Consider the following 115,343-nt stretch of genomic DNA (forward strand, 5'->3'; position numbering starts at 1 on the left):
CCCTGGCCGTTGAAGTAGAATTCGGAAAGGCGGAATTCGCTGAAGTCGATCCACGCTCCGTCTATGGTCACCGCATGGCGATTGGAAAATTCGTGATACAGGCCGAGCAGGACAGACTGCGGCGACTGGCTCTGTACCTCGATATCGGCTCCCAGCACACCCAGGTTGCGCATCACTTCCTCGGTCCTCGGCCCCAGCCCCGAGAGTCTGTTCTTGCCTTCCTGGGTGGCGTCAATCTGCGAGGACCAGGCAATTCCCAGGCGTGTCGCTGCATCCATCTCATACAGCGCGGAAAGGCCAAAGCCGAATTCCACACTGTCGGTTTCGATGCGTGATTTGCCATCGCCATAGCCCGGGTCAAAGAGATTGGCCACGGCCCGTTCCTGTTCATAGCTGGCGTAGGTTATCGCAACGCTGCCAGCCACCGACCATTTGTCATTCAGGCGCCGGGCGAGGCTGGGCAGCGCGCTGATATACAGGGCGTCATACTCCCGCAGAAAATAGCGCCCGGGCCAGTCGCCCAGGTCATCGGAAAATCCCGCGCCGAGAACCGTGAAGGAAAATGCAGTATTTTCGTTGATGGGTTCCACGTAGAAGATGCGCGGTACCACGGTATCGCTGGAACTCTTCGAGGTGGAAGGATCACCACTTTCCTCGAAGCCGCTTTCCCACTTGGACTCGCTGCGAAACCACATGGCTTCAACTTCGATTGCGCGTTTCTCCAGGCGGGTACTACCGGCCGGGTTATTGCCCGCGGTAGCGGCACTGTCGGCAGTTGCGGCCAGCCCGGAAAAGCCGGGGTAGGGGCGAGCGGTGACATCGGTCACGTGGAGTCCTGCAGCCATCAGCAGGGCAATCGCCAGGCGCTGACACATCACGAGCAGCAGCCGGGTTCAGCAGGGAAATAGTGGCGTTCAGTCATCGCATAACAGTTCAATCTTGGTTCTGGCAAGCTGAACAGCCTCGACGGTCGCCGCGTCCACCAGTTGCTGCTTGGCCGCCAGGCATTCCTCGGCTTCCTGGCGCGACTCCCCGGCAACCTCGGCGATTGCACTGGCGTTTTCTGTCTTGCAGTACGCCGGCGTAACCCTGCGCAGGTTGGCAGTGTCTCCCGCCTTTTCTACCGCCACGCAGTCCCCGCCGCGTATTTCACGCTGGTCGGTCACCACCTGGATCAGGCCAGCCGAGCCGAGATCCACTTCGTAGAGCATGCCGCGGGTGCTGCCCTGTGCCCCGCTTGCAATCGCACTGCCGGCGATACCGCCAATGATCGCGTTGCGCGCCTTTTTGCTGGACGACTTGCCTTTCGCGGACAGCAGGCCGAGGGAGCCGCCGACAACCGCACCAGCGGGCACCGCGCCGCTTTTCAGGTCTATTTCACGCCCGCCCTGTACCACCCCGTACTGCACGGTCACGCTCTGTCCGGCACGCTGGGCCAGTGCGGGGGATGACGCTACCGTGCAGACCAGCAGCAGGGAGAGTGCCGCGCCGTTGAACGTTCTGCTGAAAAAGGTCATTTCCGCCTCCGGGAATTTCCTGTCATGGGTTGTGCTCACTGGTTAACGTGTGATCCCAGGCGTTGCCCTCCAGCGCCATCGTCCTGCCAAGTGCAAAGAGTGATTGCATATACACCGGATCGAAGGGTTCACTGGACGTGTTCTGGACATCCTGGGGGATATAGGCCAGGTGAAAGTCGAGGTTGTCGCGATGGGCGGTGGTGAAAATACGCAACAGGTCGCCCAGCCCCTGCTGTTTGATCAGCATGGCCATGGCGCGTCCGGCTATCGCGGTCAGGCTGGGATTGACCACGACAGAACTGGCCTGCAGTGTCGAATTGCGAATCACGTACAAACTGCGCTCGCGCCTGAGGCCTTCCTCCCGGGACAGCTTGCCCAGTTCCATCCACAGGGGATAAATAAAGGCCTGTGCGGCTATGCCGCCGTCCACGTGCATTTCGGTGTAGGTCTGTCCATCGACCTGCACACTGAAATAGACGGGGGGAAATGCGACGGGGATCGATGCCGATGCGACGAGAATGTCCCGCAACAACTGCAGTGCCCCGGGCTGGCCGCTGGCGGCAATTTCCCCCAGGTCCCAGAGAATACCCCGGCCAGCGTCGAGGTTGGTGGTGCCGACCAGCAACCGCCGCCCTCGCAGGTGTTGTACCGCAATTTTCGCCATCAACTTTTTATCCACCAGCGAGGCGACCTGGGCGCGCAGCGGGGCAGAATCGGAAACCGCGTCACCGCGCAGTGCCGCCAATGCGGAACGTTTCTCGAGGATGTCACTGGTACTGGTGCCGGTGTAGAGTTTTTCCAGTACCGGATCGTAATCACTGCCGAGGAACGCGAAGGGGGCCATCAGGGCGCCGGTACTGATGCCGGTGACCACGTCGAAGTCCGGCCTCGACCCCTCCTGTGTCCACCCCACCAGCAGACCGGCACCGAAAGCGCCGTTGGCCCCGCCACCGGAGAGCGCAAGGATTGCCGCCGGCGCATCATCGGGAACGCCTGCCGCCCGCTTTTGCGCCAGGATATGGGACAGGCGGTTGTAGATTTCCTCGTCCCCCATGACATCCATGATCCGGGCATGGGGAATGCCGGGGATCATTGCATCCTGCTCCCGCCCCGTGGGAACCGGGTGACGCTCTGGTGTCGAGGCGCAGCCCGCCAGCAGTGCCAGACACAGCAGTACGAGGATTACAACCCGCGTTCTGATCATCGTTTAGGGTGTGTACCAGATCGGCGAAGTGTAAGCCCGTTCCTGTTGCGTGGGCGGTATGCCCTCAGGTAAATCCACACCGAAAAAGGCCGCGTCGTAGGTGGTCCAGTTGGGCGTGGGTATTTCCAGTACCCGCACATAGTAAAACGCGCGTTCTGCGGGATCGAAGTCCGGGTCCTGCCAGTAGGCGAGCATCAAGGCGTCGCCAATGCTGTTGGTATAGGTTGCGTTGGCGACATCCACGGTATTGCCTACTGCCTGTTCACAGCGACCTTCGTCGGTGATCACCCGGTCGTCTGAACAGGAGGCGTCGTAGACGCGCTCGTGCAATTCGCCCTTGCCGTCCATCCAGCCCTTGATCACCTCCACCCGATCGAGATTGGCACCGTCGAGGTCGCGCAGTGCGCGGATCACCAGGACCGGCGATTTGCCCTCGGGTGCGGACTTGAGGTCACCACCCATGGGCACACCGCGCTGGTAGCCCGCTTCGGCAAAATCCGGCCGCTGCACATCGGCTTCGCTGAAATCCCAGCCGCCAAACACGCGCACCGTTATCCGGGTACCTGTGGTGGCGTAGACTTCCTTGCGGGCGAGGGCATCCCAGATGCTCTCCCGGGTATTCTCCTTCGCCCAGACGCCGGCCAGGCCCGCCGCCAGTGATTTGACGTGGCGGATGGTAATGTCGGGACCGCCTGGTTCCTGCAGGTATCCGGTTATTATTTCCTCGAAACGGGCCGGCTCCTTGTCCGGCTCAACAGGTGTCGCCTTGCCAAAGAAATTGTCCTCCTGGGTGGTCGCCAGTGAGGTATGGGTGTCCGTGGAGCCAAGCATGCCGAACTTGAAGGGGTTGGCGCCCAGCTTCTGCTCGTATTGCAGGCCGCGCTTCAGGGCTTCGCGCGCATACTCGCGGGGCAGCATCTCAGGCGTCTTCGGCTGCGGCCCGAAACTGCCCTTGTCCCAGGTGCCATAGTCGGCAAACTCATCGCTGGGAGAGAGGGCGGGGTGCGTCTCGCCATCGCCCTTGATCTGTGTCACTTCCATTACCGGCTCCCAGCGCATCCGGCGCTGCGCGTAGTCCTTGCTAAGGCGTTTGCCGCTCTGGGTCCTGTCATCGAACATCAGGCCGTTTGACAGGTTGCCGTTGTGGGGGATGGCCAGCAGGTGTCCCCCTGTCCGGCTCTCATAGTCAGCCATCCACTGCCACAGGTCTTCCGGGTCTGTCGTATCGTAATTGGATATCGGAATCACCTGGTCGGCCAGGTGCTTGCCGTCGCGAAACAGCACATTGCGGTGGAGGTTGTTGCCGCCGGGACTCGAGGTCCACTCGAAACCGATTATCGCGCTGAACACCCCGGGCTGGTTGTATTTTTCCGCGGCGCTGGTCAGGCGCTCCCACGCTGTGCGGGTAAGTGCGTCGTTCCCCGCCAGCGGATCCTTGCGCACGGTCATGCCCTGGCCCCAGAGGGCGTAGGCGTCGCCGTAGCGGCCTGCATAAACCAGCGAGGAAATCTGCCGACCGAAGTCTGTTTTCAGCAGTTCCGGGTTTCTCTCGGCGATCATCGGGGCGAGTCCCAGGTTCTCCGAGTGGTCGGAGACGACGATGAAGTCCAGCGGCCGCTGCAGGCGGGCGCGGACTCCGTTGCTGGCGACCACCAGCTCCCCACGGGCAAAACGGTAGGCTTCCTCCGGCCCGAGGATGTTGCCTACCATGCCGGCGTCCGTGGAATAGGCGGTGTGAACGTGGGTGTCCCCCCAGAACACCTGCTGTGGGTAGCCATCGTTGAGGTAGGGAGAATATTCGGCTTCGCCCAGGTGGCTATCGGCGGAAGGTTCCTCGCCGTAGCCGGCATAATCTCGGGAAAACGCTGGTGCGACAAGTACAACTGTCGCGCCAAGAAAAACCGCTGCAAGCTGTGTCTTCATTGAAAATGCCTCCGCTAGAAACTCCAGGTAAGCCCGAGAATGAAACCGTACTGTTCAACGTCGTAGACAAAGCCACTGTTGTCGTAGTCCACGTCGAAAATCCGGTAACCGACAGTGGTCCCAATGGCGTCACTCCACTGGTAGCCGAGATTGATCGAGGCGTCGTAGAACATCTCGGAACTCACGCCGAATCCACCCAGCCCCGCCCAGCCGGTAAGGTAGAAGCGGGAATCCCCCAGTGGCGTGCGGCCTTTCATGCCGACAAAAGGATCGATCCAGTCTTCCTGGCTTTCGATGCGTTGCCCGGCTAGCTGACCGAGGCCGCCGCTGAACTTGAGCGTCGTGTCGACATCCCAGTAACGGGCACCGATAAACGTATCCAGGTTCGCGCCGTTGCGGTTATAGATTTCGTAGTAATAGGCGAGTGAGAACAGCGTATTTTGCGAAATCGACTTTAACTTGAGGTCAATCTGCTTTACCAGGTCTTCATCGGACTGGGTATCGGTGTAAAGAAAGTCCATCAGGAAACCGTGCCGTCCTTTTTGGCCGGTAAGGATCAGCATGTAGCTGGCTTCATTGTCGTCGAAGGCGTCACTGGGGCTGATATCGATCGGCACGTCGGGAAGACCGGGAATGGTAGCGACGTCACCATCGACACCGGCAAACCAGATGTAGGGGCTGAGTCTGAAATCCCAACTGTCGTTCGCCTGTGCGCTGCAAGGCATCGCCAGTGCCACGAGTAGTCCACCGACCAGGGTCTTATTCATTGTCGCTATCCTCACGTTTTAGCGTTGGTTTTACTCGCTGATTTTCTGCGCTTTAGGCAACTCGTAATGGGCAAATGCGTCGAGATCGGGGTCGTAAATACGCATAATGACGTCCAGGTCCTGATCCTTGCGTACGATGGGCAGCCAGTTTTTTTCTGGCACACCCTCGGGCTTCTCTGCCGCGATATGGATGGTAATCCCACCCTCGGCATCCAGTTTCATACCGCCATTTTCACCCACGCTGTATTTCTTGCGTTCGTTGGGAATAAAGAAGCCGTTGGCGGAGTCGTAGAGGGTAACTGACCAGAATGCCCTGGCGGGCGGGAGTTGGTCCCTGGCCATCTGTATGACGTAGTCATTCAGGGCATTCATCACCTCACCGTCGTCGGTCAGGATCGCGGGGTAGACCGCCTCTGAGGCGGGCAGCCCAATCGGGCCGACTACAGACTGGAACAGCAGCGTATCCGCATCGATGTGTCCCCGCGTCCTGAACATCCGGGGAAGCAGCGCGTTCATGGAATTCCCATCGAGCATTCTGGAAAACTCTTCCTGCCTGATCTTGTCAGCTATATTCCGAAAGCGAGTGCCGTCATAGCCATGGATCTGAACCGGATCGTATGGATTACCCGGTGCTATGCCCATGGGTGCCAGCGCGGCGAGCAATTGCTGGTCCACCGGATCGTTGGGGTCGAGCGTCGAATGGTTGATCGCAAATTGCAGCACCTGGGGGAAATTGTTGGCGTAGACATCGGAATCGGTCTGGCCCACCTGGGGAAAACCGGGATCTTGCAGGGGTTTCGCTGGATCACCCTTGAACTCACTGAGGCCACGTGCCTCTACCGATTTCATCTGCTCGATAATACGCGCGAATCGCTCGGGTTCATTCGCGTGGGGCATCACCCGGAATACAGCGGAAACAAAATCGCCCGTCATCTCGAAATTTTGGTCAATTCCGTCAACCGGTGCACCCTCGTATCCCGCCGTGCGCGAGGTGTAAAAAAGCACTTTACCCGGTGTATGGAAATCACCCTTGGTCACCGAAAGAGGTACGTTCACGTAGTGGTCATAGCCGGTAACCATCAGGGATACGTACTTTGACTCGAAAGCCGGAAACTCGATTATTACGGGTTCCGCGCGCAGGTCTAGCATGCACGAAATGTACAGGGTATCGTTGTTCGGCCGCGCGATATCGGTCATGGTGGCGTCCTTGAGTACCGTATCCGCCACGCAATTGTTCCAGCCCTGTTTCAGGGCGAACTTGTTGTTGACGTTGTACATCGCCACGAAGGGGTAGGAGTGTCGCACGATGGCGTCGATCTGGCTGTCGTCCAGGGCGTCCGGCTTCGGCATCGATTGTGCAGCAACCGGAGCCGGAGACTCGCTCGGTGCGAGGGGTGGGGGCTCCTGGCCAGAACAGGCGCACAGGTTGAGCAGCAGTGCTCCGAGCGCGATGCGGCAAACATTTTCCATTTCTTTCTCCCTTGCTGTTTAGCCTCTGCCGGTGGTTACCGGAAAATCAGGTATGGGCGTGCTCCCCGGGTCACCAGTGGACGGGGAATGGTTTTGTCCGGGCTCGCGATGTGCATATGTATTCTTCCAGTAAACTCGTACCCTGGAATGGGTCAATGGACCGACTCGCGCGATGCAAGCCCCCTGGGTGGCGCAGAACATGTGGTCCGACTCGGCACGTACGGAATTCCCGACAGCGACCGGTGTGTCGCGACGGGCGTTCGCGAACCGGCTATCAGGCCGATATCCGGAACGAGAAACATGGTCCGTGCTTGTCGAATGTTGTCAGTAGACCGATGCATTTTTCTTGTCCTTTCTGGTCATGACCCGTTTCAGGCTACCAGGGCAGTGCCACTACGGACGACACGGTGAAGCGTAACTGGTAATCCGGGTCGAAGTCGTCAGGCGACTCCAGGTAGTGCAGGGTCTGGCGGCCGGATACGGGCCCCCAGCTTTCGGCGTACAGGGGCGCAATACCGCCGAAAAATGACAGTGCAATAACAGGGTTGGGGTCCGAATCCTCGCCATATGTGCCAATCCTTCGGAACAGGCCGGTATCGCATCATCCCCCGGCAGTTTTTAATGTTCTATCGTGTAGCTATTTACGTCAAAATGAACAGAGCCTGCATTGATCAGGGTCAAGGTTTGACGGTTTTGGGCTTCGGCACCAGGGGCTGAATCAGAACCGCCGGAACAAGCCCACGGTAAAAGCGGTAACGGAAGCGTCATAGAACTCGATGTCGTGGTCCTCGGTGAAGTAACCCGCCGTCAGGTTCAGCGCCCAGGGTTCCCAGCCAAACGGAGCTGAATAGAACACCGTGGCAGATGCACCGAAGCGCTGCGCATCGTCGCGCTCACCGTAAACCGGGTTGCTACGATCGTATTCCATATCCTGGTAAGCGACGTTGAATACCCATCGCCAGCGTGGATTGTGCAGGTAGATATAGTTCAGGCTCGCCCCGTAGCCGTCGCTGGCCATGGCGCCACCGTCGAGGTCTGCCTCACGAAACTCCAGGGACGGGGTAAGGATGTGCCTGCCTTCGCCGAGCTTTGCCTCGTAGCTCACCTTGAACTGGTTCAAATCGCCATTGCGGTCCAGCAGCTTGCGCTGGCCCGTACTCAGTCCCAGGCCTTGCCCGCTGCGTTCGTTGTCGATATCGATGGACTTGCTGGAATATTCCATCTCGAAGCCGCTGCCGAACATACGTTCCCAGGTGAGCCGGTAGCCTTCTCCTGTGCGTTCGGTATCCCGTCGCTTTACGTCAGTCTGGTAGGGGTCTTCCCAGACATCGGCCGCCAGGCTGGTCGAAACCAGGGCGAGACCGAAGATTCCGGCGCCACCGGCATCCTGGCGAACGCCCGCAAGGGCTGAGAGGTCGAAGGTCAGGAAATCTTCCAGCAGGTTGCCCGCGTAAATCTGTGTGCGGGTCGAGGCGAAGGTGTAGGACAGTTCGAAGTTCAACATGGGAACGACGGCGCTTTCATTGTCCGGCTCACCGCTGATGTCATCGGTGACCGCATCGCCAACGTCCACGATGCCACGCGCGAGCTTGGCTATCATGTTGCTCTCTATATCGAGTACGCCAGCGCCGACATTGACGTAACCGCTCAGGCCGCTCTTCTCGGGGATAATGGTGACCGCATTGACTGGACTACCGAAGGTCGTCAGGCAAAGACCGGTCAACATGGGCACGGCTGCCTTGAGAAATTCCGCTTTTCGCTTTACGAACATAACACCTCCCCGAGCTGTGCAAATTTTTTAGTAGCCTCTTTAATATAGTCACAATTTTTATGGGGGTAAAGAATACACCCTACAGAACATACGTGAAGATTTATCGCGAGTGGGATTCGTGACGCAGGTTGGGGAAAGATCGCGTGAGCAGGGCGAAGAGAGATCAATGCAACAGGATTGCGTGGATTTCAGGCAGGCACAAAAAAGCCCGCAGAATCTTCGACTCTGCGGGCTTTTTTGTATATGGCTCCGCCTGCTGGGCTCGAACCAGCGACCCAATGATTAACAGGCCCCTCAAGTGCACTTTGGTGCTCTGCGGTACTCTTCGAAACACCATTGAAAACAAAGATATAGCGTAACTTCCTATGAGTCAAGAAGAGTGGGAAAGTGTACAAAAGAGGGGCGTGTTGTTCCCTAATTTGTACCCTCGATAGGGTCAGTTCGAGCAATGTTTAGCCAGGTGCTATATTGTCCGGCAGACTACTAAGACAATCCGGATGTCATCCAATGGGAATTGATTCCCCCCTCTACATAGGCATTGATCTGGCGATTGCTAAGAAGAAACGCCTTCCTGTAGTGGCCTGCCAGTGGCGTGAGGAACAGTGTCTTCCACTACCGCTCCGATCGCTCGATATTGTTCCACCCATTGGTTCCGGAAACATCGGTGCTCTTGATCCTGTAGCGGTTTGTGAATTCGCCAATGAGGTTAGCTGTTATCTCCAAGAGATCAGCCGCTACTACAGTGCACCAATTGCTCGAATAGCCATAGATGCTCCTCGTGCCCCAGCACTGGCCGTGCAAGGACGTCGCCAGTGCGAGGTGGCACTAGATCGAGCGGGTATTAGTTGTATACCAACACCTGTCGACGTACAGGTTGTGCAAATATTAGCCAAGGCAAGGATGCACATCGAGTCTGGCGGTGCTGAGTCTCGAATCCCCCATGCGAATCAGCTTTGGATGATCTACGGTTTCGAGTTGTTCCGTCAGCTGGAAGAAATCGCTCCCTGCCTTGAGGTGTATCCCCAATTGACGGTTCGACTATTGGAGGCGGGTGATACTCACAAATCCAAACCAGGTGCTGTCGAATACCAGCGGATGGTAGCCGCAGTTCATACAGGCTGGCCCGAAGACTTCGGCCCCCAATTGGGGGAGGTCGGTCATGGAGCACGGCATGATCAGTTGGACGCATTTTTAGCTGCATGGGTCGCAGCGCTACCTGAACCACGTCGACAAGCCTATGGGGTTCCTCCACACGATGTTATTTGGGCGCCTAGGGTAGAGGCGAGCAAGTTTAGGCCTACTAACGAGGAAAAGACTGCTAAAGCAAAACCTGTCTCCGAGCCCATCAGTACCAGTCTACGCGAGCACATGGTGTGCCCCGCATGCCAAACGTATAACTTCAAGCGATGGCCGTTGGGCTGGGATGCGCATGCGGCTCATCGCTGCGAAGGTGTAGAAGGAGATAGCCCTGAGGCTCGCAAAGCTGACTTTAAGGCTCGGTTTCTCGTTCCGGTAAAGCGTTGAAATTTGGCGCCTTTGGAGTACAGGGGGGGGGCGGCGAGTTGGGCCGTGTCGTGAAGAGTATAAAGGCGTGTTTTATAGTTATCTCTTTGATAATCTTAAGGTTGTTTAGATCAGTCAACAGATCAATGGGATTCAGATGCCGTTTGAGAAAGGCCAAAGTGGAAATCCGGAGGGGCGGCCCAAAGGTATCACGGACCGCCGTATGCGGGTCCGCGATCTTCTGGAGCCGAGTGCCCCCGAGCTGGCCGCGAAAGCCGTCGAAATGGCGCTGCAAGGAGATTCGGTCATGCTAAAAGCGTGTCTCGATAAATTGATCCCTAACGCCCGTGCGACCGCGGATTCACCCGTATTCGAAGGGAAATCCTTGGCGGAGCAGGGGCGCTCGGTCATAGCTTTAGTGTCAGGGGGGCATCTCCCCGTGGAGTCTGCTCGTGCGGTAATGGGGCTACTGGAACAACAGGCTCGCCTCGAAGAGCATGGGGACCTGGAGGAGCGAATAGCTGCATTGGAAGAGGCTAAAAATGTCGCTTAGAAATCGGATTCGCAACTTAGAAAAGGCGCGGCGCGCAAAGCAGCGCGCTGGTCTTCCCTCCGTAGTTCTTGTCCGTGAGGGTGAGAGCGAGGAAGAAGCCTTCGAACGCACTTTTGAAGGGTTCGAAGTACCTGAAGACCACGCGGTCATCATAGCCCCAGAGCCGTTATCGATAGAGGAGTGGGAGGCGAAGTACTCGCCGCAATGAGCCCTTTGTATACCCATACTGTATCCTGCGGCGGCTCGAGTCAGACCGATTGGGGGCGAGCGAATGATAGGCTATCAGCCATATTGAAGAACATACATTGGGGGCGCCGTGTCCACCACATATAAAAGATTGATAGAGGTGAGTCGCTGCATCGACGGGATTCCGGTACAGCTGGTTCTCCAGCGAAGAACCACTTCTAGCGAAGAAAGTTCCTGGTTTGTCCTTTGTTGGCGCACTCGGTATCCCGATTCAGGCGCCAACAGGCGCTTTTATTGGATCAAATCAGGCTATTGGCTAATGCCCGCAATAATTGCTCGTGACATGCTGCTCGAAATGGATTCTTTGGGTGGATTCGACGAACAGTATTTTGATCTTCGCCGTCGACCGAATTTTGCAGTGACAAATTCGACTGATTTGGGCCATGTCCGCCGCGATTACGTTTTAGAAGAAATTACAGCGGAGGAAGAAAATTGGGGGGATAGCCCGCAGTTTCTCGTATGCTCAGATCCGAGTAGTTATTGGAAGAAGGTCATGTTAGTAGACACCAACCGTCAGATGGTAATGTTTCGGTCAATTACCTTGGACCCTCTATACAAGCCCAAAAAAACTATCCGTAACGGTGCTGACTGGTGGTTGGATAACTCAATGATCGATGCCAACGTCCAACAGATGGGGGCTATGTCAGATGCGCTGGAAACGTTTCTAAGATAGTACGATATTTCAGATTCACTCGGAAGGAGGCTGGTGGATTCCACAATACATTCTAATATGTTGCGTGTAATCGCGTGTTTAGCAAGTGATAGGCTGTCAGCGTGCGTGGTGTTCAGTACCCGATAGGCCAACTGCTATCGACACGTGCCTCATTCCTCCAATTCCGTTATAAGATGATGAAGCTGATCTGATTCTGAACGAGGATCAAGGAGAGATAGTTGGATTTAATAGAGCAGACAACGAATTCATTGTCATCAGCTTCTGATCCTGAATCATCGCCTATCAGTAAAGCGATGACCGTACTTTGCGCCTATTTCCGTGAATTCCTAGAGACAGACTTTAAAAAAGCAAGACTACCCAAACGTAGGTACTCAATGCGGGATTCTAAGAGTAACCGAATGGGGGTGCGGATAGAGCGGTTTAGCCAATTTCGTCATCTAATAGCCCAAAAACTAACACAGCGCACCGCGAGTTTGGCGATCAATCCTGGAAAGTATCGTGCAGACCTAAGCTTGACCGTCCGTGCAGGTATTGACAGTGCAATCGATAGTGTCGATGCCACTCAGCTTCGTTCCTCAGCGCTTCTAATACCCAATGCTTTGATACAACGCTACAAAATTGAAAAGAATCTTGATAAAGCTACGAGCGACGCCCGTCAAGCTCTTGCAACCGGGCTCCGACGTGAAATAGTCGAGCCTCTAATTCTGCTCCTAGAACCCGTATTCAGTGACAAAGATGACATTGACGATTCGTCCAGTGCACGTCAGCTAGAAGGATACACTGACGAAGTAGTGGAACTGTTGCTTGATGAGGCTGTAGAAGTGCTACCCGGGGCTGTGGCTGACTGCTTAGTCAAGAATGAAACCGGCACATTTGTTAGCCTGGTTGAAGATTTATGTGACGTCAACCGTATAAAACTGGTACTCCAGAATTATTTCTCTCACTTCGGTGCGGCAGATCTTTTTATTGATCTGCGTGAATTACTTTCTAGTCGACAGCTACTTGAAAATACCTCCATCTATCTCAACGTTGGAGAGATTCAGCACAAAACAAATAAATTTCCTTTGTATTATATCCCGCTCGATGTCGACCTCGATGGTTCTTCCATTCGAATGGGGTTTCAAAGCTTTATCTATGTGAACAAGCCTGCATGCGATTACATCGCTGGTGAACTAACGAGACAAACCGACCGCACGGTTCCAAATCCAATCAGTGAGCGAATCTTTCATCAAGAAGATCAGCAAACATTCATTGATCTCATCGAAGTTACGTTGCACAAGATTCTCGTTGGATTGCAATGCAACGGTGAGGTAGATTTCTTAGCCTCAGTACTTCAGTCAGCCATAGGAGATGGCTTTAGAATTTCCAATGAAATGAGTCTATCTTTGGCTGATCAAACGGATGAGGCCATCGTAAATGACTATGAAATGCTGATGTCGGGTCTGGAATCTGATAATCCGCTTGTTATCGAATTCGAATCGTTAGTAAGTTCCTTTTTGTCGTCCAATCCCGTCTCTATAGAGAGGCAGATTGATACCGAATGGCGAGAGCTCGGGGTTCCAGATCGACTGGTATTTGAAAGTCCGCTGCCACTAGCGGAAGAACAACGTAAATTGATGCAGGCAGTTCATAATGAGAAATCGCGGGTAATTGTTGTAGAGGGTCCCCCCGGAACTGGTAAGTCACACTCCCTGGCCGCTCTAGCATTTGATGTTATACAGCATGGGAAAAATGTTCTTATCCTTTCTGACAAAACGGAAGCACTCAATGTTGTTGAAGGGAAGTTAAATGACGTTATCGAGCGCATACGAGGCGATGAGGCGGAGTACGTAAATCCAGTACTCCGGCTTGGTCGAGATTCTGTAAATTACGCAAACATCGTAAAAACAGCATCTATCCACAAACTTAAAACTTCTCTTCAGAGCTTTAAGTCTAGTGAGAGTATATTCAACCAAGAATTTGATGGTTTGCGTAGCACTTTGACGAAAGACGTACGCGACAGAATTGATGCGGGTAAGAATCTAGACCTCCGCGAAGTCACTTCCTTTTACCAAAGAGAGGACGCGTATCGAGAACTTGTGCCTGAGTCTGATTATTTTAGCGATGAGGATATACGTTCACTCAATATATTGTCCCGGTTCTTCAACTTGCTGGATGAAAATAGAGCCTTCTTCGGACAGTTTTTTCGTGGAGATAATGACTTAGAGAATTTGAAGTCATTGCAGAGATTACGTCCTGCGCTAGGCGATGTGAGTAAGGATCTTAAAAAGCTCATCAAGACGTGGCCAAAAATTAATCTCGACCGAGCAGAACAGTTAAAAACTTTACAGAGAGAGATCGAGGACGAAAAGATGCCTGTCTTCGGTTATTTATTTCGGAAAAAATTTTTAAAGCAGGCATCTAGAACAGCTTCTGACATCCTGGGAAGCGACGTTGATGACGTTCGAAAGATGAGAGAAACATTTCTTGAATTGGCTAGTATACGAAATGACATTGAAAACGTCCTGAATGGCCGAGCTGTAGGTCCTAGTTTGTATCGCGAATTTCACTCATGCATTTGCGCTGGAATTACATTGAATAGAAAAGATGTTGTACTTATCGAGGAGTACCTTGCGCTCGATCATCAATCGTTACGTAACTACGAGGTCCCAGTTGATATTAGAGAGCTTCTTGGTGCAACTGAACAGGATCAAAGAAAACTAAAAGAGTTTTTTGAGCTCCGTGAAGAAGAGCGTACGCTTTCCGAAAAATTTGATGCGATTCCGGAGTATGACTACCTAAAGATAAAGTCAGACTATGAGGACCTTTGTGCCAAACGCATTGCAAATATAATTGATGAACGCGTCGTAAATTTTGTTGAAGAGAAGAAGAACGACGCGAAACTTATAAAAGATATTATTCGCAACAAGTCAAAGTTTCCGGTCGATAAATTTGGAGCGCTACGAAATGCTTTTCCAGTAATGATTGCTGGCTTAAGAGATTATGCGAACTATATCCCTTTAGAAAAGGGACTATTTGATCTTGTTATTATTGACGAAGCATCTCAAGTTTCAATTGCACAGGCACTGCCGGCAATACTTCGTAGTAAAAAAATAGTGTTGATGGGAGATCGTAAGCAATTTGGTAATGTAAAAGCGGCCACGGCTAGTAAAGCGCTCAACAATGCGTATTTCCAAGAAGTTAAGGAAGCTTTTGAAGGCCTTGAAACAGTGCTAGATACTGGCTTGCAAACACGCTTGAAAAATCTCGACGTTACCAAGAGTGTCATGGATTTCGGCGAAATGACTTCCAATTTCTCTATCATGCTACGCAAGCATTTCAGGGGCTACCCTGAAATAATATCTTTCTCGTCTAAGCACTTTTATGGCAATGCTCTGCAGGTCCTAAAGTTGAGAGGCAAGCCTATTGAAGATGTTCTCGAGTTTGTGATTTCGGATCAACCCGAATGCTTTGAAGAAATTCGCAATGCCAACAAGTGGGAGGCTGACGTAATCATCGAACGCCTAGAGGCACTAATTAATCTTGATGATCCTCCCTCAGTAGCCGTAATCACCCCTTTCCGCGAACAGCAGAGATATATAAATGACCAGGTAATGCGTCATCCGAAAGCTGTCGAATTTCGGGAAAAGCTCCATATCGCAATATTTACTGCGGATACCTGTCAGGGAGAAGAAAGAGACATCATCTTTTATTCGTTCGTTGCTACCCGCGGGCAAGACCGGCTTAACTATGTATTCCCCAAAGATATGGATGGCGTAACTGAAGATGAGACGGATGGCCTACTCAAATTTCAACGCCTAAACGTAGCCTTTAGTCGGGGTAAGGAGAAGCTAGTCTTTGTATGCTCGAAGCCAATAGAAGAGTATAAAGGATCAGCCAGACATGTTCTGCAGCATTATAAGAGAGTCTTGGATGGTGCAAAGCAACTACCCTCTAAGGATCAAACTGATTCTAAGTCTCCAATGGAAGCTCAATTGCTTGAGTGGCTGGCAAGCACCTCATTTGCAACAAAGCATCAAGGTAACCTCGAGATGATTCCTCAATTTCCCGTAGGTGAATACCTCAGATCAATAGACCCATCATATAGACATCCTGATTATAAGGTTGATTTTCTTTTACGTCTGAGAACAGACGATTCTATACAGCAGGTTATTGTAGAGTATGACGGTTTTGAATTTCATTTTGAAAAAAATAGGGCTATCAATAGTGGTAATTGGCAGCATTATCTCTTGGAGTCAGATGTAGAACGAGAGGCAATACTGGAAGGTTATGGGTATAAAATGCTTCGAGTAAATCGCTTCAACATAGGAAACGACCCTATCTCATCGCTCGACAAGCGACTTAATGACGCCTTTGGTGTACTTGACGCAGCAGAATACGAAAATGAGGTCCTCTATGGAATCAAAACGCGTACTGAAAAAAATCAAAAAGGCTTGGAGGAGGGCACCCATAAAACGTGTAATAAATGCAATGAAATAAAACCGCTCGGGCAGTTCAAGGATTCCTCGTTAAAGAGTGGCTATGGGCGTATTTGTAAAAGTTGTAAAGGGAAAGTACGTATTACCCGGTCCTGGTACAGTTAAGAGTTCTCGTTCCATAAAAGTTCGTTTGAATTGAGTTATATAAGTGCTCTGCATGGAACTGACCAATGAAATCGATCATTAGCGTGTCGCAAGCCACAAGATTTACTCTGGAGCAAATGATGGCCGGTCATGGGCTCTTTCTGATTTTTGGATAATGTCCGCTTTCGCCTAGGAGCGGAAGCTCCCATTGTGAAGGTGGGGATGTGAGTTGGCTTACTCCATGCGAATGCCAAAATCCATTATCCGACCTACCCTCGTTGAAGGGTCGCTTGGCGTAAAGATGTGAAATGACCACTTGTCGACTGCTAGTGCAGTACCTTCGGGCCAATACCACCCGAAGCCGTCGGCAGCACGAGTCAGACCAGTGACTTCAAGCCTAATTTGCGGAGTCAGTTCGACCGCCTTTACGGCATCGATCAGGCTTTGCTTCAGCGTGTCAAACGCTGCGGCGGTCGCCTTGATCTGGATATTAATAGAGAGGACTCCTGGCTTGATTTCGCCGTAGGGCGGAGCCACTTCATTTTCAGACCTGAACACGTCTAGCTGAACGTCAACAGGCTCATTATGGTTCCACACAGCAATGCTGACGCCAAGCATGGTCAGCCTTTGAGAGTGGCCTCCATTTTCAAACTCGCTGGCGTAATTCCATTGAACCGGATTGAATCCCATAATGCTCAAGGGCATATTCCTTGTCAGTTATCTTCCTGGCATCGTATCTCAGGCCGTTATGTACAAAAAGCCTTATAGATTTTCAGAGTAAATCCTCTGGTTCCACATCACAGTCCCTACCGCATTTCGGACAGATGGGATAGCCTGGCACCCGGTTTGTCTGTGGAGGTTTAAAGTCGATCTTGCAGTCAGGGCAGGTCCACACGCGAGAGCGGCGTTCGCGCAGTGCTTTAGCTTGGCGTTTTCGGTGAGCTGGCAGGGCCTTTTTCACCATTTTTTCCATGAACTTGCCCATGCGATGGCTCCTTCTGGCTTGATCGAATGGATGCTTCGATAGAACACTACAATCAAAGTCCCCGTTGGTACAACTTATGTCGGTCTAGGAAATGAATGCCCATGCAGTTCTAGGGCAGTTGTGATCGAAGCAAAGTTTGGCGTCTGGCACAAAGCACTCTTTTAGCTCGCCCTATACCTGCTTAGATAAAGTCGCCTATGAGGTGGAAGCGGACATTGAGCTCACACTGCAGCTGCACACTCTAGTTACTTTGCCAAAGAAGGGGCACGGAAACCGAATGATTGCCGCTCATATGAGTAAGAGCTAGTTGAATTTTGGCCAGCTAAACCGGATGCCGTCGATCTTCTACAAGAGTCGCCAGGTTGTTTGTCACATGTGTCCAAGTTCACATCTGTAACATGTCGTAATTGATTGTCAGTAGTAAGCCTGGTTTCATATTGGTGTCCGGTTTAGGACGAATACGGATCGATCAAATATACGGCGGATTCAAAAATGAAAAAGACACTTTTTACCGTTCTGTTAACTGTAGTGGCGAGTGGTGTTGCTTTCGGCGTGGCGATAGAAGATCACAATCACGACGATCCAACTGTCAACAGCCACGGTGGCGGCCTAGATAGTAGAGGAGGGCATAACTGTTCGGCAAAGTCTAAGGAAAAAGGTCTCTGTACCGGATATCACTACCACCGTTAACGCCACAAGAGCCCCCCGTGAGGGGCTATCTCCACCTTAGAGCTACGCAAGTACAACATGCGAAAACCACTCCTAGGCCAGGGGTGGTGGGCGGCTTTCTGTAATATTAAACGAGTTCTCTTAGCGAGATAGAGATAGATACTAACGTTTGCCTTTACGCCAGTCATAGGGATTTATTGGATGAGGGTCAGACCACAAGCCCCATTTTCGGCCTTTCGCCTCATCCTCTGCAGACTCATACCTCTCTTGGTCTTGGGGTGTTTGTTCAGATCTGTAATACCGGTACCACCAGGCCATACCTGCGGTGACCTGAGCAAGGTTGGCATCAAGTGTTAACCCGCAGGAAGGGCAGTCATTGGGCTGGACCCAAACTTTGCCGATAGTCCTGCCATACCGATCAGTTTTGGTAGCCTCAATTTTGACCATCTTTCCGGCTACGAGGTCTGCCAGATGGTCTCGGGAAGCAGTCCCAAAGGGTTGGCCGCGCTCTGGCGCATCTATACCACTCAATCGGATTCTGTGTTGTGTATTTGATTCATCAAGGACCTTGATAGTGTCTCCATCAGTGACAGCAACAACCCGACCGCCAATATCGGCAAAAGTGGGGGAGACGAGCAGTAATATGAGGAAGGGTAAAAATCTGTTCAATGTAACGTTCTCTGGTGATAGGGCTGTGTATGAGATTCTAAGACTAATTCAAGATGTCTCTCAATTTCTTGAAACCAATATTCTGAGGCGGCCGAGGAGTCAAGTTCTTCGAGACGCTCGAGTGCCGCGTACAACGAGGCAGTTAGTATGTCACTGGTGTCATCCATAACAGCCAGGTTAACTGCTTTTTGAACAGTTGATCATCTATTGATCGAAATAGATGGAAATCACTATGTATGCTACCAGGAAAGTTATTGTATATATTTCATCTGAATACCAGTAATGCTCACTTTTGTACTGTACCAACCTAATTTCCTAACGGACCCAATGATCGAGGATCATGAGATATGTAGACTTGCATGATGTTCATTCGCGTCGTTGCTTAGAGTGTCGCTTAATTCCGCGATTTGGGTAGTATGTGTATATCGAAAGAATGAACTCGCGGAGAGGAAGGGGTAGATTATTTAAGAGCGCCGTGGATTTGTATAGGCATTAATTGATGCATCAACTGTCTGTCGGAAAAGCCTGTACTCTGGCTTAGTCGTATGAAGACTCAGAGTTTGTTCTCCAATTTTTTCGCAATGCCATAGATATGCCATTCGATAGTTAGGAAACGAAATAAGTGCAATGTTGCTTATAACCTGAAGAAAGGTTTTATAAACATCTGCTCGCTGTAATTTGACGTGCGCATATAAAGACCCGATTCTATTTGCTGAGGACCCCCTCTGGTTGGATTATGTAGGTCGCCTCATGAGACGCTAGGATTGCATCATGACTCCAGATCAGAAGATTATTGAGATAGTCGATTCACTGTACCTGGGTGTGTCTACTCACGAAGGCGATTCTGATTTCATTAAAAAAATGAATGGTGCGTTTGGCTTTAGTCTTGGTGCAAAACAAATAGTCAACCTAGTGGACGGCACTAGCCAATTTTCTGACGCATATGCTAAAGAGTATGAAAATAACAAAAATGATCTGAGGAGTCTGGTGAGCTTTTATAATAGTGAGCTCTCGTCGATCAATCCACTTCCAACAATATCTTTTGAAAAGTCTCTTGTGCATGACGGAGCAATAATGTACTCAGAGAGCTTTATGCCAATTAAGGATTGGGTCGCTACTCAGTATTTTGATGAATTTTTTGTACCACATGGCTGGTTGGATCATCTGGCGGTAATAGCTCAAGTCGGACCTCAGTCACTTACGTCCTTTTCTTTTACCAGAGACAAGAACCGAGGCCTATTACCTGACAATGAAAAGTATCTACTTAGTATTCTGTCTCGACATATCGTCCAAGCCTACAGGATTAGATCCAAGCTACAGGGGCTGAGGTTAGATCGAGATGCGGCATGGCTGGCTCTGGACGCTCAGGCCTATGGTGTCGCTATCATTGATTCGAGTTGTAAGGTGGTATTTTTAAATAGTGCTGGGACGAAAATTGTTAATAGCAGCATTGGAATATTGATTCGAAAGGGGCAATTGGACTGTACCGAAAATAACCTATCGAGAAAACTAAAGCATCAAGTTTCCAGTGCTGTAGCCGCGGGCATCGCCAAAACATCATTGCACATCCCCAACGCAATTAGAGTGCCTAGTTCAGCCGGTAAAAAGTCATTAACTGTCTTCGCTTATCCATTGCGTATGGATTGTAACACTCAAGTTGTTGGTCGACCGGCTTGCTTGGTATTCCTTTGTGACCCATCTAAAGAACTTGGAGTTTCAATTCGTGTGCTGAATAAGCTCTTTGGGTTAACAGACACAGAGGCGAGAGTCGCAATAAATATCGCCCGCGGAATGTCGTTGGAGCAAAGTGCAATTCACTTGTCCCATTCACTGGCGACTTCCAGGACAGTTGTGAAACGCGTCTTCTCGAAAACAGACACTTCAAGACAAAGTGAGCTAGCGTGCTTAATACTTTCTCTCAATTTCGATCATGAATATCGATAAGATTTCAGATCTAAAGGCCCGACTGTAGTACTCACTAGAATAGGTGGATTACTTCCGTCTATTTTCAAATTGTGTAGCGACATCACCCGCTAAAAAATATATTCAGCGTACACCATCTGGTGCATGCTAAATCCGTAGCTTACGGCAACAATGAGCCGATCAGAAACTGGTTAGACGTATCGCATTGCACATATCACTGAAGTATCAACTCATATATTAGTGAACCCGATCAATATGATCTTGTTCTGTGTATTCGGTTGATACTATTTTGATAAGCCGAAGGCCTACTCGAGTGACTTCTATGAATATCCTAAAGTTGAGCAAATCCCTTAGGCATATAGTTACTTGGAGAATGGCATTTTTGCTCACCATGCTAATGACGGCACGTAATCCAGCCTATGGCCTCGCTGAAGGTTATGTCCTTGAATTGTATGGAAATATGTGGCGTTTCCACGATATGAATATCCACGGAGAAGTCACCTATACCGCCTTTGGCGGTGTAAATTTGGGAGTAACTGATGGGGACGATCGACAGGAATTCACAACTGGCATAAGTATGAATCTGCCCAGTGGTGAAATATTCACAGCCTCGTTTTGGCCTCCGGTGTGTCGCCCGATCAACAATAATGGCGAGGTACTGACGCCGCTGTCCGGTGCGGAGGGCCAAGCGTATGCCAGTATAACGGCAGTTTCGGATGCGCTTAGTCACGGCTCAAATGTGCCAGGAGGTGTACTTGAGGGCTATAGCCTTCCTGTAGGTCCGGATTGCGATCTTAACCAAGCCCGCGTAGCAGCATATATGGCACGCAATACGGCCAACCAGTCTCTGGTGATTGTGAGGGCGCCCGGGGGGGTAGACCCCACAATCATCGTGCCTTTCGATTCCTATGTAAGCGTACAGTTAAATTCACCCGTTAAAATCAACAACCGCGATGACGTTGTCTTTTTTGGCATCGATAAGTCTGACTCATTGTTGAGAGGTATCTATAAATTCTCCGACTTAGCGGGGCTCCAACTTGAAATTCAGGCGTCTTCGCAGCACGGATTTTTAGGTGTTCTCAGAATCGGACAGTTAGACGTTAATGATAATGGAGACATCGCTTACATACATGCTAGTCGGATTTGGACTCAGGACGGATCAGGAGGCGCACGAGTTATCGCAAGCGGCCTTGATGACATATGGTCGCGACTCTCTATCAATAACTTCGGTGAAATCGCCTACATTAGTGGTGGTGGCTTCTTTGCGCCACATACTGCGTACTTGCTCGCTCCAGATGGAACTTCAAAAGCATTACTAGAAGTTGGCGATACAATCGATGGTAGAGTTGTATCCCAGGTAGGCATTCTTCCCGCAAACGATTACGCAATTGCGCTCAATGATGCAGGACAAATAGCCATCCCCGTCCAGTTCGAAGACGGCAGTTTCGATGTTGCCGTACTCAATTCGGTCGGATCAGATCCCTCTAATCCGCTACTTCCAGATCTTCTCCCCGGTGGGGGATTCGTGTTCACGCCTGGCGTGATTCCTCCATGGGCCTGGGTTCCTTCACCACAATTTCCGAATCCTCCGATTGGGTCTGTTCCTTGTTGCGTCCGGCGAGTAGTGGCCGTAGACCCCGAAGTCGCAGTCGGCTATACCTATAGTACCGCGGGACAAGAAATGCTCTTTGGCGGGGTAGAAATTCCTTTCGATTACGGAGATGGGATATTTGATCTGTGGCTCTATGAAGTAAATTCAGATTCCTATGTCGACGCAGATATTGAAATTCAAACGGGAATCTATTTCGATTTTATACGCGAATTTGGCGGGGGGGTGCAACAATTCCAATTGCGTGGTATCGAAGTAGAAGCAGCAGTTGATCCAATTGACCCTGCCGGTTTTGTTACAAATTTGACGTTTACCGGCAACGAACCGCTTGAATTCTACATGGCGCCGATTACTGTCAATTCAGACAATGAATGTTCGCAGGGCGCTGCAGATAATGACGCAGACGGAATTCTCGACGCTTGTGATCCGGATGATGATAACGATGGTATTGAAGATCAAATTGATAACTGCCCAATCGCTGAGAATACTGATCAGGTCGATAGTGACCTAGATGGTATAGGAAATGTTTGTGATATTGATGATGACAATGATGGTGTCGCTGATGAACTTGATAACTGCCCGGCAATATCAAATCTATCGCAAGACGACGCAGATTTTGATGGATTCGGTGACGCGTGCGATCTAGACGATGATAACGACACCGTTCTCGATGAAGAGGATAATTGTCCTTTCACACCTAATCAGGATCAGTCCGATGATGATGGTGACGGTCGCGGTAACGTTTGTGACGTCGACCTAGACTCTGATGGTGTGCCTAACGATGCGGATAACTGCCCCATCACAGCAAATCCATCACAGGCCGATTATGATGGCGATGCGGTAGGCGACGCCTGTGATGAAGATTTGGATGGCGACGGACTTGGCAATTCTCAGGACGAGTGTGAGTTCACGATGATCGAGGATCAGGTTGACTCAGCGGGTTGTAGTGTCAATCAACTATGCCCATGCGTAGCGCCAATGGGCCACTCCATACCATGGCGGAACAAAGGCAAATATGCATCCTGCCATGCGAAAGCATTACAAAGTTTTATTAAAGCTGGCCTTATAACGGAAGCAGAGAAAGATGCGTTGCAGAGTGATGCAGTTGCAAGTGAGTGTGGTAAAGCACCGTAATTGCTATAGCTAGATAATGCCTGTGATAACCAGGTCAGGAGTGGGGTATCCCCCTCTTAGTACTGATTTGTGAAATGTATGCCTCAAATAAGTACAATTTATTTTCAAACTGTGTTGAACCATTCCGCTTCTAGATGTGAGTTCAACCGGTCAAACTAGCCGAGTGCCTGAACCAATGATGAACAATCATAGGGTCTTGTGCATATGTTCATAGTATCAGCCCTCCAGGGTACAAATTCAGTTAAACATCGTACATTTGGCGGGTGGTGACTGCAGGGATATGTACTACGAGAGAAGCTCTGCGAGGCGGCGCTTCAACGGCACCCCTTGGGTGGTACTGCTCAAGCCTCGCTAAAATCGATACTGACTTGGCAGTGATCACTCATCCCCCATTTATCTATTTCATTCAGTGCTTTTGTTCGAACCCGTCCCGCAATATTTGACGTACCGAACACAAAGTCGATTTGGCGGGTAGCCCCTGCCGGGTCTCTTTGCCGAGGGTAGTAGGTGGGGACATCCAAGCTGTCTACTGGCAGCTCCGCGGGGTGGGGTAGGGCTTTGCGACCGTTTGGAAACTGAGGGCCTAAAAATTCCAGTCCTAGTGCCATTAATCGATCGAATGCCGACGCGTATCGCTCGCCCCAGTGTTTACTCCCATGTTCTCCATACCGGTTCATAATATTAAAGTCACCCGCCAATAGCACTTTCTCCCCGCGTCCAAGAAAGCCTGATATATCGCTGATTAAGCGGTGTACAGACGCATCAGACAGCTGTGTCGACCCCTTGTGGTGTGGCTCCCAAGCCGCATAACACGAAAATATAGTGAGGGAGTTGGCCTGGTCGCAGTAGAGCCGTGCGCCTGCAAGTGTACCCATTCGACTGGTCGGAATCTCTCCTTGAGTCGCTTCCGCCAATGGCTTCGAATTGATCCACTCTACACGCACATTCTCCGTGAGTCTTACGATGGCGGTTCTCCAATTGCGCGTCTTGGTGCCGGCGGTTGTCCACACTCCGGGGTTGACCTCAATGCGATCGAGCAGGTGTCGAGGTGGCGGCACGGCTTCCTGTAGCAATGCTATATCGTACTGAGAATTAGCGAGCACATCCCAAGCACGCTTTTGGCGATTGATGTTCCAACTGACCAGTTTCAGGTTGCTCTCCTTTATATTGGAAGCGCTCAAGGCCTTACACGATCGGACGACTCCATAGGTGTGTGTACTCTAGTGTCGCAGCAGGTCTAGTAGCCCCCTTTACCTGGAATCAAGTGACGAATCCCACCTCGTGGACTGGTGACATCCCCAGCCCGTCGAGGTATCACGTGAATATGCGAATGAAATACTGTTTGCCCTGCAACTTCCCCAGCGTTCATGCCGAGGTTAAAGCCTGCGATGGTCTCATCGTTGTCGAGTAACAGTGTCCTCAACTCATGTACGAGCGCGTGGCAGGCGAGCAACTCCTCCGTGCTCAGTCCAAAGTAATCCACTACATGGCGTTTTGGAATGACCAGAGCGTGGCCAGGTGTCACTGGGTAACCGTCCTCAATGGCAAACGCCAGATCATTTTCGATCACTAACCGGTCTTTTGGGATGGTACAGAACGGGCAGTTGGTCATAATTTCACCAGTTGGTAGCGGTCATTTGGTGCCAGGTATGTGTTGAACGCTCGTAGACAGCTGGCACTTCGTCACAGAAATCAAAGCACATTGACCAAAAGGAAGCCAGGTTGGCTATACTGGAAAGCTGTTGTTAAAAATACCAACATCGATAGTCTCTAACTATCTGATTAATTGAGATTAATTTGGGTCGGGGTAATGGTCGAGGATATTGCCAAGGAGCTGAGGCGATTTGCTTCGGAGCGTGACTGGGAGCAGTTCCACTCCCCAAAGAATATTGTCATGGCGCTCGGGGTCGAAGCCGCTGAACTCATGGAGATCTTTCAGTGGCTCTCAGAGGAGCAGAGCTTTTCCCTTTCGGATGAGCAGCGTCGGCAGGTCGAGGAAGAGGCGGGCGATGTCCTCAATTACCTGATTCGGCTCTGTGACCTGCTCAATATTGACCTCCTCCAGGCTGCGCGCGACAAGATCAAGGTCAATGCCGAGAAATATCCAGTCGACCAAGCCAAAGGCAAGGCGCTGAAGTACACCCAGCTTGGGAAGGACGACGATGCCTGAGCACCGATTATTTGTGTTCACGGCTGGCAATGCCGCAGCGAGAGCTCATCTCGATGATTCAATCCGTAAACCGATTGATTGGCCAAAAATTAGCCACTGCTTTAACGGGGAGGCTGCCCAGTCTCTAGAGCAGCTCCATCAGCAGGTAGGGCTGTATGCCTGGGGGGCGGTACCGGGAGCACGCAATATCCCAAACTGGGAGCTGATGGCGCCAGGTGACTGGGTACTGTGTGTCTTCGACAGCACCTACCATTATGTTGCTCAGGTTATCGAGAAGCACCACAACCCGGCAGCAGCGGAGACTGTCTGGAGTACCGACCCCGAGGGTCGCACGTGGGAGTACATGTACTTCCTAACTAAGCCCACGAAGATCGAGGTGCCGCTCTCGGCTGTCAACCAGTACCTCTCCCAACAGTACATGGGGTTCGTGCCGATCTCTGATGCGAAGATTGGTCAGATTGAACAGGATTTTGGGTCGGTTGAGCGCTTCATCCAGCAGTCCCTCGTAGATCCGGTCTCCGATGCGTTGCAGTTCAAAGCGATTCTGTCGCGCTATAAGGAAGCAGGCGTCGTCTTCCAAAGCCTTCAACGAGGCCAGCAATACTTTGTGTCCGAGGTAGACGAGTCGCGCGCCCAAGTAGAACGTATCGACGCTAATGCGCCAGCTACGGTCACCTTCTCATCGTACGAAACGGCTATCGGTCGGGCAAAAGAGGCGGGTGGGCGTATACCCTTTGCCGAAGTTCAGGGCACTGTTGCTATAGGTACCACTTGGTTACAGGGTGACCGGCTCTGGTGTGATACTGAACGGCGCAACGTCATTCTGTTGGACTCGCCTGCCGAAACTGAAAACGCGCTGAAAGCTGCGATTTCTGCCTTGCGCGTAGATCGCTCTGGATCTGATGTAAAGCTGTATAAACCTGCAACCCTCGAAGCCGTGATTCGCGGCATCGAAGGCGGTGTACTTAAGACAAACGAATTCACCTTTGAGACACTGCTCCCAATAGTGCTCTCTATCTTTGAGCGGCGTAGTATTGAAGGAGAAGCGACTCAAGCGGCCATGGCATATTTCCACCTTGCCAGCGATCTGTTGTGGATGCTTGCTTACCACCAACCAAGCCAACCGATAACAAGCACACCTTCGCAGTCACAACTGGTAGAGCGCGTCCGGTTTGCCACGCTCAAAGGCGCATTCTGGGACATCCTTCAAAAGCCCGATGTGCGCGCGAGGGTACTCCAGCACATCGAAGATACCTGGTTTTCACCGATGCATTACTTCCTTATTCGATCAAATTCAGATACGAGTTATGGCGATAAGCTGGGCGAGCGCTATGCCTACCACAATCGGGTGCCGAATAGTCGGCGATTACTGGAAGGCGGGAAGATTATTGTCGACCGGAAAGTTAATGGGCAAGTACTGTTGCTCGGCCACGGCACGATGGCGATGGGTGAAGACTTAGGGAAGGGCGCTGATGGCAATACCCACTTTGCAAATGACTATTCTGCGTGGACTTCGTCGATTCCCGAAAAGCCGCTAACCGATGAACTGAAGGCGTTAGTCCAGACGGTACCTAACTACAACGTGCAGCACGCTATACGCCCCCTCGATAAAGCGACGTTCGACGCGTTAGCGTCCTATATCGATCCCAGCTACTCCGATAAACCCGAGCCGAAATCTCCGGAGCCGGTTATGACAGATGAGCCACTAAACCAAATCCTGTATGGGCCTCCTGGGACGGGTAAGACTTATATCACTCGTGAAATCGCGGTGAAGATTGCTGATCCGGCGTGGTTTGAACATGCCAAAACAACCCTTTCTGGCGACCAGTTTACGAAGGCGATTTTTGATCGTTACCAGGCGCTAGTGGACGAGGAGAGGATTGTTTTCACCACATTTCACCAAAGTTTTGGCTATGAGGACTTTGTGGAGGGCATCCGAGCTAATACGGATGAGGAAACCGGAGGGCTCCGCTATGACCTCGAGCCTGGTGTATTCAAACACATTGTGGATCGGGCAGGCCAGTCAGTCGGCGTTCATTCGACGCCTGGCCTCGCCGATGAGCCGACCATCTGGAAAATTTCTATCGGTCCGGTCGGTAAGACCGAACTCCGTAACTATTGCTTCGAACACGGGGAAGCAAGGGTCGGGTGGAATAAGCTCGGTGATTTAACGATTCCTTACGAAGACAGAACAGATGCAGCGAAGGCGGCATGGGATACGATGAAGGACGTGAATCGCCATGACATTGAGCAATTCACGGAGACGGTAAAAATTGGCGATGTATTTTTGTGTTTGAAATCGAAAGAAACTATACAAGCTATTGGTATCGTGACATCCGACTACTCGTACGACAATAGTCTCGAAGGTCATGTTGAGCCCAATTACCCTCAGGTCCGCAAGGTTAACTGGCTTGCGACTGATCTCGATCTGAATATTCTTAAATTCAACAGAAAAAAGAAACTTCCCGTAAAAACGTTTTGTAAGCTCAATCGCATCAGCTGGGATAGTCTCGCGAAGGCTCTTGAAGAGGGGGGGCACCCGATCGGAGGCTCGCCGGCCTCGCCGGAGATGAAGCCTAATTATGTTCTCATTATCGATGAAATCAACCGCGGTAACGTAGCCCGGGTGTTTGGAGAGCTCATTACGTTATTGGAGCCCAGCAAGCGGATCGGCGCCAACGATGAAAGGGAAGTCGTGCTGCCCTATTCGAAAGAGCCGTTTGCGGTGCCCGACAATCTGTACGTAGTCGGCACGATGAATACGGCTGACAAATCCCTCGCACAAATTGATATAGCGCTGCGACGGCGCTTTGTCTTTAAAGAGATGCCGCCTCGGATGGAGCTCCTTTTGGGGACCAAAGTTCACGGTGTCGATCTTGGAGAGATGCTGGATATTATCAATCAGCGTATTGAAGTCTTGCTAGACCGCGACCATCTCATTGGACACAGCTATTTTATGGATATAGCTACGCGTTCTACAGAGGCGGATAGGGCGGAGGAACTTAGCCGCGTATTCCAACACGCAATTTTGCCCCTGTTACAGGAGTACTTTTTTGATGATTGGGAGCGTATCGCCTGGGTCCTAAATGATGGCCAAAAAGCTGAGGGTGACAAGTTCATCCAGATAGGGGGCTCGAAATCGGTCGCAGATCTTTTCCCGGGTGATACGCAAGAGCAAGTGATGGATCGGCGGAACCGTATCAATCAAGGCGCGTTTTTGAGCGCTGCAGCGTACCAGGGAATTCTCTAGTACTATGCAGCCACGTCGATGTCATACGGTCCGAGAGTACGGCATGGTGACCTACGACACCAGCCGCCGCCCTGACATCGACACAGCTGTAGTAGAAAAAGCTACCTTTGATTGGTTGTTGGAGTTGCAAGGACATTGGAAGGGGGAGGGGGCGCTTCTAAGGTTAGTGAATCGGCGAGCCCTGCGCCTTGAGAATTATGTCGGCTACTTAGAGAGCCCAGCAGGTGAGGGCATCGAAATTCTGCCAAAAACCGAGCAGCGAGTCCCTTCAGACGCAACGCTGAAAAGGTCGCGTACCTTGTTACGGAGAATGTTGGCAGCCACTTCGGCTCTATCGCCCCGCGAAGCTGACGCAGCGGTCCTTGAGCGCAGTGACGACCCGCTTCATGAATGGGTGATTGGTTGTTATTTGAGCGAACTGAAGGAGTTGGTCCGTCGAGGGCTACGCTTTGATTATCTCGATGTCGAAGAAGAGACGACGCACTTACGGGGCCGGTTGCTGCTAGAGCGCCAGCTCAGACAGCCACCAAGTCGACAACACCGCTTTCAAATTCGACACCAGCTCTATACCCCTAATCGTCGAGAGAATCGATTACTGCGCAATGCACTCGACATTGTACTGCGACTCACGCATCTACCTGAACACTGGCGCCTGGCTAATGAGCTGCGACATCAATTAAATGAGATTGTGCCCTACCGTGAGCCGCTCAAAGAACTGCCTCGCTGGGCCCATAACAAGCTCATGCGCCACTATGCCGCCATACGTCCTTGGTGCTCGGTTGTCCTCGAACAGCTCAATCCGGATTTTCAGCGTGGGCAATATCGGGGTATTGCGATGCTCTATCCAATGGAGCGACTGTTTGAGGGCTATGTGGCCAGCCAATTCCGGCAATCGTTGGCTGGTCAGGGCCGGCTGCGTACGCAGGTCTCACGCCATAGCCTCGTCCATCACCAACCCGAAGGTGCTGCTGAACCTCAGCCTTGGTTTCGCCTGAAACCGGACCTCGTCTATGACCAGTGCGATGTCCGTATAGTCATGGATACCAAATGGAAGCTCATCGATGGCAATAAGGCGTCAAGCTCTGAAAAATACGAGCTGAGCCAAGCGGATTTCTATCAGCTGGCGGCTTACGGTGAAAAATATCTTGAGGGCGAGGGGCACCTCCTACTGATCTATCCGGCGTATCAGCTTTTTAGCAGTCCCTTGCCTGCGTTTCGTTTTCGCGAGAAGTTGGTGCTATGGGTGGTGCCGTTTGATTTAGAGAAGGGCGTTCTGATTTCGGGTGCCTGGTGCGACGCGGTGCCAGCGTTACTACCGACAACAGTTCCGCATGGGAGAGGTACGAATTCTGTGCCTCACTCAGATCAAGCAGCCTAGAGTAGGGCAGGAGCGAATGATACCCCCCTCTGATTCAGATTTTTAGTTAAAGCTAGAAATTGCTAACGGTCATTAGGAAAGCAATAGAAATATATTTAATTCTGGAAAAGATGGCAAAATATGTATAGTAAACACCTATTTCATTTCGCGATGATACATGAGGAATTTGGCCGGAGCGGGGACATTTTTCGAGGGCTTATGCCTCTTTTTGCCCCTATAGTCGCTCAAAATTCGGGGAAATATTTCTCGAGTGAAAACTTCTGTAATCAGGTTGATACGTTTTATGGGATAAAAATGCATCCGTTTGTTGCCGAAGACTTTGCACCAAAGATGGCCGAATTCGGATTACTTGAAGAGCATGTTACTGAACATTTACGACAATACAAATATAAGACCATTGACACCACAGATAAGAGCAATGAGGAGGAATTTGAAGGGCTCTTTATCCGTTTTAAAGAATTTGCTTTGAAACTATTATCACGTTTAAAGAGCGATTTAAGTGATGTTGATTTTGACTCAGAGTTCATGTCTCGATTGGCTAGGTATGGTTTGGATACTGAGGATTCTGCTACAAATGGAGACGGTGAAAATCAGTCAGGCCAATTAGGACAAGAACTGGATTACGCATTTGCCAGATTTGTAGAAAATGTATATTTGGAATCTGGCCGCGATCAAACTCTTTTAGAGGAGGCATTTTCTGGGGCCGTATTAGCTGAAGTGGTCTTGAGCCTACGAGAGCCTAGTATTGATAAGAAAGATATTCATGGAAAATGCTTTTACATCGACGCCCCCATTTTGATAAACCTACTTGGTTTTTCAGATGATTATTCAATTACATGCTCAAGAACAATCGCAGAACAAATTGTTGAATTAGGTGGAGTTTTAACTACTACTGATTTTTATTTGGAAGAGCTTCGTACGATAATAAGAAACTCTCTGGAAAACTATAGAAATAGAGGACCACGTAGATCTAACTTAGATAGTTATCTGTTCCAAAATCCCGGAAAAGTAGCTGAAGTGAGAGCCTGTCAGAATCGAGTAAGCTCTCTCCTGGAGTCGAAAGGGTTTAGTCTTGGCAACCAATATGTTGGAGTAGCATCAAAGGAGTCATCTCAAAGGGCAGTAAGTCTAAAAAATAGCTTAATGCCTCATTTGGGACATTACAGAATTCATGACTCGTTAGAGCATGATGCATTGATGATTTCCTACGTAGTCTCTCATCATGGATTTGACTCTATACAAAATGTCGCTGAATCAAAATCATTTTTTGTAACCAAAAATAGCAGACTGGTTCAGCGCGCTTCTACATACTTGTATAACGCAGGAATATTCAATAAACCTGATTTAGCACCAATGCTTACGGAAAAGAATTTAGCTATGCTCCTCTGGATAATTGCTGGGGGGAAAGGGAAAGATGTTTCTTCATTGGTGCTAGTAAGTAACTGCAATAGGGTTGTACAGCATCGACGCAATCTATTCGAGGGCATTCGAGAGTTTCTGTCCTCTGTTGATCCAGAAAAACGCGCCTTATACGAAGGAATGATAACAGACGATAGAGCGCTTTACTTTTTAATGGATGAGGCGTGTGGTGACTTCGAGACAATTTCGCCTGAGAACGTTACATCTGTTTTTGAAAGAGCCATGATTAAAGTAACTGAGCGTGTCGAGGAGGATGCGAAACAAGATTATGAGAAAGCCCTTAGAGCGATTAGGGCCGAGTCACAATCTGAAATTGAGAAAATTCAAAACGAACTCGACAAAATTAGAGGAATGTCCGAGGTTGAAACCTCCAAAGCACGCAAGGAACAATTGCTTGAGGACCAAATTGAGCTAGACAAGATGAAGCGCGAGCTAATTGACTCATCACTTGAAAACAGGAGTTTGCATGGTGATCTCTCTAAAAAAAGTGAAGAGCTAGACAAGCTAAAAGCGAGAATTTCAGAAATTGAATTTAGTTTCGAAAAGATTAAGCAGGCAGCTGATGATGAGCGACAGACGAATATCGATAATGCGCGTCAGATGTTTGCGAGAACAGAGTATTACTCAAAGATTTTTCTTTCTCTGCTCTTTGCCGTGCTTGCATATTATTTGACGCATGTAGCGATAGATGAACCAATTGATACGCCGGTAGTTGTGATTAAGCCGCTTTTTGTGCAATGGCTCACCGCATTGATCACCTTTATCACAACTCTATATTTTCCTGAGATTATATTTGGACGAGTTGTTCGTGCGGCCGCTAAGTTTGCTGTCTCGTTACGTTACGGAAGGAAAATTGCGCGTAATTTACCTGGTTCCGATTTTAATGGTTAACCGAAATGAATAAAAATATCTGTAATGTCACTTCGCGAATTTTTTGTATATTTGACGTGTTAATGCAAGAAAAATATAAATTGGTCGACAGACGACTAATATCTATTTGAACCGGAGAGAAAAATTGCCAAGTTTCAATACAGAAATTTCTACGTTTAAAGACATCGTTTCAAAGGCGAACTCTGGAGACTACAAACTTCCAGCTTTTCAGCGAAAGTGGAAGTGGAATAAGAAGCAGGTTCTATCTTTATACGACTCTCTACGAATGGGTTATCCCATCGGCGCTATATTGACTATGACTTCAGAGGATATAGCCAAGCTCAATCCGCGTCCGTTCTACGGCGTCAGCAAGAAAGCGGCTGCAAATTTGGTAACTTCTACGCTAATTCTCGACGGACAGCAGAGAATTACAGCAGGTATTTCAATTTATTTTGGTATCTCGCAAGACCATGGCACTGAGTATTATATAGACGTAGGTAAATTGATGGCATTGGCGAAGGAGAGAAAGCTAAATGTCGAAGACGAGGATGCTGTAAAGAGTTTTGCAGATAGCATCGATACAGATGACGGTTATCTAGTTTCTAAGCCCAGGCGTAAGGATAGAGAGAGTCATTTGAAAGAGAATAATCTTATGTGGACTCCATATCTCACACAAGAGAATGAATCGAGATATAGCGAACTTTTAGACGAGCTATTCGATGCTAAGTCATACGAAAAAAAGTTTATTCGGAGAGTTGTTAAGACACACTTTTCTCCGAATCTCACGCATCAGGTTCCGATGATTGAACTGCCAAAGCATTTCGACCTTTCTGCCGTCAGTAGAGTGTTCACCACTATAAATACGACAGGCAAGTTGTTGACGCCATTTGAACTCGTCGTGGCCATATTGTTTCCGAACGATATTTTTCTTGAAGACGAAATAGAGGCCTATAAAAGTAAGTTTACTCATTATTCGAATATGGATAGCAACGGGGAAATTCTCCTACAGACGGTTGCCATGCTGTCTAATCTATCTCCAAAAAAGTCGGATTTGCCTAAGAATATAGACCACATCAATTATTCGAGATATGCTGATGAGGCTGCTCAGAAGCTAGAAAGGCTCGGCGTGTATCTTACGAACACGATGGGTGTTGCTCTAGATGTTAAGAGTAAATATATACCGTATGACGCGGTATTCGCGCCGATGGCCCTGGCGCTTGATTATGCAGAATCATTGACAGTGGCCTCTAAAAAAGGCGCTGCTAAAGATAAAATTGAAAAGTGGTTTGTCGGTTCTGTATTGAGTCAGCGTTATCAGGAGGGGGTGCATAACAAGCAATCAAAGGATTTCCATGATTTCAAAAGATGGGTTGATGGAGATATTGAGCCAGAGTGGATTGGTGATGTTGTAGTGCCTTTGCATCTTAAGTCCGCAAGTCCGTCCGGAGCTCTCGGTAAACTCGTGATCTGCATGCTAAATCGAGCGAAACCCAATGACCCTGTGCAAGGGGGGCAGATCGGCTATTTTAATACTGCGCCTAACACTCAAGATCACCACATATTTCCGACTCGTTGGGCAGCGAAAGGACTTATTGATGGAGAGGCAAAGAAGGATGATTACACTACTAATCTCGCGTTGAATATTATGCTTGTTGAAGCCACAACCAACGGTGATTGGCTAAACTTCTCTCCATTAGATCAAATTAATAATGCCGAAAGTGCTCGCGGTGACAAAGTTTACAGCGAATCCTATGAGAAACAGTTTATATCGAAGGAGGCGTATTCAATTTTGAAGAAGAGTTCACTCAACGTATCCGACTACGATACTTTTATAGCAAAGCGGTTTGAAACTTTAGCGGCGCATTTTTCAAAAACGTATGGGTTTGCTACCCCAATTGGAGCTAGTGAAGAAGATGAAGAGCAAGACCTTGAAGAACCTGCGTAGTCAATTCTTGTCAATTCACTCGTAAACTTAATGCATGAGTTGCATCTGTCCTTGGGGGCTTCGCCTATACTATGGTTTGTCCCCACATGGTCAGTGCGTGAAGTGTGCCCTCCGTAGGTATCAGTGTTGAATCTTGGTTTCTAGTAGTTTTCAATTCCCTGGCAAGGCTAATGAGAGGTGGTCATATTCTAATCAGGTGGCATCGTTCCGTCGAATCTAGCTGAAGGAAACCGGTGCTGCTATAGTGCCTGTTCCCAGCTTTAAACACACGGATGTGTTATGCATCTGCTCATTACATTTTTACTTGCCGGCCCCTTTTGCCTTGCGACCTATTTGCTAGTGAAGTCGCAGACAGACCGGCAAGCTCGGTTCAAAAATCCTTTGACTAAGTCACTCCGGCGGCCGCCAGGTGCCGAACTTGGGCGAAAGTTGGGTAACGCTCAGTTTGAAGCCGGATTTGATGCATTCAGCGTAATCTTGCCTTGCCTAATCCCTGGAATTATCTACACCGTGTTTCAAGGTAGAGGTCATGTTGTATTTCAATCAACCATGGTTGGCCTGTCAGCAATCGTGGCGTGTGCCTTGTGGTTTCAAGGTGCCAAGAAATTTCGCAAGCGATTCGAGGAGATCAGGACGCTCCGGTTGGGATACGAATGCGAATTGGCCGTTGGACAGGAGCTCGATCTCTTGATGTTGAGAGGCTACCGGGTCTTCCATGACCTACAAGCTGAAAATTTCAATATCGACCATGTGGTGGTAGGGCGCTCTGGCATTTATGCGGTTGAGACGAAAGGCCGCTCAAAGCTCACACCTACGGGTGAAAATTCAACTGCCGAATTTCGCGTGACCTATCAATCGGGTCAGCTGCGGTTCCCGGGTTACACGGATAAGACCACCGTTCCACAGGCGGCACGACAGGCACAGTGGCTCTCAACCTGGCTTTCGTCAGCGACCGGGCTCAATTTGAAGGCGATACCTCTGGTCGTGCTGCCAGGCTGGTATATCGAACTGAAGGATCGCCCAACGGTACCAGTGATAGCCTCAGGCTATATCGATGGCTTTTTCAGTCGTCGCTATGAGCCTCTGTTGGACGACGAGCAACTAACTCGAGTGATCCATCAACTGGACGCTAAAGTTCGTGACCTGAAACCAGGTGAGGTGGTTCGACCGAAACCCGAGCCGGGCTAGTAAGGCTAGTGCTCGTATCGGTGTTGCTGTTACCGAATGACGTCATTAGTTGTTTGAATTGGGCTACCTTGGATTCAGTTGGTACTACGCAACTATAGGCTAGGAAGGGAGATAAGAGAGATGAATAATGTTGATTCGCTGATGGCAGGGCCGGTTGGGGTGATGATTGGCTTCTTCCTACTCATTTGGGCCATCTTGATGTTTTTCTCGCCCTTTTTTTGGTACGGAACGAACCGACGGACCAAAGAAATCAGCCAGAAAATGGATAAGCTGATTGAGCTTGCAAAGGACAAAAACACGAACGCATCATAGGCGGGATCATCAGAGCTGATCGAATTTATGTTCACCTGCTAGGTGCTGCATGAGAACTATCTACCTCGTCTCCTGTGTCTCAAAGAAGCGAACAGAACCAGCTGCTGCCAGAGATCTATATATTTCCAACTGGTTTATTAAAGCCAAGCGGTATGTAGAACAGTTCGAGCAGGACTGGTTCATCTTGTCTGCGCTGTATGGCTTGATCGGCTCTGATGAAGTTATTCAGCCTTACAACAAAACGCTCAATAACATGCCCATAGCTGATCGGCGAGCCTGGTCAGAGAAAGTGATCCGGCAAGTTCAAGAGGTGAGCTATGAAGTGGATCAGATAGTCATCTTGGCTGGCGAGAGGTACCGAGAGTTCATTGTAGAAGTGTTGGTTGATGCGGGTATATCCGTTGCTATTCCGATGAGGGGTCTTCGGTTAGGAGAGCAAATGCGTTGGCTGGATGAGCATACACCGAATCATTAGCTACGAAGATTGATTGCCCTGAACCACTTTGGTACGCAAGATCAACAAAGCGACTGCCGATGTCTGAACGATCGACGGATAGACAATCTGTTTATGTAGGATGTATTGTTCACCAATATCGAACATGGAATAGTGTGAAGAGAAAAATGAAACTGGACGATGATAGACTGATTTATCTTGATCTCGAGTTTATTTCCAGAAAATATGAAGAAATATTTGAGACAGATCCCAATACGAGGTTTACCAAACAGCAAAGTGGAAAAGCGGAAATTGGCGCGCTTTTCGCGACTGCTGGCGTAAATACGCAGGAATCAAGATCATATAGTCTCACCTCTCGGCAAATGCTTCATAAGCTATGGGATGAGCTCAAAAAGAGATACGGGAAGCTGGAGAGCTTCGAAAATTATCAAGGTACACAGATCGGATGGATTAAAGGTGATTTGACATTAGGTGAATGGTCAACGCGTGGTAGTGATGAGCCTGGATACGAATTTTATCAACTTATTCAGAATGACGAGCGAACAGCATTTCTAACCGAGCTAGGCTATTTCTCAGCTGGATTTGCTAACATATTTGGTGCATCTTCAGCATTAAAAGGAAATATTTCTATACCCGTTAAATGCCTGATAAGGGTTATGTGGCATGTAGAAGACGCAAGAAATTATGTAGCCTGCCCATACGTAATTATTGAAAATTCCTAGAATTGTTTCTTTCGAGACACAGAGTCATACTCATGGCCTATTCGAATGATAGGTACTCATTAGGGACCGGCTAGTTTATCGACAATTAATTTTGAGATCGGGATTTTCTGTAGCAATGAGTTCTATCCCAGGATAAATCAGCTCGGACATTGTTTTGAATTCTTCACTTGTTAATCCAGACAATGCTTCTTTTTTAAATATATCTAATGCACTGCGTTCGACAAAATATTCTTTCAAGTAGTTACACATGTCCTGACTAATATCTTTCGCGGGACCCGAAATTTTAGTGACGACGTAAATTTTCCCATTTTCCTCCGTGATCATGGAATCTCGTATCTCAAACTGTCGATACTTCTCGGGCCGTTTCCCTTTGATGTGTAATGTCGCCTCAAGAGCCATCGTTCTCATTCTTAGAACTACCAGATCATATTTTGACGCGGGTGTATTCTTTAGGTCTTCAACTGTCAGAGAGATGGCGTTGTTTGAAAGTAGGATTAATATGAGTATTGGTAGAATCTGTTTCACTGCAGCCCCTATTTAAACTGGAATTCATTTCACTGTATTAGTCTAACCTAAAGAACTTCGTGACCGGTAGCATTGAAACTGCTCACTCATTGTCCTTTGGAATTCAGAAGATAATACCAACGAAAATATCTCAAATCAGTTTGTGTTTCTCTAAATATGATGGGGATGATTAACGCGCTAGAGAAGCATACTTAGTGATCACGTAAACTATTTGTATTGTGTAGTTACTGTCGCTCGAACCAGGCGCTAGATCAATACACCACGACTTCGGTTGCTTTAAAAATGTACTCGGTGAATTTTGTGCGTATTGGTAAAGCAACGTTACTTGTCGCTGTTACATTGTAGGTGCCACTCGGCGACCAATAACCGCCGGATGCTGCATCTAGTGTTGCAATGGCATTGCCACGATTGAACAATACTCCAGTGAATTTCAACTTATCGATAGCTCTATTGCCATTATAGTGAACGGTGAACCTCCACTGATTCGGCGAAATCTGATCAATTTTTTTCACTGTCAGTAGGTCGTTCACGGCCTCGAGCGTCTCTATTTTTCGTTGCTGGCGCATTTCCTCAATTTTCGCTGCTTGGTGCTGGTTAAATGATTCAAGGGTTGTTAGAAGGGCCGCAGCAGTGCCGGATCCATCGCCCCCTTGACCACGTGGCGCCTCTTTATACGTAAATAGCGTATTATCATTTAAGATCCTTTCATGATCTGGGTTGACTTGGCCAGGCATATAGTATGCCTCGACTAATGATGCAGTCTCTATGGATTGTGCAGTTCGTTCAGAGTAGACGGGATGATCTACGAATGTCTCGTTGTGATCACCATACTCCTCGTAGAACCGTTGCCATATACGAGAAGCCCCGTAAGGATCATATCCAGCGAGCGAGGCATACAGTGTGCCAATTTTGTCGGCTTCTTTTTCATCTTCGTGTGTATATGCTGATTGAAACGAAGATCTGGAGGCTGAGTCTGAACCTGTTAGCGACGCAAACGTAAGGTGGGCCTGTCTCTCTCCAATGTGGTTAGCAGATACATGTGCGAGCTCGTGACCGATTACGGCAGCGAGTTCAGCGTCGTCATCGAGTTCCTTTTCTAGCTGTTGGTACACGACTACGTAAGTACCGCCCGTTACGTACGCGTTGAACTGGTCTCCCGGAATAAACAAAACGTGCCACTCTTCATCTTTCAGGTGGCTTACAGAATGTATATCGTTAAAGACTCGTTCTAGGCGCGCGTACGCTCGCGAATCCAGGGTTTCGTTGTACCTGATCCCCTCAGCATTCGCGGCGTCAATCAACTTTTCAATGCGAGCATTACCCTCCGAAATTTGCGACTGTCGATCCTTCGATAGTGTTCTCTTGCCTGTGATTTTGTCAGTTTCTGTGAGAGCATCGGTCGCTTGGTACAAGGCCTTATCGATGCTTTTCATTGTCTCACAACCCTGTAAGAGCACTATTGCTGCAGTGATAGCAAGAAATTTCTGGATGCCTAGCCTCTGAAAAAACAGCCAGTTTGTGATCAACATGCTATTTACTTTTCCTAATGGACTACCATAGATCAATAATGAATGACCTATGCGTATTAAATTGGGAGTTAGTTGTCTAACCGTGATAACGGTCCATGTTATCTATCGATTTGATTAGGTAGCAAGCAACGACTCTAGATAGTTTGAAACGATTCACAATGTTAGGGTCTATTGGACTTCAGTGGCTAAAAAGCGAGCAGGTTTGCTGTGTCAATGTCGCGCTATCCCGATTAAATTGATCAACAAACGGACAATTATCATAATCCGGAACAGGTCACATGTTACTAGGGGGCTGGGGTTTACATTCTTATTGTTCGATGACTCATCACCAGTTTTTCATGCGCATATTTCAAACTTAGCTATCGCGAGCTACTAGTGGGTTTGTGAGCTGAAACAATATGCGGAAAAATGGTTAGCGACATTCAAAAGTAGTATGTGCACATGTTTCCTCGATTTTTCTTGTACCTTCATCTCTTCTAACCTAGGAGGCATGGTATAAACCAAATGTTTGGCGATCATATTCTGAGCGATTTTTTAAAGGGAGCGATGTAATTTGAGTATTGCGGAGTCAGCTATAGTTGACTCTCAAATTCTCTGTAAACGGATGTATTCTGCATCGTCTCATACCCATTGTATTGGCAACGCCACTCGCTTTGGCTATCTAGTTTTAAGCCAAATCGAAAAATATTCGACTAGCCCGCTCCAATAATCTGCCAGTACGAATTACTTCGTCAATCTCTTGCTTCAGGACTGGATAGGAAATTTGAAAACTCCAAATTTGACGTGGGCTTCGAAACAAAAGGAATAGATTTTATGTGCTTCATCTCAATAATTTATTAGACCAATTTGCAGGGACGCGGCCTTATCGTATCCCAAGGACGCATGCTGTGCTCTACGATTGCGATTGCATTTTTTCATTTTGAATCAAGTTGCAAAAATTTTCGGTAACGCTTGAAGAAATTCGAGCCCCTGAGACTAGTTTACGAATGTTGAAAATCCGTCTTCAGGAATTCGATCTCTTAACGTTGAAAGGTATAACGTGACCTTCAGGCGGGCAACTAAATATAGAACATGTTGTAGTGGTACCTTCGGATGTTCATGCCGTTGAAACTTAGAGACAATCAAAACTGGTGCCAGAAAGAGACGGTCACGCTGTCAAGAATCGAGTAATTGATCGGTGGCAAGAAGACTACGCTTCCCTGGTTATGCAGGCGGCACTTTACTCGCCCAGGCTGAGAGGTAATCCCAGTGGCTATTGAAGTGGATCGGTTCCGCTACCGGTCTAACGCGCAAGATGAAACTTCTAGCTGTTTTGTATGGATTGTATGTATTCATCAAAGATTCCCCAGCTTCCCCTGCTATTACCTCAGGGTATATCAATGGACATTATAGTCGAAGATGCGAACAGATCTTGAGCCTTGTGGATATTAAGCGAGTTCTCCATCAATTTGATGCCAGGAGCACAATCTCAAACCTTGTGAACTAGTACGGACCGAGCTAGAAACCGGCTAAAGATATAATAGCTGGAACGAATATTGGATTTTTAATATTGAACTATTGGCCGAAATTTTCGTGTTAAAGCAAAGTTGGCTACCTAACGTTTTAATTGGTCGCTTCTCAGGTTACCTGGATAGGGATAGACGAGATGATAGTCAACTAATCTTAGTAGAACACTAGCGGTTTAAGATTTCTCTATGAATGTAACGTGGGTCTTAAATATATGGGGTTTTAGCGCTACTATGGTAATAGCACGCTTGAGACCTTTCAAAATGAAAGTAAATTGGGGGGGATACACTGGATGTCTCTCGATTTCATTGCAGAAATATGGATTAGGGCTACTAGAGGATTTAAGGAACAAGCTACCTCCATATTACTGGTTTTGGCGTATAGACTAGAAGTTTATTTTGAAGCTAATACCTATATTTAGACGAACATGAATTCTGGATTAGACATGAAAAATATATTATTAGTTTGTATCTTTTTCACTATTGTGTCGTGTACAGAAAACGAGATGGATAAAGTGCCTATGTCTAATCTCGAAAAATATGGTGGAATTCATGAAGCAGATGTTAACACGTTAGTGGTAATGCGACGTGAATTATTGAATGAATTGGCGATTTTATTGAGTAAAGTGAAAAATGAAACGGATGCGAGAGGTGTTTTACCCGATATTCAAAGCTTGTCTCGGTACTCCACTATTTTAAAAGACCGAATCTCCGAAAATGAAATGCCAAATTTGATTCAAGAAAATATTACGAAATCTGAAGCACTATTACTTAGAGAGAGTATACAGAGGGTTTCTGAAGAGATGGTCAGAATCGAATCGGATAAAAAGGCACAATTGATTATAGAAGCTGATGTGATGAAGATAGTCCAAATAGTATCGAATTCATGAATTACTATCTGATTGAGTATTGTATTTTTTGATAGCAAAATGTTAGCGAACATCATATTGATTCAAAATTTGAATAGGATAAATTTTGTTTGGATCATCAGATCCAGCGGGTAGAGGTAAATTCTCAGGATCCCAAGTGCTAGGTGGATAACTTTCGATATGTTTTGACCACAGATTATCTCCAGGCTTCACCAATCTGTTCTGTAAAAATAAATCCGAAATCATCCAAAGAGGAAGAATTTTTAATTGCTGACCAGGATAAATAGTTCCGTCTGCTATAATATCTGTGTTCGCGAACCAAATATATAGGTAAAGATTTCCTAATCCGTACTCTTCCTTAGCTATATTCCACAAGCTATCTCCCGGTTTGACGAGTCTTTTAGTTTCATCTTTTGAGTATGATTTGATCGTTTCTATTTCCTGATTGAATGTATTCCAATAGAAAGGGAGTTCGGCTGTTTTCCAATAACTCAAATAGCTAATAGTTAAGTCAAATGATGAATCTGAAATCGAGAACTTCACGTTGTTTGGATCGACATACCAGTTTTCGTCTCCATCCACTAATTCGGTAAATCGACCAAATTCTGAAATTCCACTGGAATAGCTAGCAGCTATGACATTTTGTCCAGCGGCTAGGTGAGCGTCGACCACTTTTAACTGTTCCCGAAGTTGACCCTCAGGAGTTTTACCTGATAAGTCAATTTCATCTGATCGAAATAAGCGAATAACCCAATTTACAGGTGATAGTTCAAATTCGATGAATATATTATTTATGATTGCACCCAACGTTGAATCAAGATCGATGAAGCCGAAGCAAACTCGATCTGAATAGTTTGTCTTTGTTTGAGGTTCATTAAACTCGATAGATCCTAGGTCCGAAGCATTGTATTCTCTGGCGATAACACTTGGGGGAGTTGCATGTAGGCTGAGCGATACCGAATATCCCCCCTTTACCTTACAATTTTGATAACTCCACTCACCCCCCCAGGGCCAGTCACCGCAGGCGTTGTCTTTGTAAACATACCCTCCCGAAAATGTAACCGTATCCGCGGTGACCTTAATCGGATGTTGATTAATTCTAAGACTGCTACACTTTCGAAAAGCTAACGACTGAATTTTTTCTCGAATTAATCTGCTAGTCTGGGCTCCATGCAATACAATCTTGCGTCGTACAATTGCAAAATTTTGCCCTTGACATTGGTTGATGTCTGCAAATGGGCAGGCAAGTGAGGGTTCGGATTCGAATTCGTATCCGTATTTAGCAATCTCTCCCAGGAATGCCAAGTCACTGGGGCTCGGTGTATCCAACACTTTAATGAGATTTTTTTGCGCTAAATCAGACTTAAACGGATTTTCAACGAAGACTGGCGGGTATTCTTCGGAAAGGCATTTCAAAGGAATAATAAGAAATAATATGCATATATCCGCGCAAAATCGCGATATAGCCCAAATCCTCAATTGCTTAGAGTTCATCGCCAATAGCTGGTATAGAAAGGCAGCCGTTGGATGTTGCTAAGTAAATTTTATTTTCTAGTTTAGCCGCGTGTTGAATCCAACCACCGTACTCCCGATTTAGATTATCCGACCCTTCTCCGGTAAACAAAATATAGGACGAATGACTGTCATCTTGAAATGAAGTAATTTCAAAGTCTGCTACGTTGCCCAAACCTAAACTCGAAATTGAGGTACTACCAAGAAGTTTAGGAGGTAATACAATTCTCAGATTGGATAGCTCGGTAACTGACTCAGAATCTAATTCCAGTTTTTGTGCGAGATCCTCAAATGCACTTAGTTCACACCATTCCTGGTGGTCACCACTATTTGAAAATTCGCCACTTTCGGCTAGAAAAAGATCGGAGCGATTGCATCTATCGAGTCTCTCTTCTATACCATATGCCGCGAGAATTTTTTGTTTTTCAATGCTCCTACTATTTTCCTGTTGAGCTTCGCTAAATAGCCTATTGATTGGTGCAACTATTCTCCAATGGCTATTTCTCAGTGGTAAGCAGCCATCAAAACCTTTGCAGGATTCCATACACTCTAAAATGCGGGCGTGGTCTGGACTCACTGACGATACATTGATTGCTAATTGTGATTTGGGAGGTTTGTATATCTGCTTGATTCGGAAAGTTGACAAAGAATCACAGGAAGGCGCTGGACCTACGGTGCAACCTAAGAATGCTACTTCACGACTATTGAGGCGAATGGTTTCAGAGAATTCTGAAGACTCTTGTCCTGTTGCTGTTGTTTTTGACCAGTGAACAAAACGATCGGTTCCTTCGTTGAAAAGGTAAGTAGATTTGGCACCTTCGCATTCACATTTCGATACCTCAGAACCGTATCGAATCTCAATTCGATCAGGGTCGGTCGGTGAAAAATGAACCTTCGCGCAACCAGCTAAAAGAGATATGGTGAATGTACTAATGAAAAGTTGCTTTTTCATGACGTATCTCAATAGAGTAACGATCGATTTTATCGTTGTCTAATTAGTAACTGGTATAGAAAGGCAGCCGTTGGATGTTGCTAAGTAAATTTTATTTTCAAGTTTAGCCGCGTGTTGAATCGAACCACCGTATTCGCGATTTAGATTATCCGACCCTTCTCCGGTAAACAAAATATAGGACGAATGACTGTCATCTTGAAATGAAGTAATTTCAAAGTCTGCCACGTTGCCCAAACCTAAACTCGAAATTGAGGTACTACCAAGAAGTTTAGGAGGTAATACAATTCTCAGATTGGATAGCTCGGTAACTGACTCAGAATCTAATTCCAGTTTTTGTGCGAGATCCTCAAATGCACTTAGTTCACACCATTCCTGGTGGTCACCACTATTTGAAAATTCGCCATTTTCGGCTAGAAAAAGATCGGAGCGATTGCATCTATCGAGTCTCTCTTCTATACCATATGCCGCGAGAATTTTTTGTTTTTCAATGCTCCTACTATTTTCCTGTTGAGCTTCGCTAAATAGCCTATTGATTGGTGCAACTATTCTCCAATGGCTATTTCTCAGTGGTAAGCAGCCATCAAAACCTTTGCAGGATTCCATACACTCTAAAATGCGGGCGTGGGCCGAACCGCCAACCATCAGATTATTTGCATATGTTGGTTGAGAGGGGGGGTATACTTGTTTTATTTGGAATGTTGACAATGAATTACAAGAGGACGGTGATTCAACGCTGCAACCTAAAAATGCTATTTCACCACTTTTGAGGCGAATGGTTTCAGAGAATTCTGAAGACTCTTGTCCTGTTGCTGTTGTTTTTGACCAGTGTACTAATCGGTCACGATCGCCTGCATTCTTCAAAAACGCAGCGAAATTTTCATCCTGAGGACATTGACATAACAACGGCGAGGGCCTCATTTCAAGAGTGACCCTATGTTTAAAAATATCAAACTCTGGGTGAACTTCGCTGCAAGCAACATGAACTAATGTGAATACCATCACTGCAGATATTCGAATTATCTTGCCCATGTTGGCTTCCCTGCGCGCAATGATGATATGAGGCTGCTTGTTAAATATATGAAATATTATAAGGAAGTCAAGAAACACGCAGGCTTCGCTCTTAATCAAAGTCAACGGGCGAATTTATTGTGGTGCTAGTACGCTCCCGCGAATTGTCGATTGTCTATAACACCCGTACGTATCCAATTAATCGGATGTATTCGTAATCTGTATCTTTGTGTTTTTCAATAGTAGGTGGTCAGACTCTTCATAACCATTTTTGCTCACTCTCCATAAAGCCAATACGATCTCCCTTGAGTCTAGTCGGAAGACAGGGCTTTACTAGTTGAAAAAGGTTCTACGATCAGGACAGACGGAGTCTGACCCGGGCGGCGTACAACTGATACTAACCCTTCGCGCTCTAACGCCTTAAGTCCACGGTAGGCTGCATGTCGGTTAACACCAAGTTCACCTAGTACTTTGTATGAGAGCTTGACACTGGGTTCGCCCCTTATGCCCGCCAAGAACCAGAGTACAATCCCAACGTGGAGTGCTCTACCAGGTAGTTGGGCTGAAAGTGATAACCAGGTCCAGGGAATGGGACCTTTCAAGAATCTCTCACCTTTACCGTGCCGAGGGAGAATATTCCGCCTATTTTGTTTGTGTCCAACGCCTTCTCCTGCGTTGAACACGTCAAGAATGTCAACAATCAATTAATACACTCCTCTAGATATAGAATAGAAGGTACGGGTGAGCATGAGTGCGCAGGATTTGTTGCAGTTATGCACAAGGTATCTCTATCTATAGTTCACCCATGAATTGCCCTATCAAGGACCAAATCGCGTCTCCTCGAGCATCGTGGTAGCTATTCGGGGACTCAATGACCTCTACTTCCGTTTCTAGCGGAAACCCGTCAAGAAGAATGATGCTTGCCTCGCGCATCGCGCCTTGCATTGAGGCAACCTGCGCCTGTAAGGATTCAATTGGTGCTTCTATTAATACCGCGTCATGAACCGTTGCACAGACTTTGATTCCCTGCTCTACGGCCAGGCAACAGGCGAGCCGAAGCATCTCAGCACCGTTCGCTTGCATTAAAAAGTTTTGCAAGAAGCGAGGGTTTGGGGATTCAGTTACATGAATTGTCCAGCCAAATCGAGTCCAAAGCCGCCCATGAAGCATGGCATAGTCAACGACTCCATCCAGCCACCGCCAGAAAACTCGATAGGTTGTTCTGTGGAGGGAAAGTAACTCCCGACCCTTGGCTACGGAGACCCCCAGGCGTTTTGCGAGTCCTTCGGCGCTCATCCCGTACTGCACGGCGAGCACACAGGCCTTAAAAAGAGCACGCACCTCGCCATGCGTTTCCTTTGTCGCCTCTTTGGGTGCGGCTCCTGCCTGAATCGCGAATGCAAGGTACGGATCGCCAGACCTGTACGCAGCTGCCATCAATGCGTCACCCGACAGCGCCGCGGCAATACCAAACTCCTGTTGCGACCAGTCGATGTAGGCTATGCCCATACCCGGCAGTGGACGTATCAGGGTTCTGAGCCAGGCCGCAGCGCCGAAAATATAGTGGGAATTGCTCGGCTGGTTCCTCCCTGTTCTAGAACGGTAGGGAGACAGAAGACATCTATTCCGCTCATCTGGGCCGACAGCTAAGTCTGGCAGCCGAAGTTGTGCGAGAACACCTCTGACGTGTTGTATAGGGGCGACTTCGGGGTAGAGTTGCGCCATCCGGTCAAAAGTTTCATCGGACATGTCCAGTTGACCGCTAGCCAGAGTTGGCCAAGGGATGTTGTGCACGCGCAGCCAATGGATCCACTTCGCCAGCTTAAAGGTGCTACCTTCGTAAACGTCAGTACCTTTATCAAGATGTTTGATTGCCGCAAGCCGTACCTCGTCCCAGCAGCTACGCAGGAAAGTCAAGCGGGCGGCATCAAGGGGGATGCCGTTCCGTTCGATATGAGCAACGGCCTTCATATACCGGCCCCGATAAATGGACCTCGGAAGGTCCAGCGCTGGCAGCATTGCGGGTAGCAATCTACCAAGCGCTAGAACATCACTCTCACAGTAATCCAGAATTTTGGCTTTCTCGTTGGTGGTCCAGGGCCCACCACCGAGAATGAGATCACGCATCGCCTCCTTTTCAACGCATTCCATGCTGGGAAGGCCGTGGTAGGCCAATGCGCCCAACAAGCCGCTTCCTTGAAGAAGGGTGTATCCATTGGTCAAGTTACGAAATTCAACGTACAGATCCAGCACGTGCACCGGTAACCCCCAGCCCAAAGCGAGGTGACACCCGAGCTCAGCACTTGCGTAGTAGGCCACGAAGAGGCCTTTCTCCCCGATAGAATAGGGTGGCGAAGTCTGGCTCCGAAGTTCATCTTCCCAGAGCTTGATTGTCCTGCCGGAATACCATTCATGCGCGACCAGACAAACCACTCTAGGAATGTGGCCAGGCGGTGCAATGAATTCAAAATCAACCAGCCAAACTTCGTCAAATTGGTGTAAGCCGACGTCCACTAGACCTTACCGTAAAGCCGTTGAATGACGGGATGATCCAGTGCGGTGACGAGCCGGCCGGTGAATGCGACCCTGAGAATCTCTTCCAACGGCCTGTCGGGCCACTCAGGTTCAGGGATATCAGCTGCTGCTGGATAGACGTCATAGGCACCTAAGCTCATATTGGACGCAATACGAACCCAACGGGTCTCTGCTATCTCTGCTGCTTGGAGAGCAGAGTGACTCCAGTTATCGAGGCGCCCATCCGCTCCGGGCAATTTGATGGGCCAAAGTGTCAAGACACCCTGGCGATTCATGGTCACACGAAGTACCTTCCTGCTAACCTCGTCGCCCAGCGTTGAGACCAGCTGTGGAGCGATAAGGTAGGTTTCGCGTTCTTCCTTGAGCTCGAGCACGGCCACCTCAAGGCGGTTTTCCTCACCCGGTTTGACCCTGATAAACTCATGGCGATTGGGTTTCCTCACAGGAATGGTGAGGAGGGCTTTTGTCACAGCGCTGCCACCCCCAAAGTCCTGTGGCAGTGTTAAGTTCCTGGGGTCAAACTCAGATCCCCTCGTGGCTATATCGTCGATATTGGTCTGTTGATTTGCATCAGGTTTGTCTTGTTCCATGGCGTTCATCCTTCTCTGTCTCGTTCGGCTTTATTGCAGTGGGTAGCGGCCCGCAGTGAGGTTAGATTCGATATTCTCCAGCAGTGGGAGCCTGGTTTGGCGACGCAACAGGCGGTGCCCACACGGAGTACACAGGAAGTAGCTGATCGGCTTACTCCCATCAGCGGGAATATATATAGAGGGGATTGTGAACGACTTTATCTTCCGCATCTGATTACATCCGGGGCAGAAAACTTTCTCAGACATTGTTAACTCTCCTATTTCGTGAAGTAAAAATGGGGAAGGACAAGGAGGCATTGGTGGAAGTGCGTCAGCGTCCGTGCAAGGCCCAGCGCAACCTGCCCCCCCCAAAGGTGCTGGGAGTGGCTAGTTGCGTTGGGCGACCACCCAGTCCCTGAAACTCGGCAGGTGCACGTAAAGCTTTTTACCGAGTCTGATGACGGCGTGCTCCAGCCCATTGACATGGCGCTGGCGCATAACCCACTGGATTTGCGCTGTGGAGAATTGCCTTGGGAAAAGCCTCGGCAGGTCAGAAGACGCAACGTATTCGCGCAGTTCTTCTGCCGCGTCAGTATGAGCAGGTGTTTGGGGGTGTGTCATGGAAGTTCCTCCCGGTTTCTCGTGCTCTCGTGAGCTATTGAGGTTGATTTTCCGGGAGGATTGGGGCTATAGCACGATCAGCTATTCAAGCCATTTAGCTGGTATTGAAGAGATAAGGGCTTCTGCAGTCAGCGCATCTACAAGGTCGAAATCTCCGGCAGCGATCTTGCCTTTGTAGTGCTGCAGCGCTTGTCGAATGTCTTGCGCTGTAGGTATGGTCTGGAGCCCATGAGTGGCTTCGAGTACCACTAGGAGTGGCTTGAACTCGTGCACTGCACGCCCTACGCTCGCTTCGCTAATGGCTACGCCTTGTTCCTCGAAGTACGCACTAACACTGTCGTAGTTCAACTCATTGGGCGGTTGCTGTAGCACGCTCCCTCGCCGCGGTTTCTTGCCTCCTTTTTTGTTCTTTTCGCGTGCATTTTTGGCATTGGTTTTCTGCTGCGCTCGTTGATGGGTGAGTACGCGTGAGTAGATAGCCGCATCTCGGCGAATGCGAAGGGGTATTTTGTCATCCCGCTCCTGCCGCGGCTTCGGGGGGATGAGCAATTTCGCGTATTCGAGTTCAAGCATCTTTGAGAGGTAGTGGGTCAAACACGTGGGCATACTTCCCGCATCATCAACCTCGAGATATGCGATGCATTGGTCACGAAGATCCCGGGCTGCTTGATGTTTCTCTCCACTTTTGGCTGACGTATCGAATACAGTTTTTATACGTTTGCGCACTTCCGATTCCGGCAGGTAATACTCGGTGAGCGGGATGTCGTTCCAGTCAGTCACCATGGTCTAGAGCTCCAACGTGTTGAATACACGATCTGTCAGCTGTTGCTTGTGTTCAATCGACAGGTGGGCGTAACGCTGCGTGGTCTGGAGGGATTTATGACCCAGGACGTCCGCAATTTCAATTAGCGAGGCGCCGTTCATGGCCAGATAACTTGCGGCAGAGTGGCGCAGATCATGGAACCGGAAGTTCTGAATACCTGCCTGGCTCAACGCGCGATCCCAATGCTTGCGGAAATGGTAGGGTTTTTGGGGGTACTTCTCGCCAGGGAACAACAAGCCGGCGGGGGCCCGGAAACGCATCAACTCTTCGATGACCGGTTGGGGGAGGGTGATTACCCGGCGCTCCCCGTTCTTGGTGTGCGCCAGATACGCGGTGCGAGCGGCAAAATCGATCTTCTCCCAGGAGAGGGCAAGCAGTTCCCCCTGACGGGCTCCAGTCATTAGCGCCATAAGGACTAAGAGGTAAAGACGACGCCAGGGGCTAGCCCGGCACGCGGCGAGTAGTGCTGTGCGCTCCTCAGCAGACAGGTAACGAACGCGCTTGTTGTGTTCTGGGCGGCTCCGGACACTATGAACGGGATTGCGGGACAGCCAGCCCTGATCGATGGCATACCGGAACAGGCTCGCCAAAGCAGCCCGCATCCGGTTGACCGTGGCAGGTTTGCGGCGAGTGCCTCGAGAGGTGAACTTCGGTTTACCACCGGACGCGACGCCGTCCCAACGCAGGGCGTCGCCTTGGGTGTAGTCGTCCAGCGCGCCACGAATATCATCAGCGGTGATAGTGGCCAAAGCGCGGTCGGCAAATTTCGCCGCCCACCAACGGATTTGGCCCAGCCTGGAAGTGTCCTTTCCTTTATAGGCATCCAAGTAGTGGCGTACCAGCGTTGAGAAAGGCAGGCGTGCACCGACCTCGCCGAGGGCTACCATGGCTTCCTGGTCGGCTTCCATACGGCGTGCCCAGGCGCGGGCGTCGGTCTTACGAGTGAAAGTTTTGGAGCGGATGTACCGCCCTTTGGCGTCGCGCAGAACAGCCTTATATTTGCCGTTCTGGGTAGTCAAAATGGTGGCCATGAGGACCCTCCCGTGAATGAGAAACGGGCTGGGTACTTATTTTGTACCCAACCCTTTTGCACTTCACTTGAGGGTTTAGATAACGTCCTGTTATCTAAAGATAAAAATGGCTCCGCCTGCTGGGCTCGAACCAGCGACCCAATGATTAACAGTCATTTGCTCTACCAACTGAGCTAAGGCGGAATGGACTTAACCAGAGGTCGCGTATATTAATGATCGGACCCGTAGTGGTCAACAGCAAAATGGGCTCGAACAGAGATTTTTTCTGTTCCGCCGCCAAGGCTGAAAAATAGGGCTAAGTAGATGATAATACGTGGCTATTTTTCAGCCAGCACGAGGTCCCGATCGCTGTGTCCCGCCCCTTCAAGGTCGAATCAAGCTACCAGCCCGCCGGCGACCAACCCGCGGCCATCCGCCAGCTGGTGGAGGGCGCCCAGGCGGGCCTGGCTTCGCAGATCCTGCTGGGGGTAACCGGCTCGGGCAAGACCTTTACCATGGCCCACGTGGTGGAGGCCTTGCAGCGGCCCACCCTGGTGATGGCCCACAACAAGACGCTGGCGGCCCAGTTGTACGGTGAGTTCCGCGAGTTCTTCCCGCACAATGCGGTGGAGTATTTCGTTTCCTATTATGACTACTACCAGCCCGAGGCCTACGTGCCGTCCTCGGATACCTACATCGAGAAAGATTCCTCGGTCAACGACCACATTGAGCAGATGCGCCTGTCCGCCACCAAGGCGCTGATGGAGCGCCCCGACTGCCTGGTCGTGGCGACCGTGTCGGCCATCTATGGCCTGGGTGACCCGAAATCCTATTTCCGCATGGTCCTGCACCTGTCGCGGGGGGAGTTTATCGACCAGCGGCAGATCCTGCGCCAGCTGGCGGAGCTGCAGTACACCCGCAACGATGTGAATTTCACCCGCGGTACCTACCGGGTGCGCGGCGACGTGATCGATATTTTCCCCGCAGATTCCGAGCGCGACGCCATCCGGGTGGAGCTGTTCGACGAGGAGATCGACAACCTGATGATCTTCGACCCGCTGACCGGCGCGGTGGAACGCAAGGTGCCCCGGGTGACCATCTTCCCCAAGACCCACTACGTCACCAGCCGCGACGTCATGCTGGATGCCGTCGAGCAGATCGAGCTGGAACTGGACCACCGCCTCAAGCAGCTCAACGAGGCGGGCAAACTGGTGGAGGCCCAGCGCCTGCAGCAGCGCACCCGCTACGACATCGAGATGATCCGGGAACTGGGTTACTGCCAGGGCGTGGAAAACTACTCGCGCTACCTGTCCGGGCGCGCGGCCGGGGAGCCGCCGCCGACCCTGTTCGAGTACCTGCCCAGCGACTCGCTGGTGATCGTCGACGAATCCCATGTCACCATTCCCCAGATCGGCGCCATGTTCAAGGGCGACCGCTCGCGCAAGGAGACCCTGGTGGAGTACGGCTTCCGCCTGCCCTCGGCGCTGGACAACCGGCCGCTGCGTTTCGAGGAGTGGGAGCGGCTCTGTCCCCAGGCGATTTACGTCTCGGCGACGCCCGGTCCCTACGAAACCGAACACGCCGGCAGGACGGTGGAGCAGGTGGTGCGGCCCACGGGGCTGGTCGACCCGGGCATCGAGGTGCGCCCGGCCAGCAACCAGGTGGACGACCTGCTGGGCCAGATCAACGACACCGTCGCCCGCGGCGAGCGCGTACTGGTCACCACGCTGACCAAGCGGATGGCCGAGGACCTCACCGAATACCTCGGTGACCACAATGTCCGCGTGCGCTACCTGCACTCGGATATCGACACGGTGGAGCGGGTCGAGATCATCCGCGACCTGCGCCTCGGCAAGTTCGACGTGCTGGTCGGCATCAACCTGCTGCGCGAAGGCCTGGATATGCCCGAGGTCTCGCTGGTGGCCATTCTCGACGCAGACAAGGAGGGCTTCCTGCGTTCCGAGCGCTCCCTGATCCAGACCATCGGCCGGGCCGCCCGCAATCTCAATGGCCGGGCGATACTCTACGCGGACGTGATGACCGGTTCGATGGAACGCGCTATCGCCGAGACCGAACGGCGCCGGGAAAGGCAACTCGCGCACAATGCCGAACACGGCATCATCCCGCGCGGGGTCGAGAAGTCGGTACAGGACATCATGGAAGGGGCGCGCCGCTCACCGGCAAAGGGCAAGGGTCGCAAGGCCGCCGAACCGCGGGTCAGCTACGCTGCGGAGGTGGAAAACCTCACGCCGGAGGCACTGGCCCGCAAGCTCAAGCAGATGGAAGCGCAGATGCTGGAGCACGCGAAAAATCTCGAGTTCGAACAGGCGGCCTCACTGCGCGACCAGTTGGCGGAACTGAAGCAGCAGGCATTTGTCAGGTAACCTGCTGGAGCAGGCAGGTGACTGCACTATAGTCAGGTAGCGTGAAAATCCGCTTTCAAACCCAGGAGCAAGCAATCATGAATACTCTGAAAGCAGTCCCCGTCATTTTCGGCCTGTTGCTGGCCGCGGCTCCCGCGCTGGCGGACAAGCCACGACTCATTGACTGCAATGCGGAGAAAGCCGCGCGCAATGCCGCGATGCAAGCCACCGTCGGCGTACATGGCCCCTGCGATCCGGATAAGCTTGCCCAGCAGAAAAAGGAAGACGCCAGGGGCAAGATGGACGACGCCAGGGAGAATGTCCTTGACCAGCAGGATGACCTGCGCGACAAGCTCGATGATCGCGATCACAAGAAGAAAGACGATTAAACCGGGCGTTTGCGCGGCAGCAGCAGGCGCAGGGTAACGCCGCCCTGGTCGGGCCGGTTGAATGCGTACACCTGGCCACCCATGTGCTCCACGATCAGCTTCACGATATACAGCCCGAGTCCCAGGTGAACGTCATTGCCCCGGGACTCCCTGATCGAAACCATCGCTTCGAACAGCCTGCCCTGCATACCCTCGGGAAGCAGGGGACCCTGGTTTTCCACTTCCAGCGCATAACTTTCCCCCAGTTCCTTCAGGGACAGCCGGATACTGCTTCCCTCGGGGCTGAAGGAGGCAGCGTTATCGACCAGCTTGTCCAGGGCCTGGACCAGCAGGTCCGAGGATCCCTGGATCAACGCGCGTTCCGGGGCACAGTGCAGGACAAAGTTCCGCTGCGGCCAGGCGCTGCTGTAGGCGGGAAGAATCTCCCGCAACAGGGCTGAAAGATCCACCGGCTGCAGCATTTCGCCGCGCACACTTTCCTCCACCCGGCTGGCCTCGGTCATTGCGGTCAGGATCCGGTTGAGGCGGGAAAGGCCGCTGCGGGCCCGCTCGAGGTAAGGCGCGGCGCTTTCCCCTGGGGTATTTTCCAGGTTGTCCAGGGAGGACTGGATAACCGCGATCGGCGTGCGCAATTCGTGGGATAGTTTGCGCGACAATGTGCGCAGGTACTCGTTATAGGTATACAGCTCGCCCAGCAGGTGCGCATAGTTGCGCGAGAGGTCGCCGATTTCGTCGGGCACCCTGCTGCGGGGAAATGCGTCCAGATTGATCTGGCCGCGCTGTACCACGCGGTTGGCCGCCCGGCTCAAGCGGCCGATTCGCCAGGACAGCAGGCTGGCATAGCCGAGCAGCCCCAGCATGGCCAGGCCGATGGCAAGCAGGCTGTATCCCAAAAGGCTGCCGAAGGCCTGGTCGGTCAGCGAGAGATACTCTTCACTGTCCTGGCTGATGCGCACACTCGCGCGCACCTGTCCCAGTGAGTCGCGAACGGGCGCGGCGGTGGCAAGCACCATCCTGCCTGTGCTGTCGCGGTACCAGGTGCTGGCGACAAGGCCCTGTATCGCCTGTTCCACCTCCGCCGCAGCCAGCGTTCCATCGGCGGCCACCGGGGGCGGGTCCGGGTATTCACCGGTAGTCAGCAGGTGGCGATAGAGCCAGCGCAGCAGCCAGAAGGGGCGGCCGGTACTGGCGGGTGTCCCAGAGGCAGGCGCGCTGATCCGGGCGACTTCCCGCGCACTGCCCTCGAGGACCTGGAGAACCTGGCCGGGTTCGGCGAAGGCGCGCAGGGCGTCGCGCAGGGGCGTGGGGGAATACAGCAGCCAGGGCGGGGCGCGGGTGGCGAGGAGATCCATATTGCCGGCGGTAGTCGGATTCGCCTGCCCCGGACCGACATTGATCGCCAGGATACCCAGGCGGCCCCCGGTGATAGCCAGCGGCAGGGTCAATTCCAGGGTGTAGCCATCGGCGGTGTCCTGCCAGTAGCCCTGGATGCTCTCCGCTGCAATGCCCGGGTGGCGACGGCCGGCAAACTGCCCGCGCACCTTGCCCGGTGCAGCGGTGGAGATGACATACTCCTGGCGCCTGGCGTCCAGCCAGGTGCTCAGTAGCACGCGATCGCCATTGGGTTCCCTGGAGATACCGGGGTTGTCGTAGACCGGCTGCTTATCCATTACCTGCAGCAACAGGTACAGCTGGTTGCCCCGCGTGGCGGCGCGATAGCGTAATACCAGCGGCAGCGTCGGGCTGTCGTTGACGAACTCGCCGCTCCAGCCCGAGGGCCAGCCCTCTGCGTAACCGTCGAGCTGGATCGGCGCCTCCGCCGGCGGGGCGTAGAGCGAGCGTGCCCCGGCCGGTGGTTCGCTCATGCGCCCGGCCTGCGGGTAGATGAGTTGCAGGCGGTCGCTGAAGCTCGCGGCAATCGCGCGCGCGGCGGCCTCCAGCGAACGAACCTGGCCCTGTCGCAGGGCGAACTCGGTTTCCCGGATGAACTGGCTACCGGCCCAGGGAATCGCCAGCAACAGCAGGCTGACCAGCAGCAGTTGGCGGCGCAGGCTCATGCGTGCTGGTCGTTCCAGCGATAGCCCATGCCGTAAGCGGTGGCGATGGCGTCAAACGCCGGGTCCACCGCCTGGAACTTGCGGCGAATGCGCTTGATATGGGAGGTGATGCTGCTGTCATCGAGAACGACATTGGCGGCGTCCATCAATTGCTGCCGGTTGCGCACGTGACCCGGCCGCCGCGCCAGTGCGTGAACCATCCAGAATTCGGTCACAGTGAGAGGTACCGGCTGGGAGCGCCAGTGCGTACTCATACGTTCGATATTCAGTGACAGCTGCCCGCGCTGGAATTGCTGCTCGCCGGTTTCCGGTGCGCGCAGCGCCTGTACCCGGCGCAGCAACGCCACGATACGCGCCAGCATGTGAGCCTGGCTGATGTTCTTGGTCAGGTAGTCATCGGCGCCCAGGCGCAGGCCGGAAATAATGTCCAGTTCGGCGTCCCGCGCGGTCAGGAAGACGATGGGCAATTCCGCCGAGAGCCCGCGCAGTTCGCGGCACAGTTCAAAACCGCCCTCGAAGTCCTCGCCCAGGCCGACGTCGATGATGGCGAGATCGGGCAGTTGCTGCTGGAAGGCGCTGCTGGCGGCGCGCCGGCTGGGGTAAAGGGAAACCTTGAAGCCGTGACGCAGCAGGGCATCGCGGTAATTGTCAGCGAGGTCCTTTTCGTCTTCCACGATTGCAATATGTCGGGGCATGTCGCCTGCGCCATTGGGGGCAAACGCACATGGTTCCAGATACGCGCCTGTGGCTCAAGCGCACGCCATATTTCGCCACAATTGATCACCGCTTTGCCGCATTCCAGCCCCGCCCGTGCCGCAATGGCGCGCTGTAATGAGTCCGCTACCAGCAAAGGAGGCTCATTATGGAATGTTCGATCATGGCGCGGGCAAAGTCAGGCGCTGTATCACCGGTGCGCGCCAGCGGCCTTGTACGCTACTGCCTGGTCGTTGCGATTGCCTGTGTGTCCATCGCACAGGTGTCTGCCACGACGGTCGCGGGTGACACATCACTACCGGAATCCGCGGGAAGTTTTCGCGACTACAGCCGGCCAGTGGAGGAGGGCGCAGGCGCCATCCTGTGGCACGACAGTGCCAGCGGCGCTTTTACCCCCGCGTTAACCCAGGAAACCCGGGTGCGCATGCAGATCACCGGGATGGTGGCGATTGTCGAAATGGAACAGCGCTTCGAGAACCAGACAGGGCTGTGGCAGGAGGGTATCTACACTTTCCCCCTGCCCACCGACGCCGCCGTGCGGCGGCTGGAAATGCAGGTGGGTGACCGCCTGGTGCTCGGCCGCATCCGCGAACGCCAGGCAGCGGCAGCGGCGTACCAGGCGGCGAAGTCCGAGGGGAAAAAGGCGGCGCTGGTGGAACAGCAGCGGCCCAACCTGTTCACCAACCGGATCGCCAATATCGGCCCGGGAGAATCCGTCACGGTGCGCCTTGAATACGTGCAACTGGCCAGTTTCGACGGCGGCGAGTTTTCCCTGCGGGTCCCCACGACCCTGACGCCACGCTACATACCGGGCACGCCCATCGACAGCCATCCGGAAGGCGGGACCCTGCTCCTCGATAACGCCAGCGGCTGGGCGATACCCACTGACCAGGTCCCCGATGCAGCTGCAATTACCCCCTACCACTACCCCCGGGAGGGCTCTGACCGGGATCCCCTGAACCCGGTGCGTTTCGATATCCTGCTGGATGCGGGGATGCCATTGGCCAGCGTGGAAGCGCTCTATCACCGGGTCCGCCTGTCCCGTGATGGCGAGCGTTATCAGTTGGAACTGGCCGATGGGGTCAGCGAGATGGATCGGGACTTTGCGCTCCACTGGCGCCCCGTGAGCGGCACCAGCCCGCGCGCGGCACTGTTCACCGAACGGGTAGGGGAGGATTATTACGGCCTGCTGATGATAGTGCCGCCAGCCCTGGCAAAAGCCGCCAGCGTGCTGCCCCGGGACCTGGTGTTCGTGATCGATACCTCCGGCTCCATGGGCGGCGAGTCGATTCGGCAGGCAAAGTCGGGGCTGCGCAAGGGCTTGGCGCAACTGCGCCCGGAGGACCGCTTCAACATCATCGCCTTCGACTCCAATATCCGCGCGCTCTACCGCAGCCCGCAAGCAGCAAGCCCCCACCGGCTGGCCCAGGCGGGCGAATTCGTGCGCCACCTCGATGCTTCCGGCGGTACCGAGATGCTGCCCGCACTGGCACTCGCGCTGGCGCCAGAAGGTGACGGCGAACCCTCGCCAGCCGCGCCACCGCGTATCCGCCAGGTCATATTCATCACCGATGGCGCGGTCGGCAATGAGCAGGCACTGTTCGACGCAATCCAGCGGCAACTGGGCGACAGCCGCCTGTTTACCGTGGGTATCGGCACGGCGCCCAATCACTGGTTCATGCAGCGGGCCGCCGCCGCGGGCCGGGGGTTCAGCGTCCAGGTCAGCCAGGCGGATGAAGTGGACACGCAGATCGATGAACTGTTCCAGCGTATCAACAGCCCTCTGGCCGCGGGTTTAAAGGTCCACTGGCCCACAACCAGTGACGCCTGGCCGGCGCGGGTGCCGGACCTCTATCGCGGCGAGCCCCTGGTGCAGGCGGTACATTTTGGCCGCCAACTGCCAACCGGCAGCGTGACCGTCTCGGGCACCCTGGCGGGAGAGGGGTGGCGCCAACAGATACCCTTCCCGGCCCAGGCGGAGAGCGGGGCTGGGATCGGCAGTGTCTGGGCCCGTCGCAAGATCGCCGTGCTGCTGGCCCTGCGCAGCGCCGGGGAAGACGAGGAGAAAGTGCGCCAGCAGGTACTCGAGGTTGCCCTGACTCACCAGTTGCTCAGCCCTTACACCAGTTTTGTCGCGATCGAGGAACAGGTTTCCCGGCCCGCGTCGGCGCTGCTGCGCAAGGGTGCGCTCCCCAACACCCGTCCAGCCGGCCAGGCTCCACAGCCCTATGCCTATCCCCGGACGGCGACCTCTGCGCGGGCCAACGTCCTGCTCGGCAGCATGTGCCTGTTCATTGCGCTGCTGGTGTATGTCCTGCGCCGGCCGGAGGCTGACCGTCATGCCCCGGCACACTAGGAAGGCCCGCATGCGCTGGTACTGGCTGCTTCCCCTGCTCGCCGCCGGGTTGCAGCAACTGGGTACGGCGGGCCTGATTCATGCCAAGGCACTGCTGGCGCCCCTGCTGGTGGCGTCCGCCTGGGACATGCAACTCGCCGATGGCGTGGCTCACAAACCCTGGCCCTGGGCCGATACCTGGCCGGTGGCGCATCTGCGTGTGCCGGAGCTGTCGGTAGAGCAGTTCGTGCTTGCGGGTACCCGCGGCAACGCCCTGGCCTTCGGCCCCGGACTGGATGCCGCCGGCGCCATACCCGGAACGCCGGGCATCGCTGTCATCGGTGGTCACCGCGATACCCACTTCAGTTTCCTGCGGGAAATCACCCCGGGCATGCGCGTGGCGTTGCAACTGCAAGACGGAAACTGGCGGGTGTTCGCGGTGAGCGGGGCGGAGGTCATCGACACCCGCAAGCCGGCAGCGTTGCCATATGCGCCGGACACGGCGCAGCTGCAACTGGTCACCTGCTACCCGTTTGACTCACTGGACCCCGGCGGACCGCTGCGCTACGTGGTCAACGCCACCCTGGAGCAGACCCTCCCGGTTTTTAACCTGTAATCCGGGGGCGGGTTTCTCCAACTCTTTACATCATCCCGGCTGCGCCGGAATAACGGTCTGTGTTACCATGCCGGCCGTTTTTATTCCGGGCCGCCGTTTTGCGGTTGTCGCCCGCAAGCTTACTCACGTGGCCTTTAGTAGGGGTCACCACTGGCAAAAGGAAAGCTCATGCCTGTTATTACCCTGCCTGACGGCAACCAGCGTCAATTCGATAACCCGGTTTCTGTTCACGAAGTCGCCGCCGATATCGGTCCGGGGCTCGCCAGGGCCGCCCTCGCTGGCGTGGTCAACGGTCGCGAAGTCGATACCTCCTACGTGATCGAGGGCGACGTCCAGTTGGCGATCATCACCGAACGCGACGAGGCCGGCCTCGAGATCATTCGCCACTCCACGGCCCACCTGCTGGCCCAGGCCACCCAGCAGCTGTTTCCCGGCGTGCAGGTGACCATTGGTCCCGTCATCGAGGACGGCTTCTACTACGATTTTGCCACCGGCCACAATTTCACCCCGGAAGACCTCGAGAAGATCGAGCAGCGCATGGAGGAAATCGCCCGGGAAGACCAGCCGGTGGAGCGGGTGGTCTGCAGCCGGGAACAGGCCATCGAAATGTTCCGCCAGATGGGCGAGCGCTACAAGGTACAGATCATCCAGGAGTTGCCCGAGGGCGAGGAGATCTCGATCTACCGGCAGGGCGCCTGGATGGACCTGTGCCGCGGCCCCCACGTGCCCAGCACTGGCAAGCTCAAGGCCTTCAAGCTGACCAAGGTGGCCGGGGCCTACTGGCGCGGCGACGCCAAGAACGAGATGCTGCAGCGGGTCTACGGCACCGCCTGGGCCAACCCGAAGGATCTCAAGGCCTACCTGCACCGTATCGAGGAAGCTGAGAAGCGCGACCACCGCAAGATCGGCAAGAAGCTCAACCTCTTCCACACCCAGGAAGAGGCGCCGGGCATGGTGTTCTGGCACCCGCCGGGCTGGAGCATCTACCAGACCATCGAACAGTACATGCGCCAGAAGCAGCGCGAGCATGGCTACCAGGAAATCAAGACCCCGCAGCTGGTGGACCTGTCGCTGTGGCAGAAATCCGGCCACGCGGACAAGTTTGGCGACGACATGTTCATGCTGCAGTCCGAGGAGCGCCACTTCGCGGTCAAGCCCATGAACTGTCCCTGCCACGTGCAGGTGTTCAACCAGGGCCTGAAGTCCTACCGCGACCTGCCGCTGCGCCTGGCGGAGTTCGGCTCCTGCCACCGCAACGAACCCTCCGGCTCGCTGCACGGCATCATGCGGGTGCGAGGCTTCACCCAGGACGACGCCCATATTTTCTGTACCGAGGACCAGATCCAGTCGGAAGTGTCGTCCTTTATTGATTTCCTGCACAGCGTGTACGCGGATTTTGGTTTCAGCGATGTGATCTACCGCCTGTCCACCCGCCCGGAACAGCGGGTCGGCTCCGATGCCGACTGGGACCGCGCCGAAAAAGCCCTGGCTGACGCCCTCGACGCCCAGGGCCTGCCCTGGCAGGAACTGCCGGGTGAGGGCGCCTTCTATGGGCCGAAGATCGAATTTTCACTGAAGGACTGCATTGGCCGGGTCTGGCAGCTGGGCACAATACAGGTGGATTTCTCCATGCCGGGGCGCCTCGACGCCCAGTACGTGGCCGAAGACGGCTCCCGCCAGGTGCCGGTGATGCTGCACCGGGCCATCCTCGGTTCCTTCGAGCGCTTCATCGGTATTCTCATCGAACACTACGAGGGGGTCTTCCCCACCTGGCTGGCGCCGACCCAGGCCGTAGTGCTGAATATCACCGACAAGCAGGCCGAATACGCCAAAACTGTGGAAGATTCCTTAAAAAACAAAGGTTTCAGGGTGATTTCGGACTTGAGAAACGAGAAGATCGGCTTTAAAATCCGCGAGCACACTCTTCAGAAGGTCCCGTACCTCATTGTGGTAGGGGATAAAGAGGTGGAATCACAGACGCTGGCCGTTCGCGCACGTCGTGGTGAAGACCTGGGATCGATGGATCTCGACGCGTTCACGCAGGTCATCACCGGGGACGTATTGCGCCGCGGTCGTATTGCAATTGATTAGTGGAGAACTCAGCATCAGCATCAAGAAAGACACTAAAGGCGCCAGCAAAAAGGCGCTGACCAACGACCAGATCACGTCGGACCCGGTTCGCCTGATCGGAGCCGATGGCGAGCAGGTTGGTATCGTTTCTTTAAGCGAGGCCAAGGCAGCGGCTGAAGCCGCAGGGTTGGACCTCGTTCTGATAGCTGATTCAGACCCGGCAGTCTGCAAGATCATGGACTACGGGAAACATATCTTTGAGGCGAAGAAACAGAAAGCTGCGCAGAAGAAAAAGGCGAAGCGGACGCAAATCAAAGAAATGAAGTTTCGTCCAGGGACGGAAGAAGGGGATTACCAGGTCAAGCTACGCAACCTGGTACGTTTCCTAGAGCAAGGCGATAAAGCCAAAGTCACCCTGCGTTTTCGCGGGCGTGAAATGGCCCACCAGGAAATCGGTATGGAATTACTCAAACGAGTAGAAACCGACCTGGCCGAATTGGGTTCTGTCGAGCAATTCCCGAAAATGGAAGGCCGACAGCTCACAATGGTGATCGCACCGAAGAAGAAGCAATAACGGCACTGTGACGCCTTATTCGCTTCATTGTTTTTACTGCTAAATGCGGAGTATTTGAAAATGCCAAAAGCAAAAGTTCACAGCGGCGCTGCCAAACGGTTCAAGAAAACCGCCGGCGGCTACAAGCGTAAAAGCGCGTACAAAAGCCACATCCTGACCAAGATGACCACCAAGCGGAAGCGTCAGCTGCGTGGAACCTCCATGATTCACAAGAGTGATGAGGTTCTGATCGATCGCATGCTGCGCGCCAAGTAACCGGTTAAATAGGAAAGGAGAAGACTTATGCCTCGCGTAAAACGTGGTGTGGTGGCACATCGCCGTCACAAGAAAATCCTGAAACAGGCCAAAGGTTACTACGGTGCCCGCAGCCGCGTGTTTCGAGTTGCCAAGCAGGCCGTTACCAAGGCCGGGCAGTATGCATACCGTGACCGTCGTCAGCGCAAGCGTCAGTTCCGCGCGCTGTGGATCACCCGTATCAACGCCCAGTCCCGCGCTAACGGCCTGAGCTACAGCAAGCTGATCGACGGCCTGAAAAAGGCTGACATCGGTCTGGATCGTCGCGTCCTGGCGGACCTGGCGGTACACGACAAGCCTGCTTTTGCAGCGGTTGTGGAGCAAGCGAAGGCCGCTCTGGCCTAAGCCCACCCCCACCGCGATTCGTCGCGGTTCGCTGGCTACACTGAAGTACAAGAAGGGAAAGGGCTTCGCTCTTTCCCTTCTTTTTTGCTCGTGAAAATGGTGCCCAAACATCGTCACGCAGCATTTTTGGGATAGAGTCGGGGGCTTTGTCGCCCGCCCAGACCATTCCCCATGAGGATTCGGGACACGCCGTGAACCCGTCCGTGGGGGCTCGGCAGCGGCCATCCATGGCCGCTGACGGTCCCGAATCCTCATGGGGAATGCTCTGTGCTCCTGAGCAACGAGTGCATATGCCTGTGCGTACGCTCCGATACCGGTTTCGGAGCACAAAAGGTAGCGCTGGTGAGGCGCAGGGGCCATACGGGACCGTGGCGCGCATGGATGCGCGCCCCGAGCCTACACGGATGTATTCACGGCGAGTCCCGTATGGCCCCTGCGCCTCAGCAGTGCGGGAATACGCGACACAACAAATCGAACACAACACGACATCGAGACACACCGCATGGAAAACCTCGAAGCACTGGCCACCGAGGCCAGGACCAAAATCGAAGCCGCCGAGGACGGCGCCACGCTGGAACAGCTGCGCGTCGACTACCTCGGCAAGAAGGGCCAGCTGACCGCGCTGCTCAAGGGGCTCGGCCAGTTGTCGGCCGAGGAACGCCCCAAGGCCGGCGCGCTGATCAACGTGGTCAAGCAGGAATTGCAGGACCTCATCGGCACTCGCAAGAGCGACCTCGAAACCAGCGCCGTGGCGGCCAAACTCGCGGCGGAGACCATCGACGTCACGCTGCCCGGACGCGGCCAGTCCACCGGCGGCCTGCACCCGATCACCCGCACCATGGAGCGGATGGAGGCTTTCTTCAGCGCCATCGGCTTTGATGTGGTGGAAGGCCCGGAGATCGAGGATGACTACCACAACTTCGAGGCGCTCAACATTCCCGCACACCACCCGGCGCGGGCGATGCACGACACATTTTACGTGGACGAGCACACGGTGCTGCGCACGCATACTTCACCGGTACAGGTGCGGGTGATGGAAACTACCGAGCCGCCGCTCAAGGTGATCTGCCCGGGGCGCGTCTACCGCTGCGATTCCGACCTGACCCACACGCCGATGTTCCACCAGGTGGAGGGGCTGTTGATCGACGAGCACTCTTCGTTCGCGGACCTCAAGGGCCTGATCGAGCAGTTCCTGCAGGTGTTTTTCGAGAAAGACCTCGCGGTACGATTCCGTCCGTCCTACTTCCCCTTCACCGAGCCCTCGGCGGAAGTGGACATCCAGTGCGTGAACTGCGGCGGCAGCGGCTGCCGCGTGTGCAGCCAGACCGGCTGGATCGAGATTCTCGGCTGCGGCATGGTTCACCCCAGCGTATTCGAGAAATCCAACATCGACCCGGAAAAATACAGCGGTTTTGCCTTCGGCATGGGCGTGGAGCGCCTGGCCATGCTGCGCTACGGCGTGAACGACCTGCGCCTGTTCTTCGACAACGACCTGCGCTTCCTCGAGCAGTTCTGACCAGGGTGAGAGACGAAACATGATTATCAGTGAACAGTGGTTGCGGGAATGGGTCAGTCCGGAACTGTCGACGGAAGAACTGGCCCACCAGATCACCATGGCCGGCCTCGAGGTCGACGCGATCGACCCGGTCGCCGGGGACTTCAGCGGCGTGATTGTCGGGGAAATCCTGCGTGCGGAGCCGCACCCGGACGCCGACAAGCTGCGGGTTTGCGCGGTCAGCACCGGTGCGGAAACGCTGCAGATCGTCTGCGGCGCGCCCAACGCCCGCCCGGGCCTGAAAGCACCGTTGGCGATGGTTGGCGGCGTACTGCCCGGCGATTTCAAGATCAAGAAGGCGAAATTGCGCGGCGTTGAATCCGTCGGCATGCTCTGCGCCGAAAAGGAACTGGACCTGTCCGACGCGGACGAGGGCCTGATGGAGCTGGCCGCAGACGCGCCCCTGGGTGTCGACCTGCGCGACTACCTCGGCCTGGACGACAGGATTATCGAAATTGGCCTGACCCCCAATCGCGCCGACTGCCTCGGCCTGCGGGGTATCGCCCGCGAGGTCGGCCTGCTCAACAGGTTGCCGGTCGAGGGGCCGCAGATCGCACCGGTGGCGCCCGCCATCGACGACGTTTTCCCGGTCACGCTGGAAGCGCCGGAGCGCTGTCCGCGTTTTGTCGGCCGGGTAATCCGCAATATCGATATTCGCCGCCCGAGCCCCCTGTGGCTGCAGGAAAAACTGCGCCGGGTGGGCCTGCGCTCCATCGATCCGGTGGTGGACGTCACCAACTACGTGATGATGGAACTGGGCCAGCCCATGCACGCCTACGACCTCGCCAAATTGAGCGGCGGCATTCGCGTGCGCACCGCCACGGCCGGCGAGGAACTGGTCCTGCTCGACGGCCAGTCCATCGAGATGGACGCGGAAACCCTGGTGATCGCCGACCACGAGCGCGCCCTCGGCATGGCCGGGATCATGGGCGGGGAGGGCAGTGGCGTGGGTGAGATGACCCGCGACGTGTTCCTCGAAGTGGCCTTTTTTACGCCTGACCTGCTCGCCGGCAAGGCTCGCTCCTACGGCCTGCATACCGATGCCTCGCACCGCTTCGAGCGCGGGGTCGACTTTGAACTGCAGGCACAGGCGATGGAGCGCGCGACCGCGCTGCTGCTGGACATCGTCGGCGGCGAAGCCGGTCCGCTCGAATCCACCGTCGCCGCCGAACACCTGCCGGTCCGCGCGGACATCACTCTGCGTGAAGAGCGTATCCCGCGCATGCTCGGCTTTGGCATGGCGGGAGACGAAGTCGAACGTATCCTCTCCGGGCTCGGTCTCGGCGTCCACAAAATCGATGGCGGCTGGCGCTGCAGCGTGCCCAGCTGGCGCTTCGACATGAGCATCGAGGCGGATCTGCTGGAGGAGTTGGCCCGCGTCTACGGCTACAACAACCTGCCGGTAACCGCGATCAAGTCGGCGCTGCATATTCCCGCCTACCAGGAAAGCCAGGTCGGCATGCCGCGGTTGCGGGCGCACCTCGCCGCGCGCGGCTACCGCGAGGCGATCACCTACAGTTTTGTCGAACCGCGGGTACAGCAGCTGATCGACCCCGGCATCGAGCCGGTGTCCCTGAGCAACCCGATCTCCGCGGACATGTCGGTGATGCGCACCAGCCTGTTGCCCGGCCTCCTGTCGGCCCTGCTGCGCAATACCAGCCGCCAGCAGGGCCGCGTGCGGATGTTCGAATCCGGCCTGCGTTTCCTGCCGGGCAAGGATGGCCTCGAACAGGAACCCGCGCTCGCCATGCTGGTTTACGGCCCGCGCCATGCGGAGAGCTGGACCCAGAAAGCCGAAGCGGTTGATTTCTTTGACCTGAAGGGCGACCTGGAGAGCCTCTTCGAACTTGCGCGCGTAAGCGGGGAAATCCAGTTCAGCGCCGCCCAGCGGGATGCACTGCATCCGGGGCAGACAGCCAGCGTACTGCGCAATGGAGAAGTCGTAGGCTATATCGGCGCGCTGCATCCCCAGGTGGGCAAGGCGCTGGATATCAATGGCACTGTCTACGTCTGCGAAATCCTGCTGTCGGCGGTCCTCACAGCGGGGATACCGGCCTTCAGCGAGGTTTCCAAATACCCGGAAGTGCGCCGCGACCTCGCCATCGTGGTGGACAAGGAAGTAGCGGCCGGAAATATCGTCGCAAATGTTCGTGCCTCAGCGGGAACTTACCTCAGGGACTTAACCCTCTTTGATGTGTATGAGGGCAAAGGCATTGATCCTAAAAGAAAAAGTCTAGCTATTGGTTTGACATTCTGCGATCTATCGCGCACTCTTAGTGAGGAAGATGTCAATCTGGCCGTGAATCAAGTAATTGATTCATTGGAAAAAAACTACAATGCCGAGCTCAGGAGCTAGGTGAGGGGACATGACCGCGCTGACCAAGTCCGAAATGGCTGAGCGCCTGTTCGAGGAACTGGGGCTCAACAAGCGTGAAGCCAAGGAAATCGTCGAACTCTTTTTCGAAGAGATTCGTTCGTGCCTTGAAAACAACGAGCAGGTCAAATTGTCCGGTTTCGGCAATTTCGACCTGCGGGACAAGAGTCAGCGCCCCGGGCGCAACCCCAAAACCGGCGAGGAAATCCCCATCTCTGCGCGCAGGGTGGTGACATTCCGTCCAGGGCAAAAGCTGAAAGCCCGAGTGGAAGAATATGCTGGAACCGAGCAACAACCATGAATTGCCCGCGATCCCGGGCAAGCGGTATTTCACCATAGGGGAAGTGAGTGAACTCTGTGCGGTCAAACCGCACGTGCTGCGTTACTGGGAGCAGGAGTTTCCCCAGCTGAAGCCGGTCAAGCGGCGGGGCAACCGCCGCTACTACCAGCGCGAGGATGTCCTCACCATCCGCCAGATCCGCAGCCTGCTCTACGACCAGGGCTACACCATCGGCGGCGCCCGCCAGCGCATGACCGACGATGTCGAGAGCAGCGACGACACACACATCCAGGCCGTGATCCGGGAAACCATCGAAGAGCTGGAAGAACTGCTGAAAACCCTGTCTCCATCGAAATAGAGTTTGTAAGCAGGGCGGTTTTGAGTATAATGCCGCCCTCGCAAACGATGCGATTTTCGGGGCGTAGCGCAGTCTGGTAGCGCACCACACTGGGGGTGTGGTGGTCGTAGGTTCAAATCCTGCCGTCCCGACCAAATTTCAAAAATTCCTGCTCAGTCGAAAGCCGATCACACTACAGTGATCGGCTTTTTCATTTCAGGCATACTCTCATCCGGAAACGTCCGGTTCGCTCTCCCAGTCCACGTCGCAAACCAATATCGCGATGAACTACCGCAGGCTATTTCCCCGCCCGCTGCCAGGACTCGTCGAGACGCAAGCCGATAACCGAAAAACGAATAAAATAGCCTGGAGTCGATGTCCATGTCGCAACATCCCGAGAGTGCGCCCGACTGGTTTGTTCGCGCCATCCACACGCCTCGGGAAAGCTGTATCGTCCAGGTCGACGGTTGCGCGATACACTACCTGCGTTGGGGTGACCGGAAGCGTCCGGGACTGGTGTTTGTTCCGCCCAGCGGAGGTCATGCACACTGGTTCGCACACGTAGCCCCCCTGTTGGCCGACCAGTTCCACGTTATCGCACTCGATCCCGCCGGCAGTGGCGATTCCGGTCGGCGTGATTCCTACGGGCAGGACTCGATTAGCGCAGAGATACTCTCAGTCTGTGCTGATTCCGGTATGTTTTCAGCAAAGTGCCCGCCCACTGTGGTGGGGCATAGCGCCGGTGCCCAGTGGGTCGTGCGGACGGCGCAGGCTCATGGAAAACAATTCCTGGGTGTGATCGCCATCGACGGGCTGCGCTACGACGAACTGGAAAAGGACCATGCCGTCAAAATCCTGAAGGGGCGGACCTTCGAGCCGCGCCCGGCAAAAGTCTATCCGAGCCGGGAAGAGGCGCTAGCGAAATTCCGCCTTGCACCCGCTCCCCTGCAGGAGGTCAGCAATACGTTTGTCGTCGATTACATCGCCGAACATTCATTTCGCGAAACCGACGGTGGCTGGACGACGAAGTACGACCCGGCCCAGGGCGCGACCATCGACCTCGCCCTGGAGTTGAAAGATGCCCTGGGGAAGCTCGCCTGTCACGGCGCCGCCCTTTATTCCGAGTTTACCCACCTCGCTGAAGCCGATGTCGCCGACCGGATGGGCGAACTGAACGGGCCCGCAGTACCGGTCTTTATCATTCCCGGCACCAGTCATTACCCGCAGATCGACCAGCCCTTCGCGTTTGTCGCCGCGCTCAAGGGCGTCGTGCTGACCTGGATAGCGAGTCGCGGTTAGGGGGCAAGACTTAGAACCCGGTGTTTGCCAGCACCTGTCTAATTCAAAGCGTTTTCGCTACGAGAGTGGGCCTGCAATAAAAAGCCGCGGTCCTGACAAACCGCGGCTGTGGACCAAATGGCGTGCTGGTACCGCCTGGCACAGTCAGGGTGATCAGTTCAACTCGTTGACCCGGTCAGTCGGTGGCGGCGCGACCGGGCTGAACTCACCCAGGAAGGAGGTGAGCGCGTCGAGGTCCAGGCCCCAACTGATCCGGTTGGATGCCTCGGGGAAGGTGAAGAACTGGTCACCGCCGTCGGCGAGGAAACTGTTGACGGCTACAAGGTAGTCCGCCCCCATATCCAGGGGTATGCCGTTGAGCGCCACGTTGGTAATTGCGACATCGACGCAGTTGCCGTTTTCAATCACTTTGAACAGGTCGTAGCTGAATCCGCTGGAAACCCCGAGGTGCAGGAAAGGGCGGTCCTGTCCCGCGGGCTGGCACTGTTCCTCCAGCACGCTGACGATCTGGGCTCCGTTCATGGTCAGGACTTCCAGGCCATTGTTGAAGGGCTGGAAGGAGAAAGCCTCCCCGAAAGTCACATTGCCGTCACCTTCGCTGTCGGACTGGGCATAGACCAGGTCGGAGCGCACACCACCCGGATTCATGAAAGCAATCTGGCTGCCGAAATCGCGGGTGGCCCAGAGCTGGGCGTCGGCCACCAGGTTGCCTGCGGCGGATTCTGTCGCGCGGTCGGGACCCCGGTTGATGTCTTCGGTAACGCTGCCGACGATCTCGTTGGCGAAGGAATCGTAGAGCGGTTGCCATTTTTCGATCACGGCGCTCACGCCGGCGTCGGCTAACAGTTCATCCCGCACCACGGCGTGGTTGAAGGCGCTGCTTCTCTCCCGGTCGACATCCCCGGTCTTGCGGTCGAGCACCAGGGTAACCTCGGTCACCACGCGGCCGTACTGGTAGGCGGAGGTGACGATACGGTCGTTCCCGGCGGCATCCGGCAGGCGGCAGTTGTAGGGCTGGTGGGTGTGCCCGGTGATCATCAGGTCGATCTCGGGGTCCAGGGCCGCATTGATCGCAGCGACCGGGCCGACGAAATCTTCGCAGGCGTTGTAATTGCCGGGGGAGGGCTGCTGGTTGCCGCCTTCATGCAGCAGTACCACGATGGCCTCGACACCCTGTGCCTTGAGCAGCGGGACCAGATTGTTGGCAGTCTCGGCTTCGTCGACGAAGTCCCAACCCTGGATGCCGGCTGCGGCGACGATATCCGCTGTACCCTCGAGCGTCATGCCGATAAAGCCGACCTTGACGCCCTGGAACTTCTCGATCCAGTAAGCGGGGAGGGGTGTGCTGGCGCCATCGACATCGCTGACCACGTTGGCGCTCAACCACCTGAAGTCTGCCCCGGAAAAAGGGGTGTCCGGGAAGTAGCAGCCATCCAGCGGGTGGCAACCGCCGTTCTGCATGCGCAGCAGTTCATCGACACCCTCGTCGAACTCATGGTTGCCCACCCCGGAGAGGTCCAGCCCCATGGCGTTCAGGGATTCGACTGCGGGTTCGTCGTGGAACAGGCCGGAAAAGGCGGGGGAACCACCGATGAGGTCACCGGCGGCCACGGTGACACTGAATTTCTTGCCCGCGCGCAATTCGGCAAGCTTGGCCGCGAGATACTCGCCGCCGCCTTCGGTGACGCCGAAGCCGACAGCATCTGTCTTGATGTGGCCGTGGTAATCGTTGAAGCCGAGTATCTGGACTTCCAGCAACCGACCTTTCCCCGAGTGGGCAACACCCTTCAAATAACCGTCGCCGCCGGCCTGCGAGGGCGCGGCCAGGAGCGCCAGCGACAGTGAGGCGACTGCCGGCAGAGATAATGCGGAAATATTCAGTTTCATTGTATAAACCTTCGCTTTCTCAATCCTGTGGATGGATTGGCAGGCTGTGGAACATAACCTGCCGCGCTTTTTCCTTGGTTAAGGTAAGCGGAACAAGATCACGAAGTTATGAAGCAATTGTGACGTTTGCTTTGCGCCTGGGGCAGGCGCGCTGATGTCGGGAGGGGCAGGTATTCGAAGCGCTCCGCGGCGCATGCGTGTTGCGCCGGTTCAGCCTGTCAACAGGTCCTCGAGAAACCAGGCGGAAAAGGCGTGCCGTCCCTCGAGGCCAGACTTGGTGTAGATAGTGGAGGCCTGCTGCCGGACGGTTTTTTCGCGGGTGTCGCGGACCAGGGCAATCTCCCTGAAACTCAGGCCCTTGAGTAACAGCATTGCGACTTCCCTTTCACTCTGGGTCAGGCCCCAGTCGGTGAACTGCTGGAGAATTGCCTCACTGTAATTACTGCGGGCACGACGCATTTCATCGGTGATGGTCTGCAACTGTTTATCAGTAGCCGAGAGGTTGCGGGCCAGGATGAGCACCTCGCGCTTGCGGCGCCGCATTTCCCAGAGCATGTAGACGAAACACATCCCCGAGGCGAGAACGATCATGCCTTCCTCGACGATATGCCACAGCGGGACACCGAGGCCGAGGTCCGTCACCACATCCATCGAGTTGAGCAACATGATCAGGCCGAGTACCACGATAATCAGGATATCTTTCATTTTCCCTTTATAAACAGCCAGTTACCACACATGGGACAAGTGTACCACAGGGTACTGACGAACACTTGCCCGATGTGTAACAGGTCGCATCGGATTACCGTGGCCACTGTTTCCGCCCTCGGGCCCCCACTGGACTGGATCGGACATGCCCCTGTCTACACGATTACTCTGCGCCCTGTTTACAGCCCTCCTGGCACCTGTGACGCACGCCGCCGGCGCTTCCTCAGCGCGTGACCTGGCGCTCAACGAGGTAGTGGACGTGATGCTGTCACGGCCCACGGCCGCCCGGGCGGAGGCGCCGTTCTCCGCCTCGGGCTGGCTCGCCGGGCTGCCGTCCCTGGATGCCAGCTACCTGCAAAGCGAGGAGCGCCTCGGCACCGACGAAACCGAGATCGGCCTGAACCTGCCGATCAAGTCTCCTTTCCTCTACTGGCAGGACAAGCGGCTGCGGGAGCTCGATAGCGCATTGCACAGTGCGGCAGTGGAGCGCCGCCGGCTGTATTTTTCCGGCCTGCTGCGCGAAGCGGTGTGGACCGCCAGGATCGCCGGGGACCACGCGCAGCAAGCAGGGAAAATGATTGCCCTGCTGGAACAGTTGCAGCGCCGCGAACAGGATCTCTTCGAAGCCCGCGGAAGCTCCCGCTATGCCCTGTTGCTGATCGAGCAGGAACTGGCCGACGCGCGTATCGTCCAGGAAGACCAACAGGCCGAGGCGCAGCGCTGGCTGGCCCGCTACCGCTCGCTCACCGGACTCGGCAGCCTGCCCGTCGATATCGACGAGCCCGCGGCGCCCGCCGGCGAAGCCTGGCAGACCCACCCGGCCCTGCAACTGCTGGAGCTGGAGCGGGAACAGCGCCAGGCGCTGGTCGCGGCCGGCAGTTCGAGGGGCACGCCCTGGAACCTGCGGATCGGCGCCAAGCGGGTGGAGAGCCCTGAATTCGACGAGACCCAGTACGGCGTCGCCGTCGAGCTACCCCTTGGATTTACCGGTACCGACAGGCAGTCCAGCAGCAGCGAGTGGCAGTCGCTCGAGCGCGAGTTCACGCGCAACCGTGACGAGCTGAGCCAGGAACTGGCGCGGAGCTGGCAAAACCTGCAGATCCAGGCGCAGCACCTGCAGCGGCGCCAGCAGCTGCTCGACGCGGCAGCATCCATCAGCGGCCAGCTGTACAGCGAAGCGGAGGCTCTGTCGCAACTGAACGAGCTCGGTAGCGAGATCCGCATCAAGCGCCTGATCGGCGAACTGGAACGCCAGGCCGAAGCATCCACCAACCAGCTGCTCATCGGCCAGAACCGCGCCATGAGCCGCCAGGCAGCAGGAATCCCCCTATGAGATCACGACTACGGATACTGGCGCTGGCCGGTATCTTCGCCATACCGGTATCCGCTGGCACCCTCGATACGACGCAACTGGGCGACCTGCAGCTGGAATACGCCCGGGTCACGGCGCGCGCCGGTTACGCCGGTGCGCCACTGGCGGCCCGGGTGGGATTCCGCCCCGGGGACGCCATCAGCCTGGTATCGGAATACCGTATCCAGCAGGTCCGCTACCAGGTCAATCCCGGCGATCGCGTCGAGGCCGGACAGACCATTGCGGAACTCGCCGGCCCCGAAATCCATCACTTCATCACCGCCTATGCGGTCACCGGTGAACGCTACGAGACAGCGCGCAAGCGCTTTGAAAGCAACCGCGAGTTGTACCGTCGCAAGGCCATCGACGAGAACCGCTGGGTCGAGATCGCCGATGCCTATTACAGCCTGCAACTGGAATACGAACACATGAGCCACTTCCGCGAGCTGCTGCGCGAGGATTCCGCAGACCCGGATCGCATCCTCTTCACCGCGCCCGCGGCGGGGCGGGTGATCTATGATCGCAGCGCGCCGGGTATCGACGAAGGCGGCGAGCTCGCCCAGGTGGTGCCCGACGACGCCCTGCGCCTGCAGGTCGCCATTGCCATCAGCCAGGTTCCGGCCCCGGCGAGCCTGCAAGCAGGGGAGTGTGAGCTGGCCCTGGAGGCTATCGGCGGCGTCGCCGAGGGCTTTTACCGTCGCGCCTGGAGCGCGCCGCTCACCGCGGACTGTAACTGGCTACCGGGAGAAGAGGTCATGGTGACCCCGTACTACCAGCGCACCAGCTACGCCATACCGCGCGAAGCGCTGCTTCACCTGGAAGGCCAGCCAGCGGTATTCCTGCGAACGGGCAACAGCCTGGACGTGGTCCCGGTGGAAGTGCTCGGTTACAGCGGCGGGGATTACATCGTGGCCTGCGATGCGCCACTGGCCGAACGCGAGGTGCTCGCCAGTTCCGTCAGTGCCGTACAGGGCATTCTGCTCGGGCTGGGAGGTGAATAGTGTTTGACGCCGTCCTGCGTTTCGCCCTGACCCAGCGGCTCTTCATCCTGATGCTGGCGGCGCTGGTCGTCGCCCTCGGCGCACGCGCCTGGCTGCAGATTCCCATCGATGCGTTCCCGGATATCTCACCGACCCAGGTGAAGATCATCCTCAGGGCGCCGGGGATGACCCCGGAGGAAATCGAGAAACAGGTCACCCACCCGGTCGAGACCGAGCTGCTCGGCATTCCCCACCAGCAGATGCTGCGTTCGACCACCAAGTACGCGATTACCGCCATCACCCTGGACTTTGTCGACGGCACCGATATCTACTGGGCGCGACAGCAGGTCAATGAGCGCCTGGCCAACCTCTGGGACAACCTGCCGGCGGACATCAGCGGCGGTATCGCGCCAATGAGTACGCCCCTTTCCGAGATGTTCATGTTCACCCTGGAAAACCCCTCGCTGAGCCTGATGCAGCGCCGCGAGCTGCTCGACTGGGAGGTGCGGCCGGCGCTGCGCGGGGTGGCCGGCGTCGCCGACGTCACCGTCCTCGGGGGGTATGCCCGCACCTACCAGATCACGCCCAACCTGGCGCAAATGGCAGCGCTGGGGCTGACGCCAGCCGCGCTCCGGGAACGCCTCGATACCAACAACCTCAACGCGGGCGCCGGACGCATTGTCGAGGGCAACGACACCCTGATCGTGCGCACCGAGGGGCGCATGGAGTCGACGGAGGATATCGCCTCCCTGGTCGTCCTCTCCCGCGATGGCATCAACTACCGGCTGTCGGATGTCGCGGACGTGGGTATAGGCCACCTCAATCGCTATGGCGCGGTCACCCGCAATGGCGAGGAAGCCGCCGAGGCCCTGGTGATCGCCCTGAAGGACAGCAATACCGCGGATGTCGTCGCCGGAGTCAAGGCCAGGCTCGCCCAGCTGGAGCCCACCCTGCCACCGGGTACCCGGCTGAACGTGTTCTACGACCGTTCCAACCTGATCGACACTGCGGTGGGAACCATCACCGAGGCGCTGGTACTGGCGGTGATCCTGGTGATCGGCGTGCTCTCGCTGTTCCTCGGCGACCTCAGGGCCTCGCTGGTAGTGTCCCTTTCCCTGCCGCTGGCAGCCCTCGCCACCTTCCTGTGGATGTCGGGCTTCGGGCTTTCCGCCAACCTGATGAGCCTGGGCGGCCTGGTGATCGCAATCGGCATGCTGGTCGATGGCGCCGTGGTGGTGGTCGAGAACATCACCACCCAGCTCGCCCACCGGCCGGGACTGCCGCGCCTGCACCTGATCTACCGGGCGAGCAAGGATGTGGCGGCGCCGGTAGTCTCCGGGACGGTCATCGTCCTGATCGTCTTTTCGCCGCTGCTGACCATGACCGGGCTGGAGGGCAAGCTGTTTACACCGGTGGCGCTGACCATTGTTTTCGCCATGCTTTCCTCGCTGCTGCTTTCCCTGACGGTTATCCCGGTGCTCGCCTCGCTGCTGCTGAAAGCGGGCAGCGACAGTACGCCACCCTACATTCGCAAGCTGCAGGCGTTGTACCGCGACAGCCTGCACGCGGTGCTGCGGCGGCCGCGCACACTGCTGACAGTCCTGCCTCTGCTCCTGCTGCTGGCAGTGGTCCTGTTGGGCTTTGTCGGCAAGGCCTTCATGCCGACCCTGGATGAGGGCGATGTGATCGTGCAACTGGAGAAGTCCCCGAGCATATCCCTGGAGGCCTCTGTCGCACTCGATCACCAGGTCGAAACGGCGCTGCTCGCGGCGATACCCGAGATTCGCCAGATCGTCGCCCGCACCGGGTCCGACGAGTTGGGCCTCGATCCCATGGGCCTCAACGAAACCGACGTGTTCATGGAGCTGAAACCGCGCGACGAGTGGACGGTCGACAGCAAGGAGGAGTTGATCTCACGCATGCGCGAGGTCCTGCAGCAATTTCCCGGCATCAACATCGGCTTTACCCAGCCGATCCAGATGCGCGTCTCCGAGATGCTCACCGGTTCCCGGGGCGACCTTACCATCAAGGTGTTTGGCGACGATATCGCGGTGCTGGCCGAACTGGTCGGCCAGGTCCAGGACCAGGTCCAGCAGATGGATGGCGCGGTGGACGTGCAGGCAGCGGTGATCGAGGGCGGGCGCTTCCTCAATGTGCGCCTCAACCAGCAAATCGCCGCCAGTTACGGCATGACCGTCGCCGCGATGGCGGACCATCTGCGCTCGCAGCTGGAAGGGCTGGTCACCGCGGAAATCATCGAGGGCAAAAAGCGCTTCCCCCTGGTCATCGCCAGCCGCGGCTCCCCGGCAGACCCCGCCGCCAGCATCGCCAGCCTGAAACAGCAGCAGGTCATACTGCCCGACGGCAGCCTTGCGCCGCTGGTGGCGATCGCGGATATCAGTTTCCGCGAGGGCCCATTGCTGATCAGCCGGGAGCGGGGCAATCGCTTCGGCGTAGTCACCAGCAATGTCAGCGGCCGCGACATTGTCGGCTTCGTCGGGGAACTGCAGGGCCGGATCGAGGGCGCCATCGCCTTGCCGACCGGCTACTCGGTGGATTTCGGCGGGGAGTTCGAGAACCAGGCCCGCGCCACCCGCAACCTGTTGCTGGTTGTGCCGGCGGCGCTGCTGTTGATCCTGGTGATCCTGTTCACCACCTTTCGCTCGCTGCCGCTGGCCATGCTGATACTCGCCAACGTGCCTTTCGCCCTGGTCGGCGGTATCGGCGCGCTGTTCCTCAGCGGGGAGTACCTGTCCGTGCCAGCGTCGGTGGGATTTATCGCGCTGCTCGGGGTGGCGGTGCTCAACGGCGTGGTCATGGTAAGCCATTTCGAGCAGTCGGCCTCGGTGATCCCCGAACACGAGGAGCGGGTGAGCAGAGGGGCGGTCAAGCGCCTGCGGCCGATCCTGATGACCGCCATGACCGCCATGTTCGGCCTGCTGCCGCTGATCTTTGCCAGCGGCCCCGGCGCGGAAATCCAGCGGCCGCTGGCCATCGTGGTGACCGGCGGGCTGCTCAGTTCGACCTTTACCACCCTGTACGCGCTGCCACTGGCCTACCTGTGGCTGCAAAGGAGAACGGCATGAGCGACCAGTTGCTGGTGGCAATTTTCCCCGAGAATATCCGCGACGACCTGATCGATACGCTGATCCAGGCCCGGGACATCTCCGGCTTCAGCCTGCAGGCGATCGACGGGTACAGCCGCGAACACAGCCAGTACGACCTGCGTGAGCAGGTCGCCGGCTACCGGCGCATGTGCCGGGTGGAGGTCCTCCACCCGCCGGAACTCGAGGCGACCCTGCTGGCTACCCTGGAAGGACTCTGCACGGCCAGCCCGATCCGCTATTGGGTATACCCACTCAGTCGCAGCGGCCACCTGCATGCCGGCCCAGGCTAGAAACAAAAAACCCGGCAAAAGCCGGGTTTTTCGCCTGCCATCCGGCTCGCGCCGGAAGGGTATTATGACACTCAGCGCTGGTCCAGCGGCAGGAAATCGCGCTGCGCGTGGCCAGTGTAGAGCTGGCGGGGACGGCCGATGCGGTAGGAGCCGCTTATCATCTCGTGCCAGTGGGCGATCCAGCCCACGGTGCGACCCACGGCAAAGATCACGGTGAACATGCTGGTGGGGATGCCGATGGCCTTGAGGATGATGCCGGAGTAGAAATCGACGTTCGGGTAGAGCTTCTTCTCGATGAAGTAGGGGTCTTCCAGGGCGATTTCTTCCAGGCGCTTGGCCACGGCCAGCAGCGGGTCATTGACGCCCAGCTCTGCCAGCACTTCGTCCGCGGCTTCCTTCATGACCTTGGCCCGCGGGTCGAAGTTCTTGTACACGCGGTGACCGAAGCCCATCAGGCGGAAGGGGTCGTTCTTGTCCTTGGCCCTGGCCACGAACTCGTCGATGCGCGAGACGTCGCCGATCTCCTCCAGCATTTCCAGTACCGCTTCGTTGGCGCCGCCGTGTGACGGTCCCCACAGCGCGGCGATACCCGCGGCGATACAGGCGAAGGGGTTGGCGCCGGAGGAGCCGGCCAGGCGCACGGTGGAGGTCGAGGCGTTCTGCTCGTGGTCCGCGTGCAGCAGGAAGATGCGGTCCATGGCCTTGGCCAGTACCGGGCTGACATTGCTCGGTTCACAGGGCACGCCGAACATCATGTGCAGGAAGTTTTCCGCGTAGCCCATGCTGTTGTCGGGGTACATGAACGGCTGGCCGATGGAGAATTTGTAGCTCATCGCGGCGATGGTCGGCATCTTGGCGATCAGGCGGAAGGCCGCCACCTGGCGGTTGTGCTCGTCAGCAATATCCAGTGAATCGTGGTAGAAGGCGGAGAGGGCGCCGACCACACCGCACATGATGGCCATGGGGTGGGAGTCGCGACGGAAACCATTGAAGAAGTGGGCCAGTTGCTCGTGCACCATGGTGTGGTTGGTGACGGTCTTGACGAACTTCTCTTTCTCCTCCTTGTTGGGCAGCTCTCCGTAGAGCAGGAGATAGCAGGTTTCGAGGTAATCGGAGTGCTCCGCGAGCTGCTCGATGGGGTAGCCGCGGTGCAGCAAAACACCCTTGTTACCGTCGATATAGGTGATCTGGGATTCACAGGAAGCGGTGGATACGAAGCCGGGATCGTAGGTGAACATGCCCTTGGCGGTCAGACCGCCAACGTCCACGACATCCGGGCCTATCGTGCCGGAGTACACCGGCAGCTCGATCGCCTCATCAATACCATCAATCTTGAGAGTGGCCTTTTTCTCGCTCATAGGGGGTCCTGCCAAGTAAATGAAGTAAATCGGGTGGGGGCTCCACTATAGAGTTTCCGATATTTTTGTCAATTGGCTGGCAGCAAAGAGGGTCGGTCCCGCAGGAACAGTCGAGGCGTAATCCGGAGGAGGGCATTGCCCGGTTCATGTCAGTAGGACGTCGACAACATGGGGTGTTTAAAGTTCATGACAGATTTGTAATTCATAAAATGAATCCTTATAATTTCGCGCGTTTTGGAGTGTCGCCTGCAAGGGGCAGCGCTTCAGAAGATCCGCCCCGACCACTAAACCGCCTTCTGGCGCCAACGATGGTACCCAACGTGAAAGACAATCGTCCCGTGAATCTGGACATCGGTACCATGCGGCTTCCTATTACCGCATGGGCGTCCATTACTCATCGCGCTTCTGGCGTGCTTCTCTTTGCCGGCGTTGCCGTGCTGTTGTGGATGCTGGATACCAGCCTCTCTGGCCCCGAAGGTTTCGCCGCGGTTCGCGAATGCCTGGACAGCTTCATCGCCAAACTGGTGGTGTGGGTCATTGTCGCCGGCCTGATCTACCACAGCCTCGCAGGCATCAAACACCTGGTGATGGACTTCGGCATCGGTGAAACCATGGCCGGTGGCGTGCTCGGCGCGCGCATCGTCATCGTTCTGTCGGTCGTTCTCATTCTGCTTGCAGGAGCTTGGATATGGTAAAGTCAGTTACCAGTTTTGGCCGCTCGGGTCTCTCCGACTGGTTGTTGCAGCGGGTCAGCGCGGTCATTCTACTGGCCTGGTTCCTGTGCGTCGGCGCAACCCTGGTCGGTGGCGTGGACTACCTGGAATGGAAATCACTGTTCGCCAGCACCAGCATGCGCGTCTTCACCCTGCTGGCAGTACTTTCACTCGCAGCCCACGCCTGGATCGGCATGTGGTCTGTCGGCACCGATTACCTGACCGAGCGCCTGATGGGCACGACAGGTAACGTACTGCGTATCGCCTACCAGATCGGCTGTGGCCTGCTGGTGTTCATCTATGTACTCTGGGCCATCCAGATTCTCTGGGGTTAATAGACTATGTCCGCAATTCGAACTATTTCCTTTGACGGCGTAATCGTCGGCGGCGGCGGCGCAGGCATGCGCGCGGCGCTGCAACTGGCCCAATCCGGCTACAAGACCGCCGTAATCTCCAAGGTATTCCCGACCCGCTCGCACACCGTGTCCGCCCAGGGCGGCATCACCTGCGCGATCGCCAGTGCCGACCCCAACGATGACTGGCGCTGGCACATGTACGACACCGTCAAGGGCTCCGACTACATCGGTGACCAGGACGCCATCGAGTACATGTGTTCCGTCGGCCCTGAAGCCGTATTCGAACTGGAGCACATGGGCCTGCCGTTCTCGCGCACCGAGGAAGGCCGCATCTACCAGCGCCCCTTCGGCGGCCAGTCCAAGAATTTCGGTGAAGGCGGCCAGGCCGCCCGCACCTGCGCCGCGGCGGACCGTACCGGTCACGCGCTGCTGCACACCCTCTACCAGGGCAACATGAAGAACAACACCGTGTTCTTCAACGAGTGGTACGCCACCGACCTGGTCAAGAACCAGGACGGCGCGGTGGTCGGCGTCATCGCCATCTGCATGGAGACCGGTGAAACGGTCTACGTGAAGTCCAAGGCGACCGTTTTCGCCACCGGCGGGGCAGGGCGCATCTACGCCTCCACCACCAACGCCCACATCAACACCGGTGACGGCGTCGGCATGGCCCTGCGCGCGGGCTTCCCGGTCCAGGACATCGAAATGTGGCAGTTCCACCCCACCGGTATCGCCGGTGCCGGGGTACTGGTCACGGAAGGCTGCCGCGGCGAAGGCGGCTACCTGATCAACAAGGACGGCGAGCGCTTCATGGAGCGTTACGCCCCCAACGCCAAGGACCTCGCCAGCCGCGACGTGGTTGCGCGCTCCATGGTGCTGGAAATCATCGAAGGCCGCGGCGCCGGCCCTGAAGGCGACCACGTCTTCCTGAAACTCGACCACCTCGGCGAGGAAGTGCTGCACTCGCGCCTGCCCGGCATCTGCGAGCTGGCCGAGACCTTTGCCCACGTGGATCCGGTCAAGGCGCCGATCCCGGTCGTACCCACCTGTCACTACATGATGGGCGGCATCCCGACCAACGTACACGGCCAGGCCCTGACCGTCGACGCCAACGGCAACGACGTGATCATCCCCGGTCTCTTCGCCTGCGGTGAAGTCGCCTGTGTATCCGTGCACGGCGCCAACCGCCTGGGCGGCAACTCGCTGCTCGACCTGGTGGTCTTCGGCCGCGCGTCCGGCCTGTTCATCGAGAAGGCCCTGCGCGACGGTATCGAGATGCGCGACGCCTCCGGCAGCGACATCGAGCAGGCCATGAGCCGCCTCGACCGCCTGAACAAGTCCACCAGCGGTGAAAAGGTCGCCGACCTGCGCAAGGAGCTGCAGAACGTGATGCAGAACCACTTCGGCGTATTCCGCAACGGCGAGTACATGCAGGAGGGCATCAAAAAGCTGTCCGACCTGCGCGGCCGGATCGAGAACGCGGTCCTGGAAGACAAGAGCCAGTCCTTCAACACCGCCCGTATCGAGGCGCTGGAACTGCACAACCTGTTCGAGGTTGCCGAAGCCACCGCGATCTCCGCGGAAGAGCGCAAGGAAAGCCGCGGCGCCCACGCTCGCGACGACTTCCAGGAGCGCGACGACGAGAACTGGCTCTGCCACTCCATGTACTTCCCGGCCGACAAGCGGGTGGGCAAGCGTGCGGTGAACTTCGAGCCGAAAACCGTTGATACCTTCCAGCCGAAAGCACGGACTTACTGAGGTCACTATCGATGTTGCAAGTTAGTATCTACCGCTACAACCCCGAGACCGACAAAGAGCCCTTCATGCAGGACTTCCAGGTCGACACCGCGGGCAAGGACCTGATGGTGCTGGACGTCCTGGAGCTGATCAAGGCCCAGGACACCACCGTGGCCTACCGTCGCTCCTGCCGCGAAGGCGTGTGCGGCTCCGACGGCCTGAACATGAACGGCAAGAACGGCCTGGCCTGTATCACCCCGCTGTCCGAGACAGTCCGCGGCAACAAGCTGGTGATTCGCCCGCTGCCCGGCCTGCCGGTGGTACGCGACCTGGTGGTCGACATGAGCCTGTTCTACAAGCAGTACGAGAAAGTACAGCCCTACCTGCAGAACAGCTCACCGGCACCGGCCATCGAGCGCTTGCAGTCACCGGAAGATCGCGAGAAGCTTGACGGCCTCTACGAGTGTATCCTGTGCGCCTGTTGCTCGACGTCCTGCCCCTCGTTCTGGTGGAACCCGGACCGCTTTATTGGTCCCGCCGGCCTGCTGCAGGCTTACCGCTTCCTGGCGGACAGCCGCGACACCGCCACCGAGGAACGCCTGGCGAAACTCGACGACCCGTTCAGCGTATTCCGCTGCCACGGCATCCAGAATTGTGTAAATGTGTGTCCCAAAGGCCTGAACCCGACCCGAGCGATCGGTCATATCCGCAACATGCTCCTGAGTCGAGCAACGTAAGCGTTAATTTTTAGCTTTAAGTTAGCTTTAGCTTAACTTTACAAGCTATTAATATTTTAGGCCTTTTTGACTCGGGGCCGCTGGTCTGACCCACCGGCGGCCCAACCCTTGGCGAGATTGCCGGTGCGCCAGCCGCATCCCCGGTAAGTCGCTGCTAGAATTCGGTAGACGCGCCCACAGGCGGGCGCCCATTTCTCCCTATCCGGAAGGGCCGTGATGCAAGAAAGCTCAATGGAACAGCTGTGGCGGAGTTCTCACATCGCCGGCGGCAATGCCACCTATGTCGAGGACCTCTACGAGTCCTATCTCAAAGACCCCAACGGGGTGCCCGAGCAGTGGCGTGATTACTTCAACAAACTGCCGCGGGTAGAAACCAGCGAAGTCCTGACCGAGGACATTCCCCACTCGGTGATTCGCGACCGCTTCGCCCAGATCAGCAAGATGCGGGTGCGCACCGAGGCAACCGTCGCCCACGACTCCCAGGCCACCGAGTACGAGCGCAAGCAGGTCCGGGTGGTACAGTTGATCTCCGCCTACCGCCAGCGTGGCCACCAGAAGGCCCGGCTCGACCCCCTCGGCATCGCCGAACGGGAACACGTGCGCGACCTCGAATTGTCCTTCCACGAACTCTCCGAAGCGGACTTCGACACCGTCTTCCAGACTGGCAGCCTGCACATCGGCAAGGCCGACGCCACCCTCGGCGAGATTCACGACGCACTGGAGCGCACCTACTGCCGCTCCGTCGGCGCGGAGTTCATGCACATCGTGAACACCGAGGAACGCCACTGGATCATGAGCCGCATGGAATCCGTGCGCAGCGCGCCGGACTACGGCAGGGACATCCGCATCCAGCTGCTGCGCCGGCTGATCAAGGCGGAAGGCCTGGAGAAATCCCTCGGCTCCAAGTACCCCGGCACCAAGCGTTTCGGCCTCGAGGGCGGCGAAAGCCTGATCCCCATGCTGGCGGAAATGATCCAGCGCCTGGGCGGCTACGGCGTCCAGGAGATCGTCATAGGCATGGCCCACCGCGGCCGCCTCAACGTGCTGGTCAATATCCTCGGCAAAAACCCTTCGGAACTGTTCGACGAGTTCGAGGGCAAGGCCTCATACACCAGCTCCGGCGACGTAAAATACCACCAGGGCTTCTCCTCGAACGTCATGACCCCGGGCGGCGAGATTCACCTGGCCATGACCTTCAACCCCTCCCACCTGGAGATCGTCTCTCCGGTGGTCGAGGGTTCGGTCCGTGCGCGCCAGGAGCGCCGCCAGGACGACTGCGGCGCGCTGGTCACGCCTATCGTGATCCACGGCGACGCGGCCTTTGCGGGGCAGGGCGTGGTCATGGAAACCTTCCAGATGTCCCAGACCCGGGCCTACAAAACCGGCGGGACCGTGCACATCGTGCTCAACAACCAGGTGGGTTTTACCACCAGCAAGCGCGAGGACGCCCGCTCCACGGAATACTGTACCGACGTGGCGAAGATGGTCCAGGCGCCGATCTTCCACGTCAACGCGGACGATCCGGAGGCGGTGCTCTTCGTCACCCAGCTGGCGGTGGACTACCGCACCGAGTTCAAGAAAGACGTGGTTGTCGACCTGGTCTGCTACCGTCGTCGCGGCCACAACGAAGCCGATGAACCGGCGACCACCCAGCCGCGCATGTACGCAGCCATCCGCAAGCACAAGACCACCCGCGACCTGTACGCGGCGCGCCTGATCGCCGAGAATGTGATCACCGAGAAAGAAGATACCGGCCTGGTGGACCGCTACCGCGATTCCCTCGACCGCGGCGAACCGCTGGTCAGCTCGCTGGTATCCGAGCCCAACAAGTCCCTGTTCGTCGACTGGTCTCCCTACCTGGGCCACCACTGGACCGACGAGGCAGACACCACCATCGACCTGCACAAACTGCAGGCCCTGGGCCACGAGATCAACGTCGACCCGGAAAACTTCCCGCTGCAGCGCCAGGTTACCAAGATCCTGGAAGACCGCCGCAAAATGGCGGCCGGCGCCACCCCGGTCAACTGGGGCTTCGCCGAGACCATGGCCTACGCCACGCTGCTGGAAGCGGGTTATCCGGTGCGTCTCACCGGCCAGGACGTCGGCCGCGGCACCTTCTCCCACCGCCATGCGGTGCTGCACAACCAGAAGGAAGAGGAAGTCTACATTCCGCTGCAGCATGTCGCCCCCGACCAGGCGCCCTTCGTCATCTACGACTCGCTGCTCTCCGAGGAAGCCGTGCTGGCCTTCGAATACGGCTATTCCACCACCATGCCCCAGGGCCTGGTGATCTGGGAAGCGCAGTTCGGCGACTTCGCCAACGGCGCCCAGGTAGTAATCGACCAGTTCATCACCAGCGGCGAACACAAGTGGCAGCGCCTGTCCGGCCTGACCATGCTGCTGCCCCACGGCTATGAAGGGCAGGGCCCGGAGCACTCCTCCGCGCGCCTGGAGCGCTTCCTGCAGCTGTCCGCGGAACACAATATCCAGGTCTGCGTGCCCAGCACCCCGGCCCAGGTCTTCCACATGCTGCGCCGCCAGGCGATCCGCCCCCTGCGCAAGCCGCTGGTGGTCATGTCGCCGAAGAGCCTGCTGCGCCACAAGGAGGCAATCTCCACCGTGGAGGAGTTGGCCCAGGGCCGCTTCCACACCGTGCTGGACGACCCGGACGGCCTGGATCGCAACAAGGTCACGCGGATCATCATGTGCAGCGGCAAGGTCTACTACGACCTGCGCGCCGCCCGCCAGGAGCGCGAGATCGACAACATCGCCATCGTGCGCATCGAACAGCTTTATCCTTTCCCCGAGGACGACCTGCTCGCGGTATTCCAGCAATACCCGAATCTTCGCGAAGCGGTCTGGTGCCAGGAGGAGCCCATGAACCAGGGCGCCTGGTACTCCAGCCAGCACCATATGCGCCGGGTGCTGTTTAACCACAAAAAAGACGTGTACCTGCAATACGTCGGTCGCGAGGCATCCGCGGCCCCGGCGGCAGGCTACATGGCGCTGCACCTGCAACAGCTTGAAACGTTTATCAACAACGCCCTGGCGCCCGAAGTGCCCTGGGTGTCATAGCGCGAAGGACAAGAAATGGCAATTGAAATCAAGGCTCCGGCGTTTCCCGAATCGGTAGCTGATGGTGAGGTCGCCACCTGGCACAAGCAGGAAGGCGAACAGGTGGCCAGGGACGAGCTGATCGTCGAGATCGAAACCGACAAGGTGGTCATGGAAGTGGTAGCGCCCGAAGACGGCGTCATCAGCAAGATCCTGGCCCAGGAAGGCGAAACCGTACAGAGCGAGCAAGTGCTGGCGGTACTGGAGCAGGGCGCATCTGCCGCTGCCAGTGGCGCAGCCGCGACACCGGCGCAAGCAGCACCCGCGGCCGTGGACGATGACGCGGAAGGCCCCGCGATGGGCCCCGCGGCGCGGCAACTGGTCGAAGAGCACCAGCTCAACCCCGCGGAGATTCCCGGCAGCGGCAAGAACGGCCGGGTCACCAAGGAAGATATCCTCGCCTACCTGAAAACCCGCGACAGCGCGCCTGCGGCCAAACCAGCGGCTCCCGCGGCCGCCGTCCCGGCCCCGGCAGCGCCCCAGGTACAGGCCAGCGGCGAGCGCATCGAGAAGCGGGTGCCGATGACCCGCATGCGGGCCAAGATCGCCGAACGCCTGCTGGAAGCCACCCAGAGCACAGCCATGCTGACCACCTTCAACGAGGTCAACATGGCCCCGCTGATGGAGCTGCGCAACAAGTACAAGGACCAGTTCGCCCAGGTGCACAACGGCACCCGTCTCGGCTTCATGGGCTTCTTTGTCAAGGCCGCCTGCGAAGCGCTGAAACGCTTCCCCGCGGTGAATGCCTCGATCGACGGCAATGACATCGTCTACCACGGTTACCAGGACATCGGCGTGGCCGTCTCCACCACCGACGGACTGGTCGTGCCGGTGCTGCGCGACGCCGACTTCATGTCGGTAGCCGACGTGGAAGCCTCGATTCGAGACCTCGGTGAGCGCGCCCGGGACAAGAAACTGACCATCGAGGACATGACCGGCGGTACCTTCACGGTATCCAACGGCGGGGTATTCGGTTCGCTGCTGTCAACACCTATCCTCAACCCGCCGCAAACGGGTATCCTCGGCATGCACAAGATTCAGGAGCGCCCGATGGCGGTGAACGGCGAAGTCGTGATCCTGCCCATGATGTACCTGGCGCTGTCCTACGACCACCGACTGATCGACGGCAAGACCGCCGTCCAGTTCCTGGTGGCGATCAAGGATCTGATCGAGGACCCGGCGCGGATTCTGCTGCAACTGTAAACTACCGGACGCGGGAAGGGCGGAGGCCCTTCCCGCATCGTCTCGCAAACAGGAAGAATCATGTCAGACAAATTTGATGTAGTGGTCATCGGCGCGGGACCCGCGGGTTACGTGGCGGCGATCAAGGCGGCCCAGCTCGGCCTGAACACTGCCTGTGTAGAGCAGTGGATCGACGACAAGGGCAAGCCCCGCCTCGGCGGCACCTGCCTGAACGTAGGTTGCATCCCCTCGAAAGCCCTGCTGGATTCCAGCTACAAGTACCACGAAGCCAAAGAACAACTCTCCCTCCATGGCATCAGCGTCAAGGACCCCACCATCGACGTGCCGGCGATGATCGGCCGCAAGGACCAGATCGTCAACCAGCTAACCACCGGTATCACCGGGCTGTTCAAGGCCAACGGCGTCACGGTGATCCAGGGCACCGGCAAGGTCCTCGCCGGGACCCGCGTGCAAGTCACCGACAAGGACGGCAATGTGTCCGAGGTGCAGGCGGGCAACGTGATCATTGCGGCGGGTTCGCTGCCGGTGAACATCCCCCCCGCGCCGGTTGACGGCGAGCACATTGTCGACTCCACCGGCGCACTGGAATTCCAGGCCATTCCTGAGCGCCTCGGCGTCATCGGCGCCGGCGTGATCGGCCTCGAGCTCGGCAGTGTCTGGGGCCGCCTTGGCGCCGAGGTGGTGGTTCTCGAGGCACTGGACGAGTTCCTGCCGATGATGGACGCCGAGATCGCCAAAGAGACCGGCAAGATCCTGAAAAAGCAGGGCCTGGATATCCGCCTCGGCGCGCGCGTCACCAATGCCGAAGTGAAAAAGGGCAAGGTTGCCGTGTCCTACAGCACCAGCGCAGGCGAACACACGGAAGTCTTCGACAAGCTGATCGTCGCAGTCGGCCGCCGTCCGCGCTCCGAGGAACTGTTCTCCTCCGACAGCGGCATCACCCTGGACGAGCGCGGCTTCATCTTCGTCAATGACTACTGCGAGACCGAAGCTCCCCACGTCTACGCCGTGGGTGACGTGGTGCGTGGCCCGATGCTGGCACACAAGGGCTCGGAAGAGGGTGTGATGGTCGCCGAGCGCATCGCCGGCAAGAAAGCCCAGATGAACTACGACATCATCCCGTCAGTCATCTACACCCACCCGGAAGTGGCCGCTGTCGGCAAGACCGAACAACAGCTCAAGGCCGATGGCGTTCCCTACAAGTCCGGAACCTTCCCCTTCGTGGCCTCCGGCCGGGCGCTGGCTTCCAACGAGTTCGAGGGTATGGTAAAAATCCTCGCCCACGAGGAGACCGACCGTGTCCTCGGCTGCCATATCGTCGGCCCCTCGGCCGCCGACCTGGTGCAGCAGGTAGTAATCGCGATGGAATTCGGTTCCAGTACCGAAGACCTTGCAATGATTGTGTTTGGCCATCCGACCCTGTCGGAGGCCGTACATGAAGCCGCTCTCGCTGTGGACGGCCACGCCATCCACATGCCGAATCGGAAAAAGCGGAAGTGACAACCGCGCCGGGTAAACAATAAAACCTATCGCCGATACCCGGCGCATTAAAGGGGCCCGCAAACGGCAGCTGCCGGATCGGGCCGAAATTCATGCAGCAGTAACGAAACAGAGCAGGACGACACATGAATCTTCATGAGTACCAGGGCAAACAGCTGTTTGCCGAATACGGACTGCCGGTCTCCAAGGGGTTTGCGGTGGATACCCCCGAGGAAGCGGCAGAAGCGGCGAAAAAGATTGGCGGCGATATGTGGGTTGTGAAAGCCCAGGTACACGCCGGTGGTCGCGGCAAGGCCGGCGGTGTGAAGCTGGTCAAATCTCCCGAGGAGTGCAAGGAATTCGCAGCCAACTGGCTGGGCAAGAACCTCGTAACCTACCAGACCGACGAAAACGGTCAGCCGGTCAGCAAGATCCTGGTTGAAACCTGCACCGATATCGCCGAGGAGCTGTACCTCGGTGCGGTGGTGGACCGCTCCACCCGCCGTATCGTATTCATGGCGTCCACCGAAGGCGGCGTCGAGATCGAGAAAGTGGCCGAGGAAACTCCCGAGAAAATCCTCAAGGCGACCATCGATCCCCTGACCGGCCCGCAGCCCTACCAGGGCCGTGAACTGGCCTTCAAACTGGGCCTGTCCGGCGACCAGATCAAGCAGTTCGTGAAGATCTTCATGGGCCTGGCGCAAATGTTCCAGGACAAGGACCTCGCCCTGATCGAGGTCAACCCGCTGGTGATCACTGAAGAGGGCAACCTGCACTGCCTGGACGCCAAGCTCGGTGTCGACGGCAATGCCATCTACCGCCAGAAGCAACTGGCCGAGATGCACGACCCCTCCCAGGAAGACGAGCGCGAAGCGCACGCTGCCAAGTGGGAACTCAACTATGTGGCCCTCGACGGCAACATCGGTTGCATGGTCAACGGCGCCGGCCTGGCCATGGGCACCATGGACATCGTCGCCCTGCACGGCGGTTTCCCCGCCAACTTCCTCGACGTGGGTGGCGGTGCAACCAAGGAGCGGGTCTCCGAGGCCTTCAAGATCATCCTCTCCGACGAGAACGTGAAAGCCGTCCTGATCAACATCTTCGGCGGTATCGTCCGCTGTGACCTGATCGCCGAAGGCGTGATCGGCGCGGTTGAGGAAGTGGGCGTCAAAGTGCCGGTCGTGGTGCGCCTCGAGGGCAACAACGCCGAACTCGGCAAGAAACTGCTGGCCGATAGCGGCCTGAACATCATCGCTGCGGACAGCCTCACCGACGCTGCCCAACAGGCGGTTAAAGCAGCTGGAGGTGCAGCGTAATGAGTATCCTGATCGACAAGAACACCAAAGTCATCTGCCAGGGCTTCACCGGCTCCCAGGGTACTTTCCACTCAGAACAGGCGATCGCCTACGGCACCAAGATGGTCGGCGGTGTAACCCCCGGCAAGGGCGGCCAGGAGCACCTGGGCCTGCCGGTGTTCAACACCGTAGCAGACGCGGTTGCCGAAACCGGCGCCGAAGCCTCCGTGATCTACGTACCGGCTCCCTTCTGCAAGGATTCCATCCTCGAAGCGGCCAACAGCGGCATCAAGCTGATCGTCTGCATCACCGAAGGCATCCCGACCCTCGACATGCTCGAGTGCAAGGTCAAGTGTGACGAGCTGGGCGTGCGCCTGATCGGCCCGAACTGCCCCGGCGTGATCACCCCTGGCGAGTGCAAGATCGGCATCATGCCCGGTCACATCCACCTGCCCGGCAAGGTCGGCATCGTGTCCCGTTCCGGCACCCTGACCTACGAAGCGGTCAAGCAGACCACCGACGCGGGCTACGGCCAGTCCACCTGCGTGGGCATCGGCGGCGACCCGATCCCCGGTTCCAACTTCATCGACATCCTGGCGATGTTCGAGAAGGATCCGGCCACCGAGGCGATCGTCATGATCGGCGAGATCGGCGGTACTGCCGAGGAAGAAGCGGCGGCCTTCATCAAGGACAACGTCACCAAGCCGGTGGTTTCCTACATTGCCGGTGTTACCGCACCGAAAGGCAAGCGTATGGGCCACGCGGGCGCGATCATCTCCGGCGGCAAAGGCACCGCGGACGAGAAGTTCGCCGCCCTGGAAGCGGCCGGTGTACGCACTGTGCGCTCCCTCGCGGAGATCGGTACCGCGCTGGGTGAAGTTACCGGTTGGTAATTGCCCCTGTGGTACTGCGAAAAGCCCGCCTTCTGGCGGGCTTTTTCGTTTCCGGGGTCTGTGGTTTGGAGTTCCGGTGTATTTGGTGCTGAGCAAGGGACCCGCGCTTCGCCTCCTGCAGTGCCCCCGGCGCCTGCGTTTTCAAGGCACCTGCCGGGGATTCAACACTCGCCAGTAACGATTCAACCCGGTCTGGTGAATTCCGCGCTATAGCCTTGAATTCAGCCAGAGAACCCCCATATCGGAGTCATTGCGTTAACCCCGAACCGAGAAGAGGACGCCATGACCGCCGAAGTACAACAAGAGACACTGGGTTTCCAGACCGAGGCGAAGCAGCTGCTTCACCTGATGATCCACTCCCTGTACTCGAACAAGGAGATTTTCCTCCGCGAGCTGATTTCCAATGCCTCCGACGCCATCGACAAGCTGCGCTTCCAGGCGCTGGCCGATGACAGCATCCTCGAAGGGGAGGGCGACTACGAGATCCGGGTGGATGTCGACAAGGACGCGAAGACCGTCACCATCAGCGACAACGGCATCGGCATGACCCGCGAGGAAGTGATCGAGAACCTCGGGACTATCGCCAAGTCCGGCACTGCGGCCTTCATGCAGAACCTCAGCGGCGACCAGAAACGGGACTCCCAGCTGATCGGCCAGTTCGGCGTGGGGTTCTATTCCGCGTTCATTGTCGCGGACCGGGTACAGGTGCATACCCGCAAGGCCGGCGAGCCGGCTGAATCCGGCGTGACCTGGGAGTCCCAGGGCGAATCGGAGTTTTCCGTAGGCCAGGCCGACAAGGCCGGGCGCGGTACCAGTATTGTCCTGCACCTGAAATCCGGCTGTGAGGAGTTCGCCGACGATTACCGGGTGCGCAGCGTGATCAAGAAGTACTCGGACCACATCTCCGTGCCGGTAAAAATGCTGGAGACCCCGTTCCCGGCGCACGCGGGCGAGGACGAGGGGGAGCCAGAACCTGCGGCACCCGAGTACAAGTCCGTGAACTCGGCGACCGCCCTGTGGACGCGCAGCCGTACCGAGGTTTCGGACGACGAGTACAAGGAGTTCTACCACCACGTTTCCCACGACTTCGACGAGCCGCTGACCTGGAGCCACAACCGGGTCGAGGGCAAACTCGAGTACACCAGCCTGCTGTACATCCCGAAACGCGCGCCCTTCGACCTGTGGAACCGGGAGATGGCGCGGGGCCTGAAACTCTACGTACAGCGCACCTTCATCATGGACGAGGCCGACCAGTTCCTCCCCCTGTACCTGCGCTTCGTCAAGGGCGTGGTCGACTCCAACGACCTGCCGCTGAACGTGTCCCGTGAAATTCTGCAGAAGGATGCCTCGGTCGACTCCATGCGCGGCGCGCTGACCAAGCGCGCGCTGGACATGCTGGAAAAACTGGCGAAAAACCAACCCGAACAGTACGCCGCCTTCTGGAAGGAGTTTGGCCAGGTCCTCAAGGAAGGGCCCGCGGAGGACTTCGCCAACAAGGAAAAAATCGCCAAACTGCTGCGCTTCTCCACCACCCACACCGACAGCCCGGAGCAGGACCAGGGCCTCGACGATTACCTTGCACGCATCAAAGAGGGTCAGGACAAGATCTACTACGTGGTCGGCGAGAACTTCAACACCGCGAAGAACAGCCCTCACCTTGAAATATTCCGCAAGAAGGGCATTGAAGTCCTGCTGCTGTGTGACCGGATCGACGACTGGCTGATGAGCCACCTGCAGGAGTTCGACGGCAAGCAGGTGCAGGACGTGGCCCGCGGTGCTCTCGACCTGGGCGAGGACAGCGAGGAAGAAAAAACCGAGCGCGAAAAACTGGAAAAGGAGAGCGAAGCCCTGGTCGAGCGCCTTGGCAAGGTCCTCGAGGAGAAAGTGGCCGAGGTGCGCGCCACCGTGCGGCTCACCGAGTCCCCGGCCTGCCTGGTAGTCGGCGAACACGACATGGGCGCGCAGATGCGCCGTATTCTGGAAGCGGCTGGTCAGGCTGTCCCCGACAGCAAACCGATCCTCGAGATCAACCCGCACCACCCCTTGCTCGAAATGCTCGACCAGGAGCAGGACGAGGAGCGCTTTGCCGATCTCGCCAGTGTCGTGTTCGACCAGGCCCTGCTCGCCGAAGGCGGGCAACTCGACGACCCGGCCACCTATGTAGCGCGCCTCAACCGCCTGCTGCTCACCCTGAGCGGCCGCTAGTACACTCCGCCAGGACCTCATGAAAGCGGGCTCACAAGCCCGCTTTTTTGTTAAACTGCGCCAGAAGAAGATAAAGGAACCCCGGAGCCTGGATGATCCTTACAATCTGGCGGCATGGACAGGCGGCCAATGCCGCGCAGGACATTGATCGAGAACTGACGGAAACCGGCCTCGACGACATCAGTTTTGGCTGTGACCAGTTTCACCAGCAGTGCGAGATGCGCCGCCTGGCGCTTCCGGAAATAATCCTCCACAGCCGCTGGCTGCGGACCGCACAGACCGCGGATATTATCGGCCGGCAATTCTCCCAGGCGGTCCTCGAGTCGGCCGAAGCCTTGGTCCCGGGGAGCCGGATCGGCGATGTCAGCGCCATGCTCGACCCGCTGCTGGAGGGCGGTGTCGAACACGCCATCCTGGTGTCGCACCAGCCCCTGGTTTCCGCGCTGATTGACCACTACCTTGGCGATCCCGGCAGGGTCGCCGCCCTGGTACCCGGCGGGTTTGCCATGCTGCGCCTCGATATCGCCATGGCCGGTACCGCGGAGCTCATGTTCAGCGCCCAACCGCCCGAATACCGGGCGCAGGCCTGATGCCCGCAAACCCCACTGAAATCGGCTGGGAAGTCGACGGACTGTGGTATGCGGGGCTCGCCTGGGGCAATCCACACCATCCGCCGCTGCTGGCCCTGCACGGCTGGCTCGACAACGCCGCAAGTTTCGCCAGGCTGGCGCCGCTGCTGGATGACTTCCACGTGGTGGCGGTCGACCTCAGCGGCCACGGGCGTTCCAGCTGGCGCTCCCGCGACGCGACCTACCAGATCTACGACGACCTGCCACAGCTGCTGTCAATTCTCGATCAACTGGGCTGGCAACACTGCCACCTGATGGGCCATTCCCGCGGTGCGATCATCGCGACACTGTTTGCGGCCTGTTTTCCCGAACGCATCGCCCGGCTGGTGTTACTGGACGGCTTGTCGCCGGAAGCCACCGGTGAAGAGGCATTTGTCACACAGTTGCGCCAGTTCGTGGAACAGCGCGAACGCTACCTGGGCCGCCAGCCAACCGTCTATCCCTCGGCGGAAAGAGCCATGGCCGTAAGAACCGCCAATGGCCTGCCCTTGAAGGCAGCCGAACTGATGCTGCCGCGCAGTTTACGGGCGGAGGGCGCGGGCGTTTGCTGGACCTCCGACCCGCGCTTGCGCGGCGCCTCGGCAGTCAAGCTTTCGGTCGGGCAGATCGAGGCGATGCTGCGCGCCGTTACCGCCCCGACCCTGGTACTGGTAGCCGAAACCGGACTGGTTCCCCTCATGTCCAGCCGCTTTGCCGAACTGGTCGCGCAGATGGCCGCTGCGCGAATGGAGAGCCAGGCGGGTGGCCATCATTTCCATCTGGAGGATGGCGTGGCTAGAATTGCCGGCACCATCCAGACATTCCTGCAAACGAACTGACAGGCTTCCATGCCCCATAAAAACACCTTCGCCATCGTCGCTACCCTGGTTTTCCTGCTGGGACTTTCCCCGCAGCTGCGGGCGCAGACCGCCGCCGGAATACTGGCTGAACTGGACCAGTTCCCCCACACCCAGCGCATCAGTTTCAGCGAGAGCGATGTCGTCGATTACGAAATCGGTCTCGGCGCCATCCAGAAACGCAGCGGTGTCTGGGGCTTCAAGCGCAGCGAACGGCTGAGCGGGCACCGCGTGCGCTACACCTGGCAGATTGTCGACGGTTACGACGCGGAGCGCGTTCTCGAGAACGTGGGGAGCAAACTGTCGACCAGCAGTGAGCTCCTGTTCAGCTGTGAAAGCCGCGGCTGTGGCCAGGGATCGCAGTGGGCCAACCAGGTGTTCGGTGAACGCCTGTTGTACGGGCGGGATGAGTACCAGAATTACCGGGTATATGGTCCGAAAGACCCGGGTGCCGGTGACTACCGGGTGCTCCTGTTCAGCGCCGCACGGCTGGCGGACCGGCAATATCTGCATGCGGAGTTGGTGACGGTTTCAGAACCGGCAACACCTGAGGAGTAAAATACCGGGGACTTTGTCAGCTTCGAGCCGGGCTTCAATGCAACATAGCCCCCACGGCTCGAGAGCGCTTTAACTCACCGTGGGGGCTATGTTGCATCGAATCCCTCGCTGGGAGGCAAAACTGGATACACAGTGCTCCGCCAGAATCAGCCGCCAGGGGAGCGAGTTCAGCCAAATGTTCCGTGCGTCGAGTTAAAAGTCATTCGAGTAAGCACGGGACATTTGGCTGTAATTGCGGCTAAAGTGCGCCAGTAACCGCGACAGGACACGAATATCCCGACCGGGTTGCGGGAATTAACGGCGCAGCTGCAGAATCTGCAGAAACTCGTCGCGGGTCTTCTGGGAATCCCGGAAGCTGCCCAGCATCGCGGAGGACTTCATTACCGAGTTCTGCTTTTCCACCCCGCGCATCATCATGCACATGTGTTTCGCCTCGATAATCACACCGACACCCTCGGCACCGGTCACGTCCATGATGGTCGAGGCGATCTGGGTAGTCAGGGATTCCTGGATCTGCAGGCGACGGGCGAAGATATCGACGATCCGCGCCACCTTGGACAGGCCGAGCACGTAACCGGTGGGGATGTAGGCCACGTGGCACTTGCCGATAAACGGCAGCATGTGGTGCTCACAGAGGGAGTAGAGTTCCACGTCCTGCACGATGACCATTTCGCTGGAATCAGAGGGAAACAGCGCGTTGTTGACGACTTCCTCGACCGACTGCTCGTAACCGCGGGTGAGGAACTCGAAGGCCTTGGCGGCCCGCTTGGGAGTGTCGACGAGACCGGGACGTTGCAGGTCTTCGCCAATGGCTTCGATGATAGCGGCCCAGTGTTGTTCCACGTCAGGTTCTCCTGAATTATAAAATGTCGCTGGCCACTGCGGCCGGGGTGGGGATGTTAACAATCGCACCGCGGCATGGCAATTCGATGTCAGGGAGGTTTACACTCTCGCCATGAGCGAACAGCACCTCAATATTGCCGCCCCGGAGACCCTCGGGGACTTCCTGCGCCACTGCCACGAAGCGCTGCGCAACAGTGACGTTTTTTACGGCCACGGCACGGACAACGCCTGGGACGAGGCGGTGCAGCTGGTCCTGCACGTCGCGGGGCAGGCGGCCGATGCGGGCCGGGAAGTGCTGGAGCTGCCGCTCGACGACGCGCAGTTCCAGAGCGGCATGGCCCTGCTGCGGCGCCGGCTCGATGAGCGGGTACCGCTGCCCTACCTGCTGGGCAAGGCCTGGTTCGCGGGGCTGGAATTCAACTGCGACGAGCGCGCCATCATTCCCCGCTCGCCCATCGCGGAACTCATCCTCAACGATTACCAGCCCTGGTACCAGGGGCCGGAACCTGTGCATATCCTCGACCTGTGCTGCGGCGGGGGCTGTATCGGCCTGGCCGCGGCCCACTACGGCGCGGCCGATGTCGTGCTCGCGGATATCGACGGCCAGGCGCTCAGCCTGGCCCGTGAAAATCGCGCCAGGCTCGGTCTCGAGTCGCGGGTCACGCTGGTGCAGTCGGACCTGTTCGAAGCGCTGCCGCAACAGCGCTTCGACATCATCCTGTCCAACCCGCCCTATGTGGATGCCGCCGACCTCTCGGTCATGCCCGCGGAATATCACCATGAACCGCCACTGGCACTCGGCAGCGGCGAGGACGGGCTCGACCTGACCCGGCGGATCCTGGCCAGGGCGGAAGAATTCCTCACTGATGAGGGCTTGCTGGTGGTGGAGGTCGGCAACAGCTGGGAGTCACTGGAAGCGGCCTACCCGGGCGTTCCCTTTACCTGGCTGGAATTCGAGCAGGGCGGGCACGGCGTGTTCGCCCTCGCCGCGCGGGAACTGCGAGAACACCGAGCAAGCCTGCGCCATTAACGGCTATAATAGCCGGCTTTGATTTTCCGGATATGGCGCAGACATGGCAGGCAATTCCATCGGCAAACTTTTCACCGTCACCAGTTTCGGCGAGAGCCACGGCCCGGCCCTCGGCTGTATCGTCGACGGTTGTCCCCCGGGACTGGAGATCTGCGAGGCGGACCTGCAACGGGACCTCGACCGGCGCAAGCCGGGCACCTCACGCTTCACCACCCAGCGGCGCGAAGCCGATGAAGTGCGTATTCTCTCCGGAGTCTTTGAGGGCCGCACCACCGGCACGTCCATCGGCCTGCTGATCGAGAACACGGACCAGCGTTCCAAGGATTACTCCAATATCGCCAGTACCTTCCGCCCGGCGCACGCTGACTACACCTACAACCAGAAATACGGTTTCCGCGATTACCGCGGCGGCGGCCGTTCCTCCGCCCGGGAAACCGCGATGCGGGTCGCCGCCGGGGCCATCGCCAAGAAGTACCTGCAGCAAACCTGCGGCATTCAGGTCCGCGGCTATCTGTCGCAACTGGGCCCCATCCATGCCCGCAAACTGGACTGGGACATCGTCGAAACCAATCCCTTCTTCTGCCCGGACAGCGATGCGGTGGCCGAGATGGAGACCTACATGGCGGCGCTGAACAAGGAGGGCAACTCCATCGGCGCCCGGATCAATATCGTCGCCAGCAACGTGCCCCCCGGCCTCGGCGAACCCGTGTTCGACCGCCTCGACGCGGACATCGCCCACGCGATGATGGGCATCAACGCGGTGAAAGGCGTGGAGATCGGCGCCGGTTTCGCCAGCATCGAGCAGAAGGGCAGCGAACACCGCGACCTGCTCACCCCAGAGGGGTTCATCGGCAATAACGCCGGCGGCGTGCTCGGCGGCATTTCCAGCGGCCAGGACATCACCGTCAGCATTGCCCTGAAGCCCACCTCCAGCATCCGCCAGCCCGGGGCGACTATCGACACCCACGGCAACGCCATGGAAGTCGCCACCCACGGCCGCCATGACCCCTGCGTCGGCATCAGGGCCACGCCCATCGCCGAGGCCATGCTGGCCATCGTGCTGATGGACCACCTGCTCCGGCACCGCGGCCAAAACGCCGGCGTGACCAGCGAGACCCCGGTCATCCCGGCAACTGCGCCTACCCGGAACGAGGGCTGAATGGCGGGTTTGCGCAGCGTCCGGCGCTACTACCGCACCCTGGTCCTGAGTATCCTGGCCCTCGGGGCGCTGATCTATGTCGCGGTAGACCAGTTCGACATCCCCTGGCAGAGCATGCGCGAGCTGATTCTGCTCACGTTACTGACCGCGGCGGTGGTGATCCTCGCCGCGGCCTTCTTTGCCGGGCTTTGGCTGGGGTTGCGCAAGTTGTTGCAGAGGTTTTTTTGAACGCCGTTGGCAAGAATGCCCACCGTCTATAGGCGAGTAGGGCTATTGCCCCTCACACGCTGGGATTGCATGTGGGCCCGCTAATTCCGGGCCCCGATATTTGCGCATTACACACGCGACCACAGGCGAATGTCCCGTGCTTACTCGAAAGACTTTTATGTACAGGATGTACGGTATGTCGCGAGAGCCATGGATGGCGGTAGCGACTGACTCGACGCACGGGACATTCGCCTGCACTCGCTGCTGACAAGCGTAATTCTTTATAGAAAGGAAGTGGAGTGGGGCAACACTGGTAGTGAGTGTTTCAATGCCACAGTGCCCCCACGGTGAGTTAAAGCGCTCTCGAGCCGTGGGGGCACTGTGGCATTGAAGCACGCATCGGGCACTACCGAATCTACAGCCAGTGTATCTCCCGTAGCTACCGGACCCTGGGCTCTGATCAGTCGAGATCTATCTCCAGTGTCATCTGGTTGGCAATCGTGTCCAGTGAATCCTGCAGGTCGCCCATGTCGGTATCCGCGGGCACCAGCGCCCGGATAGCGGCCCGGAACAACAGCTCGCCGCTCATCGGCGCACTTTCCACGCTGCTTTCCATCTCCGCGACATTGATCTGCCGCTGGGCCAGGGCCCGGGAGATTTCCCGCACGATGCCGGGACGATCGGGGCCGAGCACACTCAGGGCGATGCTGTGCTCACCCTCGGTGGAAGCGACCGCGCCGGAACAGGGCGTTACCCTTACGCTCAGGCCGCTGGCGGCCAGGCCTTTCAGGGCTTCTTCGAGCTCGGTGCCGTCCGCGCCGGCGAGGCTGACCAGGATCAGGCCGGCAAACTTGCCGCCGAGCTGCGAGAGCTGGCTCTCCTGCCAGTTGCCGCCGTGCCGCTCGATAGTGCTGGATAGCTGTTCCACCAGTCCCGGCCGGTCGTCGCCGATAAAGGTTATTATGTAGGTCTTGCTCACGGGGTCTGTCTCCACAATCCTGGACGCAGGCCGTATAGTAACGCGCAAGTGAGCGGGGCAGAAGGAGAGCGGATTGTGACGTCTTTTGTGGAAGTGCCAGTGGCAAAACTGGCGCCGGATACCCTGCAGGCGCTGCTCGAGGAATTCGCCAGTCGCGACGGCACCGACTACGGCGAAGTGGAATTGACGCTGGCGCAAAAGGTGGGCAATCTGCGCCGCCAGATTGAGCGCGGCGAGCTGTGCATTCTCTTCCACCTGGAGACCGAGGACTGGGACCTGGTCAAGGGCGAGGACGCGCGGCGCCTGCAGCAAGACGCATGAAGGTTTGATTACTATGTCCATAAAGGCAGATCACATTCTCGACGCCACCGGCCTGTTCTGCCCGGAGCCGGTGATGTTGCTGCACAACCGTATTCGCGACATGGACGACGGCGAAGTATTGCAGGTGCTGGCGACAGACCCCTCAACCCAGCGCGACATTCCCAAGTTCTGCAATTTCCTCGGCCACGACCTGCTGCAACAGGACGAACACGAGGGCCAGTACCGCTACTGGCTGCGCAAGCAGGGCAACGACTGATGGGCAGTGCGCTTCCGCGGGACAGTTTTGTCGCGACCCGGCTGGAACAGGTCTTTCACCGCTGCTTCGCTGCTTCCGAGAACACCCGGCTGATCGGCGGGGCCAGCGAACCGGTGTACCTGCCGGCAGGCGGGGAGCGGCCTTGCAGCGAGCTCTACTACCGCGAGGATTTCTTCGCCAGCGCCCTCCACGAAATCGCCCACTGGTGTATCGCCGGCCGCGAGCGCCGCCTGCAGGTCGATTTCGGCTACTGGTATGCCCCGGAGGGTCGCAACGCCGGGCAGCAACAGGCGTTCGAAGCTGTCGAGGTCAAACCCCAGGCGCTGGAGTGGATCCTGTCCCAGGCCTGTGCCTACCGCTTTCGCCTGAGTGCCGACAACTTCAACGCCGACGGCAGTTGCCCGGACAATCGCGCGTTTGCAGACGCCGTGACCCGGCAGGCGGCAGCGTGGCAGGCACAGGGCCTGCCGCCGCGCGCCGCACTCCTGTTCACTGCGCTCGCCGCGGAATTCCGCAGCGGCGCCAGGCTTGCAGCGCTGGTTTTCGAGCGCGACAGCATCCTGTGACAACGCAGCCCCGGGTCTGGCTGATCGACGCCTCGGTGTATATTTTCCGGGCCTGGTTCTCCATGCCTGACCGCTGGTACACCGCCGACGGCATGCCGCTGAATGCGGTCATCGGCTACGCCGGCTTCCTGTATGACGCACTCACCCACAACGACGCCTGCACCCATATCGCAGCTGCGTTCGACGAGAGCCTCGGCAGCTGTTTCCGCAATGAAATCTACGCCGGGTACAAGGCCAGCCGGGAACTGCCGGATGAGGCGCTGGCCTTCCAGTTACTGGCCTGCCGGGAAGTGACCGAGCGTGCCGGAATTCCCTGTTACGGCGGGCCGCGCTACGAGGCCGACGATTACATCGCCACCCTGGCCCGCCTGGCGCGCCAGGAACAGGTGCCGGTCACGGTGCTGACGCGTGACAAGGACCTCGGCCAGCTTCTCGAGGAGCAGCACGACTGCTGGTGGGATTTTGCCGCCGATCACCGCCTGGACCGTCTGGCCTTCGTCGAACGCTTCGGCGTGAAACCCGAGCAGTTTGCCGACTACCTCGGGCTGGTCGGTGACGCCATCGACGATATTCCCGGGATTCCCGGCGTCGGCCCCAAGACCGCGGCGGGCCTGTTGCAGGCCTACGGTGATCTCGAGGGTATCGCTGCACACGCCGGGGAGATCGCCTCACTGCCGCTGCGCGGCGCCAGCTCCCTGTGGGGAAAAATGGAACCCCACTGGGCACAGGCGCTGGTATCGCGGCAGCTGGCCCGGCTGGAAGCGGCCATCCCCGGGCTGGACCGCCTGCCGGCATTTTCACCGGCGGTGGCCAGGGGCGAAGCCGTGGCCGACTACCTGGCTTCTCTCGGCGTTGGAGGCCGCCTGCGGGAACGCTGGCATGGTCTCGGGGAAGGGCTGTGAAACCGCGCGTACTGGTCGACGAAAACATACCCGGCGCCGAGGCCTACCTGGGGAATTTCGCCGAGATTACCCGGGCGCCCGGCCGCCAGATAGCTCGCGAGCAACTGCTGCAGGCGGATGCACTGCTGGTGCGCTCCGTAACGCGGGTGGACGCGGCACTGCTGGCGGGCACACCGGTTCGCTTCGTCGGCACCGCCACCAGCGGATTCGACCATATTGACCGGGAATGGCTCGCCGCGCAGGGGATCGGCTTTTGCCACGCCCCGGGCAGCAATGCCAATTCTGTGGTGGAATACCTGCTCGCCGCGATTGCCGAGAACGGCGACTTCCTGGAGCGGCTCCTGGCCGGCGCACGCATCGGCATCGTCGGCTACGGGCATATCGGTCAGGCTGTGGTCCGGCGCCTGCAACACCTGGCGATCGATTACTGTGTCTGCGATCCCTGGCTCGAGGCGGGCGCTGTACCCAATTGCGCTTCGCTGGATGACGTCCTCGCCTGCAGCGTCGTCAGCCTGCACCCCTCCCTGGTCCGCGCACAGCCCTGGCCGAGTTACCACCTGCTCGGCGCCAGTGAGCTGGCGCAGCTGCAGTCCGGGCAGTTGCTGGTCAATGCCAGCCGCGGCCCGGTGGTCGACAACCGCGACTTGCTGGCGCGCCTGCAGCAGCCCGATGCGCCCGCAGTGGTGCTCGACGTCTGGGAGCCGGAGCCCCAGCTGGACCCGGAACTGCTCGCTGGGGTAGACCTCGGCACCGCCCATATCGCCGGCTACAGCCTGGACGGCAAACTGCTGGCCACCGGGATGCTGGCGACCGCGCTGGCGCAAACCCTCGGCCTGGATGTTCCCGCACCCCGGGCTCCCGATCCGGGGCCGCTGTTCCTCGCCGCGCCGGGGTCACCCGCGGATGCACTGCGCCAGCTGCTGGCGCAGCGCTATCGCGTGGCCGATGACGACCGGCGACTGCGCGATGCCGTGTTGGGTGCACCAGCGGAACAGGCCGCCCGGAATTTCGACCTGCTGCGCAAGCACTACCCGGAGCGCCGGGAACTGGCCGGCAGTGTGGTAAACCTGGACACTGGCGCGGAAAGTCATGCGGGCCTGGTGCGCGCATTGGGGGCCATTCCCCGCGAGGCATCCTAGCAATGGGGCTACGGTTGGGGCTGGTGATCAATCCGCTTGCCGGGCTCGGCGGCAGCCGCGCCTTCAAGGGCAGTGATGGTCACGAGGCCCGGCAACTGGCCAGCGAACAGGCATCCGCCACCCTGTTCCGCGCCGAGCAGCGGGCACTGCGCGCGCTGGAAGCATTACCGGGCCTCGATCTCGAAGTACTGGCATGGGCCGGGCCGATGGGCGAACGCGCGGCGAAGACCGCCGGCTTGCCGGTGACGGTAACAGGACAGGCCGGCGACGGATTGAGTACAGCGGCGGATACCCGCGAGGCGGCCAGCACACTGCGCCGGTCGGGAATCGACCTGCTGCTGTTCGTCGGCGGCGATGGCACTGCACGGGACATCTGCGACGCCATTGGCGATGACTTTCCCGTCCTCGGTATTCCCGCCGGGGTGAAAATGCACTCCGGAGTCTTCGCAGTTTCACCCGAAGCCGCCGGTGAGCTGCTCAGGCAACTGGCCAGCGGTGGACTGGTCGGCCTGCAGCCCCGTGAAGTCAGGGACATCGACGAAGCGGCCTTTCGGCGCGACGTGGTCAGGAGCCGCTTCTACGGCGAAATGCTGGTACCGGGGGAGGGCCGTTTCCTGCAGCACACCAAGGTCGGCGGCCGCGAAAGCGAGGAGCTGGTCGCGGTTGAAATCGCCGAATGGCTGGTACAGCAGATGCGCCCCGAAACCACCTACCTGGTCGGTCCCGGCTCCACCACGGCGGCAATCATGGAAGAGTTGGGCCTGCCCAATACCCTGCTCGGCGTGGACGTCGTCCGCGCCGGCAAACTCCTGTGCAGCGACGCCGACGAGGAACAACTGCTGGCGCAACTGGCCGGGGCGCCGGCCGATGCGGAAATCATCGTCACTGCAATTGGCGGGCAGGGGCATATTTTCGGCCGCGGCAACCAGCAACTGTCCCCCGCGGTCATTCGTGCCGTCGGCACCGACCACCTGCGGATCGTCGCCGGCAAGGGCAAGATAGCGGGGCTGGAAGGACGTCCGCTGCTGGTGGATACCAACGACCCGCAACTCGACGCGGAACTCTGCGGCTACCGGGAGGTCGTCACGGGGTACGAGGATCGTATACTCTACGCCGTGGCAACTTATGAGGTGGAGGACCAGCCATGAATCACGACGACGAACAGTGGCGCGACAAGCTCACCCCGGAAGAATTCTGGGTCTGCCGGGAAAAGGGCACGGAGCGGCCCTTTACCGGCGAATACTGGAACACCACCGACGACGGGGTCTACAACTGCCGCTGTTGCGGCGAGCCGCTGTTTATCTCCGATACCAAATTCGACGCCGGCTGCGGCTGGCCGAGTTTCTTCCAGCCGGCCAGTGAGGGCGCGATCGAGGAAACCCCCGATTACAGCCACGGTATGATCCGCACCGAGATTACCTGCAAGAAGTGCGGCAGCCATGTGGGTCACGTGTTCACTGACGGGCCGGAACCGACGGGCCTGCGCTATTGTGTCAACAGTCTGTCAGTGAAACTCGAGAAGGACTGAAGCTAACTTACTGTCGGGCAATCCTGCCATGGTGACGAATCCCTCAGCGCGCCCGTCGCAACTGGGTGATTTGCGCCATGATGGCCACTGCAATTTCCAGCGGCGTCTTGCTGCCGATCGACAGACCCACCGGCGCGTGCAGACGGGCGATGTCCGCCTCCGGCACACCCAGCTCCTGCAGCCGCGCCAGGCGTCTTTCCGTGGTGCGCACCGACCCCAGAGCCCCCACGTACCAGGCCTCGGTGGACAGCGCCTCCATCAGCGCCATGTCGTCGATGCGCGGATCGTGGGTGAGCGTGATGATGATCGAGTGCCGGTCCGCGGCCTTTTCCATGACCACCTCGTCGGGCATACCCTGGATCAGGGGGACCTCGGGTCCCGCCCACTGGTCCAGCGTATGCTGGCGTGGATCGGTCACCAGGACCTCGTAGCCCATCGCCAGTGCCAGCTCCGAGAGCGTCTGGGAAAGCTGGCCGGCGCCGACCAGCAGCATCCGCATCTGCGGGCCGAAGCACTGCTTTAAACGGTCTTCGCGGTATTCCAGTGGTTCGTGGAATTCGACAGGGGCAAGTTCGGTGGTACCCGTGGCCAGGTCCAGCGTCCGGCACAGGCACTCGCGGCGCTCCAGGCACTGCAGCACCTGCTCCAGCCAGGGCAGGTCCGGTTCTTCGAGGCGCTGGACCAGTACCAGCAGGCGGCCGCCGCAGGGCAGGCCGAGGCGCTCGTTTTCTTCCGCGGTGACGCCGTATTCGACGACGGTGGGCAGGCTGGCATCGATGCTGTCGGCGGCCAGTTTCTGCAGGAGGTCGTCTTCCACGCAGCCGCCGGACAGGGTGCCGGCGAATTCGGAGCCATCCAGGGTCACCAGCATGGAACCCGGGGGGCGGGGCGAGGAGCCGATGGTTTTTACGATGGTGCAAAGCCAGGGGCGGTGGCCCCGGCGACACCAGTCGGTGGCGCGTTGCAGTACTTCGAGTTCCACTGTGTGCATGGAACAGATATCTCCATTATGCGTTTGCGCATAGGGTACTACAGGAGAGAGGTGAGTGGCGTCCCCTAGGGGGTTCGAACCCCTGTTACCGCCGTGAAAGGGCGGTGTCCTGGGCCACTAGACGAAGGGGACATGGTCGCTCAGAATCGAGAGGCGCGCATTTTAGGGGGCGCTCCCGGGGTCGTCAAGTTGCAGTCGAGGCTGCTCAGTTGTCGCGCAGGCGCTGGCGCGCGGCTTCCATATCCAGCACTTCACCGCGTTCAGAAGCCGCTTCACGCTCCTCGTCCAGCCGTTGGAACAACTGGATTTCGTCGTCGGGCATGTAGTGCAGGCATTCGCCGCCGAGGAACCACAACAGTTCGCGGGGAAAAGTCGGCGCGAAATCGGGGTAGGTGGTGAAAAACCGGTCCACCAGGCCCGGCGCCTCGCTGTAGACATATTCCGGGGACAGTTCGTCAAAGGCCTGCGCCAGTTCGCGCAGGGAATCGCCCTCCGGCAGGCTGGCGGTGCGGGTCACCAGGGTTGCGGCGAACTCCTTGAGTCGCTGGCGGCAATATCGGGCGTATTCGGCGTCGTTCACAGTGGCAATCGTTTCAGGGCGGCTTAACGGGTACAATAGCGCGCTTTCCAGCAACGCTGACTCGGGCGGACATGTTACCAGCTCTCACCATAGAAAACCTCAGCAAGACCTACGGCAACGGCTTCCAGGCCCTCAAGGGTATCAGCCTCACGGTGGAGCAGGGCGACTTTTACGCGCTGCTGGGGCCCAACGGCGCGGGCAAGTCGACGACCATCGGTATCATCTGCTCGCTGGTGAACAAGACCGGTGGCCGGGTCCGGGTGTTCGACGCCGACATCGACGTCAATTTCCCCGCGGCGAAAAAGTACATCGGCATCGTACCGCAGGAATTCAATTTCAATATCTTTGAAAAGTGCTTCGATATCGTCGCCAACCAGGGCGGCTATTACGGCATGCCGAAGGCATTGGCCGAGGAGCGCGCGGAAAAGTACCTGAAGGAGCTGGGCATCTGGGACAAGCGGGATACCGTGGGTCGCGCGCTTTCCGGGGGCATGAAACGGCGCCTGATGATCGCCCGGGCCCTGGTGCACGAACCGAAACTGCTGATCCTCGACGAGCCGACCGCGGGCGTGGACATCGAGATGCGCCGCTCGATGTGGGATTTCCTCAAGAAGATCAATGCCGAGGGCACCACTATCATTCTCACCACCCACTATCTCGAAGAGGCCGAGGCGCTGTGCCGTCACGTGGGCATCATCAACCACGGCGAGATCGTCGAGAACACTTCCATCAAGACCCTGCTGCGGCAGTTACAGCGCGAGGTGTTTATTCTCGATTGCGTCGAAGAGCTGCCGGAAGTGCTGGAAATCAACGGCTTCGTCACCCGCCGCATGGACGCCCACAGCATGGAGGTGGAAGTCGAGAAAGGGCAGCCGATCAACAGCGTGTTCACCGAACTGGACCGGCTGGGCATACACATTTCCAGTATGCGCAACCGCGCCAATCGCCTGGAGGAAATGTTCGTGAAACTGGTGGAGGGCGGCAAGTGAACCCGATCGAGCAATACAATGCCTTCATGACCATCGTGCGCAAGGAAGTTCGCCGCTACCTGCGCATCTGGACCCAGACCCTGCTGCCCTCGGCGATCACCATGTCGCTGTATTTCATTATCTTTGGCTCACTGATCGGTTCGCGCATCGGCGAAATGGGCGGCTTCACCTATATGCAGTTCGTGGTGCCGGGCCTGATCATGATGGCCATCGTCACCAACTCCTACTCCAACGTAGTCTCGTCCTTCTACGGCGCCAAGTTCAATCACAGCGTGGAAGAACTGCTGGTTTCGCCGACCCCGAATTACATCGTACTCATGGGCTACGTGGTCGGCGGCGTCAGCCGCGGCATCTTCGTGGCCATCGTGGTGACGCTGGTATCGCTGTTTTTCACCCACCTGCATATCCACAACATCTGGGTGATTATCGCCATTGTGCTGATGACCTCGACCCTGTTTTCCCTCGCGGGTTTTATCAATGCCGTGTACGCGAACAGCTTCGACGACGTCTCCATCATCCCGATTTTCGTCCTGACACCACTGACCTACCTGGGCGGGGTATTCTATTCGATGGACCTGCTGCCGGATTTCTGGGCGGCGGTGTCCAAGCTGAATCCGCTGGTTTACGTGGTAAACGCCTTCCGCTACGGCGTGCTCGGCGTATCCGATGTCAGCCTGCCCTTTGCCTTCGGCATGATCGGCGTATTTACCGTCATTGCGTTCTGGTATTGCATGCACCTGCTCAATACCGGCAAGCGCCTGAGGCAGTAGGGTCACGACAATGAATAGCGGCTCAAAGGGTTCCGACAGCGGCCTGCTGCTCGGCAAGCAGGTACCGGTTGCGGACGAATACAGCCCCCACCTCCTGTACCCGATACCCCGCAGCACTGCCCGCGCGCAATTGGGCATTGGCGGTACCCTGCCTTTCCACGGCTGTGACCTATGGCACGCCTATGAGCTGTCCTGGCTGGATAGCGCGGGCAAGCCCCAGGTAAGGGTAGGGCGTTTCCTGATTCCAGCGGATTCCCCGAATATGGTGGAATCCAAGTCCTTCAAGCTGTACCTCAACTCCCTCAACAATACCCGCTATCCATCGGATGCCGCTGTCGCAGACCTGCTGCAGGCCGATCTCGGCCGCGTACTCGGCAGCGTGCTCACCGTAGAGATACTGCCGGTAGATGATCCGGCCTTTGCCGGCAAAACGCCCGGGGGCCTGTGCCTGGACTCACTAGACCCAGGCGAATCCGCGGCGGCGCCCGACGCCAGCCTGCTGGCGTGCGGGACACAGGTCGTCGAGGAGCAGCTGTACAGTCATTTGCTGCGCTCACTGTGCCCGGTGACCGGGCAACCGGACTGGGCGACGCTCTGGATCGATTACCGGGGCAGGGCGATCGACCACGCCAGCCTGCTGCGCTATATCGTGGCCTTCCGCCGGCACCAGGAGTACCACGAGCAGTGTGTGGAACGCATGTTTGTCGACCTGAACGAACGCCTGCAGCCCGGGAAACTTTCGATCCAGGCGTTCTACACCCGCCGGGGCGGACTGGATATCAACCCCTTCCGCAGCACCGATGCGACCGGGACGCCGCGCCCGCGAATGAACCGCCAGTGACCCGGGGCCGCCTCGCGCCGGTTCCAGTCCGCCAGGCCGTATCAGGCGACAGGAGCTAACCATCAGCCGGATGCAGCGCCGACAATTCCTCCAGGGTGTGGCCCTTGCCGGCCTCGGTGTCCAGTGGGCTCCGGCGCCGCTGTTTGCCGCCACTTCTCCTGCCCACTGGGAAGAGGCGACGGACCTGCTCTTCGCTGTACAGGAAATCTACCCGGCGCTACACGAAAGCGCCATCCATAGCGCCGGCGGCATCGTCGCGGTGCGCGAGGGCCGGGTGGTGCCGACTGACCGGCATGTCCGCTATGACCTCAACCAGGCGCGCTGGAGTGAATCGGCCCCGCTGCCCGCCGCCCGTCACCACATCAGCCTGGCTTCCAGCGATGGCGCACTGTTCGGGCTCGGCGGCTTTGCCGCCAGCCCTGCGGGGAACTGGTCCATGCACGCCCAGACCTGGCGCTACGTCAGTGCGGATGCGCGCTGGGAGCAAGTGGCTGCGGCGCCGGAAGCACACGCAGAGACAGTCACCCTGGCCAACGACGGCGTGATCCACGTGATCGGGGGTCGTGTGCCCGGCGGGCAGGGCAATGCAGCCTGGGCTGATCACCGCGATAGCCGGCGGCACCTGGCCTATGACGTACGCGCGGACAAATGGGAAACCCGGTCCCCGGCACCAACGGGGCGAAACAGCGCTGCCGGTGCTGTTATCGACGGCCTGGTCTACGTCGTCGGTGGCAGAACGGTGGCGGGGCCGAACCTTTCCCTGCTGGAGATCTACGATCCCGCGGCCGATCGCTGGTACACCGGCGCCCCGCTGCCACAGGCCCAGGGCGGACTCGCGGCGGCCGCACTGGATGGCAGGCTTGTCGCCTTTGGCGGAGAGTATTTCGGTGCCGCGGGGCAGGGCGTACACGCACAGGCCTGGCTCTATTCCCCCGCCGAAGATCGCTGGAGCCCCCTGCCGCCCATGCCGCGCCCGCGACACGGCCTCGGCGCTGTCAGTGCCGGAGGCCTTGTCTTCGCCCTCGGCGGTGCCACCAGCGTCGGCGCCGCTGGTACCAGCGCTGCAATGGATACCCTGGCTCTGGCGCGGGCGTAAAAATCGCCGTCGGGGACTGGCAACCTATCGCGCTTGTGGTATCATGCGCGCCCTCACGGTGAGGTGGCCGAGTGGTCGAAGGCGCACGCCTGGAAAGTGTGTATACGGAAACGTATCGAGGGTTCAAATCCCTCCCTCACCGCCATATGAAAAAAGCCCCCTGTTCAGGGGGCTTTTTGCGTTTGGGGAGCCAGAAAATTCTTTGCGAAAGCCCGCTGCCTTGAGCGTGCCGCTCATCAGCCTACGGCGCGGACCGTGAGCAGTTCCCGCAGCACCGCCTTCAATTCCTGCAGTTCCAGTGGCTTTTCCAGGTAGGCGGAGCATCCGAGGCTGCGCGCCTTGCCGATATTGAACACGTCGTCGTGGGAACTGAGCATGGCTACCGGGATATCGGCGAAACCTTCCTTGCTGGCGCGAATCAGGGTGAGGGTCTTGAATCCATCCAGCGGTTGCATGGTGATATCCAGCAGGATCAGGTCCGGACGGGTGGTATCCAGGCGCGTAACAGCGTCCCAGCCGCTGCTCGCAGTCGCGGTCTCGTAGCCGAGTTGCTCCAGCATCTGCGTCGCCTTCGCCAGGATGGTCTCGTCATCGTCCACGACAAGCACGCGTGGCCGCTGACTGGTTTGCTCCTTTGACATGGATTCGTTCCCTGTAACTCTGCGGCGATTATAGTTCACGGCTGCTGGCGAATACTATTTTGAAAGTGCAATTGCAGCGATTTGTCAGTGCTTTTTGCAAAAAAACAGCAGTTTTTTGTCACTCGTCGGCGACCCGCATTTTTCCGGCACGTTGCACTTCCCGAGGTCGCCCGCCGAAAAGGGGGAAAATTGCCGCGCTTGTAGTAGAGTGGCCCCTTTGTCCAACCAACAGGATTCCTCCGTGTCGCGCTCTGTTTCCGCTTCCCCCACGGCAGACTACCCACCCCTCGCAGTGAGCTGGTACGCCACGATAGTCCTCGGTTTTCTCTACTGGATGTCGCTCCTGGACCGCTTCATCATTTCGATGCTCATCGACCCGATCAAGTCGGACCTCGGCTTGAGCGATGTTCAATTCGGCGTGCTGCAGGGCCTCGCGTTTATCATTTCCTTTACCCTGTTCGGCTTCGTCTTTGGCGCACTCGCTGACCGCAGGGACCGGCGGCGGCTCATCTTCATCGGCGTCACCCTGTGGTCGGTCGCATCCACTGCCTGTGGCCTCGCCCAGAATTTCTGGCACCTGCTGATCGCCCGAGCGGGGCTGGGGGCTGGGGAATCATCCCTCAACCCCAGCGCCACCTCGATGATTTCCGACCTGTTCCCGCGTGACCGACTGACCTTTGCGATGGCGGTGTACTCGCTGGGGGCCACCATCGGCAGCGGCACAGCGCTGATGCTCGGCGGTGCGATTATCTACTGGGTGACCAGCCTGGGAGAGGTTGTATTGCCGGTGCTCGGCCCGGTATCCCACTGGCAGCTGGTATTCTTCATCGTCGGCCTGCCCGGATTCCTGTTCGCCTTCCTTGTGTTCTCGTTTCCGGAGCCGGCCCGTCGCGGCCGCAAGGACAGCGCCGGTGCGGAGAGCCGCAACTGGCTCCAACCCTACAGGAACCTGTTCCACTTCGTTCGCGGTCACCTGCGTTTCTTTCTCGCCCATTACACGGGTTTCACCATTACCGCGGGCGTCGTCGCCGGTTGTGTGGGCTGGTATCCGGTACACCTGATGCGCGCCCACGCGTGGAACGAGGGGCAGGTCGGCGCCTACCTCGGCATGTCACTGCTGGTGTCGGGAATCATCGGCAAATTTCTCGGAGGGCTCTCGGTAGATGCCATGTACCGCCGCGGCTACCGCGACGCCCAGTTGCGCTGGTTCGGTGGCTGCCTGCTGGTCGCCGGCCCGCTCGGGGTACTGGCGGCGGTCAGCGGCAGTCCCTGGATGTTCCTGGCCCTGATCGGCGCGTTCACCGCCATACTCACCTCCCTCCAGGCCTGCGCCATGAGCTCCCTCAACCTGGTGACGCCGAACCACCTGCGCGGTGCCGGCGTGGCATTCTACTCCACCGTCGCCGGGCTTCTCGGCGGCTCCCTGGGTTCGGTGCTGGTGCCGGTTTTTTCCGGTTATTTCAGCGATCCCGCCACCGCCATCGGCTATGGCATGGCGACACTGATGGCGATCGGCTGCCCGCTGGCGGCCGTGGCGCTGTTCGCCGGCATGCCGGGTATGCGCAGGGCCATCGCGGAACAGGAGGAATCCGGGCTGGACTGATTCGCGGGATCACCCGCCCGGGGGTATTTCATCAAATCATCACCTTCCTGCAACACCGGGCGCATAAATGCGTCACGGAGTTGGCCCAGGATGTGTGGTGCGCAAAAACCGCGCACCACACAGGGAATCACCAGGAAGGAGTTACCTATGCGTCTCGTATACGCATCTGCACTGATAGTCACAACACTGAGTCTGTCCACCGCCGTCTTTGCCGGCCAGAAAAACAACGATCAGCAATGGGGCGCGAAAGCGCAACGTCCGATCCAGTCCATCCAGCTGGGACCGCGGCCGTTTTTTCTGGTAGCCGACATGGATGAAAGCGCGCTGAAAAACAAGCTGGAAAGCTGCAGCGAAGGTCCGTTCCGGCGCACGGATTTCTCCATCGGTCACCGCGGCGCACCGCTGCAGTTCCCGGAGCACACTCGCGAGTCCTATGCAGCCGCAGCTCGCCAGGGTGCCGGTATCATCGAATGCGATGTGACCTTCACCCAGGACAAGGAACTGGTCTGCCGTCACTCACAGTGCGACCTGCACACCACCACCAACATTCTCACCATTCCCGATCTCGCGGCAAAATGTTCGACCCCGTTCCAGCCGGCGGTACTGGATGAGGAGGGCAACGTGGTAACTCCGGCGAGCGCCCAGTGCTGTACCAGCGATATCACCCTCGCGGAGTTCCGGCAGCTGCAGGGTAAAATGGACGGCGCCAACCGCGCAGCCACCACGCCCGAGGAATACCAGCACGGCACCGCTGGCTGGCGCACCGACCTCTACGCCGACCGCGGCACCCTGCTGACCCACAAGGAGAGCATCGCACTGTTCCAGGAGCTCGGGGTGAAAATGACGCCGGAGTTGAAGTCTCCCAGCGTCGCCATGCCCTTCGACAGCGACGGCGACGGTGTCGGCGACTACAGCCAGGCGGACTATGCCCAGCAGATGATCGACGAGTACAAGGCCGCAGGGGTACCTGCAAGTGATGTCTTTGCACAGTCCTTCGACCTCAACGACGTCCTCTACTGGATTGCCGAGGAACCCGGTTTCGGCACCCAGGCCGTATTTCTCGACGGCCGCTACGGAATGCCGGGCTTCGATCACCGCGATCCGACCAGCTGGACGCCCTCCATGGCTGACCTGGTGGCGGATGGTGTCCAGATCATCGCACCGCCAATCTACATGCTGGTCGAAGTCCAGGGCGGCGAGATTGTGCCCTCCATCTACGCCCAGGAAGCGCGCAATGCCGGCCTCGATATCATTGCCTGGAGCTTCGAGCGCGACGGTCCGCTGGCCAATGGCGGCGGTTTCTACTATTCGTCGCTGAACGGCATGAACCCCAACCCGGTCAGCCCGGAGCCCGGCGTGATCGACAATGACGGCGACATGCTGGAAGTACTCGACGTACTGGCCCGGGACGTCGGTATCATTGGCCTGTTTTCCGACTGGCCGGCGAGCGTGACCTATTACGCCAACTGCATGAACCTGAAATAGGCCTGCCGCCTCGCGGCGCTCCCACCGGAGTGCCGCGTTTTCCCGCCACTACAGTGGCAGGCACTGGTACGGCGCAGATTTTGCGTTAGACTCTCCGACGAGTTTATTGCCCAGGTTTACCGATGCGCCTGCAACCCGTCCTGCTGCCCCTCGCGATTGTCCTCGGCGTCCTGGCAATGGCACTGCTTGCCCTGGCGCGCTATGCAGGTATCCCGCTGCAGGGCATTCCCCAGGCACCCGCCGTTGGCGCCGGACTCGCGGCAAAGCTGGCCTGTTCGGGGCGCTTCCTTTCCGGCTATGACGAAGCGCGCATAGCCGCCGATATCATCGATTACTCGCCGGCACTGCAACTGGTATCACTGGATTTCAGCGCGCCCGACCGGGTCAGCGCGTCCCTGCTCGGGACCACAGCCACCGCCCGCTACTACCCGGGGCTGGGTTGCACCCTGGATGCCCCCGGGATGCCTTCCCTCGCAGCCATCCGTATCCCGGCATTGCCGGTGGCGTCGACCCTGCCGCTGGCGGCAGCGGGCGACACTGCGTTGCAAGTGGCCCTGGAGGAGATACTGCAACAGGACAATGACCAGGGACTGCAAACCCGGGCCCTGCTGATTGCCCGCTCCGGTGCGATCGTGGCGGAGGCCTACGCGGAGGGCGTCAGCCCCGAAGCGCAATTGCTGGGCTGGTCCATGGGCAAGAGCCTCACCGGCCTGATGATTGGACGGCTGGCCGCGCTGGGCCAGCTGCGGCTGGAAGAGCGCCGGCTGTTTCCGCAGTGGGAGCGCGACGCGCGCAGCGAAGTCAGCATCGAGGATCTGCTGCAGATGCGCTCCGGACTGGCCTTCAGCGAAACCTACCTGCCGGGCAACGATTCCACCCGGATGCTGTTCACCGCGGCAAGTGCCGCGGCTGTGGCGCTGGACAAGCCGCTGGCTTACCCGCCCGGCGAGCACTTTGCCTATTCTTCGGGCACCACCAATATCCTCTGCCACCTGCTGGGCCAGCGTCTCGGCGGTCCCCAGGCCCTGGTGGACTTTTTTGCCCGGGAAGTGGCGGTCCCCCTCGGCCTGCAGGACACCACCCTCGAACTCGATCCCTCCGGCGACTGTGTCGGCAGTTCCTACGTCTACGCCAGTGCCCGGGACTGGGCGCGGATGGCCCAGCCGCTGATCCATGCGGGGCGAGTGGGGGAACAGCAGTGGCTGCCCGCGGGCTGGGTCGAGCGCGCCACCGCACCCAACGGCAGCGACAACGATTCCCGCTACGGATACCAGCTGTGGCTCAACCGCGGCGCCGGGGCGGCATACTGGCCCGGATTGCCGGCATCGGCATTTGCCATGTCCGGCCACAGCGGGCAAGTGGTCATGATGCTGCCCACGCTCGACGCGGTCATCGTCCGCCTGGGCTGGAGCAGCGGCGAATATCCGGTGGACCAGCGCTTCGCGCCCCTGCTGGATTACCTGCACGAACCTGCCGCTGTCTTTCCGTGACGCCTTTCGCTAGACTTTGGCGCTCCGCTGATACAGGGTTTTACCATGTCGCAATTCACTCACCTGGACAAGACCGGCGCCGCGCACATGGTCGATGTCGGCGGCAAGGACGTTACCGAGCGCATCGCCAGGGCGCGCGCCTCCGTCTACATGCAGGCCGAGACCCTGCGCCTGCTGCGCGAGGGCGGCCACAAGAAGGGCGATGTCATCGCGGTGGCCCGGGTGGCGGGAATCCAGGGAGCGAAAAAGTGTTCCGACCTCATTCCGCTGTGCCATCCCCTGATGCTCACCTCGGTGAAGCTCGACTTCGACTTCGACGAGGCCAACAGCGCCGTACACATCGAGGGGCAGTGCAAGGTGGCCGGCAAAACAGGCGTGGAGATGGAAGCGCTGACCGCTGTTTCGGTCGCAGCGCTGACTCTCTACGATATGTGCAAGGCGGTCGACCGCGGCATGGAAATCCGCAATATCGGGCTGGTGGAAAAACTCGGCGGCAAGTCCGGGCACTGGCAGCGCGGGGAGACCGACTGAAATGCTGCAGGTGTTGTTTTTTGGCCGGCTGCGCGAGGCACTCGATTGCGAGCGCCTGGAGATCGCCGCCGACCTCGCTGGCCCCGACCTCGACAGCCTGCAATCCTACCTCTGCGCCACCTACGGCGACACCTGGCACGCGGAACTGGGCGCCCCCAACGTTATTCGCGCCCTGAACCAGCAGATGGTCCAGGGCAACAGCGCCATCAGCGACGGCGATGAAATTGCGTTTTTTCCACCGGTCACCGGAGGTTGATATGCGCGCAGTACTCGAAGTCAACGTCCATCCCCAGGATTTCGACCTGCGGGTACTTCAGGCCAGCCTGCTGCAGGGCCGGGCCGGGGAGGGCGGTATCGCGACCTTTACCGGTTATGTCCGGGCCAGCAACGAAAACCGCGGCGTGCGATCGCTGTACCTCGAACATTACCCGGGGATGACGGAGCGCAGCATCCTGCAGATTCTTGAAGAGAGCGCGGAACGCTGGCCGCTGCTGGCGGCGCGCGTCGTACACCGGGTGGGAAGGCTGGAGCCCGGCGAGCAGATCGTCTGGGTCGGGGTAAGCGCGGCGCACCGGGAAGCCGCGTTCGCCGCCTGCGAATTCGTCATGGACTACCTGAAAACCAGGGCCCCGTTCTGGAAAAAGGAACACGGGCCCGAGGGCGAACACTGGGTCGACGCCCGCGACAGCGACACCACGCGGGCGCAGCGCTGGCAGCAACAACAATAGGACCTGCGCAGGGCAGGCCACCAACCAGGAGAACGGCATGAGTATCGAAGGGCGTGAACTGCGCAATCTGCTGGGGCGCTTTGCCACTGGCGTCTGCGTTATTACGGCAATCAACAAAGACGGCGAAGCGCTGGGGATGACCGCCAACTCCTTCGCTTCGGTATCGCTGGAACCGCCCCTGGTGCTGTGGAGCCTGCAGAACAACTCCGAGGTGTTCGACACCTTCTCGGCACCCGCTTACTACGCCATCAACGTCCTCACCAACCAGCAGCTCGCGCTGTCCAACCAGTACGCGCGCAAGGGCGATCACCTGCTGAGCCCCGAACACTATCGCCTCGGCCGCCACGGTGCGCCGCTCATCCGCGATGCGCTGGTCAGCTTCGAGTGCGAACTGCACGCCACCCACGAGGGTGGCGACCACCGGATCATCGTCGGCCGGGTGCGCGACACAGTCGCCCGCGCGGTCGGCCAGCCCCTGCTGTTCTACTGCGGCGCCTACCGCGAACTGCACTGATCTGCCGCGCCCCCCTCGCGGGGCAGGTTGAATGTCTCTATACTGGTCGCCCTACGGCTAAGCACCACGGCAAGGGCGACCATCTCCCGCATGAAATTCTGTTCCAGTTGTGGCGCCGCGGTAACGCTGCGAATTCCCGAAGGGGATGACCGCGAGCGCTATGTCTGCAGCGCCTGCGAATTCATCCATTACATCAACCCGCGCATTATCGTCGGCTGCCTGCCGGTACACGAGGGCAGGGTGCTGCTGTGCAAGCGCGCGATCGAGCCGCGCCACGGCTTATGGACACTGCCCGCCGGGTTTATGGAAAACGGGGAAACCACCGCCCAGGGCGCCGCGCGCGAGACCTGGGAGGAAGCGCGGGCGAAGGCGACCAACCTGCACCTTTACCGTATTTTCGACCTTCCCTACATCAGCCAGGTCTACATGTTCTACCGCTGCGAGCTGGAAAACGGCGCCTTCGGTGTCGGCCCGGAAAGCCTCGAGAGCGGCCTCTACGCCGAGGACGAGATTCCCTGGGAGGAACTCGCCTTCCCGGTCGTGCGGGAAACCCTGCGCGACTATTTCCGCGAGCGTGACAGCGGCGTCTTCCCGGTGAAAATCACCGGGCTGGAATACCAGCCACGCCCCCCATCAAGCACACAGGAGTAAACCCATGGCATTTCCGAAAGTCGGCAACCTGGCGCCCGCGTTCACCCTGCTCGACCAGGACGGCAACAAGGTGAGTCTCAAGCAGTTCCGCGACAAGCAAAATGTGGTGCTGTACTTCTATCCC

The 115,343-nt window shown here is 56.9% G+C and carries 101 protein-coding genes and 4 tRNA genes (2 of these 105 running past the window's edge); 72 read left to right on the plus strand and 33 right to left on the minus strand.

Annotated features, from left to right (window positions below; translation table 11 throughout):
* The 7 genes from ACNKU3_RS05185 to ACNKU3_RS05215 all read right to left on the minus strand — a co-directional run.
* Positions 1 to 875 carry the 5' portion of an OmpP1/FadL family transporter gene (locus tag ACNKU3_RS05185; protein ID WP_418259023.1) on the minus strand. It extends 349 nt beyond the left edge of the window, so only the first 875 of its 1,224 coding nucleotides appear in the window; its start codon is at positions 873 to 875; its stop codon lies off the left edge, out of view.
* 39 nt (positions 876 to 914) lie between these two features.
* Positions 915 to 1,517: a hypothetical protein gene (locus tag ACNKU3_RS05190; RefSeq protein ID WP_418258354.1), complete on the minus strand. Its 603-nt coding sequence runs from the start codon at positions 1,515 to 1,517 to the stop codon at positions 915 to 917.
* A gap of 22 nt (positions 1,518 to 1,539) precedes the next feature.
* On the minus strand, positions 1,540 to 2,721 hold the full coding sequence (locus tag ACNKU3_RS05195; protein ID WP_418258355.1) for a patatin-like phospholipase family protein: 1,182 nt from the start codon (positions 2,719 to 2,721) through the stop codon (positions 1,540 to 1,542).
* Positions 2,722 to 2,724: 3 nt separating this feature from the next.
* Complete coding sequence (locus ACNKU3_RS05200; RefSeq protein ID WP_418258356.1) at positions 2,725 to 4,644, minus strand: DUF3604 domain-containing protein; 1,920 nt, start codon at positions 4,642 to 4,644, stop codon at positions 2,725 to 2,727.
* A gap of 14 nt (positions 4,645 to 4,658) precedes the next feature.
* The gene (locus ACNKU3_RS05205) at positions 4,659 to 5,411 is read right to left on the minus strand and encodes a hypothetical protein (RefSeq protein ID WP_418258357.1); all 753 of its coding nucleotides are present in this window, start codon (positions 5,409 to 5,411) and stop codon (positions 4,659 to 4,661) included.
* A 30-nt stretch (positions 5,412 to 5,441) separates the two neighbouring features.
* Positions 5,442 to 6,881, minus strand: a complete 1,440-nt coding sequence (locus tag ACNKU3_RS05210) for a DUF1214 domain-containing protein (protein WP_418258358.1) — start codon at positions 6,879 to 6,881, stop codon at positions 5,442 to 5,444.
* Between the two features lie 718 nt (positions 6,882 to 7,599).
* The gene (locus tag ACNKU3_RS05215) at positions 7,600 to 8,652 is read right to left on the minus strand and encodes a DUF2860 family protein (protein ID WP_418258359.1); all 1,053 of its coding nucleotides are present in this window, start codon (positions 8,650 to 8,652) and stop codon (positions 7,600 to 7,602) included.
* A 507-nt stretch (positions 8,653 to 9,159) separates the two neighbouring features.
* On the opposite strand from ACNKU3_RS05215, the gene ACNKU3_RS05220 reads away from it, so the two are divergent.
* The 4 genes from ACNKU3_RS05220 (at position 9,160) to ACNKU3_RS05235 (ending at position 16,210) form a co-directional block, all read left to right on the plus strand.
* A complete protein-coding gene (locus ACNKU3_RS05220) occupies positions 9,160 to 10,176 on the plus strand; it encodes a DUF429 domain-containing protein (protein ID WP_418258360.1) in 1,017 nt (338 codons plus the stop codon).
* 136 nt (positions 10,177 to 10,312) lie between these two features.
* A complete protein-coding gene (locus ACNKU3_RS05225) occupies positions 10,313 to 10,708 on the plus strand; it encodes a DUF5681 domain-containing protein (RefSeq protein ID WP_418258361.1) in 396 nt (131 codons plus the stop codon).
* A gap of 505 nt (positions 10,709 to 11,213) precedes the next feature.
* Positions 11,214 to 11,627, plus strand: coding sequence for a hypothetical protein (locus ACNKU3_RS05230; protein WP_418258362.1), 414 nt, complete (start codon positions 11,214 to 11,216; stop codon positions 11,625 to 11,627).
* A gap of 218 nt (positions 11,628 to 11,845) precedes the next feature.
* Positions 11,846 to 16,210, plus strand: a complete 4,365-nt coding sequence (locus ACNKU3_RS05235) for an AAA domain-containing protein (protein WP_418258363.1) — start codon at positions 11,846 to 11,848, stop codon at positions 16,208 to 16,210.
* 213 nt (positions 16,211 to 16,423) lie between these two features.
* Here ACNKU3_RS05235 and ACNKU3_RS05240 read toward each other — a convergent pair whose 3' ends face one another.
* Positions 16,424 to 16,888: a hypothetical protein gene (locus ACNKU3_RS05240; protein WP_418258364.1), complete on the minus strand. Its 465-nt coding sequence runs from the start codon at positions 16,886 to 16,888 to the stop codon at positions 16,424 to 16,426.
* Between the two features lie 778 nt (positions 16,889 to 17,666).
* Here ACNKU3_RS05240 and ACNKU3_RS05245 point away from each other — a divergent pair.
* Positions 17,667 to 17,864 carry a YHYH domain-containing protein gene (locus ACNKU3_RS05245; protein WP_418258365.1) on the plus strand — a complete coding sequence of 66 codons (198 nt, stop codon included), beginning with the start codon at positions 17,667 to 17,669 and terminating at the stop codon, positions 17,862 to 17,864.
* 141 nt (positions 17,865 to 18,005) lie between these two features.
* Here the strand turns inward: ACNKU3_RS05245 and ACNKU3_RS05250 are convergent, their stop codons facing one another.
* The gene (locus ACNKU3_RS05250; protein WP_418258366.1) at positions 18,006 to 18,512 is read right to left on the minus strand and encodes a thermonuclease family protein; all 507 of its coding nucleotides are present in this window, start codon (positions 18,510 to 18,512) and stop codon (positions 18,006 to 18,008) included.
* 771 nt (positions 18,513 to 19,283) lie between these two features.
* Here ACNKU3_RS05250 and ACNKU3_RS05255 point away from each other — a divergent pair.
* Both ACNKU3_RS05255 and ACNKU3_RS05260 read left to right on the plus strand, forming a co-directional pair.
* Complete coding sequence (locus ACNKU3_RS05255) at positions 19,284 to 20,456, plus strand: helix-turn-helix transcriptional regulator (RefSeq protein WP_418258367.1); 1,173 nt, start codon at positions 19,284 to 19,286, stop codon at positions 20,454 to 20,456.
* Positions 20,457 to 20,757: 301 nt separating this feature from the next.
* Entirely contained in the window at positions 20,758 to 23,178 is a 2,421-nt protein-coding gene (locus tag ACNKU3_RS05260; RefSeq protein WP_418258368.1) for a thrombospondin type 3 repeat-containing protein, read from the plus strand.
* Positions 23,179 to 23,519: 341 nt separating this feature from the next.
* Here ACNKU3_RS05260 and ACNKU3_RS05265 read toward each other — a convergent pair whose 3' ends face one another.
* Positions 23,520 to 24,359, minus strand: a complete 840-nt coding sequence (locus ACNKU3_RS05265; protein ID WP_418258369.1) for an endonuclease/exonuclease/phosphatase family protein — start codon at positions 24,357 to 24,359, stop codon at positions 23,520 to 23,522.
* A 56-nt stretch (positions 24,360 to 24,415) separates the two neighbouring features.
* Positions 24,416 to 24,790, minus strand: a complete 375-nt coding sequence (locus ACNKU3_RS05270) for an HIT family protein (RefSeq protein ID WP_418258370.1) — start codon at positions 24,788 to 24,790, stop codon at positions 24,416 to 24,418.
* Between the two features lie 198 nt (positions 24,791 to 24,988).
* On the opposite strand from ACNKU3_RS05270, the gene ACNKU3_RS05275 reads away from it, so the two are divergent.
* The 9 genes from ACNKU3_RS05275 (at position 24,989) to ACNKU3_RS05315 (ending at position 36,886) form a co-directional block, all read left to right on the plus strand.
* Positions 24,989 to 25,348, plus strand: coding sequence for a nucleotide pyrophosphohydrolase (locus ACNKU3_RS05275; RefSeq protein WP_418258371.1), 360 nt, complete (start codon positions 24,989 to 24,991; stop codon positions 25,346 to 25,348).
* Positions 25,341 to 28,598, plus strand: coding sequence for an AAA family ATPase (locus tag ACNKU3_RS05280; RefSeq protein ID WP_418258372.1), 3,258 nt, complete (start codon positions 25,341 to 25,343; stop codon positions 28,596 to 28,598). The genes ACNKU3_RS05275 and ACNKU3_RS05280 overlap by 8 nt, the downstream gene beginning before the upstream one ends.
* A 43-nt stretch (positions 28,599 to 28,641) precedes the next feature.
* Complete coding sequence (locus ACNKU3_RS05285; RefSeq protein ID WP_418258373.1) at positions 28,642 to 29,976, plus strand: McrC family protein; 1,335 nt, start codon at positions 28,642 to 28,644, stop codon at positions 29,974 to 29,976.
* 120 nt (positions 29,977 to 30,096) lie between these two features.
* Positions 30,097 to 32,286 (plus strand): hypothetical protein, encoded by a 2,190-nt coding sequence (locus tag ACNKU3_RS05290; protein WP_418258374.1) that lies wholly within the window; start codon positions 30,097 to 30,099, stop codon positions 32,284 to 32,286.
* A 124-nt stretch (positions 32,287 to 32,410) separates the two neighbouring features.
* Positions 32,411 to 34,210: a GmrSD restriction endonuclease domain-containing protein gene (locus ACNKU3_RS05295; protein WP_418258375.1), complete on the plus strand. Its 1,800-nt coding sequence runs from the start codon at positions 32,411 to 32,413 to the stop codon at positions 34,208 to 34,210.
* 279 nt (positions 34,211 to 34,489) lie between these two features.
* Entirely contained in the window at positions 34,490 to 35,398 is a 909-nt protein-coding gene (locus tag ACNKU3_RS05300) for a nuclease-related domain-containing protein (RefSeq protein WP_418258376.1), read from the plus strand.
* Between the two features lie 120 nt (positions 35,399 to 35,518).
* Positions 35,519 to 35,710 carry a hypothetical protein gene (locus ACNKU3_RS05305; protein WP_418258377.1) on the plus strand — a complete coding sequence of 64 codons (192 nt, stop codon included), beginning with the start codon at positions 35,519 to 35,521 and terminating at the stop codon, positions 35,708 to 35,710.
* A 49-nt stretch (positions 35,711 to 35,759) separates the two neighbouring features.
* Complete coding sequence (locus ACNKU3_RS05310; protein ID WP_418258378.1) at positions 35,760 to 36,185, plus strand: DUF6884 domain-containing protein; 426 nt, start codon at positions 35,760 to 35,762, stop codon at positions 36,183 to 36,185.
* A 146-nt stretch (positions 36,186 to 36,331) separates the two neighbouring features.
* Positions 36,332 to 36,886, plus strand: a complete 555-nt coding sequence (locus tag ACNKU3_RS05315) for a hypothetical protein (protein ID WP_418258379.1) — start codon at positions 36,332 to 36,334, stop codon at positions 36,884 to 36,886.
* A gap of 75 nt (positions 36,887 to 36,961) precedes the next feature.
* On the opposite strand, the gene ACNKU3_RS05320 is transcribed toward ACNKU3_RS05315, so the two are convergent.
* On the minus strand, positions 36,962 to 37,411 hold the full coding sequence (locus tag ACNKU3_RS05320; protein WP_418258380.1) for a hypothetical protein: 450 nt from the start codon (positions 37,409 to 37,411) through the stop codon (positions 36,962 to 36,964).
* Between the two features lie 251 nt (positions 37,412 to 37,662).
* Positions 37,663 to 38,940 carry a M48 family metallopeptidase gene (locus ACNKU3_RS05325; RefSeq protein ID WP_418258381.1) on the minus strand — a complete coding sequence of 426 codons (1,278 nt, stop codon included), beginning with the start codon at positions 38,938 to 38,940 and terminating at the stop codon, positions 37,663 to 37,665.
* A 1,951-nt stretch (positions 38,941 to 40,891) separates the two neighbouring features.
* On the opposite strand from ACNKU3_RS05325, the gene ACNKU3_RS05330 reads away from it, so the two are divergent.
* A complete protein-coding gene (locus tag ACNKU3_RS05330) occupies positions 40,892 to 41,335 on the plus strand; it encodes a hypothetical protein (protein WP_418258382.1) in 444 nt (147 codons plus the stop codon).
* A gap of 42 nt (positions 41,336 to 41,377) precedes the next feature.
* On the opposite strand, the gene ACNKU3_RS05335 is transcribed toward ACNKU3_RS05330, so the two are convergent.
* The 9 genes from ACNKU3_RS05335 to ACNKU3_RS05375 form a co-directional block, all read right to left on the minus strand.
* Complete coding sequence (locus tag ACNKU3_RS05335; RefSeq protein ID WP_418258383.1) at positions 41,378 to 42,808, minus strand: LysM peptidoglycan-binding domain-containing protein; 1,431 nt, start codon at positions 42,806 to 42,808, stop codon at positions 41,378 to 41,380.
* Entirely contained in the window at positions 42,798 to 43,778 is a 981-nt protein-coding gene (locus ACNKU3_RS05340; RefSeq protein ID WP_418258384.1) for a hypothetical protein, read from the minus strand. The genes ACNKU3_RS05335 and ACNKU3_RS05340 overlap by 11 nt, the downstream gene beginning before the upstream one ends.
* Before the next feature lie 39 nt (positions 43,779 to 43,817).
* Positions 43,818 to 44,807 (minus strand): hypothetical protein, encoded by a 990-nt coding sequence (locus ACNKU3_RS05345; protein ID WP_418258385.1) that lies wholly within the window; start codon positions 44,805 to 44,807, stop codon positions 43,818 to 43,820.
* Positions 44,808 to 45,578: 771 nt separating this feature from the next.
* A complete protein-coding gene (locus ACNKU3_RS05350; RefSeq protein ID WP_418258386.1) occupies positions 45,579 to 47,300 on the minus strand; it encodes a DNA polymerase in 1,722 nt (573 codons plus the stop codon).
* Positions 47,300 to 47,911 carry a hypothetical protein gene (locus ACNKU3_RS05355; RefSeq protein ID WP_418258387.1) on the minus strand — a complete coding sequence of 204 codons (612 nt, stop codon included), beginning with the start codon at positions 47,909 to 47,911 and terminating at the stop codon, positions 47,300 to 47,302. Before ACNKU3_RS05355 ends, ACNKU3_RS05350 begins: the two co-directional genes overlap by 1 nt.
* Positions 47,912 to 48,277: 366 nt before the next feature.
* Positions 48,278 to 48,511 (minus strand): hypothetical protein, encoded by a 234-nt coding sequence (locus tag ACNKU3_RS05360; RefSeq protein ID WP_418258388.1) that lies wholly within the window; start codon positions 48,509 to 48,511, stop codon positions 48,278 to 48,280.
* An 81-nt stretch (positions 48,512 to 48,592) separates the two neighbouring features.
* Complete coding sequence (locus ACNKU3_RS05365) at positions 48,593 to 49,294, minus strand: hypothetical protein (protein WP_418258389.1); 702 nt, start codon at positions 49,292 to 49,294, stop codon at positions 48,593 to 48,595.
* Positions 49,295 to 49,297: 3 nt separating this feature from the next.
* Positions 49,298 to 50,365 carry a tyrosine-type recombinase/integrase gene (locus tag ACNKU3_RS05370; RefSeq protein ID WP_418258390.1) on the minus strand — a complete coding sequence of 356 codons (1,068 nt, stop codon included), beginning with the start codon at positions 50,363 to 50,365 and terminating at the stop codon, positions 49,298 to 49,300.
* A 107-nt stretch (positions 50,366 to 50,472) separates the two neighbouring features.
* Positions 50,473 to 50,548: transfer RNA gene (locus ACNKU3_RS05375), tRNA-Asn, on the minus strand.
* 167 nt (positions 50,549 to 50,715) lie between these two features.
* Here ACNKU3_RS05375 and uvrB point away from each other — a divergent pair.
* Together uvrB and ACNKU3_RS05385 are read left to right on the plus strand one after the other, a co-directional pair.
* Positions 50,716 to 52,728 carry an excinuclease ABC subunit UvrB gene (uvrB, locus tag ACNKU3_RS05380; protein WP_418258391.1) on the plus strand — a complete coding sequence of 671 codons (2,013 nt, stop codon included), beginning with the start codon at positions 50,716 to 50,718 and terminating at the stop codon, positions 52,726 to 52,728.
* Positions 52,729 to 52,805: 77 nt separating this feature from the next.
* Positions 52,806 to 53,096: a hypothetical protein gene (locus ACNKU3_RS05385; protein ID WP_418258392.1), complete on the plus strand. Its 291-nt coding sequence runs from the start codon at positions 52,806 to 52,808 to the stop codon at positions 53,094 to 53,096.
* Here the strand turns inward: ACNKU3_RS05385 and ACNKU3_RS05390 are convergent.
* Together ACNKU3_RS05390 and pdsR are read right to left on the minus strand one after the other, a co-directional pair.
* Positions 53,093 to 55,153 (minus strand): ATP-binding protein, encoded by a 2,061-nt coding sequence (locus ACNKU3_RS05390; RefSeq protein WP_418258393.1) that lies wholly within the window; start codon positions 55,151 to 55,153, stop codon positions 53,093 to 53,095. The two genes, ACNKU3_RS05385 and ACNKU3_RS05390, sit on opposite strands and share 4 nt — an antisense overlap.
* A complete protein-coding gene (pdsR, locus tag ACNKU3_RS05395) occupies positions 55,150 to 55,848 on the minus strand; it encodes a proteobacterial dedicated sortase system response regulator (protein WP_418258394.1) in 699 nt (232 codons plus the stop codon). Before pdsR ends, ACNKU3_RS05390 begins: the two co-directional genes overlap by 4 nt.
* A 167-nt stretch (positions 55,849 to 56,015) precedes the next feature.
* Between pdsR and ACNKU3_RS05400 the strand changes: the two genes are divergently transcribed.
* The 12 genes from ACNKU3_RS05400 to ACNKU3_RS05455 all read left to right on the plus strand — a co-directional run bounded on the left by ACNKU3_RS05400 (position 56,016) and on the right by ACNKU3_RS05455 (position 67,946).
* A complete protein-coding gene (locus ACNKU3_RS05400) occupies positions 56,016 to 58,223 on the plus strand; it encodes a marine proteobacterial sortase target protein (protein WP_418258395.1) in 2,208 nt (735 codons plus the stop codon).
* Between the two features lie 10 nt (positions 58,224 to 58,233).
* Positions 58,234 to 58,818, plus strand: a complete 585-nt coding sequence (locus ACNKU3_RS05405; RefSeq protein ID WP_418258396.1) for a class GN sortase — start codon at positions 58,234 to 58,236, stop codon at positions 58,816 to 58,818.
* A gap of 168 nt (positions 58,819 to 58,986) precedes the next feature.
* A complete protein-coding gene (thrS, locus tag ACNKU3_RS05410) occupies positions 58,987 to 60,909 on the plus strand; it encodes a threonine--tRNA ligase (protein WP_418258397.1) in 1,923 nt (640 codons plus the stop codon).
* 55 nt (positions 60,910 to 60,964) lie between these two features.
* Positions 60,965 to 61,462, plus strand: coding sequence for a translation initiation factor IF-3 (gene infC / locus ACNKU3_RS05415; RefSeq protein WP_418259024.1), 498 nt, complete (start codon positions 60,965 to 60,967; stop codon positions 61,460 to 61,462).
* Positions 61,463 to 61,522: 60 nt separating this feature from the next.
* Positions 61,523 to 61,717 (plus strand): 50S ribosomal protein L35, encoded by a 195-nt coding sequence (rpmI, locus tag ACNKU3_RS05420; RefSeq protein WP_135443785.1) that lies wholly within the window; start codon positions 61,523 to 61,525, stop codon positions 61,715 to 61,717.
* Positions 61,718 to 61,744: 27 nt separating this feature from the next.
* The gene (gene rplT / locus ACNKU3_RS05425) at positions 61,745 to 62,101 is read left to right on the plus strand and encodes a 50S ribosomal protein L20 (protein WP_418258398.1); all 357 of its coding nucleotides are present in this window, start codon (positions 61,745 to 61,747) and stop codon (positions 62,099 to 62,101) included.
* A gap of 502 nt (positions 62,102 to 62,603) precedes the next feature.
* Positions 62,604 to 63,617: a phenylalanine--tRNA ligase subunit alpha gene (gene pheS, locus ACNKU3_RS05430; protein ID WP_418258399.1), complete on the plus strand. Its 1,014-nt coding sequence runs from the start codon at positions 62,604 to 62,606 to the stop codon at positions 63,615 to 63,617.
* Between the two features lie 19 nt (positions 63,618 to 63,636).
* On the plus strand, positions 63,637 to 66,012 hold the full coding sequence (gene pheT, locus ACNKU3_RS05435; RefSeq protein ID WP_418258400.1) for a phenylalanine--tRNA ligase subunit beta: 2,376 nt from the start codon (positions 63,637 to 63,639) through the stop codon (positions 66,010 to 66,012).
* Between the two features lie 10 nt (positions 66,013 to 66,022).
* On the plus strand, positions 66,023 to 66,331 hold the full coding sequence (gene ihfA / locus ACNKU3_RS05440; protein ID WP_418258401.1) for an integration host factor subunit alpha: 309 nt from the start codon (positions 66,023 to 66,025) through the stop codon (positions 66,329 to 66,331).
* On the plus strand, positions 66,306 to 66,668 hold the full coding sequence (locus ACNKU3_RS05445) for a MerR family transcriptional regulator (protein WP_418258402.1): 363 nt from the start codon (positions 66,306 to 66,308) through the stop codon (positions 66,666 to 66,668). The genes ihfA and ACNKU3_RS05445 overlap by 26 nt, the downstream gene beginning before the upstream one ends.
* A 57-nt stretch (positions 66,669 to 66,725) precedes the next feature.
* Positions 66,726 to 66,802: transfer RNA gene (locus ACNKU3_RS05450), tRNA-Pro, on the plus strand.
* A gap of 226 nt (positions 66,803 to 67,028) precedes the next feature.
* Positions 67,029 to 67,946: an alpha/beta fold hydrolase gene (locus ACNKU3_RS05455; protein ID WP_418258403.1), complete on the plus strand. Its 918-nt coding sequence runs from the start codon at positions 67,029 to 67,031 to the stop codon at positions 67,944 to 67,946.
* Between the two features lie 153 nt (positions 67,947 to 68,099).
* Here ACNKU3_RS05455 and ACNKU3_RS05460 read toward each other — a convergent pair whose 3' ends face one another.
* Positions 68,100 to 69,833, minus strand: a complete 1,734-nt coding sequence (locus tag ACNKU3_RS05460; protein ID WP_418258404.1) for a bifunctional metallophosphatase/5'-nucleotidase — start codon at positions 69,831 to 69,833, stop codon at positions 68,100 to 68,102.
* 210 nt (positions 69,834 to 70,043) lie between these two features.
* Positions 70,044 to 70,538, minus strand: a complete 495-nt coding sequence (locus ACNKU3_RS05465) for a helix-turn-helix transcriptional regulator (RefSeq protein WP_418258405.1) — start codon at positions 70,536 to 70,538, stop codon at positions 70,044 to 70,046.
* 145 nt (positions 70,539 to 70,683) lie between these two features.
* Between ACNKU3_RS05465 and ACNKU3_RS05470 the strand changes: the two genes are divergently transcribed.
* From ACNKU3_RS05470 to ACNKU3_RS05485, 4 genes are read left to right on the plus strand one after another with little or no spacing between them, the layout of a single operon-like run.
* Positions 70,684 to 71,871 (plus strand): TolC family protein, encoded by a 1,188-nt coding sequence (locus ACNKU3_RS05470; RefSeq protein WP_418258406.1) that lies wholly within the window; start codon positions 70,684 to 70,686, stop codon positions 71,869 to 71,871.
* Positions 71,868 to 72,890 carry a hypothetical protein gene (locus ACNKU3_RS05475; protein WP_418258407.1) on the plus strand — a complete coding sequence of 341 codons (1,023 nt, stop codon included), beginning with the start codon at positions 71,868 to 71,870 and terminating at the stop codon, positions 72,888 to 72,890. The genes ACNKU3_RS05470 and ACNKU3_RS05475 overlap by 4 nt, the downstream gene beginning before the upstream one ends.
* Positions 72,890 to 75,955, plus strand: coding sequence for an efflux RND transporter permease subunit (locus ACNKU3_RS05480; RefSeq protein WP_418258408.1), 3,066 nt, complete (start codon positions 72,890 to 72,892; stop codon positions 75,953 to 75,955). Before ACNKU3_RS05475 ends, ACNKU3_RS05480 begins: the two co-directional genes overlap by 1 nt.
* On the plus strand, positions 75,952 to 76,266 hold the full coding sequence (locus ACNKU3_RS05485; protein ID WP_418258409.1) for a DUF3240 family protein: 315 nt from the start codon (positions 75,952 to 75,954) through the stop codon (positions 76,264 to 76,266). The genes ACNKU3_RS05480 and ACNKU3_RS05485 overlap by 4 nt, the downstream gene beginning before the upstream one ends.
* 71 nt (positions 76,267 to 76,337) lie before the next feature.
* Here the strand turns inward: ACNKU3_RS05485 and ACNKU3_RS05490 are convergent, their stop codons facing one another.
* Positions 76,338 to 77,624: a citrate synthase gene (locus tag ACNKU3_RS05490; protein ID WP_418258410.1), complete on the minus strand. Its 1,287-nt coding sequence runs from the start codon at positions 77,622 to 77,624 to the stop codon at positions 76,338 to 76,340.
* Positions 77,625 to 77,944: 320 nt separating this feature from the next.
* Between ACNKU3_RS05490 and sdhC the strand changes: the two genes are divergently transcribed.
* The 13 genes from sdhC (at position 77,945) to ACNKU3_RS05555 (ending at position 93,379) form a co-directional block, all read left to right on the plus strand.
* A complete protein-coding gene (gene sdhC, locus ACNKU3_RS05495; protein ID WP_418258411.1) occupies positions 77,945 to 78,319 on the plus strand; it encodes a succinate dehydrogenase, cytochrome b556 subunit in 375 nt (124 codons plus the stop codon).
* Positions 78,313 to 78,672: a succinate dehydrogenase, hydrophobic membrane anchor protein gene (gene sdhD / locus ACNKU3_RS05500; RefSeq protein WP_418258412.1), complete on the plus strand. Its 360-nt coding sequence runs from the start codon at positions 78,313 to 78,315 to the stop codon at positions 78,670 to 78,672. The genes sdhC and sdhD overlap by 7 nt, the downstream gene beginning before the upstream one ends.
* Positions 78,673 to 78,678: 6 nt before the next feature.
* On the plus strand, positions 78,679 to 80,451 hold the full coding sequence (gene sdhA, locus ACNKU3_RS05505) for a succinate dehydrogenase flavoprotein subunit (RefSeq protein ID WP_418258413.1): 1,773 nt from the start codon (positions 78,679 to 78,681) through the stop codon (positions 80,449 to 80,451).
* 11 nt (positions 80,452 to 80,462) lie between these two features.
* Positions 80,463 to 81,167, plus strand: a complete 705-nt coding sequence (locus tag ACNKU3_RS05510; RefSeq protein ID WP_418258414.1) for a succinate dehydrogenase iron-sulfur subunit — start codon at positions 80,463 to 80,465, stop codon at positions 81,165 to 81,167.
* A 216-nt stretch (positions 81,168 to 81,383) separates the two neighbouring features.
* Positions 81,384 to 84,242 (plus strand): 2-oxoglutarate dehydrogenase E1 component, encoded by a 2,859-nt coding sequence (locus ACNKU3_RS05515; RefSeq protein ID WP_418258415.1) that lies wholly within the window; start codon positions 81,384 to 81,386, stop codon positions 84,240 to 84,242.
* A 15-nt stretch (positions 84,243 to 84,257) separates the two neighbouring features.
* Positions 84,258 to 85,484: a 2-oxoglutarate dehydrogenase complex dihydrolipoyllysine-residue succinyltransferase gene (gene odhB, locus ACNKU3_RS05520; protein WP_418258416.1), complete on the plus strand. Its 1,227-nt coding sequence runs from the start codon at positions 84,258 to 84,260 to the stop codon at positions 85,482 to 85,484.
* 60 nt (positions 85,485 to 85,544) lie between these two features.
* Complete coding sequence (lpdA, locus tag ACNKU3_RS05525) at positions 85,545 to 86,984, plus strand: dihydrolipoyl dehydrogenase (protein ID WP_418258417.1); 1,440 nt, start codon at positions 85,545 to 85,547, stop codon at positions 86,982 to 86,984.
* A 125-nt stretch (positions 86,985 to 87,109) separates the two neighbouring features.
* On the plus strand, positions 87,110 to 88,279 hold the full coding sequence (sucC, locus tag ACNKU3_RS05530) for an ADP-forming succinate--CoA ligase subunit beta (RefSeq protein WP_418258418.1): 1,170 nt from the start codon (positions 87,110 to 87,112) through the stop codon (positions 88,277 to 88,279).
* The gene (sucD, locus tag ACNKU3_RS05535) at positions 88,279 to 89,151 is read left to right on the plus strand and encodes a succinate--CoA ligase subunit alpha (RefSeq protein ID WP_418258419.1); all 873 of its coding nucleotides are present in this window, start codon (positions 88,279 to 88,281) and stop codon (positions 89,149 to 89,151) included. The genes sucC and sucD overlap by 1 nt, the downstream gene beginning before the upstream one ends.
* Before the next feature lie 282 nt (positions 89,152 to 89,433).
* On the plus strand, positions 89,434 to 91,356 hold the full coding sequence (gene htpG / locus ACNKU3_RS05540) for a molecular chaperone HtpG (protein WP_418258420.1): 1,923 nt from the start codon (positions 89,434 to 89,436) through the stop codon (positions 91,354 to 91,356).
* Positions 91,357 to 91,448: 92 nt separating this feature from the next.
* Positions 91,449 to 91,946 carry a phosphohistidine phosphatase SixA gene (gene sixA / locus ACNKU3_RS05545; RefSeq protein WP_418258421.1) on the plus strand — a complete coding sequence of 166 codons (498 nt, stop codon included), beginning with the start codon at positions 91,449 to 91,451 and terminating at the stop codon, positions 91,944 to 91,946.
* A complete protein-coding gene (locus ACNKU3_RS05550; RefSeq protein ID WP_418258422.1) occupies positions 91,946 to 92,803 on the plus strand; it encodes an alpha/beta fold hydrolase in 858 nt (285 codons plus the stop codon). The genes sixA and ACNKU3_RS05550 overlap by 1 nt, the downstream gene beginning before the upstream one ends.
* Positions 92,804 to 92,812: 9 nt before the next feature.
* Positions 92,813 to 93,379: a DUF4892 domain-containing protein gene (locus ACNKU3_RS05555; RefSeq protein ID WP_418258423.1), complete on the plus strand. Its 567-nt coding sequence runs from the start codon at positions 92,813 to 92,815 to the stop codon at positions 93,377 to 93,379.
* A 294-nt stretch (positions 93,380 to 93,673) separates the two neighbouring features.
* Here the strand turns inward: ACNKU3_RS05555 and folE are convergent, their stop codons facing one another.
* Positions 93,674 to 94,222, minus strand: coding sequence for a GTP cyclohydrolase I FolE (folE, locus tag ACNKU3_RS05560; RefSeq protein WP_418258424.1), 549 nt, complete (start codon positions 94,220 to 94,222; stop codon positions 93,674 to 93,676).
* A 112-nt stretch (positions 94,223 to 94,334) separates the two neighbouring features.
* Between folE and prmB the strand changes: the two genes are divergently transcribed.
* Genes prmB through ACNKU3_RS05575 form a run of 3 tightly spaced genes read left to right on the plus strand, consistent with a single transcriptional unit; the run spans position 94,335 to position 96,639 of the window.
* On the plus strand, positions 94,335 to 95,252 hold the full coding sequence (prmB, locus tag ACNKU3_RS05565; protein ID WP_418258425.1) for a 50S ribosomal protein L3 N(5)-glutamine methyltransferase: 918 nt from the start codon (positions 94,335 to 94,337) through the stop codon (positions 95,250 to 95,252).
* 43 nt (positions 95,253 to 95,295) lie between these two features.
* Entirely contained in the window at positions 95,296 to 96,411 is a 1,116-nt protein-coding gene (gene aroC / locus ACNKU3_RS05570) for a chorismate synthase (RefSeq protein WP_418258426.1), read from the plus strand.
* Positions 96,412 to 96,639, plus strand: a complete 228-nt coding sequence (locus tag ACNKU3_RS05575; RefSeq protein WP_418258427.1) for a hypothetical protein — start codon at positions 96,412 to 96,414, stop codon at positions 96,637 to 96,639. It abuts the gene before it with no gap.
* Between the two features lie 439 nt (positions 96,640 to 97,078).
* Here ACNKU3_RS05575 and ACNKU3_RS05580 read toward each other — a convergent pair whose 3' ends face one another.
* A complete protein-coding gene (locus ACNKU3_RS05580) occupies positions 97,079 to 97,597 on the minus strand; it encodes a glycine cleavage system protein R (RefSeq protein ID WP_418258428.1) in 519 nt (172 codons plus the stop codon).
* 75 nt (positions 97,598 to 97,672) lie between these two features.
* Between ACNKU3_RS05580 and ACNKU3_RS05585 the strand changes: the two genes are divergently transcribed.
* The 7 genes from ACNKU3_RS05585 to msrB are packed head-to-tail and all read left to right on the plus strand — an operon-like array spanning position 97,673 to position 102,309.
* Positions 97,673 to 97,918: a YheU family protein gene (locus tag ACNKU3_RS05585; protein WP_418258429.1), complete on the plus strand. Its 246-nt coding sequence runs from the start codon at positions 97,673 to 97,675 to the stop codon at positions 97,916 to 97,918.
* 13 nt (positions 97,919 to 97,931) lie between these two features.
* The gene (gene tusA / locus ACNKU3_RS05590) at positions 97,932 to 98,174 is read left to right on the plus strand and encodes a sulfurtransferase TusA (protein ID WP_418258430.1); all 243 of its coding nucleotides are present in this window, start codon (positions 97,932 to 97,934) and stop codon (positions 98,172 to 98,174) included.
* Positions 98,174 to 98,740 (plus strand): elongation factor P hydroxylase, encoded by a 567-nt coding sequence (locus ACNKU3_RS05595; protein ID WP_418258431.1) that lies wholly within the window; start codon positions 98,174 to 98,176, stop codon positions 98,738 to 98,740. The genes tusA and ACNKU3_RS05595 overlap by 1 nt, the downstream gene beginning before the upstream one ends.
* Positions 98,737 to 99,642: a 5'-3' exonuclease gene (locus ACNKU3_RS05600; RefSeq protein ID WP_418258432.1), complete on the plus strand. Its 906-nt coding sequence runs from the start codon at positions 98,737 to 98,739 to the stop codon at positions 99,640 to 99,642. The genes ACNKU3_RS05595 and ACNKU3_RS05600 overlap by 4 nt, the downstream gene beginning before the upstream one ends.
* A complete protein-coding gene (locus ACNKU3_RS05605) occupies positions 99,639 to 100,781 on the plus strand; it encodes a 4-phosphoerythronate dehydrogenase (protein ID WP_418258433.1) in 1,143 nt (380 codons plus the stop codon). Before ACNKU3_RS05600 ends, ACNKU3_RS05605 begins: the two co-directional genes overlap by 4 nt.
* Positions 100,782 to 100,783: 2 nt before the next feature.
* The gene (locus ACNKU3_RS05610) at positions 100,784 to 101,929 is read left to right on the plus strand and encodes an ATP-NAD kinase family protein (RefSeq protein ID WP_418258434.1); all 1,146 of its coding nucleotides are present in this window, start codon (positions 100,784 to 100,786) and stop codon (positions 101,927 to 101,929) included.
* Positions 101,926 to 102,309 (plus strand): peptide-methionine (R)-S-oxide reductase MsrB, encoded by a 384-nt coding sequence (gene msrB, locus ACNKU3_RS05615; protein WP_418258435.1) that lies wholly within the window; start codon positions 101,926 to 101,928, stop codon positions 102,307 to 102,309. The genes ACNKU3_RS05610 and msrB overlap by 4 nt, the downstream gene beginning before the upstream one ends.
* A gap of 43 nt (positions 102,310 to 102,352) precedes the next feature.
* Here the strand turns inward: msrB and ACNKU3_RS05620 are convergent, their stop codons facing one another.
* The 3 genes from ACNKU3_RS05620 to ACNKU3_RS05630 form a co-directional block, all read right to left on the minus strand.
* The gene (locus ACNKU3_RS05620) at positions 102,353 to 103,300 is read right to left on the minus strand and encodes an XdhC family protein (RefSeq protein ID WP_418258436.1); all 948 of its coding nucleotides are present in this window, start codon (positions 103,298 to 103,300) and stop codon (positions 102,353 to 102,355) included.
* Between the two features lie 56 nt (positions 103,301 to 103,356).
* A tRNA-Glu gene (locus ACNKU3_RS05625) sits at positions 103,357 to 103,432 on the minus strand.
* 73 nt (positions 103,433 to 103,505) lie between these two features.
* Positions 103,506 to 103,880, minus strand: coding sequence for a PA2817 family protein (locus tag ACNKU3_RS05630; RefSeq protein ID WP_418258437.1), 375 nt, complete (start codon positions 103,878 to 103,880; stop codon positions 103,506 to 103,508).
* 71 nt (positions 103,881 to 103,951) lie between these two features.
* On the opposite strand from ACNKU3_RS05630, the gene ACNKU3_RS05635 reads away from it, so the two are divergent.
* The 5 genes from ACNKU3_RS05635 to ACNKU3_RS05655 all read left to right on the plus strand — a co-directional run bounded on the left by ACNKU3_RS05635 (position 103,952) and on the right by ACNKU3_RS05655 (position 107,721).
* Positions 103,952 to 104,869 carry an ABC transporter ATP-binding protein gene (locus ACNKU3_RS05635; RefSeq protein ID WP_418258438.1) on the plus strand — a complete coding sequence of 306 codons (918 nt, stop codon included), beginning with the start codon at positions 103,952 to 103,954 and terminating at the stop codon, positions 104,867 to 104,869.
* Positions 104,866 to 105,639 carry an ABC transporter permease gene (locus tag ACNKU3_RS05640; RefSeq protein WP_418258439.1) on the plus strand — a complete coding sequence of 258 codons (774 nt, stop codon included), beginning with the start codon at positions 104,866 to 104,868 and terminating at the stop codon, positions 105,637 to 105,639. Before ACNKU3_RS05635 ends, ACNKU3_RS05640 begins: the two co-directional genes overlap by 4 nt.
* A gap of 10 nt (positions 105,640 to 105,649) precedes the next feature.
* Positions 105,650 to 106,480: an NADPH-dependent 7-cyano-7-deazaguanine reductase QueF gene (gene queF / locus ACNKU3_RS05645; RefSeq protein ID WP_418258440.1), complete on the plus strand. Its 831-nt coding sequence runs from the start codon at positions 105,650 to 105,652 to the stop codon at positions 106,478 to 106,480.
* Between the two features lie 70 nt (positions 106,481 to 106,550).
* Positions 106,551 to 107,576, plus strand: a complete 1,026-nt coding sequence (locus ACNKU3_RS05650; protein WP_418258441.1) for a Kelch repeat-containing protein — start codon at positions 106,551 to 106,553, stop codon at positions 107,574 to 107,576.
* A 57-nt stretch (positions 107,577 to 107,633) separates the two neighbouring features.
* Positions 107,634 to 107,721, plus strand: a tRNA-Ser gene (locus tag ACNKU3_RS05655).
* A gap of 91 nt (positions 107,722 to 107,812) precedes the next feature.
* On the opposite strand, the gene ACNKU3_RS05660 is transcribed toward ACNKU3_RS05655, so the two are convergent.
* Positions 107,813 to 108,217 carry a response regulator gene (locus tag ACNKU3_RS05660; protein ID WP_418258442.1) on the minus strand — a complete coding sequence of 135 codons (405 nt, stop codon included), beginning with the start codon at positions 108,215 to 108,217 and terminating at the stop codon, positions 107,813 to 107,815.
* Positions 108,218 to 108,458: 241 nt separating this feature from the next.
* Here ACNKU3_RS05660 and ACNKU3_RS05665 point away from each other — a divergent pair, with 241 nt between their 5' ends.
* The 9 genes from ACNKU3_RS05665 to bcp form a co-directional block, all read left to right on the plus strand.
* Positions 108,459 to 109,820: an MFS transporter gene (locus ACNKU3_RS05665; RefSeq protein WP_418258443.1), complete on the plus strand. Its 1,362-nt coding sequence runs from the start codon at positions 108,459 to 108,461 to the stop codon at positions 109,818 to 109,820.
* A gap of 147 nt (positions 109,821 to 109,967) precedes the next feature.
* Positions 109,968 to 111,305 carry a glycerophosphodiester phosphodiesterase family protein gene (locus ACNKU3_RS05670; RefSeq protein WP_418258444.1) on the plus strand — a complete coding sequence of 446 codons (1,338 nt, stop codon included), beginning with the start codon at positions 109,968 to 109,970 and terminating at the stop codon, positions 111,303 to 111,305.
* A gap of 122 nt (positions 111,306 to 111,427) precedes the next feature.
* On the plus strand, positions 111,428 to 112,795 hold the full coding sequence (locus ACNKU3_RS05675) for a serine hydrolase domain-containing protein (RefSeq protein WP_418258445.1): 1,368 nt from the start codon (positions 111,428 to 111,430) through the stop codon (positions 112,793 to 112,795).
* 45 nt (positions 112,796 to 112,840) lie between these two features.
* Positions 112,841 to 113,326, plus strand: a complete 486-nt coding sequence (gene moaC, locus ACNKU3_RS05680) for a cyclic pyranopterin monophosphate synthase MoaC (protein WP_418258446.1) — start codon at positions 112,841 to 112,843, stop codon at positions 113,324 to 113,326.
* Between the two features lies 1 nt (position 113,327).
* A complete protein-coding gene (locus ACNKU3_RS05685; RefSeq protein ID WP_418258447.1) occupies positions 113,328 to 113,582 on the plus strand; it encodes a MoaD/ThiS family protein in 255 nt (84 codons plus the stop codon).
* A gap of 1 nt (position 113,583) precedes the next feature.
* On the plus strand, positions 113,584 to 114,054 hold the full coding sequence (gene moaE, locus ACNKU3_RS05690) for a molybdopterin synthase catalytic subunit MoaE (RefSeq protein WP_418258448.1): 471 nt from the start codon (positions 113,584 to 113,586) through the stop codon (positions 114,052 to 114,054).
* Between the two features lie 37 nt (positions 114,055 to 114,091).
* Complete coding sequence (locus ACNKU3_RS05695) at positions 114,092 to 114,568, plus strand: flavin reductase family protein (protein WP_418258449.1); 477 nt, start codon at positions 114,092 to 114,094, stop codon at positions 114,566 to 114,568.
* Between the two features lie 90 nt (positions 114,569 to 114,658).
* Positions 114,659 to 115,219, plus strand: a complete 561-nt coding sequence (locus ACNKU3_RS05700; protein ID WP_418258450.1) for an NUDIX hydrolase — start codon at positions 114,659 to 114,661, stop codon at positions 115,217 to 115,219.
* A gap of 4 nt (positions 115,220 to 115,223) precedes the next feature.
* Positions 115,224 to 115,343, plus strand: partial view of a thioredoxin-dependent thiol peroxidase gene (gene bcp / locus ACNKU3_RS05705; RefSeq protein WP_418258451.1) — the beginning only. Its footprint extends 366 nt past the window's final position; the window shows 120 of its 486 coding nt (coding positions 1-120); the start codon lies at positions 115,224 to 115,226; the stop codon falls past the right edge of the window.

This window comes from Haliea sp. E17 (assembly GCF_048323675.1).
Taxonomy (GTDB): domain Bacteria; phylum Pseudomonadota; class Gammaproteobacteria; order Pseudomonadales; family Halieaceae; genus Mangrovimicrobium.

Coding starts and splice junctions, on each gene's coding strand:
- ACNKU3_RS05190 (WP_418258354.1), bottom strand. CDS start 1,517: ATGACCTTTTTCAGCAGAACGTTCAACGGCGCGGCACTCTCCCTGCTG.
- ACNKU3_RS05195 (WP_418258355.1), bottom strand. CDS start 2,721: ATGATCAGAACGCGGGTTGTAATCCTCGTACTGCTGTGTCTGGCACTG.
- ACNKU3_RS05200 (WP_418258356.1), bottom strand. CDS start 4,644: ATGAAGACACAGCTTGCAGCGGTTTTTCTTGGCGCGACAGTTGTACTT.
- ACNKU3_RS05205 (WP_418258357.1), bottom strand. CDS start 5,411: ATGAATAAGACCCTGGTCGGTGGACTACTCGTGGCACTGGCGATGCCT.
- ACNKU3_RS05210 (WP_418258358.1), bottom strand. CDS start 6,881: ATGGAAAATGTTTGCCGCATCGCGCTCGGAGCACTGCTGCTCAACCTG.
- ACNKU3_RS05215 (WP_418258359.1), bottom strand. CDS start 8,652: ATGTTCGTAAAGCGAAAAGCGGAATTTCTCAAGGCAGCCGTGCCCATG.
- ACNKU3_RS05220 (WP_418258360.1), top strand. CDS start 9,160: ATGGGAATTGATTCCCCCCTCTACATAGGCATTGATCTGGCGATTGCT.
- ACNKU3_RS05225 (WP_418258361.1), top strand. CDS start 10,313: ATGCCGTTTGAGAAAGGCCAAAGTGGAAATCCGGAGGGGCGGCCCAAA.
- ACNKU3_RS05230 (WP_418258362.1), top strand. CDS start 11,214: ATGCCCGCAATAATTGCTCGTGACATGCTGCTCGAAATGGATTCTTTG.
- ACNKU3_RS05245 (WP_418258365.1), top strand. CDS start 17,667: ATGAAAAAGACACTTTTTACCGTTCTGTTAACTGTAGTGGCGAGTGGT.
- ACNKU3_RS05255 (WP_418258367.1), top strand. CDS start 19,284: ATGACTCCAGATCAGAAGATTATTGAGATAGTCGATTCACTGTACCTG.
- ACNKU3_RS05260 (WP_418258368.1), top strand. CDS start 20,758: ATGAATATCCTAAAGTTGAGCAAATCCCTTAGGCATATAGTTACTTGG.
- ACNKU3_RS05270 (WP_418258370.1), bottom strand. CDS start 24,790: ATGACCAACTGCCCGTTCTGTACCATCCCAAAAGACCGGTTAGTGATC.
- ACNKU3_RS05275 (WP_418258371.1), top strand. CDS start 24,989: ATGGTCGAGGATATTGCCAAGGAGCTGAGGCGATTTGCTTCGGAGCGT.
- ACNKU3_RS05280 (WP_418258372.1), top strand. CDS start 25,341: ATGCCTGAGCACCGATTATTTGTGTTCACGGCTGGCAATGCCGCAGCG.
- ACNKU3_RS05285 (WP_418258373.1), top strand. CDS start 28,642: ATGGTGACCTACGACACCAGCCGCCGCCCTGACATCGACACAGCTGTA.
- ACNKU3_RS05290 (WP_418258374.1), top strand. CDS start 30,097: ATGTATAGTAAACACCTATTTCATTTCGCGATGATACATGAGGAATTT.
- ACNKU3_RS05300 (WP_418258376.1), top strand. CDS start 34,490: ATGCATCTGCTCATTACATTTTTACTTGCCGGCCCCTTTTGCCTTGCG.
- ACNKU3_RS05305 (WP_418258377.1), top strand. CDS start 35,519: ATGAATAATGTTGATTCGCTGATGGCAGGGCCGGTTGGGGTGATGATT.
- ACNKU3_RS05310 (WP_418258378.1), top strand. CDS start 35,760: ATGAGAACTATCTACCTCGTCTCCTGTGTCTCAAAGAAGCGAACAGAA.
- ACNKU3_RS05315 (WP_418258379.1), top strand. CDS start 36,332: ATGAAACTGGACGATGATAGACTGATTTATCTTGATCTCGAGTTTATT.
- ACNKU3_RS05325 (WP_418258381.1), bottom strand. CDS start 38,940: ATGTTGATCACAAACTGGCTGTTTTTTCAGAGGCTAGGCATCCAGAAA.
- ACNKU3_RS05330 (WP_418258382.1), top strand. CDS start 40,892: ATGAAAAATATATTATTAGTTTGTATCTTTTTCACTATTGTGTCGTGT.
- ACNKU3_RS05335 (WP_418258383.1), bottom strand. CDS start 42,808: ATGAACTCTAAGCAATTGAGGATTTGGGCTATATCGCGATTTTGCGCG.
- ACNKU3_RS05340 (WP_418258384.1), bottom strand. CDS start 43,778: ATGAAAAAGCAACTTTTCATTAGTACATTCACCATATCTCTTTTAGCT.
- ACNKU3_RS05345 (WP_418258385.1), bottom strand. CDS start 44,807: ATGGGCAAGATAATTCGAATATCTGCAGTGATGGTATTCACATTAGTT.
- ACNKU3_RS05355 (WP_418258387.1), bottom strand. CDS start 47,911: ATGGAACAAGACAAACCTGATGCAAATCAACAGACCAATATCGACGAT.
- ACNKU3_RS05360 (WP_418258388.1), bottom strand. CDS start 48,511: ATGACACACCCCCAAACACCTGCTCATACTGACGCGGCAGAAGAACTG.
- ACNKU3_RS05365 (WP_418258389.1), bottom strand. CDS start 49,294: ATGGTGACTGACTGGAACGACATCCCGCTCACCGAGTATTACCTGCCG.
- ACNKU3_RS05370 (WP_418258390.1), bottom strand. CDS start 50,365: ATGGCCACCATTTTGACTACCCAGAACGGCAAATATAAGGCTGTTCTG.
- ACNKU3_RS05385 (WP_418258392.1), top strand. CDS start 52,806: ATGAATACTCTGAAAGCAGTCCCCGTCATTTTCGGCCTGTTGCTGGCC.
- ACNKU3_RS05390 (WP_418258393.1), bottom strand. CDS start 55,153: ATGAGCCTGCGCCGCCAACTGCTGCTGGTCAGCCTGCTGTTGCTGGCG.
- pdsR (WP_418258394.1), bottom strand. CDS start 55,848: ATGCCCCGACATATTGCAATCGTGGAAGACGAAAAGGACCTCGCTGAC.
- ACNKU3_RS05400 (WP_418258395.1), top strand. CDS start 56,016: ATGGAATGTTCGATCATGGCGCGGGCAAAGTCAGGCGCTGTATCACCG.
- ACNKU3_RS05405 (WP_418258396.1), top strand. CDS start 58,234: ATGCGCTGGTACTGGCTGCTTCCCCTGCTCGCCGCCGGGTTGCAGCAA.
- thrS (WP_418258397.1), top strand. CDS start 58,987: ATGCCTGTTATTACCCTGCCTGACGGCAACCAGCGTCAATTCGATAAC.
- rpmI (WP_135443785.1), top strand. CDS start 61,523: ATGCCAAAAGCAAAAGTTCACAGCGGCGCTGCCAAACGGTTCAAGAAA.
- rplT (WP_418258398.1), top strand. CDS start 61,745: ATGCCTCGCGTAAAACGTGGTGTGGTGGCACATCGCCGTCACAAGAAA.
- pheS (WP_418258399.1), top strand. CDS start 62,604: ATGGAAAACCTCGAAGCACTGGCCACCGAGGCCAGGACCAAAATCGAA.
- pheT (WP_418258400.1), top strand. CDS start 63,637: ATGATTATCAGTGAACAGTGGTTGCGGGAATGGGTCAGTCCGGAACTG.
- ihfA (WP_418258401.1), top strand. CDS start 66,023: ATGACCGCGCTGACCAAGTCCGAAATGGCTGAGCGCCTGTTCGAGGAA.
- ACNKU3_RS05445 (WP_418258402.1), top strand. CDS start 66,306: ATGCTGGAACCGAGCAACAACCATGAATTGCCCGCGATCCCGGGCAAG.
- ACNKU3_RS05455 (WP_418258403.1), top strand. CDS start 67,029: ATGTCGCAACATCCCGAGAGTGCGCCCGACTGGTTTGTTCGCGCCATC.
- ACNKU3_RS05460 (WP_418258404.1), bottom strand. CDS start 69,833: ATGAAACTGAATATTTCCGCATTATCTCTGCCGGCAGTCGCCTCACTG.
- ACNKU3_RS05465 (WP_418258405.1), bottom strand. CDS start 70,538: ATGAAAGATATCCTGATTATCGTGGTACTCGGCCTGATCATGTTGCTC.
- ACNKU3_RS05470 (WP_418258406.1), top strand. CDS start 70,684: ATGCCCCTGTCTACACGATTACTCTGCGCCCTGTTTACAGCCCTCCTG.
- ACNKU3_RS05475 (WP_418258407.1), top strand. CDS start 71,868: ATGAGATCACGACTACGGATACTGGCGCTGGCCGGTATCTTCGCCATA.
- ACNKU3_RS05485 (WP_418258409.1), top strand. CDS start 75,952: ATGAGCGACCAGTTGCTGGTGGCAATTTTCCCCGAGAATATCCGCGAC.
- ACNKU3_RS05490 (WP_418258410.1), bottom strand. CDS start 77,624: ATGAGCGAGAAAAAGGCCACTCTCAAGATTGATGGTATTGATGAGGCG.
- sdhD (WP_418258412.1), top strand. CDS start 78,313: ATGGTAAAGTCAGTTACCAGTTTTGGCCGCTCGGGTCTCTCCGACTGG.
- sdhA (WP_418258413.1), top strand. CDS start 78,679: ATGTCCGCAATTCGAACTATTTCCTTTGACGGCGTAATCGTCGGCGGC.
- ACNKU3_RS05510 (WP_418258414.1), top strand. CDS start 80,463: ATGTTGCAAGTTAGTATCTACCGCTACAACCCCGAGACCGACAAAGAG.
- ACNKU3_RS05515 (WP_418258415.1), top strand. CDS start 81,384: ATGCAAGAAAGCTCAATGGAACAGCTGTGGCGGAGTTCTCACATCGCC.
- odhB (WP_418258416.1), top strand. CDS start 84,258: ATGGCAATTGAAATCAAGGCTCCGGCGTTTCCCGAATCGGTAGCTGAT.
- lpdA (WP_418258417.1), top strand. CDS start 85,545: ATGTCAGACAAATTTGATGTAGTGGTCATCGGCGCGGGACCCGCGGGT.
- sucC (WP_418258418.1), top strand. CDS start 87,110: ATGAATCTTCATGAGTACCAGGGCAAACAGCTGTTTGCCGAATACGGA.
- sucD (WP_418258419.1), top strand. CDS start 88,279: ATGAGTATCCTGATCGACAAGAACACCAAAGTCATCTGCCAGGGCTTC.
- htpG (WP_418258420.1), top strand. CDS start 89,434: ATGACCGCCGAAGTACAACAAGAGACACTGGGTTTCCAGACCGAGGCG.
- sixA (WP_418258421.1), top strand. CDS start 91,449: ATGATCCTTACAATCTGGCGGCATGGACAGGCGGCCAATGCCGCGCAG.
- ACNKU3_RS05550 (WP_418258422.1), top strand. CDS start 91,946: ATGCCCGCAAACCCCACTGAAATCGGCTGGGAAGTCGACGGACTGTGG.
- ACNKU3_RS05555 (WP_418258423.1), top strand. CDS start 92,813: ATGCCCCATAAAAACACCTTCGCCATCGTCGCTACCCTGGTTTTCCTG.
- prmB (WP_418258425.1), top strand. CDS start 94,335: ATGAGCGAACAGCACCTCAATATTGCCGCCCCGGAGACCCTCGGGGAC.
- aroC (WP_418258426.1), top strand. CDS start 95,296: ATGGCAGGCAATTCCATCGGCAAACTTTTCACCGTCACCAGTTTCGGC.
- ACNKU3_RS05575 (WP_418258427.1), top strand. CDS start 96,412: ATGGCGGGTTTGCGCAGCGTCCGGCGCTACTACCGCACCCTGGTCCTG.
- tusA (WP_418258430.1), top strand. CDS start 97,932: ATGTCCATAAAGGCAGATCACATTCTCGACGCCACCGGCCTGTTCTGC.
- ACNKU3_RS05595 (WP_418258431.1), top strand. CDS start 98,174: ATGGGCAGTGCGCTTCCGCGGGACAGTTTTGTCGCGACCCGGCTGGAA.
- ACNKU3_RS05610 (WP_418258434.1), top strand. CDS start 100,784: ATGGGGCTACGGTTGGGGCTGGTGATCAATCCGCTTGCCGGGCTCGGC.
- msrB (WP_418258435.1), top strand. CDS start 101,926: ATGAATCACGACGACGAACAGTGGCGCGACAAGCTCACCCCGGAAGAA.
- ACNKU3_RS05620 (WP_418258436.1), bottom strand. CDS start 103,300: ATGCACACAGTGGAACTCGAAGTACTGCAACGCGCCACCGACTGGTGT.
- ACNKU3_RS05635 (WP_418258438.1), top strand. CDS start 103,952: ATGTTACCAGCTCTCACCATAGAAAACCTCAGCAAGACCTACGGCAAC.
- queF (WP_418258440.1), top strand. CDS start 105,650: ATGAATAGCGGCTCAAAGGGTTCCGACAGCGGCCTGCTGCTCGGCAAG.
- ACNKU3_RS05650 (WP_418258441.1), top strand. CDS start 106,551: ATGCAGCGCCGACAATTCCTCCAGGGTGTGGCCCTTGCCGGCCTCGGT.
- ACNKU3_RS05660 (WP_418258442.1), bottom strand. CDS start 108,217: ATGTCAAAGGAGCAAACCAGTCAGCGGCCACGCGTGCTTGTCGTGGAC.
- ACNKU3_RS05670 (WP_418258444.1), top strand. CDS start 109,968: ATGCGTCTCGTATACGCATCTGCACTGATAGTCACAACACTGAGTCTG.
- ACNKU3_RS05675 (WP_418258445.1), top strand. CDS start 111,428: ATGCGCCTGCAACCCGTCCTGCTGCCCCTCGCGATTGTCCTCGGCGTC.
- moaC (WP_418258446.1), top strand. CDS start 112,841: ATGTCGCAATTCACTCACCTGGACAAGACCGGCGCCGCGCACATGGTC.
- ACNKU3_RS05685 (WP_418258447.1), top strand. CDS start 113,328: ATGCTGCAGGTGTTGTTTTTTGGCCGGCTGCGCGAGGCACTCGATTGC.
- moaE (WP_418258448.1), top strand. CDS start 113,584: ATGCGCGCAGTACTCGAAGTCAACGTCCATCCCCAGGATTTCGACCTG.
- ACNKU3_RS05695 (WP_418258449.1), top strand. CDS start 114,092: ATGAGTATCGAAGGGCGTGAACTGCGCAATCTGCTGGGGCGCTTTGCC.
- ACNKU3_RS05700 (WP_418258450.1), top strand. CDS start 114,659: ATGAAATTCTGTTCCAGTTGTGGCGCCGCGGTAACGCTGCGAATTCCC.